Genomic DNA, 115,343 nt, shown 5'->3' with positions numbered 1-115,343 from the left:
TTCCATTCTCAAATAAAGCAGGTGTTGTCCGCTCGATACGGTGAATCGTAATTTCACGGCTCGGCCGCTCAATTTCAATGCCTTCTCTTGCATATTCATAGAGTTTTTTTCCGCCAATTTTTACAGCAGAAAACATGGGAGGAATTTGTTCAATGGTTCCTTGAAACTGTTTCAGCACAGCATCAATTTCTTCTTCTGAGATGGGTTTTTGCACCTTTTCTTCTTCTACGATCTCACCTGTTTGGTCTTCTGTTGTGGTAGAAAAGCCAATCGTGATTTCTGCATCATACGTTTTCGATTTATCTGTTAAGTATTCGACAATCTTCGTTGCTCTTCCGATACAAATGGGCAGAACACCTGATACCTCCGGGTCGAGAGTGCCTGTATGTCCGACTTTTTTTGTATGCAAGATCTTTCTCACTTTGAACACACAGTCGTGAGAGGTCATTCCTCTTTCTTTATGTAATAAAAGAACACCATTTATCATCTGCGTTCTCTCCTTTCATAAACGATGAAAAAGGACAGACGATCATCGCCTATCCTTATTTCAACGTCTTATTCATGATCTTTTGTGTTTAGTTCAGCAATCAGGCTTTCAATTCGATTTCCGTAATCTACGGATTCATCGAATTCAAAGTGCAGTTCTGGTGTTTTGCGAAGTCTAATTCGATTGCCAATTTCAGAGCGGATATACCCTTTAGCCTTTGCAAGGCCTTTTAAGGTTTCCTCTCTTTTTTTCTCGTCACCGAGAACAGAAATGTAAACTTTCGCAATTTGCAAATCACCGGATACTTCAACATCGGTTACAGTCAAAAAGCCAATTCTTGGATCTTTTAGCTTTCTGCCTAGGATGTCACCTAATTCTTTTTTCATCTGCTCACCCACGCGGGTTGCTCTCATACTCATGATCTTATCACCTCTAATTAAAACCACTCAGTTTTCGTGATCGTTCGTTCAATTTCAGGAAAAGAATCAATAAAGCTTAAAACACGCTGTAGCTCCTTTTCCACTTGAACCCGAGAGGAGGAAATCACGGCGATTCCAATTGATGTACGCTGCCATGTGTCCTGGTAATCCATTTCAGCCATGGTTACATTGAATTTATGGCGCGTTCTTGTCAATATACGCTGAAGAACCGCACGTTTTTCCTTCAGTGAGGAGGCATCATAGATGATGCACTCACATTCGGTATAACCGATCATTTTCTTTCGATTTCTTGCATAACGAATGATTCCATGACATCACCTTCACGGATATCATTGTACTTCTTAATGGTAATACCACATTCATAGCCTTGTGAAACTTCTTTCACGTCATCTTTGAATCGTTTTAATACGTCGACTTCGCCTTCAAATATCACGACGCCGTCACGGATTAAGCGGATACCACTATCTCTTGTAATGGTTCCTTCAGTGACATAGCCACCAGCAATTGTACCGATTTTAGAAACTTTGAACGTTTGACGAACTTCAACTTGACCGATGACTTTTTCTTCATATTCAGGGTCAAGCATCCCTTTCATCGCAGCTTCAATTTCATCGATGACTTTATAAATAATGCGGTGTAAGCGGATATCTACGTTTTCTGTTTCAGCTGTGCTCTTCGCATTTCCATCAGGACGTACGTTAAATCCGATCACGATCGCATTAGAAGCACTTGCTAAAATAATATCAGATTCTGTAATCGCTCCAACACCCGTATGGATGATTTTCACTTTTACGCCTTCTACTTCAATTTTTTGAAGAGCGGCCGTCAGTGCTTCAGCAGAACCTTGTACGTCTGCTTTCACGATCAAGTTGATATCTTTCACTTCACCTTGTTTGATTTGCTCAAATAGGTCATCTAGAGATAATTTTGCTTTGTCTGAACGCTGTTCATCAAGCTGTTTCGAAGCACGCGCCTCACCCACTTGACGAGCTGTTTTTTCGTCTTTGAATACGAGGAACTGATCCCCTGCATTCGGTACATCATTTAAACCAGTGATTTCAACAGGTGTAGATGGTCCTGCTGTTTTCACGCGGCGTCCGATGTCATTAACCATTGCACGAACGCGGCCAAATGTATTTCCGACAACGATTGGGTCACCTACATGAAGTGTACCAGTTTGAACAAGAAGGGTTGCAACAGATCCTCTTCCTTTATCAAGCTCAGCCTCGATGACAGTCCCTTTTGCCGCACGATTTGGGTTGGCTTTCAGTTCTCCTACTTCACTAACAAGAAGGATCATTTCGATCAATTCGTCAATGCCTTCACCTGTTTTTGCAGATAGAGGAACGAAGATCGTTTCGCCGCCCCAAGCTTCTGGTACTAAACCATGCTCAGTTAATTCCTGCATCACACGGTCAGGGTTCGCTGTTGGTTTGTCAATTTTGTTGACAGCGACAATGATTGGCACTTCTGCCGCTTTCGCATGGTTAATGGCTTCAATCGTTTGCGGCATCACGCCATCATCTGCTGCAACGACCAGAATTGTCGTATCTGTTACCTCAGCACCACGTGCACGCATCGTTGTAAATGCTGCGTGTCCAGGTGTATCAAGGAACGTGATTTTCTTGCCGTTTTCTTCAATTTGGTAAGCACCGATATGCTGCGTGATTCCACCAGCTTCGCCTTCGACGACTTTCGTCTTACGAATGCTGTCAAGAAGCGTTGTTTTCCCGTGGTCAACGTGTCCCATGATTGTCACAACTGGAGGGCGTACTTGCATATCTTCTTCTTTATCTTCAACTTCATACTTTTCAAGTTCAGTTTCTTCTAAAATAATGACTTCCTCTACTGGAACGCCATATTCAGAAGCGATTAATTCAACTGTATCTTTATCCAGCTCTTGGTTAATGGTTGCCATAACACCCAGCATCATCAGCTTTTTGATAATTTCAGCTGTTTCTTTTCCAAGCTCTTCAGCCAGCTGGCCGACTGTCATTGAATTTGTAAATTCAATTTTTTCAGGAAGCTCTTTCTTAGGCTTCACAGGTCTAGCTTGCTGATGCTGCGGTTTGTTATTCCCACCGCGTTTATTTTTGTTTTTGTTTTGGTTGTTGTTTTTTTTGTTTTTATTAAATTGATTATTCTGCACGTCATTCTTCTTTCTATCATTGTTTTTGTTAGATGATTGTTTTTTTTGTTCTGCGGGTTTCTCGTTAGCTGTCTCTTTTGCTTTGGCTTTTTTATAGATAGCGTCTAGCTTTTTCACAGTGTCGTCTTCAAGCGTCGCCATGTGGTTGTTCACTTCCACGTTCATATCCTTAAGCGCTGCTATAATATCTTTACTTGAAACATCTATGGCTTTTGCGTATTCATATACTCTCACTTTAGCCATTCGTTCACCCCCAAATAAATTAATCGAGCAAGCTTATCAGCTTCTTAGCGAAGCCTTGGTCAGTGACAGCGACAACTACGCGAGCTTCTTTCCCAATAGAACGTCCGAGAACGGAACGGTCTTCAACTTTTCTAACCGGAACATTATAAAATTTGCATTTGTCAGATACCTTTTTCTCTGTGTTCGATGAGGCATCTGCTGCAAGAAGAACCAGCTTAGCACGCGCATGTCTAATTTCTTTGATCACAAGATCTTCTCCTGACACGACTTTACGAGCTCGATTTGCTAGACCAAGCAAAGGATACCATTCAGATTGAGTCATTTGGTTTTTTCACCTTTTCAGCTAGTTCTAGTAATTCTTCAAATATGTGTTCGTCAATCTGTGTCTGAAATTGCTGCTGTAAACTGCGTTTGTTCTTTGCCGCAAGAATGGTTTCTTTATCGAGAGAAAGGTAAGCTCCGCGTCCGTTCATTTTTCCGGTTGCGTCAACAGACACTTCACCTTCTTTAGAACGAACAACACGGATCAGTTCTTTCTTTGGTTTCATTTCTCCCGTCACGACACATTTTCTAAGCGGGATTTTTTTTCGGCTATTCACCTTTTACATCACCTCTTATTCGTCAGATTCCTCAGCTACTGGTTCAGCCTCTAAGAAAAGAGATTCAGAGTCTTCAGTTCTTGGGAAAATACCGAGTTCCCTTGCATCTGTTTCGCTTTTAATGTCAATTTTCCAGCTAGTCAGCTTTGCTGCAAGACGAGCATTTTGACCTCTTTTACCAATGGCTAACGACAGCTGATAATCAGGGACAATAACTGTTGTCGCCTTATCTTCTTCATTTACAATGACATCAAGTACTTTTGATGGACTTAATGCATTGGCAACAAATTCAACCGGGTCATTAGACCAATGGACAATGTCAATTTTTTCGCCTTTTAGCTCGTTGACAATTGCTTGTACACGCTGACCTTTTGGTCCAACACAAGAACCAACTGGGTCAACATCAGGATCATCTGTACGAACAGATATTTTAGAACGGTCCCCAGCTTCTCTAGCAACCGATTTAAGCTCTACAGTACCATCATAAATTTCTGGCACTTCAATTTCAAATAAACGCTTTAAAAGACCTGGATGTGTTCTAGACACATAAATTTGTGGTCCTTTTGTTGTTTTTTCGACTTTTGTAATAAACACCTTAATGCGGTCATGTGGTTTGTAGTCCTCATTTGGCATTTGTTCGTTGACCGGAAGAAGGGCTTCGATTTTGCCAAGTGACACGTAAATGAATTTACTGTCAATTCGCTGAACGATTCCCGTCATAATGTCTTCCTCGCGATCGATAAACTCAGTGTAGATCACACCTCGCTCTGCTTCTCTCACTCGCTGCGTCACCACTTGTTTCGCTGTCTGAGCTGCAATGCGTCCGAAGTCTTTTGGTGTGACTTCAATCTCAACGACGTCACCTACCATGTAATTCGGGTTGATATTGGCTGCATCATCTACAGAGATTTCAAGGCGAGAATCATACACTTCATCTACAACATCTTTTCTTGCAAATACACGAATCGTTCCCGTTTCGCGGTTTAAATCAACACGAACATTTTGTGCTTGATTAAAGTTACGCTTATATGCAGAAATGAGTGCAGCTTCTATCGCTTCAATAATAATTTCTTTACTAATACCCTTCTCTTTCTCAAGAACAGTCAGGGCATCTAACAACTCACTACTCATTTTTATGGTTCCCCCTTATATCAATGAAAAGGTTAATTGAACGAAACTGCTAATCTTGCGTTAGCTATTTTTTCGTATGGAATATTGATCTCTTTCTTTCTTGTCTTGATCTTCACTGTCACTGTTGCAATCTCACCATCAAAGCTTGTAAGCTCACCTTCAAATGCTTTTTCACCATCAATTGGTTCATATGTTTTCATGAAAACATTTTTTCCAAGTGCTTTTTCAAAATCAGCTTTTTTCTTTAATGGGCGCTCCGCTCCAGGAGAGGACACTTCAAGAAAGTAGTTTTGGCTAATCGGATCTGCCTCATCAAGCTTTTCGCTCAAGGCTTCGCTCACTTTGGCACATTCTTCGATATCGACGCCTTTATCAGAGTCAATAAACACGCGAAGGAACCAGTTTTGACCCTCTTTGACAAATTCAACATCAACGAGTTCAAGCTGTAAGCCATCTAAAATTGGCTGCACCATTTCGCTTACGACATCCACTACTTTTTTGCTCATTCTCTTCCTCCTTGTGCTTTCGATAAACGCTCTTATCAATCATTCTGCATAAAAACCCTGCTTTATGTGAGCAGGGGGAGCAGAAAACGGATGAATAATGTCGAGACAAAAATTGCCTGTTCAATACAAAAGAGCGGGTTTCCCCACTCTTGTCTCGGTAATCGTTAGCATTTCCATAAAAACTATACCATATCCAATTTTTTTATGCAAATGAAGTTCCTTATTCAGCAGGCATTCGCCATCAGTTCTTTTCGTTCATTCTTTTCGCATGTTCACTGATAAGTGCTGCCTCCCTGCTCCCCTTTATGATGCGGAAACCGTCATAATCCGGATAGAGCGAATCATCGTCCTGAATACTTGTTAAAATCCAAAATTGACTGCCAGCTCCTCCGAGCCGCTCAACCGCTGACAGCCAGCTTTGATATACGTCAGGACGCGCTGATTGATTTTGAACGCCAAACTCTTCTAACACAACTGGTTTTCCGATTGACTTCCCGCGGGTGATATGGTCTTCGATCCATTTCACTCCCCAAGCAGCTGACTTGTTCCAGTGATCTGGGTACAGATGATAGGTTCCATAATCGATATTAGAGAGAGCCGTCAAACGATCCCAATCAACGCCTTCTCCGCCTCCATAAAACCAGTCTTCATGTCCTGGTATGCGAAAGAACCCTTCATCTCCTACTGCAACAAGATGGTGACGATCCAGCGATTTGATCCACGTACTCATTTCATCTGCCCATTTGACTAGTATATTTCCCGTTGGATCTGACTGCACACGCGGCTCATTAGCTAATTCCCAAGTCATAATAGCTGGATCGTCCTTATATTGAACACCTGTGTACGTATTGGTTCTTTCTAATACATAGCGCACATAATTTTTGTAAGCTTTTTGTATACGAGGATCTGTATAAAAGGCATCATGCGCTCCTGCCTCGAACCACTTTACGTATTGATTCATCCCGCCAAAATCATCCCAATTGTTCACTAGTGGGATGACAAGTTTTATTCCTTCCTGTCCCGCTTTATAAATCGCATAATCTAGTTTTTGAAAACCCGATTCTTCATAGACCCCTGGACTAGATTGTAAGACTGAGTTTTCTTGAGGGGCCCCATCGTGAAATCCCCAAATACGTATGACCTTTAAATTCATTGCTTTCATATCATCGAACACAGCATCTACCATCTTTTTAGATTTGTAATGGAAATAGTAATTATTTGTGCCAGCGAAGTAAAATGGTTGATTGTTCAGCGTAAATTGTGTACCAGACGTCTGTACATAAGAGGCGGCCATAATCGTAAGTGAAAACCACCCGGCCCATATAGCGGCCACAAGTATGAAGCAAGACACTCTTTGAGTCCATTTCTTCATTTAAATTCCCCTCACAATCTAGCCTTCTTCAGGTACGATCACATCTAGCCGAAGCGGTGCTTGTTCATTTGAATCAAGTTCAATTGTCTGTTGTTTTAACAGTTTACTTTCTTTACCGATTCGAATCTCATATGTCCCGTGAAATGCTCGACATGTCACATTGCCATTAGCATCTGTTTTTTCAACTCTTTGTGTCGTCCACTCATTTAGAAGCTTTTCGTAACGTCGGCCTGCTTCATTTAAAGACCAATCATAATTCACGATGGCCGCATGCTCACCTCTCCAATGGGCACCTGCCCAAAATCCCCACATTAGCACTCCTTTTACGGCTGGATGACTAAATGCGACGCGATATAAAGCCTCTAGGTTATCCGCTCTTCTATTAGCGTCAGGGTGAACAGAATCGTACTCTGTAACCCATATAGGAAGACCAAGCTCAGCAAGCACATCGAGCCTCTCTTTTACAACGACTGGATCGACCCGTTCTTCAAAATGTCCTTGAACACCAATCGCCTCAATAGGTGCGCCTAACTGACGCAGTTCATTGATATGCGCTTTATAAGCGTGGTGCTCACCATATGAGATCACATTATAATCATTCACAAACAATAGTGCTTGAGGGTCAATTTTTTTCGTTTCTTCATACATCCACTTCCAAATATTTTTTCCGAAGCGATCTTTAAAAAATGAACCATGCATCATTTCATTGTTTACATCCCAATGACGGAATCTCCCTTTAAAATGATTACCCGCATGCTCAAGCCGGTTTTTCATGGCTTCATACACTTCGTGATTCGGTAGTGACCTCAGCCAGCTTGGATTCGCATCCTCTACCTCCCAAAATAAAGCGTGCCCTCTCACTGGAAGTTGATGTTTATCTGCAAAATTCAGCATCGCATCTGCTTTTTCGTAAGTGATTTTCCCTCTTTCAGGCTCATTCGCATACCATTTTGCCTCATTTTCAAAAACAGCCCAATTAAAATACTTCACAAAAAAATCGGCATATTGTTGATTAAACAACACTTGGTCATTCATCGCTGAACCAAATGCGAATTCATGCCTATTTTGCTTAATCTCAACCTCTATACCTGCTATTGGCTTTTTTTCGTGATTTGTGACATTTATTTCAAGATCTCTTTGTCTATGCTCTGAAATTCGATCATTCGCCTCTTTTTTCCACATCAGATTTATCTGCCCATTTTCGCCCTTGTTTAATGATTGATGAAGAAAACTTCTTTCTTTGACCATGTAAAAACACCCTTATCTTCACTGGATTTATATTTCCTAATCAAACTGCCGGCTCAAAGAAACCGGCAGCTTAAATTTGACCTGCTAGTTGATGAGACGATGATATTCAGCGTAGGCAGTGGCCATATCCACTTGAGACCAGAAACGGTGATAGGTGAAAACCGGTGCCCCATTCTCCCATTTGCCTGTTGCTTCATTAAATGAAGACTGATATTTACTCTCGAGTGAAGACCATGCTGGATCTTGTTTAATATTTGGACGAAGATCAGCAAAACTCGTATAGACCCCATTACCTCCTCGCTGCGGATCAGAAGGAATAGTGCTGGCTCCAGGAATCTGATTCACTTGACCAAATGTCCCGTTCCAACCATTTGGGAAATACACTTCTTTTTTAAAGAAGCGGTCATAGTCCTCTCTTTCTTCTTCTGTTACAATGCCTACGCCATCATTGTAATTCCACGCAACCTCAAGGAGCTGTGCGGCAGCATCTTTCGCTCTGACACCAAGCGCTGTATAATCCCCTGTTTCTAGCTTAGTGGCAGCAGCAAAGAAAGTTAAAGCCTTGACTAGACTCCCTAGTACGCCCGTATCCTGAGTTGGATCTTTTGTTACAGCTGTTAAGTTTGGATTTCCTGTTGCAGACTGGAACCCATTCCAAGTGTCAGGCTGTCCGCTCCAAGCAATATTTCCAGGAAGCCAAAACTCGCCAGGTGCACTCGTTGTAGCAACAGCAGCATTTGTTCCTCCTAGAATTCTTTGTCCTTGGTCATCTAAGAAATAACCCTCTTCATCCGACACAGGACGGCTGCCGATAAAAATGTAATCTAATGCATAGTTGACCCATTTTGTGATGCAAGATTTGGCCATTTGGACATTTTCAGATGTTTTGTCTCCATCTTTCACAAAAATGTAATAAAGCTCTGCTACGCGCTCCATCGGCCATGCCTGCATCCCAAACCAGTTATTAGAAGGCGGGTCAAGATAAACAGGTGCATCCTCATATGCCATATCGTAAAAAGTACTTCTTCCCGCCGGATAAGCACTATAGTCTCCATTCCAGCTATTGGTTGCACCTCCTGCAATCGCTCCCTCTTTAGATTGAAGCCATACATAAAATTCAAGCTGCCTTTTTAATGTTTTTTCCCAATCGCTTGCACCAGTAGCGGAAGATGGCTTTAAGCCTCCTTTGTCTGAGGATAAAGCATAAGCGGCGACAGGGTTTTGATACCCTTGGTGACAATGGCTAGCTCCAATACGCCATGACCAGTTGGCATGGTCGCCAAGTCCTCCGCCCCAAGAGGTATACCACGCCATTAAGTAATGACAGGCACCCTTTCCGTTTCCAGGGTACGGATTCCCCTGTTTGCCGCTTCCAATCGTTTGAAAATATTTATCGTACATACCGTAACGAAGAAAATCCCCCATTTTTTTCGCTTTATCAAGATAGGCTGACTCATTATAGCCGAGTTCCTTCGCCCAATACATCACTTGTATTGCACGCGCATCAGCATCCGTCGCATTGGTATAGCGCCACTGAGCAGCTGGTGCTTGATTTTCTTTTGTGAACAAGCTCATAAAGCCTTCATTCGGCTTTCCAAAAGATTTATCATCTTGTGAAGGATGAGGGATGGCCTCCCATACGGATTCCTGCGGCCCGCGCTGGAACGTGTTCACATATGCAGCTTTATGTGATGGGTTGAGCAAGTTTCCATATTTATACCAGTTATCGACATCAAGCAGCCAGTGCATTAAATACGTTTCATTCGTTCCATAGGTTGATTTCAATTCACCATCAATCGGATCTTGACCCGCAGGACGAGCACCGCTTAACTGGCTAGGGTATTGATCCGGGTATGGTTTTTCTGCTGCGTATGTGGCTGGGCTAGAAGGATTGTAGGCGCTCATATGCGGCTGCTCATCATTTCCATCTTCATTTACTGGGATGATGTACTTCTCCATATTGTCCCAGGCTGCCTCTAATTTGCTCCAATCCCCTGTGTAATGTCCGTACAACACCTCAAGCCACAGCCAATAGCTATACGCTTCTGAAGTTGTCATATGCCCGTAATCAGGCGCTTCGCAAATGAGCGTCTCGATTGAATGATACGGAATTCCTTCTGATGAAAAATATCCATTCGCATCACTTTTAATTTGATGATAAAGCGTTAAAAACCGTTCTTTGTTTGACAAGTTCTTCACCCTTTCAATACATCTTGATTTTTATTTGTCTGGAAGTGCACCAAATACCAAAGCACCATCATCAAAAACAGGAATCCTCGCTGTTTTTTGCATATTGGAAGTTAAGCCTTGAAAGGAATAATCATTTGAGGCATCCCATATATTCGCCCCATTTGGTGCAGATAATCGAAATTGTATTTCCTTCTTATGCTCTGATTCTCCTCCAGGAAAAATCGCTACGCCCGTAAAATCAATTTCTGCATAATATACGTGGGCTGATGCGTCATATACCTTCAGCGGAGATAAGGAAGCGCCTTCATTGTAGGCTGCTGTCACTTGAATATCTTTTTCAGTGAATCCCTTTGCAAAGACCTCACTCAGATTGACATAATATCTAAAGGACAGCGTTTGACTGCTTCTTGCCGGCCAGCCGGACCGATTGTATAGAACCGCCTTCACCTGAGTTGATGTTGTATCGTTATTCATCAGAGCTGCCTCTACAAAAAATTCATCCTGAGCCTGTTCTTTAGGCGGGAAATTTGGAAGCTTAGATTGCCCCTTTCCAAACAGCTGCACCATTTTGGCTATATTTCCAGTAAAGGCGGCATTATAGTCCGTCGCCACCTCGTTTGATACATAATCAGAGATGTCATCGTCATATTGATCCTGTGCATTAGGCCCACCAACAAGCGCTCCATAAAGAGTGTGCCGATGATACGGAGGATTTGTCAGCTGGTTAGACCATGAGCCATGTGCAGTTCGATGGTGTGGATGCTTCGGCGGGTTCTGGCCAAACCCAACGACATAGCTTCTATTTAGCGGATTATCACCTAGCATATAGTGAGTTTGCTTGATCGCAAACGTTTGATATCGATTCTTTTTTTCTTCATCTGAAACCCAATCAGCATAGACAAAGGCTAAAAATGCTGCATTTGCTGTATAACGAAGCGATCCCCATTGATCTAGCCATGCCAAACCGCCAGGCGTATAAGTGATTCTTTCGACTTTTCCATTTTGAACAAAACCCGTCGTCCAGTAATCGAGATTACGCTCTGTCGATTCTATAAATCGATTTTCTTTCGTGATTCTGGCGAGTAAGATTTGCGAAGCAAAAAAAGTATTGTCCCATGACATGGTAAACGTATAATCCCAATCCTTCGGCCATTCCTCTACTGCTTTTAGTGCTTGATTTAAATAGGTTTCTTCATTTGTTGCCAAGTACAGCCAGATTCCGCCCCAAATGAGTTCGTCAATATAGCCGCTCCAGGAGTTGTAAAACGGCTGAGCGTTTGTGACACAATCTGTATACTCGCCGCGATACCTGTCAGCAAATGCATAAAGCTGTTTCGCGTGGGTCAGAAGCTTTGCTGCATAAGGGGCATCTGTCTCTTTAAAAATGATAGAACCCGCTGCTAAAGCTGCAGCAGTTTGTGCGGCTACTTCTGTTCCTGGACAATTTTCATCAATTTTAAAAGCTGGCCGGCTCATCGGCATCACTTCTGCCGGTCCCCACCAAGCATGATCAGCGTTCCCATCACCTACCTGCGCCCAAAACTCGTTCGGACCTGTATGTGCTTTCAAAAAATAATCCGTTGCCCACCTGATTTGATCGAGGATGTCATCTAGCAGTTCTGCCTCTTCATAGGCTTCTCGGTATTCATATACTGTCCATGCAAGCACAGCTGCTGAGTAGGCCATCGGAAGCCCAAATTTCACATGATCACCTGCGTCATACCAGCCGCCAGTTAAATCATGCCCTACATCCTTCCCGTCCTCTAGTCCAGAATCTCCCCGCCAGTTGAGACGGCTGCTTTCGGGAAGCTTTCCAGACCGCTGCGCTTCATAAAACAACAAGGATTTTTGAAGAACCTCTACATAATTATAAGATGCCATTTCCGTATGACTCACTCCTTCTTTTTAGTCAAACATGAATAGACAAGCCACCTCCTTTTATTCAGAACGTGATTTGAACAGTTTTGAAAAGAATCAAATACGTTTCAAAAATAAGCATAGTAAACAGCAATCAGCTTTACGCTCATCGAAGGTTTTTTCTCTTGATTCTTTTTGTGACTGTACCCAGAATGATCATATGTCGCATGAGAACATTTCAGACGGCGAAATTCTCTTTTTTGCTCTATTTGGGTAGAAAGAATGACATACAATCTCTTCTCTTAAAACATCACGTTAAATCAAGGTATATGAATGAATAAGAAAATGATTCCATTTGGTGGAAAATCTTTATTAGTTAACATAATAAAATTATTGTATATGAAAAAAAGAACGCCCCTTTAAGGACGCTCTTTATGAATCGCATTAAAACAAAGAAAGCTGGTTTTGATCGGGAAGTGCTTCTAAGCAGCCTTGACGATCTAAATATTCTAGGATCGTTTTCGACACTTTTCCGCGTTTTTGTAAATCTTCTTTTGAAAGGAATTCCCCGTCTTGTCGTGCGCGAACAATATTTAACGCAACGTTTGTTCCGAGTCCAGGGATCGAGTTGAATGGCGGAATTAATCCATCTCCATCAATGATAAACTCTGTTGCACTTGATCGGTAGAGGTCCACTTTTTTGAAATGGTAGCCTCTTTCACACATTTCAAGTGCAAGCTCTAGTACAGTTAATAGGTTCTTTTCTTTCGGTGATGCATCTAGACCTTTTGAGTTAATATCGTCCATGACTGCTCGAATCGCATTCGATCCTTTTGTCATTGTTTCGATATCAAAGTCATCTGCACGAACGGTAAAGTAAGCCGCATAGTATAAAAGTGCATGATGCACCTTGAAGTAGGCAATCCGTACAGCCATTAATACGTAAGCAGCTGCGTGGGCCTTAGGGAACATGTATTTGATCTTTTTACAAGAATCAATATACCAGTTCGGTACATTATTATTCTTCATTTCTTCTTCCCATTCAGGGGGAAGCCCCTTTCCTTTACGAACAGACTCCATGATTTTAAATGCGAGTGACGGCTCTAAGCCCTGATAGATGAGATAGACCATAATATCGTCACGACACCCAATCACTTCACTTAGTTCACACGTTTTATTGTGAATGAGTTCTTGCGCGTTTCCGAGCCATACATCCGTCCCGTGTGATAGTCCAGAGATCTGAACGAGCTCTGAGAAGGTCGTTGGTTTTGTATCCTCAAGCATTTGCCGAACAAACCTTGTCCCAAACTCCGGAATACCGAGTGTACCTGTTTTACAGCCAATTTGCTCTTCTGTTACACCTAGAGGCTCTGTTCCTTGGAAAATTTTCATTACTTCAGGATCGTCTGTTGGAATCGTTTTTGGATCAATTCCGCTTAAATCCTGAAGCATACGAATAACCGTTGGATCATCGTGCCCTAGTATATCCAGCTTGAGCAAGTTGTCATGGATTGAATGGAAATCAAAATGCGTCGTTTTCCAATCAGAACCTGTCGCATCTGCTGGATATTGAATTGGTGAGAAATCATAAATGTCCATATAATCCGGCACTACGATAATACCGCCTGGGTGCTGGCCCGTTGTCCGTTTGACCCCTGTACAGCCTTGGACAAGCCGGTCGATTTCTGCGCCCCTCATATGAAGATTATGATCTCCTGCGTAGCCTTTCACGTAACCATATGCTGTTTTTTCTGCAACAGTACCAATCGTACCTGCTCGGTATACATACTCTTCACCGAACAGCTCTTTCGTATAGTTATGTGCAATCGGCTGATATTCACCTGAGAAGTTCAAGTCGATATCAGGGACTTTGTCTCCTTTAAAACCTAAGAACGTTTCAAACGGAATATCATGTCCATCTTTTTTGTACGGCGTACCACATTCTGGGCAGTCTTTGTCAGGAAGGTCAAAGCCTGAACCAACAGATCCGTCATTAAAGAACTCCGAATGCTTACAGCTTGGACATACATAATGCGGGGCAAGTGGGTTCACTTCGGTAATCTCTGTTAATGTTGCAACAAGAGATGAGCCGACAGATCCCCTTGAACCAACAAGATATCCATCATCAAGTGATTTCTTTACAAGCTTATGAGAGATTAAGTAAATAACGGCGAATCCATGGCCGATAATACTTTTTAATTCTTTCTCAATACGGTCTTCTACAATTTTCGGCAAATCATCTCCGTAGATGCTGCGCGCCATTTGATAGCTCATTTCCCGTATTTCTTCATCTGCACCTTCAATTTTTGGTGTGTATAGGTCATCTTTGATTGGTTTAATGCTTTCGACCATCTCAGATACTTTTTTCGTATTCGCCACGACGATCTCTTTCGCTTTTTCGTCTCCTAGGAAGGAGAATGCTTCAAGCATTTCATCTGTCGTTCTAAAATGAACTTTTGGCAGTTCGTGACGGTTAAGCGGATTTGCTCCACCCTGTGATGAAATTAAGATTTTACGATAAATTTTGTCTTCTGGATGCAGATAATGCACATTTCCAGTTGCCACGACTGGTTTATTGAGCTTTTCGCCAAGCTTCACAATGTTTGTGATGATTTCTTTTAACGCACGTTCATCTCGAACAAGCTCCAGCTGCAGCAGATGCTGATACACTTCTGGCGGATGAACTTCTAAATAGTCGTAAAATGCTGCAATGTCTTCCACCTCATCAGGTGATTTTTGCATCATCCCTTCAAAGACCTCACCCTTATCACAGGCAGACCCGATAATTAAACCTTCTCGATATTTCTCAAGCTGTGAGCGCGGAATGCGCGGCACCCGGTAGAAATAATGAATATGAGAAAGAGAAACAAGTTTGAATAAATTTTTCAGACCGGTCTCATTTTGTGCGATCAGAATGGCATGGTAAGGACGTGAGCGCTGGTAGGCATTAGACTGACCCATGTTTTCATTCAATTGATCGTGATAGGCAATTTCTTTTTCAGCCGCATCTTTTAGCATCTTCAGCATGAGGTAGCCTGTCGCCTCTGCATCGTAAATGGCCCGGTGATGCTGCGTCAGTTCTATATCGAACTTTTTACAAAGTGTATTGAGCCGGTGATTTTTAAATTCAGGGTAAAGGAATCGGCCAAGTTCAAGTGTATCAATCACAGGGTTTGACGCTTTATCTGTTTTTAACAGGCGTTTGTACGCTGCATTTAAAAAGCCCATATCAAAACTTGCATTGTGCGCAACAAGGATATCTTGTCCAATCCATTCTTTGAAATCGCGCACGACATCGACGACATCTGGAGCATCTCTGACCATATCATCCGTAATACCCGTTAATTCGATCGTTGTCGCTGATAATGGGTGATGAGGATTTGCAAATGCCTCAAAGCGGTCAATGATTTCCCCGCCTTTTATTTTCACTGCTGCCAGCTCAATGATCGTGTCATAAACGGCTGAAAGTCCAGTTGTCTCTACGTCAAATACGACATACGTCGCGTCATCTAACAAACGGTGCTCCGGATTATAGGCAATGGGTACTCCGTCGTCCACCAAGTTGATTTCCACACCGTACATCATTTTGATGTCATGCTTTTTACTTGCTGCATACGCATCTGGGAAGGATTGTACAACCGCATGATCCGTCAGAGCAATCGCTTCATGTCCCCATTTTTTTGCTTGTTCCACCAGCCTGCCAATGCCAGTGACAGCATCCATTTGGCTCATTGGGGAATGCAAATGAAGCTCGACACGTTTTTCACCCTCAGGTGCCGTATCCTCTTTCAGCTGAGGTTTCATTTCATTGACGTCATTGGCAATCATGACAAGGTCTCTGACAAACGTATCGTTTTGAATGCTTCCTCTTGCTTTGACCCACATGCCTTTTTTCAATGATTTCATCAGCTGGGCATCTTCTTTTTCTCTTGCAAACATTTTGATTAAAATACTGTTTGTATAATCTGTAATCTTAAAGATACAAAGCGTTCTGCCGCTTTTCAGCTCACGCGTTTCTGCATCGAATACGTAGCCTTGAACGGTGATTCTTCGTTCCTCATCCATAATACTATCAAGCGTACGGATTTCTTCATTGTCTTTAATTTGATAGCCAATCATGAGAGGACCAGACGGAGCTTCATCCTGCTCCTCACTTTCCTTCTTCTCCATCTCAGTGAGGGCTTGCATCGCTCTTTCTTGATCTTCAGCAAGCTTTTGTTCTCTGAACTTCTGAATCTCTTGATCTGATACAAAAATTTCTGTATCGAATTGCAGCTCTGGAAAGCCCACTTGTTTAAAAGCAGCCTGGAGCATTGGGCTGTACTTCTTCTTGATGGCCAAAGCCTCTGTTTCGCTTTTCGTTTTGATGATGATTTTATGTCCAGACAGCGATGGTTTTTGCTGCTGAAGCAAGCTGATGATTGGAGGAGAAATTCCTTGAAGCTCTTCCACACAATGTGACCAATACGATTGAACGAGCTCTTCAGAGATGTTCGGATCATTGACTTCAATCGTACAAGTGACTTGTGCAATATGAGAAAATGCATTTGTCAGCCTGCTGAGAAACATCGCATATACCTTGTAAGGCAGAAGCGCCTTAAATTTAAAAAGGAAATGCCACGTTTTCGTCGCCTTATGCACCGTCAATTTGACGATTTCTCCTTCTTCAAAATAACGACTGAGGTCATCATCTGTCATTTGAATCTGATTGAGTAATATATGAAATTGCCGCCGTGTGATCGGTAATTGTTCATCCAAGACAGAACCCTCCTTTTGTCAATCAGAAAGGTACCTCTTTTCTACTGGAGGTACCTTCATTTTTTTGTTCGTTTTTATGCTTGGCGTATAAATGAAATCAGCTCATCAACAGATACTTCATGTGATTCACCTGATTTTCTAAACTTCACTTCAACAATGCCTTCTTCTGAACGTTTTCCACAGCTAATGCGAATTGGCAGCCCAATTAAATCACTGTCTGCAAATTTTACTCCGGCACGCTCTTGGCGGTCATCGAAAAGTACGTCAAAGCCCTCATCTTCTAAGCGCTCGTATAACGTTTCAGCCAGCTCTTTTTGAGCATCGTTTTTCATATTTAATGCAAGGAGATGAAGGTCATATGGCGCAACAGTTTCGGGCCAAATGATTCCTTTCTCATCGTGATGCTGTTCAACAATTGCTGAAAGAGTTCTAGAGATACCGATACCATAGCATCCCATAATCATTGGCTGCGCTCGTCCATTCTCATCGAGGTACGTCGCATCCATTGACTCAGAATAACGAGTGCCTAGTTTAAAGACTTGTCCTACTTCAATCCCTTTGGCAAACTGGATTGTGCCTTCTCCATCTGGAGAAACATCTCCTTCTTGAATTAAACGAAGATCTGTGAATTCTTTCACTGATACATCACGCGCAGGATTGACATTGACATAGTGATAATCCGCTTCGTTTGCACCTGCGACAGCATTTGTCATGCCTTTAACCGCAAGGTCTGCATAAATATCGACTTCTGCTTCCAGCTTCACAGGACCAACAAACCCAGGCTCTGTTCCAATGACTTCTAGTACTTCTTCGCGAGTAGCAAGCTCTACAAGCTGTGCTCCTACCAAGTTTTTCACTTTCACATCATTTACTTCATGGTCGCCTCTAGTCAGGATTAGAACATATGCATCATCTGCTTTAAACAAAACAGATTTGATACAAAGAGAAGGATCAACTTCTAAAAATCCAGCGATGTCTTGAATCGTTTTTACTTGCGGTGTGTGGACTTTTTCAAGTTCTTTGAAGTCCGCAGGATTTGCTTCTTCTCCGTGATAAACTGCTTCAGCCATTTCAATGTTCGCAGCATAGGAAGATGTGTCAGAGTATGCAATTGTATCTTCTCCTACTTCTGACAGTGCCATAAACTCATGTGTATCTTTTCCTCCCATTGCACCAGAATCTGCAATGACTGGTCTAAAATTAAGACCTACTTTTGAGAATACATTGGAGTAAGCTGTAAACATCTTGTTGTATGTGTCATCAAGGCTTTCTGGTGAAGAATGGAATGAGTACGCATCCTTCATAATAAATTCACGTCCGCGCAGCAGCCCAAAACGCGGTCTCTGTTCATCGCGGAATTTTGATTGAATTTGATAAAGAGTTAAAGGAAGCTTCTTATACGATTTTACTTCGCTGCGTACGAGTGATGTGATCACCTCTTCGTGCGTTGGGCCAAGTGCGAACTCGCGGCCATGACGATCTTTCATACGCATCAATTCTGGACCGTATGTATACCATCTTCCTGACTCTTGCCACATTTCTGCCTGCTGCAGCACTGGCATTAACAGCTCAGCTGCTCCTGCCTTTTCCATTTCCTTGCGAACAATGGATTGAATATGCTGGATGACTTTATGAGCAAGCGGCAGATAATGATAGATTCCGCTTGTATTTTGTCTAATGAACCCAGCTCTTACTAAGAGCTGATGACTTTTTGCCTCAGCATCTGCCGGCACCTCTCGAAGAGTTGGAATGAAAGTCAGGGATTGTCTCATGTCGTTACACCTCATTTATGAAATAGGACTTCTCACAAAAACTCTTGTTTCCCGTAATGAGAAACAAGAGACATTGGTTTTTATAAAAATAATCGCTGGATGTCATTCCACGTAACCACTAGCATTAACAGCATGAGGAATGCAACACCGATAAAGACAACAAGTGCTTCTTTCTCACGATTAATTGGTTTACCACGAATGGCTTCAACAAACAAGAATAGTAAACGTCCTCCGTCTAGTGCAGGAATCGGTAATAAATTCACGATGCCTAAGTTGATACTAAGGAACGCCGCAAACTGCATTAATGTTAACACACCTTGCTTGGCTACTTCTCCTGTCATGTCATAGATCCCAACAGGACCCGCTAACATATCTAGTGAAAATTGTCCTGTGACAATTTTTTGCAAGTTCGTTAAAATCAGACCTGCTGTTGAAATCACAGTCGTTCCTGAGGATGAAATAACCTTCAGAAATCCATTTTCCGTTGGCGGATAAGATCCGAAACGGCCAATGCTTTTTCCGTCTGCTTTCACAGCTTCTGGTACAACCTGCACAGTGCTTTCTTTGCCGTCTCGGTCAATGACGACATTCATTTTTTTCTCAGGGTTCTTTTGAACGGTTTGAACGACGTCTGTCCAAGAATTCATTTTATCCCCGTTAATGGACACGATGTGGTCACCCTGCATGAGTCCAGCTTCTGCCGCTCGGCCGTCTTTCGTCAGCTTGCCGAGTACAGGATCATCAACGGTTACCCCTTGAATAAAGCCTAAAGCAACCAAAATCACATATGCCAGGATAAAGTTCATAATCGGTCCAGCTGCGATCGCTTTAATACGCTGCCATACCGTTTTTGATCCAAATTGACGATTGTATGGTGCGATTTGAATTTCTTCACCATCTGCAATATAAAAGCTTGTTTGACTGACATTGTAGCCAGTCAAAATATCTTCATTTCCAGCTTCATATCCTGAGATTCTCATGGCATGATCTAAATCAATCTGCTCAACTTCGATGACAAGTGCATCAGGATATTTTTCTTTGTCATTTAAAATGATTTTTTCTACTTCATTTTGCTCATTGAATAAGAGCCCCACTGTATGACCTGGTTTAATTTCAATGACTTCAGGGTCCTCTCCTGCCATTTTAACAAATCCGCCAATAGGGAGCAGTCTAATGGTATAAACGGTTTCCTTTCGTTTAAAGGAGAAAATCTTCGGCCCAAAACCAATTGCGAACTCGCGGCATAAAATCCCCGCTCGCTGCGCCATAATTAAATGGCCAAGCTCGTGGAAAAAAACGAGCGTTCCAAAAATAATAATAAACGCAATCACTGTATTCACGAACATACCACCTTATGTGAGGATTGATTGAACAAAGTCTCGTGTATCTTTGTCCACTTCATGGATATCTTGCAAACTAGGCGTTGAAATCACATGATGTCTATTTAGTGCCTTTTCAATCAATTCTTCAATTTGCAGGAACGTTACTTTGCCTTTCAGAAATGCATCAACTGCCATTTCATTTGCTGCATTGAGCACAGCAGGCATTGTCCCTCCTATTTTACCTGATTCATAAGCAAAATGTAAGCAGCGATACCTGTCAAAATCCGCTTTTTGGAAATTCAATTGTCCAATCTCCCAAAGGTTCAATGATTTCGCTTCTGGTAATGGCGCCCTGTCAGGGTATGTGAGTGCATATTGAATGGGCACTCTCATGTCTGGTGTCCCTAACTGAGCCATGACGCTTTTGTCGTGAAATTCCACCATCGAATGGATAATGCTCTCTTTATGTAACAGCACATCAATTTGTTCATAAGGTATATCAAACAACCAATGTGCCTCAATCACCTCGAGCCCTTTATTCATCATCGTCGCTGAATCAATGGTAATTTTCGCTCCCATTGACCAGTTTGGGTGGTTCAGCGCTTCTTCAACCGTAACACCTTCAAGTTCAGTTCGTTTTTTATCTCGGAAACTACCACCTGAAGCTGTCACGATTAAGCGTTCAATGTTTTTAGCTTGTTCACCTTGCAGGCATTGAAAAATAGCGGAATGCTCACTATCGACAGGAAGTAAAGGTACATCATATGTTTTCGCGTACTCTTTTACTATATGACCAGCTGTGACAAGTGTTTCCTTATTTGCGAGTGCAATCGTCTTTTTTTGTTCAATGGCCTTTAATGTTGGAACAAGCCCAACACTTCCTACAAGTGCATTGACCACAACGTCCACTGCATCATAGGTCGCTGCCTCGATGTTGGCTTCATCACCAGCAGCCATCTTGACATCGTATTCAAATGAATGACCTTTTAGCGTCTGATAAGTCTCTTCACTTAAACATCCGACAAATTCAGGCTGAAACTGTTCTATGATTGGAATGGCCTTATCTACATTTCGGCCAAATGTCATGGCTTTCAGCTTAAATTTGTCTGGGTGCTGCCTAATCACATCTAATGTTTGTTCTCCAATTGATCCTGTTGCGCCTAATAGCGAAATATATTTCAAATTGCCACTCCTTCTCTCGTTCAATAAGTTTCTATGAGGTTAGCTGGCAAACGTTGCGAGCAGTAAATATAAAAACGGCAGAACGAATAAAAAGCTGTCAAACCTGTCCAAAATCCCGCCATGTCCAGGGAGAATTGTCCCTGAATCCTTTACGTGATAATGACGCTTTAAAGCAGATTCCACAAGGTCGCCCAGCTGTCCAAAGATACTGAGCAAAAGAGTAATAAACATAACAAGCAGATATGATGGCAAAAATCCTGTAACCGCCTGAAACACAAATGACAACACGACCGCTGTGACGATTCCGCCGATAAATCCTTCTACTGTTTTGTTTGGGCTGATCTCTGGCCAGAGCTTTCGTTTCCCCATAGATTTCCCAATAAAGTAAGCACCTGAGTCAGTGGACCAAATAATCACTGCTGCGAAGAAGATCGCACTCATGCCATATAAGCCTCTAATTTGGATGAAATAATAGAAACTGACGCCAATATATAATGTCGCTAATACAACAAAAGCAACCTCATCGAATGTGAAAGAGTTTTTGCTCAACACTGTATAAGTTAAAAGGATTAAGACTGCAAATAAAGCAATTTGCATTTTTGATGCGTCTACGTTTGGGAAGAGGCTGTTCTCTCCGCCCATTAAAAGCCAAAGCAATATTAAGCTGACAATACCAGGAAAGCTGAAAATCGATATCTTTTTCATTCTTAGAAGCTCAAAGAGAGCGACACTTCCCATTAAGTAAATCAGCAGGGTAAATGGCATCTGTCCATATATAACCGCAAGTAAAAAGACTGCAGCTGCCAAAACACCCGTCAAAATTCTTTGTTTCATCTGCACCACCCTCTAAATTCCACCGAACCTCCGGCCGCGGCGCTGGTATTCTCCGATAGCGCCTATAAGATGCTCATCAGAAAAGTCAGGCCAAAGCACATCCGTAAAGACAAACTCGCTGTATGCAATTTGCCAAAGCATAAAGTTACTTAATCTAATTTCTCCACTTGTGCGAATAAGCAAATCCGGATCTTGAAGAGATTCTGTCATTAAATAAGCTGAAAACATCTCTTCTGTGATGTCTTCTGCTTGAAGCTTACCTTCTTTGACTTTTTCAGAAATTTGTCTGCATGCGGAGACGATTTCTGTGCGCCCTCCATAGTTGAGCGCAAAATTCAAAACGAGTCCGTCGTTATTCGCCGTACTCTTTACTGCGTTCTCTACCGCTCTTTTCGTATGCTGCGGGAGGCCGTCTGGATCACCTGTTAAGCGCACACGGACATTTTCCTCGATGAGTTCAGGCAGGTAGATGTTCAAAAATTCTTCAGGAAGCTTCATTAAAAAGTCTACTTCTAGTTTTGGACGTTTCCAATTTTCCGTAGAGAAAGCATACAAAGTCAGCACTTTGACATTCAGCTCATTTGCAAGCTTTGTCATGCGCTTGACGACTTTCATTCCTTCATGATGTCCTGCTACCCGTGGAAGAGCACGTTTTTTCGCCCATCTTCCGTTCCCATCCATGATAATGGCGATATGTTCAGGAATTTCTCCATTTAATATGTCTTCTTTTGTCAGGCTTTCTAAGTTGGAAGCAGCAGTTTGCTGATTCTTCCAATTTTTGAGTATATTGAGCATGAGATTCCTCCATCACCCAAAAAGGTTGCGTTCCCGCTAATAATATAGTCACCAACAGTATTAACAAAAAAACCCCCTGTAAACATGAAGAGGGTCTTTTCACTATTATCTATTGTACATAGTTTTTTCTTAAACTTCCATGATTTCTTTTTCTTTATCTTTCGTCACGTCATCAATTTTAGCGACATATTCATCTGTCAATTTTTGAACATCCTCTGTCGATGATCTTAATTCATCTTCAGTGATCTCACCATTTTTCTCAAGCTTTTTCAACTCATCGTTTGCATCACGACGAACATTACGAACAGCTACTTTTGCTTCTTCTGAATATTTTCTTACCACTTTCACAAGCTCTTTACGTCTTTCTTCTGTTAGTGCAGGAATCGCAATGCGGATCACATTTCCGTCACTTGTTGGCGTGATGCCAAGATCAGACTTTTGGATCGATTTTTCGATATCACCGATGGCTGTTTTATCATAAGGTGTGATAATCAGCATACGTGCTTCTGGCACTGTGATTGACGCGATTTGGTTGAGTGGTGTTTGTGCACCGTAATAATCAACCGTCACTTTATCAAGCAATGAAGCATTTGCTCTGCCCGCACGAACAGTTGCTAGTTCACGTCCGTATGCTTGAACGGCTTTTTCCATTTTTTCTTTCGTTTGGTTCAATACTTCTTTTGACACGTTATTTCCCCCTCACAATCGTTCCAATTGATTCGCCATTGACGGCACGTTTAATATTTCCTTCTTCCATAATGGAGAATACGATTAATGGAATGTCATTGTCCATACATAATGAGGACGCAGTAGAATCCATTACAGCAAGCCCTTCTTTTAACACGTCAAGATATGAAAGCTTATCATATTTTACTGCATCCGCATCTGTACGAGGATCAGCACTGTAGACACCGTCTACATTATTTTTCGCCATTAAAATGACATCTGCTTCAATTTCTGCTGCACGAAGTGCTGCCGTTGTATCTGTAGAGAAATAAGGGTTACCAGTACCTGCAGCAAAAATCACGACACGTTTCTTCTCAAGATGACGGATCGCTTTTCTTCTTATGTATGGCTCTGCAACCTGTCTCATTTCGATAGAGGTTTGTACCCTAGACTGAATGCCAAGCGTTTCTAGGCTGTCCTGTAGCGCGAGTGAATTCATCACTGTTGCCAGCATGCCCATGTAGTCTGCTGTTGCACGGTCCATTCCTAAGTCACTGCCTGTCTTACCGCGCCAAAGGTTTCCTCCGCCTACAACAACTGCAACCTCAACATCAAGCTCTGCAATTTCTTTTACTTGCTTTGCAATTGATTGAATGACAGTTGGGTTAATTCCATTTCCAGCATCACCTGCTAGTGCTTCGCCACTTAGCTTCAGTACAATGCGATTATATTTCGGTTTGCTCATGATAACCTCCAAGTGTAAACTATACCGTCTCTTATTATGCGTAAGAAACTGTCTTTTGTAAATCAATATCCTCTAAAAAATAGGGAACACAGTGCTTGTGCTCCCTAAAAAAGCCCCAGAGAGCTTTTCAAACATTATTTTTTCACTTGGCTCATAACTTCTTCAGCAAAGTTGTCTTGACGCTTTTCAATACCTTCGCCCACTTCATAGCGAACATAAGTTTGAATGCTTGCGTTTTTCGCAGCTACTACTTGTTTCACTTTTTCATCTGGGTTTTTAACGAATGCTTGGTCAAGTAAGCAAATTTCTTCGAAGAATTTGTTTAGACGGCCTTCTACCATTTTAGCTACGATATTTTCAGGCTTTCCTTCTTGAAGCGCTTGCTGTGTTAATACTTCGCGCTCACGATTTGCTTCTTCTTCTGACACTTGGTCACGTGAAATGTATTTAGGGTTTACAGCAGCAACGTGCATTGCAATGTCTCTTGCAAGCTCTTCGTCAGTTGTTCCGTTAAGAACAGCTAACACACCGATGCGTCCGCCCATGTGTAAGTAAGAACCGAATGCTGCGTTATCTTCTTTCGTGATAACAGAGAAACGACGTAGAGTGATTTTCTCTCCGATTTTTGCAATTGCAGATGTGATATGCTCTTCTACAGTTGAACCGTTTTCCATTTTAGAAGCATGAGCTTCTTCAATTGTTGCAGGTTTAGCAGCAAGCAAATGATCAGCAAGTTCGTTAAGAAGTGATTGGAATCCTTCGTTTTTCGCAACGAAATCAGTCTCAGAGTTCACTTCTAGGATCACGCCTGTGTTGCCGTCAGTTTTGATAAGAGTTAATCCTTCTGCAGCAATACGGTCTGCTTTTTTCGCAGCTTTTGCAATTCCTTTTTCTCTTAGAAGATCGATTGCTTTGTCGATGTCACCATCAGTTTCTGTTAACGCTTTTTTACAGTCCATCATACCTGCACCAGTTTTTTGACGCAGTTCTTTAACTAATTGAGCAGTAATTGCCATTTTACATTTCCTCCTTCTATGTTAAAACACGGATTACTAGGTGAAAAAAAGGTGATAAAAGGCATTTCCCTCTTATCACCTTTTGAATAGGTTACGCAGTTGTTGTTTCAGTTTCTGTCGTTTCTTCTACAACAGCTTCTTCTTCGCCTTGTTTAGACTCAAGAATCGCATCTGCCATTTTAGCAGTTAGAAGTTTTACAGCACGGATTGCATCATCGTTTGCAGGGATCACAACATCAATTTCGTCTGGATCACAGTTTGTGTCAACGATACCGATGATTGGGATATTCAATTTACGAGCTTCTGCAACTGCAATACGCTCTTTACGAGGGTCGATAATGAAAAGTGCATCCGGAAGACCTTTCATGTCTTTGATTCCGCCTAGGAATTTTTCAAGACGCTCTAATTCTTTTTTCAGTTGAACGACTTCTTTCTTAGGAAGAACATCGAATGTACCGTTTTCTTGCATTTTTTCAATATCTTTTAAACGTTTGATACGTTTTTGGATTGTTTCAAAGTTTGTTAAAGTTCCACCAAGCCAGCGTTGGTTCACATAGAACATACCAGAACGGATTGCTTCTTCTTTCACTGAATCTTGTGCTTGCTTTTTCGTACCAACGAAAAGGATTTTTCCTCCGTCAGCAGCAAGGTTTTTCGTGAAGTTGTAAGCTTCTTCTACTTTTTTCACCGTTTTTTGAAGATCGATGATGTAGATACCGTTACGCTCTGTAAAGATGTAACGCTTCATTTTTGGGTTCCAACGGCGCGTTTGGTGACCGAAGTGAACACCAGCTTCTAGCAATTGTTTCATAGAAATAACTGACATTTTGTTGCCTCCTAATATAATGGTTTTTTTTCCTCCGCTCAAGTCATGTTCACATAAAACTGCGCCACGGCAGCACCTTCATACGAATCATTAAGCGTGTGTATTTAACACCAAGAAATAATATAACACATGATGGACTGACAATCAAGAATCCTTTACAGCTTTCCGCTAAATTTTAATAAAAGCTCAATTTCTGTCTTGCCAGTTTTCAGTTCTTTCGCTATTTCTTCTAGCGAATGCCCTTTGTCATATAAGGTCTTCACTTGGTCCTCGAATGTTTCTTCTATTTCACTTTCAGAAGGCACAGAAGCTTCTGATTCAAGATGTGGAACGGGTTCGTTTACCTTCTCTTCCTGCACTTCAACTTCACTAAGGAGAGCCGACAAGTGCTCTGGTACTGGATCTTCACTTTCTACCGATTGCTGGGATTCAATTGGTGGTTGTGGCTGCTTTGGTGTCTGAAAATCCGATTTCAGCTCTTCAGCAGAAAAATCAGGGGAAGCGGCTGCCACTTTTGATAGTTTGTCATTCTCTTCTTTGACTTCCATCAAAAATGCAGCCAGGGTATTTTCCGTTTCTTCTAGAAGTTCTCGCTGCTTTTGTTCAGTTGCCTTCAGCGAATTCATTCTCGTATATAAAATGATCACAAAATAAATAAGTGCAGCATGAAGCATGAAGCTAATCAGCCATAACATATTTTTTCACTCACTAACTCTTTAAGATTGAATGGCTTTATCAAGCAGATGCTTAAGCTTGAACAATGCCTTTGAATGAATTTGCGAAATGCGCGAGGTCGATAAATTGAGCACGTGACCGATTTCTGTTAACGTCAGTTCCTCTTTATAGAAAAGACTGATCACGAGCTTTTCTTTTTCCGATAGCTCGGTCATTTTTTCAGCAAGCTGTTCTATTAATTCATCTTTCAGCATCTTCTCTTCAGGTGTCACTGTTTTCTCGTCGCGAATCATGACTTGGACGTTTTCACCGTCTTCTTGATCATGCAGCTTCTCGTCGATTGAAAGCAGATTCGCAAAGAATCCTTCATTCATTGTTGTGACAACATCCTGTTCACTCATGCCAAGTTCCTCTGCCACTTCTGTCGGCGTCACATTTCGTAAATAGCGCTGTTCAAGCTTTTCAATAGCCGCTTCTACTTTTTTTGTTTTTTCTCTTGATGTACGAGGCAGCCAGTCCTCTTTACGAAGACCGTCGATGATGGCCCCGCGGATTCTGAAGGATGCATATGTATCAAACTTCAGATCTCTTCCGGGGTCGAATTTTTCAAGGGCATCATATAAACCGAGCATCCCTAGACTGATCAAGTCTTCTTTATGCACTGACTTCGGGAGTCCGATGGAAATTCTTCCAACATGATATGTGACGAGCGGCATATAGCGGCGCATAAGATCATCTCCAGCAGCTGGGTCCTTCCACTCTTTCCATCTAGCCCATAGCGCCTGATCTTCGTAATTTAAGGATTGCATCTTTCTCCCCCTATACTTCCTTAGTTATATCTTCATAGTGCCTTGCTTCACAGTGCGGATCTCAAGCTCTGTCGTAAGCGGATCAAATTCAATCGTACGGCCATTGTTCCCGCCCGTATCCTCACTAATGATCGGGATGCGATAAAGAGACAGATGTTCTTTAACAGCTGATACGTTTCTAGGTCCAATTCTCATTAGATCATTGGTTGACTTAAACTTAAACATTTCTGCGCCGCCAGCAAGTTTTGCCTTTAGCGCATGTTTGCGTGCTCCTTCTTTAAGAAGCAGATCAATTGTATGCTTGACACCTGTATCTGCATATTTAGCCAAGTTCTCCACTGCCCCTTTTGCAAGGGATGAGTCTGGAAGCATGACATGGACAAGACCTGCCAGTTTTTTTTCTTGATCAAACAGAACAAGTCCTACACAAGAACCAAGTCCGGATGTCCGAATGCGGTCCGGTGTTTTCACAAGCTGAACATCCGCTATACCAACCTTTACAACTGCCGGAATCTGAACGTTCATTACAGGTTACCTAATGCTTTGAATAGTTTTTCAAACGATTCAAAGTCTGGTAATAGAAACATATTTCCTTTCAGCTCTTGCTTATTTTGATCATCAAAAATCGATGTATCAATCACAATTGCCTGATCCCCTAGAGGGCTGAATTGCATTAACCCTTCACTAATGACAGCCCCGAACATATCGAGCGTAACATCTGGAACACTTGGGTGAAGCTGCAATTTTGTTAAATCAGCAAGGGCTGATAAATAAGAGCCTGCTAAAATATTTCCCAGCTCGTGTAGTGCTGACGTCCCCATCACATGCTCGTGAATGGTATCAATATCAAATGCCGGATCCTGTACAAGCTCTCTTACAAATTGCTCTGCTTGCTCAAATGGCATAATGAAAAAGATAGAGCCGGATAAATCTCCTTCCATGCGCAGGAAAATGCTTGCAACTGGGAGGTCTGCACCGCCAAAGAAATCCATTAATTCTTCAAACGAGAGAACCTTGACAAACGGAACAGCCATATCTATTTTGCGATCCAATAGGCTGGCAAGAGCAGACGCGGCGTGGCCTGCTCCAATATTCCCAACCTCTCTTAATACATCCAGCTGTTCATCTTTTATTTCATTGAAAATGCTCATTTCACATCCTCCTTAATGAACAGGTGCATCTTGAACGCTCTTGTCGAGGACGGCACCAGGATGAATGATATTAAATAGACGCTGATCATGCTTAATGATACCTGTCACCCATGATTGTCCTTCTTTTTCAGCTGATTCAGGAGAAGATTCTACTTCTTCTTGATGGACTGTAATGACATCATTCGCTTCATCAACAATCCAGCCGACTTCAATGTCACCAACTTGTACAATAATCATTCTTGTTTCATCTGTAATGTCGTTGTCAGTTGATCCAAGTCTGACTCTAAGGTCGATGACAGGTGTCACGACACCGCGCAGATTAATAACACCGCATATATAAGGGGCAACGCCAGGGACTCTTGTCGGCTGCTGCCATTTTTCAATGGACTTTACTTCTGATACTGAAATGGCGTATTCTTTTTTGTTTACGATAAACACAATCATCTTTTCGCCAGTTTTGATATCTGTACTCATTTCAGACCGCTCCTCTATTGTTTTTTACTTGATCAGTGCATTACAGTCAACGATGAGTGCAACTTGACCGTCGCCTAGGATTGTTGCGCCTGAGATCGCAAACACGTTTGGCAGGTAATCTCCTAGTGATTTCAATACAACCTCTTGCTGACCAATAAATGAATCGACCACAAATGCTGTCAGCTTATCTCCTTTACGAACAACGATGATGTGCAGTTCTTCCTCTAATTCATTCGCATTTGGTACGTGGAATTGTTTCTTCAAGTACACGACCGGTACGATAAATCCGCGGAAATCAATCACTTCACGATCATGCGTTTGAAGGATGTCGCTTTTCTTAATGACAGCCGTTTCAATAATAGAAGAAATCGGAATCGCAAATGTTTCCTCTTCCAATTTCACAAGAAGAACGGAAATAATCGATAATGTAAGCGGAAGCTGGATCGAGAATAGTGAGCCCTGTCCTTCTGTTGAGTTGATGCTCACAGATCCACCTAGTGATTCCAGCTTGTTTTTCACAACGTCAAGGCCTACACCGCGGCCTGAGATGTCAGAAATCGTATCAGCTGTAGAGAAACCTGCTGCAAAGATCAATGAATCAATTTGATGATCTTCAAGCGTTTCCGCTTCTCTTTCAGTAATAACCCCGCGCTCTAATGCTTTTTCAAGCACTTTCTTACGGTTAATTCCGCCGCCATCATCTTCTACTTCAATGAAGACGTGGTTTCCGCTATGATACGCCTTTAATAGAACGGTGCCTTTTTCTGGCTTGCCTTTTTTCACACGTTCTTCTGGCGATTCAATTCCGTGATCTAGACTGTTTCTAAGTAAGTGTAAGAGCGGATCTCCAATCTCGTCGATGACTGTTCGATCAAGCTCTGTCTCAGCACCTTCAATGATCAGTTCAATTTTCTTATTCAGCTCTTTTGTCAATTGACGAATCATACGCGGGAATCTGTTAAACACTGTTTCCACAGGTACCATTCTCATGTTCAGGATGATCGATTGCAGGTCTCCAGAAATACGTGTCATTCTTTCAACGGTGTCTGTGAGTTCGTTATTTTCTAATTCTTTGGCAATCTGCTCTAAACGGCCTCTGTCAATCACTAGTTCTTCAAATAGATTCATTAGAGAATCGAGACGGTCAATGTTGACACGAATCGTTTTTGTTCCGCCAGCTGCACCGTTATTGCCATTTGCTTTTGGCGCATCGCTTGCTGGTGCTTTCGCAGCAGGCACAGATACTTCTTCTTTTTCCTGTTCAGGTTTTGCCTCTTGTTTTTCAGCTGGAGCCGCTTCTTCAAATGCAGAGACTTCTGAGATCTCAACATGTTCAACTTCTGAGATCGCCATCACGATTTTTTTCACTTCATCCATCGGTTGTTTAGATAAATAAGAAATACTGAATTCAGATTCGAAATCTTCTGATTCTAAAAGTTCTGCATTTGGAACTGTTTTGACGACCTCGCCTGCTTCGTTCAGTCTTTCAAAGATCATATAGACACGAACGGCTTTTAATAAGCATGCGTCACTTAATGTCACATTGAGTTCATAACATTTAAAGCCTTGTTCCCTCGCTTCATCAAGCACTGTTCGTTCAAATTCGTTATATTCTAAGTCGTTAGCAGCCGCAGCTGATACATCCGCTGTCTCAACACTAGGAGCTGCCTCAGCATGGCTTCCTGTCACATCTAGCTTTTTACTAACCTCTGTGACATCGCGTTTCCCATCTCCGCCTTCTGCAATTGATTGAACCATTGCTTCGAGGTGATCAAGTGCTTCAAACATCGTGTCCATTGACTCAGGTGTGACAATCATTTGTTCATTTCGAATGGCATCAAACATGTTTTCTAAATGATGTGTGAGCTGAGCCATATCAGCGTAGCCCATCGTTGCACTCATACCTTTCAATGTGTGAGCCGCTCTGAATATATCATTCACTAGCTGCAAGTCGGTTGGGTTCTTTTCTAAATCAAGAAGTTTTTCATTACAAGTTTGTAAGTGTTCTCTGCTTTCATCTAAAAAGATATCTAAGTATTGGTTTACATCCAACGTGTTCACGCCCTCTCTTTTTTCATGGAGCTTATAATTGCATGTGCGATGTCATCCACATGCCTTGTTTCATGTGCAAGGCCTGCTTTAATGACTGATTTAGGCATTCCGAAAACAACACATGATTCTTCTTTTTCTGCAATGACTTTCGTATGACCGCTTGCGACCATTTTTTTGACACCTTCTGTGCCGTCACTACCCATGCCTGTCATAATGACAGCAATTTTCTCGTAACCCTTTATATTGCTGATGGATTCAAATAAATAGTTAACAGAGGGTTTGTGCCGGCTTTCCGTGTCCTCTGGAGACAGCCTGATGACTAAGGATGCCCCTTGTTCATGAAGTGACATATTCATTCCACCAGGAGCTATGTAAGCCACTCCATTTTTAGCGATATCTCCATCTTGTGCTTCTTTAATCGAAATTTGAGATAAATGGTCCAACCTAGTAGCAAGTGATGCCGTAAATCCTGCCGGCATATGCTGCACAATCAAAATGGGTGCTTCTATGTCCTTTGGCAGCTTCGTGACGACTCGTTGAAGTGCTCTTGGCCCTCCCGTCGATGTTCCGATTGAAATAATCTTTCGGAGTGAGCTGCTTTTTACTGCTTGCGGGCGAGGAAAAGCCACTGGACTTGGCGTCTTCATCACCGGCTTAGGAGAAATCTGCACTTCTGTGCGTTTCCTTGACATCCCTGCCGCAAGCACTCGCTCTACAATTTGGCCTCTTACTTTGTGCAAATCGAGCGAAATACTTCCTGAAGGCTTTGTCACAAAGTCAAACGCACCAAGTTCTAAGCAATGGATGGTTAAATCTTTCCCTTGCTTTGTCTGGCTTGACACCATAATCACGGCAAGGTCGTGTTCAGCCAGGATTTGTTTTAATGCTTCTGTTCCATTTAAAACAGGCATTTCCACATCTAGTGTGACAACATCTGGATTCAGTTCCTTGATCCGTTTTAAGGCATCTTCCCCATTTCGCGCCGTTCCGACGACTTCTATTTCTTGCTCGGCACTTAGGAAATCACTAATGAGCTTTCGCATAAAGGCCGAGTCATCTACTACAAGCACTCTAATCATGAGTCCACCTTCCTCCTTTTAAAAAAAGAGGACAACTTATCTATAAACGTATGCTGCTCTCTCTGTGCCTCTCTTATCTGCTGTTGATAAAGTGTTTCTGCCAGCATCTTGATCGTTTTACTCAACCTTGAATGAGGCTGCTTGATATAAAATGGAATTTGTTCAGCCACTGCTTTTGGAACCGCAGGATCATCTGGCACAGCACCAGTAAATACTAGTTTTCTGTGTAGAAATGATGTGACCACTCCTGCTAATTTCCGGTAGGTTTCAGACCCTTCTGACGGGGTTTTACACCGGTTGACAATGATTTGCACAGATTGTTCAAACTGATGAATAGCTAAGTGTTTAATTGCGCTGTAGGCATCCATGATCGATGTTGGTTCTGGCGTTGTCACAACCACAACTTCTCCTGCTGATAAAACAAAAGGCAGTTGATCTTTTGACAAGCCGGCACCCATATCAAAGAAGATACAATCAAAGTCGTGCATCATTCTTTCCATTTCCTCTAGAAAGAACGACCATTGATCTTTATCTAAAGAAAACAGCTGTTCAAGTCCGCTTCCGCCAGAAATGTAATAAAGGTTGTTCGTTCCTTGTGTCATAGCTGCTCGGATAGATTTCTTCCTGACAAGAACATCTAATATAGAGCTAGTCGATGTTTTTCCTAGTAAAATATCAATATTCCCCATACCAAAATCAAGGTCGATGACTAACACTCGCTTGCCTGCATTTGCGATAGACAGTGCCATATTCAGCGTCAAATTTGATTTTCCTACTCCGCCTTTACCGCTCATGACAGCAATAGTTTTTGCCTGTCCGCTTATACCAAGAGGAGCCGGTGTGATCGTTTGATTCTGCTGAACGAGCTTTCTTAAACCTTCCGCTTGGTCGGGCTTCATCATTGTAAGACCATCCTTGTTAATTCAAGAGGAGAGCCCTCAAGAATATCCTCAGGTACATTTTGACCATTTGTTAAAAAGCCAAGTCCGATTTGAGAGTCTGTAATGATTTGAAAGATTGTTCCCATCGTGTCTGTTTCATCTACCTTTGTAAAAATGAATTGGTCGATTGGAACGTGTTCAAATCGTTTAACCATGGCTCTCATGTCCTGATACTTCGAGGTCGCACTCATCACTAGGAAACTTTGAAAGCTTTCATCAAATGGAATAATGTCTGTCAGCTCTTTGATATACGCTTCTTCTTTAAAGTTACGACCGGCTGTGTCTACGAAAATATGATCATACTCTTTAAAGGTCTCTTGAGCTTTCACAAAATCCTCTCTCGAATAACAAACCTCAAGCGGTGCATTGAGCAGTTCCGCGTATGTTTTCAGTTGTTCGATCGCTGCAATTCGGTACGTATCTGTTGTAATAAAAGCGATTTTCTTTTGCTTCTGAATGGCAGTTTTGGCAGCCAGCTTTGCAATTGTTGTTGTTTTACCAGCCCCAGTCGAACCAAACAGCACAATGTATTTTGAACGAATCATCGGCTCATCAGAGGTGTGAGCCGGCAGCATATCTGTCAGCAGTTGTTCAAGTTCTTTTTGAATTTGATCTTCCTTGACAGCACCTTTCGTTAAAAGACCTTTTAGGCATTCGTCCCGAATGGCATCATCAAGACCTTGATCCTTAAGCTTTTGATCGATTGCCATGAGAGGATCAGGCAGAATACCAGCATGCCGCTCATTCCTCGCATATTCTAAAGGCTGAGCATGAGAAGGTACTGGTTTCACTGCCTCAGGAGCAAAGGATGGCTCTTCAGGCCGGTGTTGAACCTGCTCCTTTTTCGGAAATACTGGAAGAGGAGGCGCAGGATGTACACCTTTACCCGCTCTTTCTTCAAAATCTTGATCCAGCACAGCTATTACTTCAACCATTTGCTGTTTCTTTAAACCGAATAGCTTTCGTTTAACAACGGTTTTGGAATTTAAAATGACGGCATCTTTCCCAAGCTGCTGCCTAATTTGAATTGTTGCCTCCTGCATTGAATTCGCTGTGATTTTTTTCATTTTCATTAGATATCCACCACTCCGATGCTCTGTACTTCCACATTTGCTTCTAGTTCGTTATAAGATAGTACCGGTAAATCCGGGAAATATCTTTCTAACAGCTGCTTGACGTACATTCTTATAGGAGGTGAGCACAATAGAACCGGCGTTTCCTGACGAAGCGAAAGCTGTTCAATTTCTCTCGCCACTGATTGAATCACACTTTCAGAGGATTCTGGATCTAATGATAAGTAGTTGCCATGCTCTGTCTGCTGTACGCTGTCAGCAATCACCTTTTCCACTCGGCCTGAGCATGTCACGACTTTGAGCGATTCATTTTCTCTTGCATATTGTGCGGTAATCTGTCTTGCCAGCGCCTGTCTGACATACTCTGTTAACAAATCTGTATCCGTCGTTAATTTTCCGTAGTCTGCAAGCGTCTCAAAAATGGTGACAAGATTTCGAATAGAAACCTTTTCTTTCAACAGTTTTGCCAACACTTTTTGAATATCACCAACTGCTAGTGGATTTGGGGTCACCTCATCCACTAACACAGGATAACTTTCTTTCAGATGATCGATTAATTGCTTCGTTTCTTGACGTCCGAGCAGTTCGTGTGTGTTTTGTCTAATCTTCTCTGTGATGTGAGTAGACACAACAGATGCAGGATCTACAACCGTATAGCCGAGCATCTCAGCCTGATCTTTTTCTGCTTCTGAGATCCATTTAGCCGGAAGACCAAAGGATGGCTCGATTGTTTCAATTCCTTCAATCGGATCATCATCAGGCGTAGGAGACATCGCTAAGTAGTGATCAAGCAGCAGCTCACCTTTTGCCACTTCGTTCCCTTTTATTTTGAGTCGATACTCATTTGGGTTAAGTGCAATGTTGTCTCGAATTCGGACAACTGGAATCACAAGACCTAGTTCAAGGGCAAGCTGCCTTCGGATCATCACAATTCGGTCTAACAGGTCACCGCCTTGATTTGCATCGGCTAGCGGAATCAAGCCATAGCCAAACTCAAATTCAATGGCATCCATTTGGAGAAGGTGAATGACACTTTCTGGACTTTTCATCTCTTCTACCTCTGCCTGTTCCTCTAGTACCTCTTCTATTTCTTCTTGATCCTGTTTGTTTTTTGACATCAAGTATGCACCGAGGGCAAGTAAACCTGCGATCGGTCCTGTCAAAAGTACGCCGATTGGAGTAAACAACCCAAGAAGGAAGATCGTACCTGCTGTGACGTAAAGCATAGCTGGGAATGCAAACAGCTGTTCAGTGATATCTGACCCAAGGTTCCCATTAGAAGCAGCCCTTGTGACGACAATCCCTGTCGCTGTTGAAATGAGAAGTGCAGGAATTTGTGAAACAATCCCGTCTCCTACCGTTAATAATGTAAAGTGGGAAGCTGATTCTTGAATCGACATTCCTTGCTGAAGCATCCCAATAATAATCCCAAAAATAATATTAATAATGACGATGATAATACCTGCGATGGCATCTCCTTTGACGAACTTACTTGCCCCATCCATCGCACCATAAAAGTCTGCTTCTCTCGCTACTTTTTCACGGCGATTTCTCGCTTCACTTTCTGTCAGCATCCCTGCATTTAAATCTGCATCAATACTCATTTGTTTCCCTGGCATCGCATCGAGGGTAAATCTTGCCGCAACCTCTGAAACACGCTCAGCCCCTTTGGTAATGACAACAAATTGAATGATGATCAGAATAAGGAAGACCACCAGACCAACGAGTATATTTCCTCCAACAACAAATGAACCAAACGTTTCTACAACCTTTCCAGCGTCTCCAGTTGATAGGATAGATCGTGTTGTAGAGATGTTAAGCCCTAAGCGGAACAGCGTTAAGAGCAAAAGCAATGATGGAAATATTGAAAATTGCAGTGGTTCTTGCATGTTCATTGTGGTGAGAAGCACGATAAGCGCAAGAGATATATTAATAATGATTAAAATACTTAATAGCATTGGCGGAAATGGTATGACCAGCATCGCCACAATTAAAATAACACTGAATAAAACAGATAAATCTCTTGCTGCCATGCCTGTTCTCTCCTTTTAAAACCAAAAATTCATAAAATCTTTTGTTTCGTTTTATATACGTAAGCTAAAATTTCTGCGATCGCCTTAAAGTATTCCTCTGGCACCGCTTGGTCGATGTCGACCTGATCATATAGTGCACGAGCGAGCGGCCGGTTTTCTACGGTCATGATATCGTGCTCTTTCGCAATCGTTCTAATTTTCAAAGCCAAAATATCTGTTCCCTTTGCCACAACAAAGGGCGCGTCCATCTTTTCTTCGTCATATTTTAAAGCAATTGCATAGTGGGTTGGGTTTGTGATGATGACGTCCGCTTTTGGGACTTCCTGCATCATCCGTCTCATGGCCATTTCCCGCTGGCGCTGTTTAATCTTTGATTTTATGAGCGGGTCACCCTCAGATTTTTTATACTCATCTTTAATGTCTTGTTTAGACATCCGCAAGTTTTTTTCATAATCAAATTTCTGATACATATAATCAAGCCCTGCTAAGACCATTAGAGCGCCTGCTGCATATAGACCCATAATCAAGGTCATATTTGCGACGAAATGAAGGGTTTCCTCTGCTGTTAATAAAGGAAGCCGCAGAATTTCGTCAAAGTGCATCCAAAGTGCAATAAATGTCGCAAAACCAACAAAACCAATTTTCAAAATAGATTTTAATAGCTCTACGAGGGCTCGAATACTGTATATCCGTTTAAACCCTTTGATAGGATCTAGCTTTTCTAATTTCGGTTTGATGACTTCTGTTGAAAAGAGAAAGCCAACTTGTAAATAGTTACTGATGACACCTGCCAGCATACCAACACCAAGGATTGGCATGAGAAGGAGCGCTGTTTCCTGAAGCAATTCCATGAATAGTTGATGAATATTAGATGTGCTAACCTTCATTAGCATGGTTGTTGAATAAAAACGTTCAATAAGCGCAATAATACGCTCTTTCATAAAAGGCCCAATAAAAAAGAATGATAAAAAGATTAATAGAAATGAGATGGCTGTATTGACGTCGGTACTTTTGGCAACCTGACCTTTTTTACGTGAATCTTGTCTCTTTTTCGGCGTTGCTTTTTCTGTTTTTTCACCTGCGAAAAATTGCAAGTCTAGTCTAAGCCTTGTCATCATGACGAACCACCGACCAATGCTAAGAAATTCCTCATGGTGAGTACAATCGTATCAAATGTATTTTGGACAACACCGAAGATGACGCCCATACAGATGATGATCATAATAAAACTCACACCCATTTTAATAGGAAGTCCGACCACAAATACGTTCATCTGCGGAACTGTTCGTGCCACAATGCCCAGTGCCAAATCGACCAAAAACAAGCTGGCGACAACCGGTGCCGAGATTTGAAAGGCAATGATGAACATTTGGTTGAAACTCTTTGCAATAAAGTAAGCAAAGGATTCACTGCCGAAATTCAGTGCGTACTGATCAACTGCAATATATTGAAAGCTGTAATAGATTCCATCAAGTAGCAGGTGGTGTGCATTGGTTGCCAGCATCAATAGCAATGTGACCGTATAAAAAAACTGCCCCATCAGCGGCGTTTGCGCCCCTGTTTGTGGATCAATTACATTGGCGATCGCAAAGCCCATTTGAAAATCAATGAATGAGCCGGCAATTTGAACAGCGGACACCATGATATATGCAATCAGTCCAAGCAGAAGTCCGACCATTGCTTCTTTCACAGCAAGCATCATATAAAGACCGTCTACGTCGAGTGCTGGCGGTTCCTTAATCGTGCTAAAACTAATCACGGCTAAAAACAGTGAGAAGCCAACTCTGTGTACAGCTGGGATTGTTCTATGCGCTAAAAGCGGTACTGTCACAAAAAAAGCGGTGATCCGAATAAAAACTAACAGAAAAGCAGGGAATAATTCTATGATTGACATCGCTGGTTAACCTGCAAATCGATCTAAATTCGAGAACAGCTCTGTCGTAAAGGACACAATGGTTGACAGCATCCATGGACCAAACACAACAAGCCCAATAAGAACTGCAACAATTTTAGGAATGAACGCAAGCGTCTGTTCTTGAATTTGGGTTGTCGCCTGAAACACACTGACAATCAGTCCCACAATAAGAGCGAGCGCTAGAAGCGGCCCACTGACAAGCAATACCACATACACTGATCTTTCAGCCATCGTAATGACAAATTCTGAACTCATGTTTTAAGCACCTACTCTAAAAGCTTTGCAGCAAAGATTTAACAATCAAATACCATCCATCGACTAAAACAAATAACAATATTTTGAAAGGGAGCGATATCATAACCGGAGGAAGCATCATCATCCCCATTGACATCAGGACACTTGCGACCACCATGTCAATAATTAAAAATGGAATAAAGATCATGAAACCAATTTGAAATGCCGTCTTTAATTCTGAAATAGCAAAAGCGGGTACCATCGCCGTTAACGGAATATCTTTTATCGATTCAGGTGTATCCATTTTTGCGTAACTAAGAAATAAAGCCAAATCCTTCTGTCTCGTATGTTTACTCATAAACTCTTTAATTGGCACTTCGGCTTTTTCATATGCCTGATTTAGCGTAATGTCATCATTTAAAAGCGGCGTCAGTGCCTCTTTATTAATCTCTGAGAACGTGGGTGCCATGATAAAAAATGTGAGAAACAAAGCAAGCCCTACAAGCACTTGGTTTGGCGGCATTGAGTTGGTTGCAAGTGACGTTCTAACGAATGAAAGTACAATCACTATTCGTGTAAAACATGTCATTAAAATGAGAATGCCTGGTGCAACCGAAAATACGGTTAAAAGTAAAAGAAGACGGACAGACGTGCTAATGTTCCCTGCACCGCTGGAATTAAATAAATCGATAAACTCATTCATTTTGTTTCGGGCCTTTCTTTCTGACTTCTGCTTGGGTCTTTTTCAATTCGGCTAGCTGCGCCTTCAAATTGGCTGAAAAAGAAGAAGTGGTTGGCTGATTTTGTTTCTTTACCTGCGATGTGAATTTTTGAACGATTTTTGGTAAATCTGTTTTGCTTTCCATCGCTTCTTCATATTGTTTCACGATCGCTTCACATTCTTGTTCATCATCAATTTCTTTTAGCAGCTGGATTGAGTCCGCTACTCCAACAACTAATACTCGTCTGCCCACTTTGATAAGCTGGACTGAACGGTTTTGGCCAACCGTCGTTCCGCCAATATTTTCAACATAGCGAAATGGTTTAAGTAAGCGGTTTTGCTTACCAACAAATCTCACCAATCCATATATGAGCAGGATGACAAAAAGTAAAGCACCAATCATTTTGACAAAATCCATAATGGAGACAGAAGAAGAGGGAACTTCTTCTGCCGGATTCGTTTGATTGTCAGTGGTTGTCTTTTCTGTATCCTTTTTGCTGCCTTTCTCTTCTTTGAGCCAGTCATTCACTGTGCCATTTTCAGGATCTTTCGTTTCAGCAAACAGTGAGGCAGGCTGCATCGTCAAGAAAAGCAAAAAACTGATCATTGCTATACATATCAAACGTTTTTTCAACAAGTCTTACACCCTTTTTTAGCCTAACGTTTTATTAATTGCTTCAAGTACACGGTCTGCCTGGAACGGCTTCACGATAAAGTCTTTTGCACCTGCTTGGATCGCGTCAATAACCATTGACTGCTGCCCCATTGCAGAACACATGATGATTTTTGCAGAAGCGTCGATTTGTTTAATTTCTTTTAGCGCTGTGATCCCGTCCATTTCTGGCATTGTGATATCCATTGTGACAAGGTCTGGAGAAGTTTCTTTGTATTTTTCAACTGCTTGAGCGCCGTTTTCTGCTTCTCCTACGACATCAAATCCGTTTTTTACAAGAATATCCTTTATCATCATTCTCATGAATGCTGCATCATCTACGATTAATACCTTAGTAGCCATTTACTTATTCTCTCCCTATATGTTTGTTTATTTTAAATTAGAAAGTCTTTCTGACTGACTTAATATATCAGTCACACGAACACCAAAGTTCTCATCAATGACAACGACTTCCCCTTTGGCGACAATTCGTTTGTTCACCAGAATGTCTACTGGCTCCCCAGCAAGTTTGTCCAGTTCAATGATACTTCCAGCTGAAAGCTCAAGGACTTCTTTTACACTGCGCTGAGTTCTTCCAAGTTCCACCGTAATGGAAAGCGGAATATCCATCAGCATATCAAGATTTCCAAGCTGGCTTGTTGTATGCTGAGGCTCACTGAACGCTTCAAATTCAACAGGTGCTACATTTACAGGTGCTGCCGGCTTTGGCTTCGCCTGTCTTTTCGCCGGAGCTGCTTGCTGCGCTGGTGCAGACTGCGTTTGCGGAGCTGCCGGCTGAGGTTCAGGTGTGCTCACTTGAGTGTCTTGAACCGGCTCTTCCTCTTGCGCAGGGTCTGTTAATTCTGCGATTAAATCCTTCGCAAATGTAATAGGATAAAGCTGCATAATATTTGAATCGATGAGTTCACCTATTTTTAATCTGAAGGATACTTTGACAAGCATTTCTTCAGCTGGAATGCGGTCTGTCCCTTCTCCTTCTTTCACATCAAGTAATTCGACGCGCGGCGGAGAAATATCAATCTTTTTATTAAAGACCGTCGACATGGATGTCGCAGCAGAACCCATCATTTGGTTCATTGCTTCTTGCACTGCACTTAAGTGAATCTCGCTTAAAGAAGGGTCAGCATTTGTCCCGTCTCCGCCCATCATTAAGTCCGCAATGACTGCTGCATCTGTTTGCTGGACGACAAGCAAGTTACTTGCGCTGAAGCCTTCTGTATAATTCACTTCAATAGCGACATACGGATGAGGAAATTCCTCATTCAGCATACTTTTTTGAATCACTGTAACAGTTGGAGTAGTAATCTCCACTTTTTGATTTAATAGGGTTGAAAGTGCTGTTGCAGAGCTACCGAATGAAATGTTTCCGATTTCCCCAATGGCATCTTGCTCCATTGCAGAAAGGATTGTATCAGGCTCTATATCGTCATTGCTGCCTCCTTTAAGGAGCGCATCGATTTCGTCTTGTGATAATTTACTTCCGTTATTCTCCATCTTCTTCACCTCTTATGTCGTGATCTAGAATTTGAATCGCCTGTTTCCGATTCACGCGGCCGGCCTGTCCCAAGAATTTCGGTTTATTTCCGACCATAACAGTAAGAGGCGCATTTACTGGTTTGTCCAAGGCAATACAATCACCAATTTCCAAATTCAAAAACTCTTCCACCGTCATTTCCGATTCCCCTAGCTCTGCGACTACCGGTATTTTTGCCGTCATAATCCGTTTTTCAATGGCCTTTGTTTCTTGTTGTTTTGGTTCATTTCGTTCAGACTGCATCCAGTAGTGTACAGACAGCTTCGGAATAATAGGCTCCAATACAACATGAGGAATACATAGGTTAATAACCCCGCTGACCTCACCAATTTGTGTATTAAGAGAAATGACGACAACTGTTTCGTTTGGTGACACCATTTGAACAAACTGGGGATTTACCTCGAAATCTGCCATTTCAGGCTCGATGTCGGTTATGGACTGCCACGCTTCTCTGTAATTTTCCAAAGCTCCCTCAAACATGTTTGAGATAATCTTTGTTTCGATTTCTGTAAGTGATTCTGTCTTATTATGACTAATGCCAATCCCGCCCATCAGCCTGTCCATCATGGCATAGCCGATTGTTGGGTTCACTTCAAGCATGATTCTTCCTTCAAGCGGGCTGACGTAAAATAAGTTTAATAATGTCATATTAGGAATCGAACGAATAAATTCTTCGTATGGTACTTGGTCAACCGAGCTGACAGTAATTTGAATATATGATCTTAGCTGAGCTGAAAAGTGCGTGGTGAGCAGTCTAGCGAAGTTATCATGAATCCTTGTTAAACTTCGAATCTGGTCTTTCGAAAAGCGCAGTGCACGTTTAAAATCATACACCTTCACTTTTTTCGTCGTTTCTTCTTTTTTCAGCTCTTCTGCATCCATTTCGCCTGTAGATATGGCGGATAATAATGCATCGATCTCATTCTGGGAAAGCACTTCTCCTGACATTTCTTCACCTCCATCGTGTCAATTAATCGCCTCTATTGCAGATTAAAGGAGGTTATATATACTTCTTTCACCTTGCCATCTTGCAAATAGTTATTCACTTTGTTTTTGACTAGTGTTTTAAAATGTTCTCTGCCTTTTTTGCCATCAAGTTCATCTGCATTCGTGTCTGATAAAATGTCGATTACGGCGTCTTTCACTTGAAAACTTCTTTTCTCGAGCTCTTCTTTTGCTTTTTCAGAGTCCGTTTCAATATTCAATACAAGTTTGACAGCATTTCCTTCAGACTTTAAATTAGTAATAATCTCAGGAATTTCAACAGAAGCTTTTACGACTTCATCTGCTGTTGGCTCTTTTTCTGCTTTTGCTTCGTCTGACCCATTCAGCAGAAAAAAGATGCCTGCTCCAATTCCGACGATGGCAATAATCATGATTAGCATTACTACGACTAATTTCTTCTTCATTCAAACTCCTCTATTCCTTGATTCAATGAAATGACTTGGATTTTTCTGTAGAAAGAAATGATTTTCTCTTGAAGCTGCTCTTTATCTTCTTTCACAACGAATTTCTTTCCATTGGCTAATGTAATGGTCGTGTCTGGAAAGCTTTCGATTTGCTCGATATGGAGAGCGTTCAGCATAAATCCTTTGCCATTTAATCTTGTCACTTCAATCATATTAAGCAGAGAAGCGATAAACCGCTCCCCCTACCTCCTATCGTTTCAGATTCACAAGCTCTTGCAGGATTTCATCAGATGTTGTGATCGTCTTTGCATTCGATTGGAAACCACGCTGTGCGATAATCATTTCAGTAAACTCGTCTGTTAAATCAACATTTGACATTTCAAGTTTACCTGTTTGGATGACGCCCGTTCCTTGTTCACCAGGTACGATAGGGTTACTTGGAGCACCTGAGCTTAAGGTCTGGCGGTAAAGGTTGTCACCAACTTTGTCTAACCCTCCTGCGTTACGGAAAGATACGAGTGATACTTGACCAACGGTTCTTGATACATTGTTTTCAACAACCGAAACCGTTCCATCTGGACCAACACTCACACTCGAAACGCCGTCTGGAATCGTTATCTTTTGTCCATTCATTCCAAGCAGATAATTTCCATCAGGGGTGACTAAGCTTCCCTCTGAATCAGTGTCGAAATTCCCTGTTCTTGTATAAAGAATTTCTCCTTGACTTTCAATCCGGAAAAACCCATCTCCATTGATATAGAAGTCGTAAGGTTCATTTGTATTTTGAGAAGATCCCGCTGACATAATTTTATCAATAGAAGATAAAGATGATCCTAAACCAATTTGTTTTGAGTTGATTGAACCAGAGTTGTTCGTTGGTCCACCAGAACTTCCAATGGTTTGGCTGACCATATCTTTAAAAGTGATACGGCTTTTTTTGTATCCGTGTGTATTGACGTTGGCTACGTTGTTGGCTACAACATCTAATTTTGATTGGAAGTTTTTCATTCCGCTAATTCCTGAGTAAAGTGAGCGTAACATTTATTTTCCTCCTCGAATTACTTCGTTTTTTCTCCAACTGCTGTAACATCCCAAGGGCTGATTTTCGTTCCATCTTCTAAATACAGGAACTATTCATTGTTTATGTTTTTAACAGACTTCACAGTGCCTGATATCTCTTTATCATCTTGTTTACCGGATACTTCTTTACCAATCCATCCTACATACGTCGTAAACGGATCTTGGTGAGCAACAAATGTAGACATAAGCTGATTCAGCTTGGTGATAGAATCATTCATATTGGTTTGCTGTTCTAAAGATGAAAATGTTGCAAGCTGTGTGACAAACTCACGGTCATCTAGTGGGTTTGTCGGATCTTGGTTTTGAAGCTGTGTAAGCAATATTTTCAAGAATTGATCTTTGCCAAGCGTATCTGTTTTCTTTTCTGCCTTTGAAGAAGTGTCTGTTTGTGCGACTGTTCTATTTGTAGCATCAACTGTTGCCATTAGATTTCCTCCTCTTCTTCATCTGACCCAACAAGAGCATCCAGTACATCTTGGAATTCTGCTTCCTGTTCATCAGGCTTCTGGAAATTCTGCCCTTTTGACTGCTGCTGCTTGTTTTCTTCATTAAACTGTCCAAATAACGACTGCTCATTTGATTGAAGCGGTATATGGAAACGGTCCACTTGAACCGACATATTCGGAAGCGCCTGTTTGAGCTGCGGCAGGTGATGCTCTAACAGCTCTTTCGCTGCTTGTGTCGAAGCTGTAATTTTACTCGCATACATACCGTTTTGCTTCGTCAGTTGAATCGTGATAAATCCGAGATTTTCTGGATTTAATCGAACTGTGAAGCGTCCGCTTGAGTTGCCAAATGGCGTGAATTTCATTTGCTTCCACGTATTTAGTATTTGCTGATCAACCGTTCCTGGCTTTTCATCAGTTGTTTGTGTCTGCTGAACAGGAGCTACTGATTGCAGTTGAAAAAACTGCTTATGACCTGGCAAAAGCGTATGAGTGATGTTTTTTTCAGAAGCAGGTGCAGCAGTGCTTTGTCCTTTGACAACTTCCTTTTTGATGAGCCATTCAAGGGAGGAAGCACCTTTTGCCGGAGAAGCAAGAGTAGATTCTTGTCTTGGAGAGACCAATTCTTTTAACTCTCCTAAAGCAATTTTCAACTCTTTGTCTGATCCTTTTGCGTTTGCCATCATATGGTCGATTAACTGATTAAAGTGTTTCAGCTCACTTTGAGACATCGAATTCAGCTTTGGTGCTGAACCCTGCGAGAAAAACTGCTCTTTTACTTGCTGAATCAGTTTCTCATCTACCCCATTTTTCGAAAGAAAGTGAATGAAGTCTTGACCTTTTGCTTCAATATCCTGCACTAGCTTTGCATCAAAGCTGAGCGGCTGTTGATTGAGCAGTTGATATAAGAAAAAGTGGACTTGTATGAGCTGCTCACTATGTTCAGAAGCTGGCTTATCAGCTTGATCATCGTAAATGGATGATTCCATTTTTTGAAATAACTCTTCTAGTGACTTGAGATCAGACGAATCAAGCGTTTGACTTTGAAGTGTTTGAAGCGCTTCAAGAAGGTCTCCGTCGATCCCTTCTTCAGGTGATTGCATCCATTTTTCAATGATTTGCATCGCATCATTGATGGAAAGAGAGGCACCCGCTGTCTCAGCATTAACAAGACCGCTTTGTGCGCCTGCCCCGCTAAGTAATTGTTTAAACAACCCGCGTGCAGATGCCACGCCGCCTCCCTTTGGCCCCGAAAGACCTTGAGACGATTGCTGTAAGGCTCCAATATCCAATAGCTTCACTTATTGTCCACCCCCATTTTCACTTTCTTCTTTTTTAGCAAGCTCTTTCGTAAATGTAGCTGCCTTCTGAGGTGTCAGTTTTGCTAATATATCTGTTAGTTTATTTTTGCTCAGCTCTTCAAGGATCTTCAATGCCTCTTTATCACTTAATTCTGATAAAATTTTGGCGGATTTCCCTGCGTCCATGCTTTCATAGATACTGACAATCTTCCCTTTAGGTTTCTGGTTAGAGGCTCCTGCCCCATCAGAAGTTGTCCCTGACGCATTATTACCTGATGTATCGCTTGATGAGCTGTTGTTTGTTGAACTATCACTCGCTGACGTATTATTCGCATCATTTTTAGATGTTTTTTCAAGCGAACTGATTTTTTGATTCAGTCTTTTAATCTCTTCATCACTTGTTTTTAAATCTTTTTGTGCAATTTCAAGTTCATTTTTTTGCTCTTTAATGGTCTTTTTCAGTTCCTTCAATTCTGCATCGCTTTGATCATTATGTGAAGATGACGTTTTTGAGGTGTCATCTGAACCAACCAAACTGCTGATCACAGGAATGTTTTGGAGCGGTTTCTTTAGATCAAAACCCGCAATATAAAGGATTGTGCCAGTCACAATCACAAGCACAATCAATGGGATAATGACAATAAACAAGATCCATTGAAATTTACCGCCGCTTGATTCCTTCGTTTTTTCCTTCTTAGGCATTCATCTCGACTCCTAATGTCCTTGAAACATGAATTGGCTGATAGAGATATCATCCATTTCTTTCATTTCAATGGCCTTATGTTCAAGGGAAAACTTTTCATACTGCTTTTCTTTCATTTTTTCAAACTTTTTAAACTCAATGTTTTTTTCAGTTAAATCAGATTGTTTTTCATTCATTTGATGGCGTTTCATGATCACAAGCTGCTGATAGTGCTGAATGGTGTTATCTAAATTGGTCACAAATTGCTGGTAATGACGCATTTCTTGAACACTCATACCACTTCTCAGCTTTTCTTCTTTGCTTTTTTCCATTAATTCTTTTTTACTCATATTTTCATAGAGTTTTTCAGCGACTTGCTCAAATGCTGAAACGGATTGTTGGTACGCTGCGAGTGACTTGTCTTTTTCACTTTCTTTCAGTTCTAAGAGCTTTTGAAATTTGTATTGATATCTCACTGTTTTTGTCAATCCTCTCTATTCATCAAACGGAGCAATAAATTCACACTGTCTTCAATAGATACAGCCTCTTCTACATCCTGCTTCAAAAATGAAATCAGATGAGGATAAGCCTGCATGGCCTCATCAATGTCTTTCGAGGAGCCTTTTTTATAAGCTCCAATGTTAATGAGGTCTTCAGCGTTTTGATAAGTGGATAAAAGCTGGCGGAACCGGTTGGCCGCCTCCTTGTGATCATGACTTGCGATATTGCTCATAACGCGGCTGATACTTTTCAGAATATTGACAGCAGGAAATTGTCCTTTGTTGGCTAAAGCACGATCAAGTACAATGTGGCCATCTAAGATCCCCCTGACTGTATCAGCAATTGGCTCATTCATATCGTCACCATCAACAAGCACTGTGTAAAACGCTGTGATGGAACCAAGCTGATTCGTTCCAGTTCGTTCAAGTAATTTAGGCAGTATAGCGAACACCGAAGGTGTATATCCTTTTGTCGTTGGCGGTTCGCCAGTTGCAAGCCCGATTTCCCTTTGTGCCATAGCGACCCGTGTAACAGAGTCCATCATGAACATGACATTTTTCCCTCTGTCTCTAAAATATTCCGCAATAGCTGTTGCTGTATAAGCAGCTTTCATTCTCGTCAGTGCAGGCTGGTCAGAAGTTGCGACAACAACAATCGAACGCTTCAGTCCTTCAGCACCTAAATCCTTTTCAATAAACTCACGAACTTCACGGCCACGCTCTCCTACAAGGGCAATGACATTCAGATCTGCTTCTGTCTGCTTTGCAATCATTCCCATTAAGGTACTTTTTCCAACACCACTTCCAGCAAAAATCCCGATCCTTTGACCAGTGCCAACTGTGAGCAGACTATCGATCACTCTGACACCAACGCCCATCTTTTCTCGAATCGGCGGCCTGTCCATCGGATTTGGGGGAGACTGTTCTGTCGAAACAGGCGCAAGTCCCTTTGGAAGCATACTGCCGTCCAGCGGATCACCGAAGGCATCAACGACTTCGCCGATTAATCCAGTCCCAACTTTGACCTTCAGCGACTCACCTGTCGCTTCAACTAGACTTCCTGGTGAAATATTGGATGCTTCTACATAAGGCATGAGCAGAATGTTTTCATCTCTAAACCCTACGACCTCTGCTTTTATCGGATCGTGCCTACGCCCTTTTTTATGAATGAGACACACGTCCCCGATAGAACTCTCCGGCCCCTTAGATTCAATCATCAGCCCAACAACTCGATTGACTTTGCCAAATCGTTTATAAGGATCGGCGGTTTCAATTGTTTCTTTTAACACATCAATGTTCATTTGTGATCACCTGAATCAATGACTTCTAGTAACTTTTCTTTCAACTGATTCATTTGGGTATCAACACTCGCTTCCACTTTTCCAAAGCTTGTTTCTACGTAACAAGTCCCTTTTGGCGCTTTTTCATCCGAGTAAATGGCAAGGTGTGTATCCTTTTGAAGGATTCTGATTAATTCGTCTTTATACTCCATCACATGATCGTAATGTTCAGGGTCAACATAGATGGAAATATCGTCATATTCTTTCACTTCTGAAATGACCTGCTTCACGAGAGCCAAAAATTGATCTTTCGTGTCCTCAGCCGAGTACCAAACGCGTTTGGCGAGTTCGAAAGCCAGTTCCACAATTTTTTCTGCGGAGCTTTCAATTTTTTCTTCGTAATCCTGCTTGGCAAGACTGACAATGTCATTCGCTTGATCAAGAATCGATTGGTACTGCATATTCGCATCTGTTTCACCCTTTTGGAAGCCATCTTGGTAACCTGCTTGTTTCGCTTCTTCAATGAGCTGCATTCTTTCTTCTTCAAAAGCAGCGCGGCGCTGATTGATTTCAGCCATTGTTTTTTCAAGCTCACTATTTGCTTGTTCTACTATACGGCTTGCTTGATCTTCAGCATCACTTAGTACAAGCTGCGATGCTTCTGTTTCATTGACAAGCTCTTCTTCGTGATGTTCTTTTTTAAACTCCACTTGCTGCAAAGGAATCGTTTGCCGGCCTTGCTCAGGAATAACAGATGTTTCATGTTTGATAATCCTAGACAATGATATCGTCTCCTCCGCCTCGAGCTATGACGATTTCTCCAGCTTCCTCGAGTCGTCTTACGATGCTGACAATACGAGTTTGTGCTTCCTCGACATCTCTAAGCCGGACAGGTCCCATAAACTCCATTTCTTCTTTGAACGTTTCGACCATTCGCTGTGACATGTTGCGGAAGACAATTTCTTTGACCTCTTCGCTTGCCACTTTGAGCGCGAGCAATAAGTCATCATTTTCAACATCTCTGATCACACGCTGAATCGCTCTACTGTCAAGAGTGACAATATCTTCAAAGACAAACATACGTTTCTTAATTTCATCAGCAAGCTCAGGATCTTGAATTTCAAGTGTGTCTAAAATGGTCTTCTCGGTCGCACGGTCTACACCATTTAGTACTTCTACAACCGCTTCGACCCCGCCCGTTTGCGTATAGTCCTGCGTAAAGGTTGAAGAAAGCTTTTGTTCAAGAATGCGTTCCACTTCATTGATGATCTCTGGAGATGTGCGGTCCATTAAAGCAATACGTCTCGCAACCTCTGTTTGTACTTCCTCACCTAATTCAGATAAAATCTGCCCAGCTTGGACTGGATCTAAGTAGGAAAGGATGAGCGCGATGGTTTGTGGATGCTCATGCTGGATAAAGTTTAAGATTTGTTCTGGGTCAGCCTTTCGAGCAAAATCAAACGGTTTCACTTGAAGCGAGGATGTTAATCGGTTTAAGATGCTGTCCGCTTTGTCCTCACCAAGCGCTTTTTCAAGCACTTGTCTTGCGTACATAAGACCGCCTTGTGATATGTAGTCCTGCGCGATGGCGATGCTGTGAAACTCTTCGATGATTTCATCTTTTTTAGCAGTATCTACACTTCGTACATTGGAAATTTCTAATGTTAATTTTTCTATTTCGTCTTCAGACAGATGTTTGTATACAGATGCTGACACGTCTAGCCCTAAGGAAATCATTAGGATTGCTGCTTTTTGTCTGCCTGTTAGTCGATTTGGATCTTTTCTCGACATGTGTATTCCTCCTAATCCTCGGACAGCCAGCTGCGTAGCAATTTAGCAAAGTCTTCTGGTTTTTCTTTTGCCATTTTTTCAAGCTGATTTTTTCTCACCATTTCTTCTGTTTCTGGTTCAGTGTCGATATCAGGAACATGGATTGGTGTACGTTCATCAAACTCAAACTCTTCTTCCTCTTCTTTTCTGCGTTTACGCACAAGAAGAATAATGAGAGCGATAATTGCAAGTAGTAGCACACCGCCTACAATATAAACCCAGATTGGAATATTGTTTGATGGGTTTTCTGCTGCAGTTTGCTGTTTACCGTCTAATTTTGATACAGATAAAACAATTTTGTTATCTAAGTCCGCTTGAGTGAGCGCTTGACCATTTGTGTATTCTTTATCAATTGAAGTGCTAATGATCGTTGAAAGAATCTTTTTGATATCATCTTGCCTTTCAGGTGTTAAAGAGTTCACATCGTTTGCCGTTGGTGGTTCGACCAATGCTTGAATGCCAACATCTCTAATTTTATAAGGGCTCTCTTTGATATCTTTATGAATGCGGTTGACTTCATAGTTGATACGATCTTCGCTCTTTTCGTAATCTCCGCTACCGTTCGCTCCATCGGCGCCTTGATAATTTGTGACATCATCGTCGCCTGTTCCAGCGGTACCACCAGCTGCTGCACCATTTCCTGAATAAGTTTCAGCAATCTTTTCAGCACTGACAGCAATGCCTTGCATGTTTTCTTTATCAACTGGTTCTACAAGATCTTCTTTTCTTTTCTCTTCAGTAAAATCAATGTCTGTTGTGACCGATACAGCCACTTTTTCTTGACCCATCATTGTTCCGAGCAGCTGTTGAATTTTTCTTTGAAGGTTCTTTTCAATCTCTTCTTTTTTCTGCTGCTGTGCATCCATTCCACTTGCATAGGAATCGGAACTGCTGTTTAAGTCGTAGTAGTTGGAATCTTGGTCCATAATGACAATGTTTTCTGTCTTTAAATTCGGCACACTTTTTGAAATAAGATGATAAAGGCCTTTTACTTGCTGCGGCGCGAGCGTGTAGCCAGGCTCAACTTGCAGCACAATGGATGCTGATGCATTACTTTGCTCTTCTCCAACAAAAACGGAATCTTTTGGCAGGTTAATCATAACTTTTGAATCTTTAATCCCATCAATCGTGTTGATCAGATTGGATAGTTCTGTCTGAGTTGCGTCTACTTTCAGAACATCAAATTCATTATCTGTTAAACCGAAGCCGGAATTGTTCGCAAAGAAGGAATAATCAATATTCCCTGTCTTAGGGAGACCCTCAGATGCGAGTGTTACTTTTAAAGTGTCAGCCTGCTTTTCTGGAACGAGAATCGTTGTTCCATTATTCGCAAGTTCCGATTTAACGTTTTTGCCATCCAGTTCCTGTTTGATTTGTCCAGCTTCTGCCTCAGACAAATCTTTAAACAATGGAACCATTTTTTCAGAAGAAGCAAAGATGCTAACAACCGTAATAATGATTGCTAGGGCAGCAACGCCGCCAATCATAAGTATTTTTTGTAATTTTGATCGATTTCGCCAAAACTCAACTGTTTTTGTTCTTAATTGCATTAAAGTACGATTCATCTTAACCCCCGGTCATTCCATTCAGTCTTTTTTTGTCCGTCAGCACCTCCTACATCTGCATTCTCATAATCTCTTGGTACGCTTCGACTGCTTTATTTCGAAACTCCGTTGCAGCTGTGAGTGTCACACTCGCTTTTTGCGAGGCAATCATGACTTCATCGAGATTGACATCTTTTCCTTGTGCAAGAGCATTTGTATACTGGTCTGATTTCAGCTGTGATTGATTTAATGCCTCAATGGAATTTTTCAGCACATCAGAGAAATTCGTTTGACTTTTAGGTGCAGCCGCCTGAACGGACGATGCATTTGTCAATTCACTTGCTTGCTGAGCGGTTTGAAGCTGGAAAGGAGATATTGCGTTAACCAATTCTTTTCACCTTACTTTCCTATTTCTAAAGCTTTCATCAACATACTTTTATTCGCATTTAGTGCAGTCACGTTTGCTTCATATGACCTTGAGCTGCTGATGAGGTCAACCATTTCCTTTAATGGATCAACATTAGGTGTTTGAACATATCCATTTTCATTGGCATCGGGATTTGTAGGATCATATTGAAGGTTGAATGGAGTTTCGTCTTCTGTAATCTTCGTTGCTTTCACGCCGTTTCCTAATTTGCCGCTCGAATTCATGCTTGAGTTCAATATAGATGAAAACGATTCACCTGACGGCTGTAATGTGACGAGCTTACGTCTATAAGGCTCCCAGTTGCCATCAACCTGTTTCGCTCTTGTTGTATCCATATTTGCAAGGTTAGAGGATACAACGTCCATTCTGAGCCTCTGAGCTGTTAATGCTGAGGCCGAAGCGTTAACGCCTGAAAAAATTGACATCACTTACCTCCTGTCAAAACTGTTTTAAGAGAATTGAATTTTCCACTCATTCTTTCAACCAACGCATTATACTGAATTTGGTTTTTAGCGAGTTCACTCATCTCTTGATCAATATCGACATTATTTCCGTTTTCTTGATATGAAGTACGGTTGCTCGAAACAACTGAATAATTAGACCCTGTTTTAGAAAAATCAATGTGTCCTTGGTATGTTTTTTTAGCATCCAGCTTGATCGACGCATCGTTTAGCATATCATGAAATGTGACGTTTTTCGACTTGTAGTTCGGTGTGTCTATATTCGCGATATTATTGCTTATGACTTTTTGCTTAACATTCGCTCTGCCCAAGGCATTCTCAAGGTTGCTTATCGTTCCAGAAAATATATCCAAAACCATATACCTCCAATCATATGTATTTCATTCCATTTAATCATGTCGAGATTTGTAAAACCATATGTTCATTGTAAGAAATAATAGGATTAAAGTCTATGATGTATATGTAAAAAAAACTCGTAATATATATCTATTTTACGAATAGGTACAAAGACCTAGATTTAAAGAACTAAGAATTGTAAGGGTTTTCTTGGAAAAAAGAGTGTCATTTTTCGGACAAATCCTCTTTTTTATAAAAAAAAACCCCTTTTCAGCTTGTATTTTGGCTGAAAAGGGGTTTTGATTAATGAGATTTTAAATTTTCAAGTTCGATTAAAAATTTGTTGTTTAACACTTTGATATACGTTCCCTTCATTCCAAGAGAACGAGATTCGATGACGCCTGCACTTTCTAACTTACGTAAGGCGTTCACGATCACTGAACGAGTGATTCCTACACGGTCAGCAATTTTACTTGCCACAAGGAGCCCTTCGTTGCCATCAAGTTCTTCAAAGATGTGCTCAATGGCTTCAAGCTCACTATATGAAAGAGAACTAATCGCCATTTGAACAACCGCTTTACTTCTTGCTTCTTCTTCGATTTCTTCTCCTTTTTCACGAAGGATCTCCATTCCAACAACTGTTGCTCCGTACTCAGCAAGTATTAAATCATCGTCAGTGAATGTATCTTGCAAACGAGACAGGATTAACGTTCCTAAACGATCTCCTCCTCCGATAATTGGGACAATTGTTGTCAAACCTGATTCGAATAAATCACGGTTCTCAATTGGGAAAGCTGTATACTCACTGTTAATGTCAAGGTTTGAAGATGTTTCAGGGATGTTGAATAGACTCTTTGTATATTCTTCAGGGAACTGACGGTCTTCAAGCATTTTCTTCATACGCGGATTTTCAATCTGCTGGTTGATCGAGTAGCCTAGAAGCTTCCCTCTTCTACTCAACACAAAAATGTTTGAATCAATGACATCTCTCAGTGTTTCCGCCATTTCTTTAAAATTAACTGGTTTCCCTGCTGAATCTTGCAGCATTGAGTTAATAATCCTTGTTTTTTGTAGTAACGCCATTTTAATGATCCTCCTAGATTACTTTATTCATTTGTTAAAGTATAAATTGACTTAAGTCTTTGTTATTTGCAATCTTTCCTAGCTTCTCTTCTACATACTGAGGGGTAATGGTCACTGTCTCCAGTGTAATATCAGGCGCCTCAAATGAAAGCTCTTCAAGCAGCTTTTCAAGTATGGTATGAAGCCTTCTTGCACCGATGTTATCTGTCTCCTGATTGACATGATAAGCCACTTCGGCAATCTTATGAATAGCATCGTCAGAAAATTCAAGAGATATACCTTCTGTTTCAAGTAAAGCTTTATATTGCTTTAATAATGCGTTATCTGGTTCCGTTAAGATTTTCACAAAGTCTTCGATATTTAATTTATCTAATTCTACACGGATTGGGAAGCGCCCTTGAAGCTCTGGAATCAAATCTGATGGTTTCGCCATATGAAATGCACCTGCTGCTACAAAAAGCACATGGTCTGTTTTCACTGCCCCATATTTCGTCATCACAGTTGAACCTTCTACAATCGGTAAAATATCACGTTGAACCCCTTCACGAGAAACATCTGCAGATGATGCACCACCGCTTTTGGCGATTTTGTCGATCTCGTCGATAAAAATAATTCCTTGCTGTTCTGCTTTATAGACGGCTTCTTGACTGACTTCATCCATGTCAATCAGTTTTGAAGCTTCCTCAGCAGTTAACGCCTTTCTTGCTTCTCTGACGGTCAGCTTTCTGCGTTTTTTCTTTTTAGGCATGAGATTGCCGAGCGCATCCTGCATGTTCATGCCCATTTGCTCCATACCCGAGCCCTGAAGCATATCAAACATGGATGGCTGCTGCTCTTCCACTTCGATCGTGACGTAATGATCTTCAAGTTCGCCCATAGCCAGCTGATGAGTGATTCGCTTTCTTGTCGATTCAAGTTCAACTTCTTCACTTGATTGATCTCGATCACGGTCATCTTCATCAGAACCGCCAAACAGCATCTCAAAAGGATTTTTCACAGACTGGCTTTTTTTCTTGCCAGGAACAAGTAAATGAACAAGACGTTTATTTGCTTGTTTTTCTGCTTCTTCTTGAACGTCTTTCATCTTTTCTTCTTTGACAATTCTGATCGCTGTCTCAACTAGATCTCTGACCATCGATTCTACATCACGGCCGACATAACCAACTTCAGTAAACTTCGTCGCTTCCACTTTAATAAAAGGCGCACCAGAAATTTTTGCAATTCTGCGGGCAATCTCTGTTTTCCCCACACCTGTTGGGCCGATCATTAAAATATTTTTCGGAACGACTTCATCCTTTAGCTTATCATGTAAAAGGCTTCTTCTGTAACGGTTTCTTAAAGCCACCGCCACTGCTTTTTTCGCATCAAGCTGACCAATAATATATTGATCAAGCTTTTCAACTATCTCTCTTGGGGTGAACGGCTTTTTCTCCATACGTCTCATGTCCTTTCTATTCAAGCTCTTCTAAAGTGATTTGATCGTTCGTGTAGACACAGATTTCTCCGGCGGTTTCAAGAGCAGCCTTTGCAATATCTCTCGCTGTGAGGTGATCACCTGCATGTGTTTTGAGTGCTCTCCCGGCGCTAAGCGCATAATTGCCGCCTGAGCCGATGGCCAAAATACCGTCATCTGGTTCGATGACCTCTCCTGTCCCAGAGACAAGCAGAATGCTGTCTTTGTTCATAACGATCAGCATGGCCTCAAGCTGTCTGAGCATCTTGTCACTTCGCCATTCTTTCGCTAGTTCTACAGCTGCCCGCTTTAAGTTACCACCATATTCTTCAAGCTTCGTTTCAAACTTTTCAAAGAGTGTAAATGCATCTGCTACTGAACCTGCAAAACCTGCAAGCACCTTGCCTCCGAAAAGACGGCGCACTTTTTTTGCCGTGTGTTTCATCACGACAGCCTGCCCGAAAGTGACTTGACCGTCTCCAGCCATCGCACTTTTTCCTTTATGTTGAACGGCAAAGATGGTTGTTGCATGAAATGATGACATGAAAAAACCTCCTTTTAGGATCGTTTAAAAGCCCTTGGGTGATGAGACATGTATGTTTTCCTTAAAGAATCTTTTGATACATGCGTGTACACCTGAGTTGATGATAAATTCGAATGACCGAGAAGTTCTTGAACACTTCTCAAATCTGCCCCCTCATTTAAGAGGTGTGTGGCAAAGGTGTGCCTTAACATGTGAGGATGGATATGTAGTGTGCCTGACGCCTTTTTCATTAATTCAGTGAGAATGAATCGAACGCCTCTGTCTGTAAGAGGCGCCCCGCGCTGATTCAAAAACACATATGCATCAGCACGATCATTCCCCTTAGCTTTCAGCTTCTGCCTTCCATCCTCTAAATAAGTGATGAGCGCTTCATGAGCATATGAACCGAAAGGAACATACCGCTGCTTGCTGCCTTTCCCATGAACAAGCACTGTATCCAACGATAAATCAAGATCAGATTCTTTTAATGAACATAACTCACTGACCCTCATACCTGTTGCATAAAGAAGTTCTAAAATCGCTTGGTTTCTTTGCCCAAGCGGTGTGCTGACATCAGAAACTGTAAAAAGCTCTTTGAGTTCCTCTTCATACAAAAATGAAGGAATTCGCTTATCCTGCTTTGGTAAGCTAACGAGTAAAAAAGGATTTTCTTTCACAAGCTGTTCTCTTAATAGAAATTTATAAAAGCTGCGAAGCGCAGAGACTTTCTTACTAATCGTTCTTCTTGTCAGGCCTTTTTCATAAGCTTCTGTTAAATAAATTCTCGTATCTTGATAGGATACCTCTTCAAAACCGTCTATTCCTTGAATGTTCATAAATCTGACAAACTCTTCAATCGCTTCTGTATATCCTGAGATTGTTAAAGCAGAATAGTTTTTTTCAATTTGCAGATATTCAATGAATAAGTGGACAAGACGCTGTTTATTCGTCATTTTTACACCTCTTTAAGGCTTTTAAATGGTATCACATATCTTGCTTTCCGTGCAATGTTTTACTACAGAGATTTCGAAATAGTTTGAATAGTTTCGATTGCGCGCTTAGCGTACTCTGCATAACGCTCTTGTTTGTTTTTAATCCGAACACCAAGATCTTTCAGCAAGCCAAAGTTCGCATTCATCGGCTGGAAGCTTTTCTTGTTTGTCGATGTGATGTAATAAGCCATGCTGCCGATCGCCGTTTCCTCCGGAAGTGTCACAAGCTCTTCTCCTTTGACAAAACGAGCGGCGTTAATTCCAGCCACTAGTCCGGAAGCTGCGGACTCGACATAGCCTTCAACGCCTGTCATTTGTCCGGCAAAGAATAGATCCTCTCTATTTTTAAACTGATACGTTGGTTTTAAAAGACTTGGTGAGTTAATAAATGTATTGCGGTGCATTACGCCGTATCGAACGATTTCTGCTTCTTCAAGACCTGGAATCAAGCGGAATACTTCCTTTTGGTCGCCCCACTTCAGATGTGTCTGGAAGCCGACGATGTTATATAAAGTACCTGCTGCATCATCTTGTCTTAATTGAACAACAGCGTAAGGTCTTTTTCCTGTTTTCGGATCTTCAAGTCCTACTGGCTTCATCGGACCAAACAGCATCGTTTTCTTTCCTCTTTTCGCCATGACTTCAATTGGCATACAGCCTTCAAAGAAGATTTCTTTTTCGAACTCTTTTAATGGCACAGTTTCAGCAGAAATGAGCGCCTCATAAAAACGATCGAATTCCTCTTCTGTCATTGGACAGTTTAAATAAGCCGCTTCTCCTTTGTCATAGCGTGATTTCAAGTACACCTTATCCATATCAATGCTATCTTTCTCTAGAATAGGTGCCGCTGCATCGTAGAAGTACAGATACTCTTCACCCGTTAACGATTTTAATTCTTTTGAAAGTGCTTCAGATGTAAGCGGGCCCGTTGCAATAATTGTCGGACCTTCAGGAATGCTTTGCACTTCTTCTTGAAAAACCGTCACATTCGGATGATTTTTCACGCGATCGGTAACGTTTGCTGCAAATTCATGACGATCTACTGCAAGCGCTCCGCCAGCAGGGACTGAGCTTTCGTCTGCTGCTGCGATAATCGCTGAATCTAAATGACGCATTTCTTCCTTTAATACACCGACCGCATTCGTCAAAGCGTTGGCACGCAGTGAATTACTGCATACAAGCTCTGCAAATTTATCTGTATGGTGAGCTGGCGTTTGTTTGACAGGTCTCATTTCATACAAGTTGACTTTAATTCCGCGTTTGGCAATTTGCCATGCCGCTTCACTTCCGGCTAAACCTGCTCCGATCACATTTACAAATTGACTCATTGTACAACTCTCCTATTTCGTAAGTTCTGTTTGATGACATAAAAAAGCAGGTGAACAAGGCTGTTCACCGCTATTTTTGTTGTTCCTCTTTATAATCACAGTTCACACATTGAACTTGAATGCCTTTTTTCAGCTTTTTCTCTACAAGCATATTTTCGCATTTTGGACACTTTCTTTCAATTGGTTTGTCCCAAGAGACGAATTCACACTCTGGAAAACGATCACAGCCATAAAAAATGCGGCGCTTCTTAGATTTTCGTTCAACAATGTTTCCTTCATGACAAGTCGGGCATTTCACACCAATATCTTTGACAATTGGTTTTGTGTTACGGCAGTCAGGAAAGTTAGAGCAAGCCATGAACTTACCGTATCGACCCATTTTGTACACCATCGGATGTCCGCACTCTTCACAGTCGACTCCGGCGTATTCAGGCTCAATCTCAACTTCTTGCATCTCTGCTTCTGCTTTTTCTACCCGTTTTGCAAAGTCTTGATAGAAGCTGTCGATAATGCGAACCCATTCGATCGTACCTTCTTCAACGCTATCAAGTTCTTTTTCCATTTTCGCTGTGAATTCCACGTTAATGATTTCAGGGAAGAATTCAATGATTAAGTTAAGAACAATTTCCCCAAGCTCTGTTGGGATAAACCGTTTATTATCAAGTGCGACATAGCCGCGCTTTTGAATCGTATCTAATGTTGGTGCGTACGTAGACGGACGGCCTATACCCAGCTCTTCAAGTGTTTTGACAAGTCTTGCCTCAGTGTAGCGCGGAGGCGGCTGCGTGAAGTGCTGTTCAGGTTCGATATCTTTTGAAAGAACCGTATCACCTTCTTTAAGATCAGGCAGCATTTTGTCCTTTTCTTCTAGCTGGTCGTCTTTCCCTTCTACATATACCTTCATGAATCCAGGGAATTTCACTTTGCTCCCGTTAGCACGGAATGTAAGCCCGTTATTGTCAAGGTCTACACTCATTGTATCAAGAACAGCCGGCGCCATTTGGCTTGCCACGAATCGTTCCCAAATCAATTTATACAGACGCAGCTGATCTCGGCTTAAGACATGTTTGACATCTGCTGGTTTTCTTAGCGTAGAAGTCGGCCTGATGGCTTCGTGAGCATCTTGTGCATTTTCATTCTTTTTAGCGGTTCGTTTTGTTGTATTTAAGAAATTCTTACCGTACGTCTGATCAATGAAAGCAGATACTTCTTCAATCGCCGTATTGGAAATACGTGTTGAGTCCGTTCTCATATATGTAATGAGTCCGACTGTACCTTCTTTACCAAGATCGATTCCTTCATATAATTGCTGTGCAATCATCATCGTCTTTTTCGCACGGAAGTTTAATTTTCTTGCAGCCTCCTGCTGTAAAGTAGATGTTGTAAACGGAACAGCTGGGTTGCGTTTACGCTCTTTTTTCGTCACTTTCTCTACAGAGAATTTGCTCCCTTTTAGTTTCGAAAGGATTTCTTTTACATCTTCTTTTGTTTTCAGTGGATGCTTTTTGCCATTGACGCCAAAGAAGCTCGCTTCGAAGCTTTCTTTTCCTTTTAGGAATGTACCGTCAATTGTCCAGTATTCTTCTGGTTTAAATTCATTAATTTCATTCTCGCGATCAATAATCAGGCGGAGTGCAACTGATTGAACACGACCGGCACTTAAGCCCTTTTTCACTTTCTTCCATAAAATCGGACTGATTTTATACCCGACGAGACGATCTAAGATCCGTCTTGCCTGCTGTGCATCAACTAAATCCATGTTGATCATACGTGGATGCTTAAAGGAATCTTTAATGGCATCTTTTGTAATCTCATTAAAGACAACGCGGCAGTCAGAAGAGAGGTCAAGGTCAAGGCTATGCGCTAAATGCCAAGCAATCGCTTCTCCCTCTCTATCGGGGTCAGCTGCGAGATAGACTTTCTTTGCTTTTTTCGCAGCTGTTTTTAATTCTTTTAAAACGGGGCCTTTCCCGCGAATCGTAATATATCTCGGTTCGAAGTCATGCTCAGTGTCAACACCAAGCTGACTTTTCGGTAAATCCCTTATGTGCCCCATTGAAGCCTTTACTTTATACTTTTTACCTAAATAACGCTCAATCGTTTTCGCCTTGGCTGGCGACTCAACGATGACTAAATAATCAGCCATACTCAAAATCCCCCTTAAGAGGTGTTCTCTCTTTATACATTTCACAATTCATATTTATGTTAATTGCACTTATCTAACAGGCAATCATTAAAAATTCTTTATGATGAACATCATTATAAACACGAAAAACAAAGTGTAAACTTAAATCCTCACTATTATTAAATATTCCTATGTCTTTTGTCAAACGATATTTTTATGAGAGTTCAGTATATTGAACGCTGCGGAAGGAGAATTCCTCTAAAATATCCTTCGTTGAATGAACAAGCTTTGCTCCCTGCTGTATAAGTCTGGCTGGACCTGTGGAATTAGGATCAAAGATAGATCCTGCAACCGCAAATACCTCTTTTCCTTGCTCAAGTGCTTGATACGCTGTAATGAGCGAACCGCTCTTTTCTTTGCACTGAATCACGATGGTTCCACTTGTCAGCGCACTAATTAAACGATTCCTCATTGGGAAATGCCACTTTTCTGGTTTGACATAAGGCGGATGCTCGGATAAAAGCAAATGATGCTCTCCCATGTATTGAGCCATTTGCACATGTTCCTTTGGGTATAAGTGCTGAAATCCGCCTGCTATAATACCGATGGTTTTCCCTTTATTCCTAATGCATTCTTTATGTGCAAGTCCATCGATTCCTTTTGCTAAGCCACTGACAATCGTCCAATCTTCCTTTACAAGCTCACCAACAATTTTCTTCACACATGCTTCTCCATAAGACGATGGAACTCGTGTGCCTACTACACCTAAACTTTTTTCTTCATTTAAATATGATATGTTTCCTTTTAGGAATAACACAGGGGGAGGATCATAAATATGTTTTAGTGTGCTGGGATATAAGGGTGATGTGATGGGTATCATGTGAATGTTTTGCTTTAAATAGGCTTGAACGATGTGTTGAAAAATGGGGAATTCCTTTTCTTCGGCTTGTTTTAAGCGGGTAAAGTCGATCGTTTGTAATGATCGATCCTGTTTGAAATGTTGTGTTTCTTCATTTATATATAGCTCAGGATCGACTTTCCACCATTTTGTTAACAAAGAGGGTGAGATGAGGCCTTTTAAGCGGTGAAAAATCATTCTTTCGGACACGTTGTACATACCATTCCTCCAGTTTAAGATAGAAAGAAGAAGACTTGTCAAAGAACAAGTCTTCTTGTGTCATTAATGCGTTTTACAAGCTTCGAAGAGATTCTTCTCTTTTAACACTTTAATCAATGTTTCTCCCATGACAGATGGTGTCTCTGCCACTTCAATTCCACATTCACGCATTGTTTTTACTTTTTCATCAGCTGTTCCTTTACCACCAGAAATAATGGCACCAGCATGTCCCATGCGTTTTCCTGGAGGCGCCGTTTTACCGCCAATAAAGCCAACGACTGGCTTTGTCATATTTGCTTTTACCCATTCAGCTGCTTCTTCTTCAGCCGTACCGCCGATTTCACCGATCATAATCACAGCATGTGTATCAGGGTCTTCATTGAATGCTTTTAATACATCAATAAAGTTCGTCCCATTGACAGGGTCTCCGCCGATTCCTACAGCTGTCGATTGACCAACGCCAGCTTCTGAAAGCTGATGTACCGCTTCATATGTAAGCGTTCCAGAACGAGAAACAACACCCACATGACCTTTTTTATGAATGTAGCCAGGCATGATCCCAATCTTACATTCTTCAGGTGTAATGACACCTGGGCAGTTAGGGCCAACAAGTCTTGTCTTTTTCCCTTCCATATAACGTTTCACTTTGACCATGTCAAGCACTGGAATATGTTCTGTGATACAAATGACTAGATCGACTTCTGCATCAACAGCCTCTAAAATGGCATCTGCTGCAAATGGTGCTGGTACATAGATAACAGAAGCATTTGCTCCAGTTGTTTGAACAGCTTCAGATACAGTATTAAATACAGGAACTCCTTCTACTTCAGTTCCACCTTTTCCAGGTGTGACACCGCCAACAATATTTGTTCCGTACTCAATCATTTGTTTTGTATGGAACAATGCGGTTGAACCGGTAATCCCCTGAACAATTACTCTCGTATTTTTATTAATAAATACACTCATTTAGGTTCCCTGCCTTTCTGCTCTACTTGACTAAAGATACAATCTTTTCTGCCCCGTCAGCCATAGACTCAGCAGAAGTGATATTTAAGCCTGAATCACTCAGGATTTTCTTCCCTAATTCAACGTTTGTTCCTTCAAGACGTACAACGAGTGGTAATGTTAAGCCGACTTGTTTCGTCGCTTCAACGACACCTTCTGCAATGACATCACATTTCATGATACCGCCAAAAATGTTCACGAAAATCCCTTTTACATTTTGATCAGATAAGATGATTTTAAATGCTTCCGTTACTTTTTCAGCTGTTGCACCGCCCCCAACATCCAGGAAGTTTGCAGGGTCACCGCCGTAATGCTTGATGATATCCATTGTAGACATCGCAAGACCTGCACCATTGACCATACAGCCAATATTTCCATCTAGAGAAATGTAGCTTAGATCATATTTAGATGCTTCAATTTCTTTTGGATCCTCTTCATCAAGGTCACGGTATTCTAATATATCTTTTTGTCTATATAAAGCATTGCTATCAAAGTTTAATTTCGCATCAAGTGCCATGACTTTTCCATCGCCTGTTACAACAAGTGGATTAATCTCAGCAATTGAACAATCTTTTTCAATAAACGCATTGTAAAGACTTGTCATAAACTTAACAGCTTGGCCAACTAATTTTGTTGGAATATTAATTTTAAACGCTACTTCTCTTGCCTGATAGCCTTGCAAGCCAATCGCTGGGTCGATGACCACTTTGACGATTTTCTCTGGCGTTTTTTCTGCTACTTCTTCAATTTCAGTACCGCCTTCTTCAGAAGCCATCAATACAATTCTTGATGTCGCTCTGTCCAAAACAAGTCCAACGTAGTACTCCTTTTGAATATCGCAGCCTTCTTCAATAAGTAAGCGTTTTATTTCGCGCCCTTCAGGCCCAGTTTGATGTGTGACAAGTGTTTTACCGAGCAATTCCTCTGCAAACCCTTTCACTTCATCTTTTGTTTTTGCAATTTTTACCCCGCCTGCTTTACCACGGCCGCCTGCATGAATCTGTGCTTTTACGACATATACAGAGCTTTCTAGCTCTTCTGATGCTTTCACTGCTTCATCAGGTGTAAATGCTACTTTACCATTTGGAACTGAAACCCCATATTTTCTTAGGATTTCTTTTCCTTGGTACTCATGGATATTCATTTCCCATCCTCCCAACATATGTAGAAACAAAAATTATAAAATAGACTGCGCTTTCATTTTAAAGAATAAAAAAGAGAATGTCTAGGGTTCTATGTAAAATCGTAAAATCCTTCTAAACATTCAAACTTTTATTTTATTAAAAATATAAATTTTTCAGCCAAATCACTTATTTTTCCTTATTTTTTCATTTTTTGATCTAATCTATAGATAAACGAAAATATTTCTGCTACAGTATCGTATAACGCTTCAGGGATCTCCTCATCCAGCGTTAAGTGGCGCATGAGTTCGACTAAATTACGGTCTTCTTGGATAGGAACTCCCGACTTTTTTGCTTCTTCAATGATATGGTCTGCCACATAGCCGCTCCCTGTTGCGACGACTTTTGGCGCCTTTTGTTTTTCTTCATCATAATGTAGAGCGACCGCCCTTCTAAGCGGTTTTGAATCCTTCATACTCGTAAGTCCAGCCCTTTCTCGCTGATTTTATGAAAGTGTTCATCTAGAAAGTGAGACGGATCTACTGGCTCTTGTCTCTTCTTTGCTGTAATTCCCGTTAAACTGTATCCTAAGGCATTTAAATTCTCCCGAACAGCTGGAATCATCGGATTAATGGTTCCTTGAAGTTCATGACCGGTTTCAACTGTAATTGCCATGACCTTTTGCTGAATCGTACAGTCGATTAATGTCTCTTCGAGGTTTTCCATGTTTAAGTAAAACATGAGACGGCACTGAGAAATATCAATAGAGCCATCTTTTTTCTTATGTCCTTTTAGAATAAAGGTTAAATCTTGAACACTATGTTTTGAAAAGAGCGGATAAGAGACCATCATTTGGCTGATGGTTTGGTTCTCCTGCTGCACAAATAACTGCCCGTTCAATCTATGAAACAATTGATCGACTTCTTTTTTTACGGGCTCTGGTAAATCAGCCTGCCTCACATCATTTAAGACGAGCTTTAATTGGTGAAGCTCCTGACTTTTTACATCCTGGCTGCCTTTTTCGAGTAGTTTCAGCATACCGATTTCATCTCGTACACCTATTGCCTTTTTCATCGTCATGAGTAAATCGAGCACATCGGTTTTATTGCTTAATGCGGGTTCCGTCTGCTGCACCACCTGAGCCAATGCTTTCGCCTCTGTTTTTGACAGGAACGGAAATTCTTTTTGAAGCACGGATGCTTTTGCGTCAGGCTGAGATCCTGCCTGCAGAAGCCCTTGCAGCAATGACGTGAGCTGTTTTAAGCTAGGCTCTTGCTGCCCGTCTGCACCTTGCTTCGTCAAACTTGCCATTATCCGCTCAATTTGCTGAAGCGGGATTTGCAGCTCTTTTGGACTTGTTGACTGCTGCACGTTAGTTTGAAGAACTTGGGTCGTCTGACGCTCTTGAGCGATTGGAGTTTGGCTATTTTCTTTTGGCTGAGACAGATTGGGCTGAGGCGTTACAGGTAGTAGACTGCCTCCTTGCTTCGCCGCCCCTTCTCTCGCTGCTAGAAGGACCGATAAGAGCTTTTCTGCATGGACGGTCGTCTCAGCATCTATGACTGATCGAATGGCTTGTGTAAGGGCCTGTGTGGCGTCTGAGTGCTTCGGGAGCTGTGTTAATCGTTCTAGCAACGCTGTCATATCCTGATGAAGAGCAGAGGATGATTTCACGGCTAAAATTGATTGAAGCACTCCTTCCTGGATCGGCAAGTCTTTCTTTAAAGCAAATAGGAGTGCCTGAAGACCTTTTTTCACATCAGCTCCTTGAAGCTGTTCGATCCACTTCACTGCCGTTTTTAACTCTGCTTCGTTGATAACGGATTTTTCTTTTAAAAAAGCTGTGGCTGTTAGGATGTTTTCAAGTCCGTTTTTAAGTGAGAGACCTTCTAATAGTTTGGCAGCTGCATCCTTTAATGTCTTAGGGTCTTGATCAAATTGCTGTACTGGCCTTAGTTTATTGAGGCTGTCTCCACCCTCTTGTTCAAATTGGAACCAATAAAATGCGTCTGCTTTGAGCTGAGCCGCTAGCTGTGCTTTTATTTTTGTTGAGCCTATTTGAACAAGGGCTGTATCATCTCCAAGCATTTTCAGTACTTTACCGAGGATCAGCCGATGCACATTTTCCTTTCCTTCGGTGTTTAATGGAACAGATTCTGCCGCACTTAACCGGCTATTCAGTGCTGTATGTATGTCCTCAACTCTTGTCATCACAGGCAGCCTCCTTGGTCAAAAATTTATGATATAACGGATTTCACTGGCGCAAACGATAATCGATGGATTGGGACAGCTCCATGTGTTTGAATGGCAGCCAGATGCTCTTTTGTTCCGTACCCTTTATGTTTTTCAAATTGATACTCAGGGTACTTACGCCCGTATTCTTCCATCATCTGATCCCTTGTCACTTTTGCAATACATGCACCTGCTGCGATGGACGCACTTTTTGCATCTCCTTTGATGATATTCTCCTGGTGAATAGGAAGCGGGAGCGTCATGGCATCTATGAGTAGATAATCAGGTGTATGAGTTAACTGCTCCACAGCTCTCACCATCGCCAGTCTTGATGCCTCGTAAATATTGATTTCATCAATCGTAGCCGCATCAACAATGCCGATTCCGATATCAAGTGCTTCTTTTTGGATCAGGTCATAATACGCCAATCTTTTTTTCTCAGATAATTGCTTTGAGTCGTTTAAACCGAGCAGGACTGTATCTTCCTTTAATATGACAGCTGCTGCGACAACGGGGCCTGCCAGCGGTCCTCTTCCTGCTTCATCTATTCCAGCAATACATGTGTATCCCTGCGCCTTAGCTTTGTTTTCAAATTGCAGCATTTCATTCCATGCTGCACGAAGTTGCTGCTGCTTTTCTCTCTCTTTGTGCCACTTCTCTATCAGTTTTTGGACACTTTTTCTCGTATCATCTTTTACAAGCTCACGAATGTATGACTCGTCTTGCGAATGCTTTTCTATCAGTTCTTTTATTTGTTTCACCGTGTACATCAGCTTTTCGTCAGCCTCCTTCTTTATATCGGCAGTTTTCCGCAAAAAATAAAGACCCGCATGAGCTGCGTGTCTTTTAGCTTTCGGGCTTCTCAAAAGTGAGGGGACCAAATTTTTCTGTTCGAATATCCCGAATAATGATTTCGGTGGTTTTGTCGTAATTAATAAATCCACCGCTCATGAGACAGCCGCGCTTTGTACCTATTGCATCAAACAGCTCAACCGTATCTTCAGGGATCTCCGCCAGGTCATAGCGTTTTTTTAATCGCTCTGGATAGTTCTCTTCTAGAAAGCGAAGTCCATACACAGCGACATCCTGTAAGTTGATGATAGAATCTTTGATCGCTCCAGTCACCGCTAGCCTGAGTCCTACTTGCTCATCTTCAAACTTAGGCCAGAGGATTCCAGGTGTATCAAGCAGTTCAAGTTCTTTCCCTACCTTCACCCATTGCTGTGAGGTGGTAATACCAGGCCGGTCTCCTGTTTTGGCAATGTTCTTTTTCGCTAAACGATTGATTAAGGTCGATTTCCCGACGTTGGGAATCCCGATAATCAGCGCCCGGATTGCACGCGGTTTGACACCTTTTGCTTTCATGCGGTCGAATTTTTCTTTTAAGATTTCTTTTGAAGTTGTGATGATCTGATTTAACCCTTGTCCATCGACAGAGTTAATGGCAAGTGACCGAACGCCTTGCTGCTCAAAGTGCGCCTGCCACTCCTTTGTCATACGAGGATCGGCTTTATCTGCTTTGTTTAATAGCATGATTTTGGGTTTGTTCTGAAGGATTTCTTCGATCATTGGGTTTCTAGAGGACATCGGAATTCTAGCATCGGTTAATTCAAATACGATGTCGATGAGCTTTAATTTTTCTGTGACTTCACGTCTTGCTTTTGCCATATGGCCTGGAAACCATTGAATCGTCATATGTGCACCTTCTCTTCTATCGATTATCTCTATACATTGTACAAAAAAAGAGCCTGTTACAGGTAACAAGCTCTTTCCTTTGATATCATTATCGTCTGATTTCTTTGATACGAGCCGCTTTACCGCGAAGTTCACGTAGGTAGTAAAGTTTCGCACGACGTACCTTACCGTGACGTACAACTTCGATCTTAGCGATTTTTGGTGTGTGTACAGGGAATGTACGCTCAACGCCTACACCGTAAGAAATCTTACGAACTGTGAAAGTTTCGCTGATTCCACCACCACGACGCTTAATTACAACACCTTCAAAGATCTGGATACGCTCACGAGTACCCTCGACAACTTTAACGTGTACACGTAAAGTGTCACCAGGACGGAACGCAGGAAGATCAGTGCGTAATTGTTCTTTTGTGATTTCTTCAATCAAATGTTGCATCGTTTTCAACTCCTTCCAACAGATGCTCATGTCCTCTTTCTTCATTGCAGCGGAACATCGTTTTCAAACTTGAATCGGCAAGCCGTCCAAGTCACAAGTAGTATCATACCATACCTCTATGCAGTGTGCAATACAATCTAGTCATTATGAAGCTGCCAAAGCCATCTTTTTTCTTCATCTGTTAACGTTTTGCATGAATCGATCAAATCTGGCCGTCTTGTATAGGTTCTCTTCAAGGATTCTTTGCGCCGCCACTCTTCAATTTTTGCATGATTTCCAGAGAGGAGCACATCCGGCACTTTTAGTCCTTTATAATCGGCAGGTCTTGTATAGTGCGGGTGCTCTAGCAGACCTGTACTAAATGAATCTTCAATGTGAGACGCTTCTTTTCCAAGCACATGAGGCAAAAGCCTGACCACACTGTCTGCAATCATCATCGCTGGCAGTTCTCCGCCTGTGAGAACGAAATCCCCAATTGAGATTTCATCTGTGACAAGATGCTCCCTGATGCGCTCATCGTAGCCTTCATAATGGCCGCAAATGAACATAAGGTGTTCTTCTTTTGCAAGTTCCTCTGCCTTCTTTTGTGTATATCTTTCCCCTTGAGGACAGACAAGAATGACTCGGGGCTTCTTGCTTGCTTTCTTCGTCAAATCTTCTACCGCATCGAATACGGGCTGTGCTTTCAGTACCATACCAGCACCGCCGCCATACGGATAGTCATCCACTGTTTTATGCTTATGATCCGAGTACTCTCTAAAATTGACAACATTGAATGAGACAGCTTCTTTCTCCTGTGCCTTTTTTAAGATCGATGAGTGAAGCACACCTTCGAACATTTCAGGAAAAAGCGTTAAAAAGTCGATTTTCATTCGTCAATGAGTCCTTCCATCACTTCAATGTGTACGGTTTTGGATGAGATATCGATCTTTTTGACAACAGATGGGATATAAGGAATCAGGGCATCTTTTTTGCCTTTTCTTCCAACCACCCAGACATCATTTGCCCCTGGTGTTAAAATCTCTTTGATTTGGCCGACAAGCTGATCTTCTTCATCGTATACTTCACAGCCAATGATTTGATGGAAATAAAATTCTCCTTCGCCCAAAGAACCGAGATGTTCTTTTTCTACTTTTAAAATCGATTCTTTCAACTGCTCTGCTTCATTTAAGGAGTTAATTTCTTCAAATGTGAGCAAATCAAACTGTTTATGCTGCCTATGTGATGCGACAGTGACTTTCAGCGGCTCCCCTTGACCTTGCTTAAAAATATAGAGGAGGCTTCCTTTTTTGTAACGCTCTTCTGGGAAATCTGTCTTTGACACGACGCGTACTTCTCCGCGGACTCCGTGTGTATTGACAATCTTTCCAACATTCAACCATTCTCGTTCCATGTTCTCAATCACCCCTGACGTATTTCCACAATGGTGCCGTCTTTCACGACGATGACATTATCTTGCATCTTGTCATCCCATTTATCACCTATTTTCACTTCAACCAGCGCATCCACTTCTGTCTCTTTCATTTCACTTCCAAGCGGCAAAATATGCAGCTGCTCTACTTGAAAATCAATTTGCCGGATCTTCTCCTGGCGTTTATCGATGGCTTTTTGAAATTGAGGGATGGCTTCTTGCTGATGTGGTTCTTTTTCATGTTTTTTCAGTTGAAAATATAGTTGATTGCATTCACGTTCTAGTCTTTCTTTTTTCTCCAAAAAAGTCGTTAACAGTTTGTCCTTACTGCTTTCAGTTAATACTTGCATGACGGTGACATGTTGAATGATCTGCATCTTCCTTTTTGTCCCCCTATCCGAAGGCATTTGTCCTCTACAGTATAACGAAAAATAGATTTAAACGTGTAAAAAAAGGGGAGGTCCTAAGCCCTCTCCCTTTTTAGTCAGCAATCTCAAGTTGAACTTTCTTAGAAGACTCTGCACTTGCTGCAAACATGACTGTTCGTATCGCTTTTGCTGTACGTCCCTGCTTTCCGATCACTTTTCCGGTATCTTCAGCATTGACAGACAGTGTGTAAATCACTTGCTCATCTTTTTCTAATGAAGATACGTGAATATCTTCAGGGAAATCAACAAGTGGCTCGACGATGGACACAATCAATTCTTCCAAGGACAGCTCATTCATTATTTGCTGTTTTTCGCATTATGAAATTTTTCAAGAATTCCTTGGCTTGAGAAAAGGTTGCGAACTGTATCAGATGGTTTCGCACCATTTTGAAGCCATTTAAGCGCTAATTCTTCGTTGATTTTCACCTCAGCTGGTGATAACACTGGATTGTATGTTCCAACTGTTTCGATGAAACGACCGTCACGTGGTGAACGAGAATCTGCTACAACAATACGATAGAAAGGAGATCTTTTTGATCCCATACGTTTTAAACGAATTTTTACTGCCATTTTACTAGCACCTCCGAAAATATTTCAACAAGATAGTATATTAACAATGATAAAAGGGTTTGTAAAGTGTTTTTTCTTAACAACGGTTTTATCATGTATAACCAATTACATAAATGGTAATTTAAAGCCTTTTTTCTTCCCTTTGGACATGTTGGTCATTTGCTTCATCATCTTTTTCATTTCGTCAAATTGCTTTAAAAGGCGATTGACTTCCTGTACAGATGTTCCGCTTCCTTTTGCAATCCGTTTTCTTCGGCTTGCATTGATGACCTCTGGCTGTTCTTTTTCCTCGGTCGTCATTGATTTAATGATCGCTTCGATGTGATTGAGCTGCTTTTCGTCTACTTGGACGTTTTTGAGCCCTTTCATTTTACCGGCTCCCGGCATCATTTGGATCAATTCATCAAGTGGACCCATATTACGAACTTGCCCAAGCTGCTCGAGGAAATCATCGAGCGTAAAGCTCATGGTCCGCATTTTTTGTTCAAGCTCTTTCGCTTTATCTTGGTCAACGTTTGCCTGTGCTTTTTCAATAAGTGTAAGCACATCTCCCATGCCAAGAATTCTTGATGCCATCCGCTCCGGGTGGAATGGTTCAATCGCATCCAGCTTTTCTCCTAGTGCGGCGAATTTAATCGGCGTATTGGTGACAGCTCGAATGGAAAGTGCTGCCCCGCCTCGTGTATCCCCGTCTAGTTTCGTTAGAACGACACCTGTCAAACCAAGCTGTTCATTAAAGCTTTTTGCTACATTGACAGCATCTTGACCTGTCATAGAGTCAACAACAAGGAAAATTTCTTCTGGATTGGCTACTTCTTTTACTTTCTGAAGTTCATCCATCAATTCTTCATCGATATGAAGGCGTCCTGCTGTATCTAAAATGACATAATCGTGGTGTTCTTCTTTCGCTTTTTCGATTGCCTGTTTGGCAATGTCGACAGGACTGACTTGATCACCTAATGAAAACACAGGCATATCAAGCTGTTTCCCCAGCGTTTGAAGCTGCTGGATCGCTGCTGGTCTGTAAATATCTGCAGCCACCATCATCGGCTTGCGATTATGTTTTTTGCGAAGTAAATTGGCAAGCTTCCCAGTTGTGGTTGTTTTACCTGCCCCTTGAAGACCAACCATCATAATGACTGTCGGAGATTTTTTCGCTACAGCGATTTTACTCTCTTCCCCACCCATTAATTCAGTGAGTTCTTCTTTTACAACTTTAATGACCTGTTGTCCAGGGGTAAGGCTTTTCATCACCTCTTGTCCAACTGCCCGCTCGCTTACTTTTTTCACAAAGTCTTTGACTACTTTAAAATTGACGTCAGCTTCAAGAAGGGCAAGGCGTACCTCGCGCATCATTTCTTTTACATCTTGCTCTGACACTTTTCCTTTGCCGCGGATTTTTGAAATCGTCTGCTGCAGTCGGTCGGCTAATCCTTCAAATGCCATACTGTGCCGCCTCCTAATCTAATTTCTCAAGCGATTCAATTAAAGCTTCTGCTTCTTCCGTCTGAGCGGAATCTGCTACAAGCTCTCTCATTTTTTTGAGAAGTTCTTTACGCTCTTTAAATTTCTTAAACAAGAGCAGCTTTTCTTCATATTGTTCAAGCATCGCTTCAGTCCGTTTAATATTATCATAAACAGCCTGTCTTGATACTTCATATTCATCCGCAATTTCACCGAGGGAAAAATCGTCTAGGTAGTAAAGCGACATGTAGCTCTTTTGCTTTGCGGTTAACAACGATTGATAGAAGTCAAACAAGTAGTTCATTCTCGTTGTTTTTTCAAGCGTCATGGGCTCTCTCCCCTTTGTTAAGTTCATTCCCTTTACATCAACTAAGTTTACACGGTTCTCTAATGTGTGTCAAGTTTTTATCTTGTCACTTCATGAAGCGGTGTATAAATAAAAATGCCAGCAGTTTTTGCCGGCATTTTTGTTAGTCCTCTTGATCAATGACGTCTGAGAATAATCCATACACATACGATTCTGCATCGAACTCTTGCAGATCGTCTACCTTTTCACCTAAACCGACAAGCTTCACGGGGATGTTCAGCTCATTGCGAATTGCAAGGACAATTCCGCCTTTTGCAGTACCGTCAAGCTTTGTTAAAGCAATTCCTGTCACATTCGTCGCTTTAGAAAATTCCTTCGCTTGTGCCATCGCATTTTGACCGGTTGTTGCATCAAGAGCGAGCAGTACTTCATGAGGTGCATCTGGAACCTCGCGTTCAATGACTCTCTTGACCTTCTCCAGCTCTTTCATCAAGTTGACTTTGTTTTGCAGTCGTCCTGCTGTATCACAGATGAGTACATCCGCATTTTTCGCTTTTGCTGATTGAACGGCATCATAGATCACCGCTGCTGGGTCAGAGCCAGCCGTCTGTTTGACAACAGGGACACCTGAACGCTCTCCCCATACTTCAAGCTGCTCAATCGCACCGGCACGGAACGTATCACCTGCTGCTAAAATGACGGATTTCCCTTCATTTTTCAGCTTATTCGCAAGTTTGCCGATAGTCGTTGTTTTCCCAACGCCATTGACGCCTACAAATAAAATGATATTTAATCGGCCGTCTTCGATGTTCAGCGCAGAGATTTGTTCCTCTCCGCTATTGTAGATTTCAACCAGTTTTTCAGAGATGACCGATTGTACTTCACTTGGGTCTTGAATGTTTCTTAATTTCACTTCTTTTTTCAGCTCATCAATCAGTTCCATCACCGTTGTGAAACCGACATCTGCTCCGATCAGAACTTCTTCTAATTCTTCAAAAAAGTCTTCATCGACTTTACGATAGCGTGAAATTAGTTCGTTTACTCTTCCTTGAAAGGAGTTTCTCGTTTTTTCAAGTCCATCTTTAAACTTTTCTGATACTGAATCGGTTTGCTGCGTAAATTTTTCTTTTAATTTCTTAAAAAAGCTCATTTGGTTCAAAAACCTCCTTTAATTACTGGACAAGCTCTTTCGTTTCTTCTAGTTTGACGGATACAAGCTTAGAAACACCTGACTCCTGCATCGTAACGCCGTAGAGCACATCTGCTTCTTCCATTGTTCCTTTACGGTGCGTAATGACAATGAACTGTGTTTCCTGGCTGTATTTCTTTAAATATTGCGCAAAGCGGAAAACATTTGCTTCATCAAGCGCCGCTTCGACCTCATCTAACACGCAGAATGGAACAGGTCTGACTTTTAAAATAGAGAATAGTAAAGCAATCGCTGTTAATGCTCTCTCTCCGCCTGAAAGCAGGCTTAAGTTTTGCAGTTTTTTCCCTGGCGGCTGCGCGACAATATCAACGCCAGAGTTTAGTAAATCGTTTGGATCTGTCAGCTTAAGATCTGCTCTTCCGCCGCCAAATAATGCTTGGAAAACTGATTCAAAATGCCCGCGGATTTGCGAGAATGTTTCAGAGAAGCGCTTTGTCATCTCTTGATCCATTTCTTCGATGACTTGGAATAATGTATTTTTCGCTTCTGTCAGATCGTTTCGCTGTTCTGTTAAGAAGAGATATCGTTCATTTACTCGTTCATACTCATCAATGCTGCCTAAGTTCACTGTTCCTAGCTCTTCAATGGCTAATTTGATCAGCTTCACTCGTTTTCTTGCTTCATCTGGTGATAACGTCAGATGATACATCTCTTTTGCCCCTTCAAACGAAAGGGCATACTCTTCGTTCAAATAAGCGATGAGGTTGTCGAGCTCAACTTCCATACGGCCAAGCTTAATCTCTTCATCTTTTAAGCTTGTGGTGAGCTGCTTGTAAAGGCGCTTTTGTTCTTTCAGTTCACGTTCAGCAAATTCTAACGTTTCAGAAAGAGCCAGGCGCTGTTTACGCCGCTCTGAAATAAGTGCAGTTGTTTTGTTTTTGTTTTCCAGTTTCTCTTTCGCCGCTTCTTCCAGCTGTTCTGCTCCGCTTGAGCTAGACGTCATTTCACTTGTTAAGAGTGACAGGTCTTCTTTTGTTTCCATCAGCGTTTGTTCAGCCTCTTCTAATTCGGCCATTAAGCTCGAAAGCTTTTCTTGTTCATTCGCTAAGGACTGCTCTTTTTTGGCAAGTGTGATTTTCAGCTCTGTTAATTCGGCAGAAATGGTTTCTTTCGTTGAGCTTTGAGTCTGCTTACGCTTTGTTAATGTGTTGATCTCTTGATCAAGCGTGGTCAGTTTCTCCCCTATTGAAACTTCAAGGGCTGCCTGCGTTTTGTCCTTATCTGTAAGTTCAGTAGAACGCTGCTGCAATTCTTCTTTTTCTTGATCATAGAGTTCAAGGTGAGCATTAATATTTTTTTCGGCTACTTGCAGTTCGTATAGCTTCCCTTTGAGCTCTTGCTGCTTTTCTCGAAGCGTTTCTCCGCGCTGACGCAGTTCGTTTAATTGGCTTTCGTTTGCTGCAATCAATTGCTTCGTTTCTTTTGTTTCTTTTTCAAGAATCGTTGTTTTTTCTTCCATTTCAACGAGCTGCTTTGTTAATGTTTCGATCTCACGGTTTCTTGAAAGAAGGGAGTTGTTCTTTTTCTTTACACCGCCACCGGTCATTGAACCGCCGGGGTTCACGACATCTCCATCAAGGGTCACGATGCGATAACGATGACCAAGCATTTTTGCCAGTTCATTGGCGCCTTTTAAGTCTCTAACGATAAGTACCGTTCCAAGCAAGTTCTGTATGACTTTTTGATACTTTTCATCAAAGGAAACAAGGTGACTTGCTACACCGATAAATGCTGCATGCTGCTCAGCTGTTTGGACGTCCCTATGCTGAATGGTTCGTTCTTTGATCACATTCATTGGCAGGAAGGTCGCACGTCCAAAGGAGTGCTGCTTTAAGTATGCAATTGCTTGTCTCGCAGCTGCTTCATTTTCTGTGACTACGTGCTGCGTTGCTGCGCCTAGCGCGATTTCAATCGCTGTCTCATGCTGCTGATCTGTTTGAATCAGCTCTGCAATGGCACCGTGAATACCGCCTAAACGCTCTTTTGCCTTTAAGACCTCTTTCACTCCTTGGAAAAAGCCTGAGAAGTCTTCCTGCATGGATTCTAGCATCTCTTTTTTCGATCTTGCCTGTTGCACATATTGATAGGCTTGGTAAAGAGCCGTTTCTTTTTTCTCGTATTGACGTTTCATTTGGTCAAGCTTTTGTTCCGCTTCCCTAAAGCGCTTGACCTGACCCAGTATGTCTTCTTCTAGTGAGGAAAGCTGCTGCTCAGCTTCTATTTTCTTTTCTTTGACAGACACACGTTCTTCAATGTGTTTTTGGTTGTTTTGCGTGAGCCGCTCCAGCTGCATGACCGCTTGGCGCTGCTGTTCTTCTAGTAATTTACGTTCATTGCGGATGGTAGCCTGTTCATTAAGCAGATCAAAATAATCGCTTTTCAGCTGTTCAATTTGACCTTCCACATCTTCACTATAGAGCGACAGTTGATGCTGCTTTGTTTTCACTTCATCTTTTAGCTGCTGCACTTCTTTTTGAAGGCTGTCCCGCGTGATTTTCTGCTGCTGAATCTTTTCGGTTAACTGCGCCTGCTTTTCAGTTAAGCGAATGAGCGTTTCCTCTAGCTGCCCTTGGTTTGCTGCTGCATTTTTTTTCCGTTCTTTTAATACTTCTTTTTTTCCTTCAAGCTTTTCTAATTCCTCACTTGTGAAAAGAAGAACTTCTTGCAGGTCATTAATTGATTCGTCAAGCGCTTGAATGCGGTCTCTTGACTCTTCAATTTTGGCTTCTTTTGCTTGAATATCTGTGGACTGCTTCATTTCATCTTGTTTGAAGCGCTCGACAGCTTCACCAAGTGTTGTCCATTTTTCATGAAGTGCTTCGATGTCATGAACAGTTAAGGCAATTTCGACATTTTCAAGCTCTTCTTTTTTTTGCAAATAGTCCTTTGCAATAGATGCCTGCATTCTTAATGGTTCTACTTGCTCTTCTAGTTCATGCAGAATATCTTCTACTCGGTTTAAGTTGTCCTGCGTTTCAAACAGTTTATTCTCGGCTTTTTTCTTTCTTGTTTTATATTTCAAAACACCAGCCGCTTCTTCAAAGATGCTTCTCCTCTCTTCTGCCTTACTTGATAGAATTTCCTCTACCTTTCCTTGGCTGATGATTGAAAAAGCTTCCTTTCCAAGACCTGAATCCATGAAAAGGTCAATAATATCCTTCAAGCGGACAGATTGATTGTTTATGAGAAATTCACTTTCTCCTGAACGATAGACTCTTCTTGTCACACTGACTTCGTGAAAATCGATCGGTAAAAAGTGATCTTCGTTATCTAATGTTAAAGTCACCTCTGCTAGATTGACTCTTTTTCTTGAGTCGCTTCCTGCAAAAATGATGTCTTCCATTTTCCCTCCGCGGAGGCTTTTCGCTGATTGTTCTCCAAGCACCCAGCGGATGGCATCGGTAATATTACTTTTGCCGCTTCCGTTTGGTCCAACAACAGCTGTGACCCCTTTGACAAAGTCCACGGTCACTCGCTGTGCAAAAGATTTGAATCCTATCACGTCTAAACGTTTGAGGAACATGAGAGTGATCCTCCTTATGTATTTAAAGTACTATCATCTTACCATATGAAGTGAAAAAAGATGATGGAAAACAGAGTGAAATCCCCCTGAATGACGAGGGGGATTTTATTGGTTCATATGATGTTTCTGCAATTTAGCAAGTGCTTCCTGTGCAGCATGCTGTTCTGCTTCTTTTTTAGAGCGGCCATTTCCAATTCCGAGCACTTCTCCGCGCAGGGATACATTTGCTTCAAATTCCCGGTTATGTGCTGGTCCTTTTTCATGCAGGATGTGGTATTCCAGTACACCTTTTCCATCGCGCTGAACGAATTCTTGCAGCTGGCTTTTAAAGTCCATGACATGCGAGAACGCTCCATCGTTAATTTTCGGATAGACATAGGCTTCTAGGAATCGTTCCACTGGCTCCAGCCCCTGATCTAAATAAAGTGCGCCGATAAACGCCTCGAATACGTCCGCTAAGAGTGCTGGTCGTTTTCTCCCGCCTGTCATTTCTTCGCCTTTTCCTAAAAGAACAAGGTCACCGAAGGACAGCTCATGTGCCAGAGACACAAGTGACGGTTCACATACGATTGCCGCTCTTAGTTTCGTTAAATCTCCCTCGCTCATCGCGGGATATTTCGCAAATAAGAATTGAGAGATCGTCAATTCTAAAACAGCATCTCCTAGAAATTCAAGTCTTTCATTATCCTCGTATGGCTTTTTCCGGTGTTCATTCACATAAGAGGAATGCGTAAAGGCTTGATATAGAAGCTTTTCATTTTGAAAGTGTACAGAAATGCGCTGCTGGAATTCCCTAAATTGCTCTAGCTTTTTGCTCTGTTTCTGTTTGTCTTTATAGTGTTTTGGCATAGCAACCTCCAGGTAGGCTTAATCGCCTTTAAGGATACTGATTATATGGAGTCTCTCTTTCTACATGCAAGGAAACATTGCTCCTTAGCATCTGAAAAAGGCTGACAATTGATCAGCTGAATGTGTTGAAACTAACATAAATTTTCAAAGTCCCGTCATGAAAATAGACGGGACTTTGTTACGCTTATTGCTGGCTATTTATGTAGTTCACAGCGTCACCGACTGTTGCAATTTTTTCAGCATCTTCGTCAGAAATTTCCATATCGAACTCATCTTCAAGTTCCATAACTAGCTCAACTACATCAAGGGAATCAGCGCCTAAATCTTCTTTAAATGAAGCTTCCATTTTCACGTCAGCCTCATCAACGCCAAGGCGGTCTACAATAATTTTTGATACACGCTCTAATACGTCTGCCATTGCCTTTCACCTCCCCTCAAAGTATTATAGTTGATTCGTTTTTAAAAAACTAGAGAAAACCTAATGAAATTTTGATATTTCTTAGGACATAACCATTCCGCCATCTACTTGGATGGTTTGGCCTGTAATATAACCTGCTCCTTCTGAAGCTAAAAAGACAACGACGTTGCTAATATCTTCAGGTGCACCAAAGCGTGCAAGCGGGATTTGTTTGAGCATTTCAGACTGTACATTCTCATCAAGCTTGTCTGTCATATCTGTCGAAATAAAGCCTGGTGCTACTGCATTGACTGTAATATGACGGGTTGCCAGCTCTTTTGCTGTTGTTTTCGTTAATCCGATGACACCAGCTTTTGCTGCAACGTAGTTTGCTTGTCCAGGGTTTCCACATACGCCAACTACTGAAGCCAAGTTGATGATTCTTCCGCTGCGCTGTTTCATCATTTGACGTGTCACGGCTTTTGTACAGTTAAAGACCCCTTTTAAGTTTATGTTAATGACGTCATCCCATTCATTTTCTTTCATTCTCATGAGCAGGTTGTCCTTTGTGATCCCTGCATTATTGACAAGGATGTCAATTGAACCAAATGTGTCAATTGCTTGTTTCATGAGCGCTTGTACTTCTTCAGCATTTGAAACATCAGCTTTAACGGCAAATGCCTGCTGGCCAAGTGCTTTGATTTCGTCTACGACTTCATTTGCTTTTGCTTCGTTTCCAGAATAGTTGACGACAACATTTGCACCATTCTTCGCTAAATCGATCGCGATGGAACGGCCAATCCCGCGTGATGCACCTGTTACAACGGCTGTTTTATTTGTCAGCATCAAGAATCCTCCTTCAATGTTTGAATAGCTGCTTCAATTGTTTCCTGATCTGAAACAGAAATGGTTGTCAGGCGGCGATTGACCTTTTTCACAAGGCCTGAAAGTACTTTGCCCGGACCAATTTCAATAAACGTTGTCACGCCTAAATCAATGAGGCGTTCCACACTTTCTTCAAATCGAACAGGAGAATACAATTGTTCAATGAGCTTTGTCTCAATAGCATCACGAGATGTGACGATGTCTGCTGTTACATTTGAGATCACTGGTGTTTTGGCATCCGAAATGTCTAGCTTTGACAGAACATCTGTGAATTTTTCAGCGGCTGGTTTCATTAAGGCAGAATGGAAAGGTCCGCTCACTTCAAGGGCAATCGCACGTTTTGCGCCTTTTTCTTTCGCTTTCTCTGAAGCTAGTTCTACACCTTTTGCTGTACCAGAGATGACGATTTGACCAGGACAGTTTAGGTTAGCGAGTTCTACAAGGTGACCGCTCTCTGTCACTTCTTTTGTCACTTCTAGAAGCGCCGTTTGATCTAAGCCAAGAATCGCTGCCATGGCGCCTTCTCCTGCTGGAACAGCTTCGTTCATTAATTCGCCGCGCTTTCTTACTGCATAGACAGCATCTTGAAACGAAAGTGCGCCTGCTGCAACGAGGGCCGTATATTCACCAAGGCTATGTCCTGCTGCGTAATCTGCTTTGATTCCGCTCTCTTCAAATTTCTTTAAGATGGCGATACTTGTCGTTAAAAGAGCTGGCTGCGCGTTATAAGTGAGCGTCAGTTCTTCTGCATCTCCTTCAAAAATCATCGAAGATAAGTCAAAACCGAGGGTCTTGTCTGCTTCTTCAAATACAGCTTTAGATACTGCTTCTTGGTCAAATAAATCTTTTCCCATGCCAATTTTTTGAGAGCCTTGGCCAGGGAATAAAAATGCAATTTTAGTCATGCTGCTTTACCTCCATTAAGACTCGTTCGTGGTTTCTTTTTGGACTTCTTGATGAATGATGGCTGAAACGTCTTTTTCTACGATATCACGCGCCTGACGAATTGCATGAAAAATGGCGTTTTCATCAGAGGAGCCGTGTGCTTTAATGACAGGTGCCTTTAAACCAAATAAAGCGGCACCGCCATATTCGGAGTAATCCATTTTAGACTTCATCTGCATCAATTTCGGCTTCATCATCCCAGCTGCTATTTTTGCTGTGAAGCTGGATGTTAATGTTTCTTTCAGCATTTTAAATACAGAAAGGGCTGTGCCTTCAATCGTTTTCAAGGCGATATTTCCTGTGAAACCATCTGTGACAACAACATCAGCAACACCTTCTAGTAAATCACGAGACTCCACATTCCCTACGAAATTCAAGTCTGATGCTTTTAATAACTCAAAGGTTTTTTTCGTGAGATCGTTGCCTTTTTTATCTTCTGTTCCTACATTTAACAATCCAACGCGCGGATTGCTCTTTGGAAAGACACGCTCTGCGTAGATTGATCCCATCATGGCATATTGCATTAGGTGTTCTGGTTTCGCATCAACGTTTGCGCCGACATCCAGTAATAAAAACCCGCTGCCATCAAGTGTTGGCAGTGTTGGAGCAAGTGCCGGTCTGTCTATGCCATCAATTCTTCCTACAATAAACAGTCCTGCTGTCATGAGAGCTCCAGTATTTCCTGCTGAGATGCAGGCATCTGCACGTCCCTCGGATACTTCCTGCGCCATTTTCACCATAGATGAATCCTTTTTACGTCTAACTGCACGCACTGGTTCATCTGTCGGTTCAATGACTTCTTTTGCATCTAAAATCGTGATGCGCTCGTTATTTGTTATGTATGGTTTGATTTTGTTTTCATCGCCGACAAGTGTAATCTCGATATCTGAAAATGCCGTTAAGCTTTTTTTCACACCGTCAATAATGGCTTTAGGGGCATGGTCTCCCCCCATTGCATCGACTGCAATTCTCATATTACGTGCCACCTTTTACTTTTGTTTTGAGCGATACATGACGAAGTCACCTGAGAAGACAACTTCCTCACCGACATAGCTGTTTACTTCAACTACAGTTCTGCCTTTTTCTTTATCATGTGAGGCTACTTTAGCTTTCGAGACGACTCGTTCGCCTTGTTTAACCTGCCTTGTAAATCTAATATTCGCTTTTGCTGTTAAAGCCAGTTCATCGTCAATGACGGCTACTGCCAGCGAATTTGCCTGGGCGAAGAGATGATGTCCCCTGGCAATTTGATTTCGGCTAAATACATGCTCTTTTCTCACTTCTAAAATGGAAATGGCTTGGTCATCAAGCTCTACATCAATCATTTCTCCAATCACTTCATCCAGCGGAAGTGACTTCACTTCATCCTCTAATGTCTTTTCGGCCACATGCTTAATTCTTTCGCGTAATTCAGGAATCGACAGTTCCAAACGATCAAGACGAACCGTTTGAATGCTTACACCGAATTTACTTGCCAATTCTTCATCAGTAATGAACGGAGTCGAGCTGATCGTTTGCTGGAGAAGCTTTTGACGTTCTTTTTTATTTAGTTTCATATGCAGACACCATCCGTACATTTATGACTAGGTACTAATAGTAGTATATAATCTCATAGATGATAAATCAATCCTTGTTTCAAAAAGACAAGAAAATTCCTCCAGCGCTTGATCAGCTTAATTTATCTCCGCTCAGCACCCCGCTGTCTACCAGCGTTTGCCGAAGTTCTTTGTATTCGGGATCTGTCCAAAATGCGTCTGATTGCACAAGTTCTGCCGCATCTTTTCTAGCGGTTTCCAGCGCTCTGTAGTCATGAACCATATCTGCTACTTTAAATTCAGGCATTCCGCTTTGTTTTTTACCGAAGAAATCGCCGGGTCCTCTTAGTTCTAAGTCCTTTTCTGACAGCTCAAAACCGTCGGTTGTTTCGGACATGATCCGCATCCGCTCTTTCCCCGTTTCTGATTTTGGATCCGCCATTAAAACACAAAATGATTGATGCTCTCCGCGTCCAACCCGGCCTCTGAGCTGATGAAGCTGAGACAGTCCGAAGCGGTCTGCATCGTAAATGACCATGATAGTCGCATTCGGCACGTTGACACCGACTTCAACGACTGTGGTTGAAACGAGAATTTGTACTTCATTTGCTGTAAAGTCTCTCATCACCTGATCTTTTTCATCACTCGCCAGTTTCCCGTGCATTAAGCCGATCGACCACTTACCGCGGTATGCCTCTGTCAGCATGCTGTGGACATCTATCGCATTTTGCACATCCAGCTTGTCTGATTCTTCTATGAGCGGACAAATAATATACGCCTGTCTTCCTTTTCTCAGCTCTTTATCCACAAATGCAAGAATCCTCTCAAGCATGTCATGCTTGACCCAATACGTTTCGATCTGTTTTCTGCCGGCTGGTAATTCATCAATGACGGATACGTCCATTTCTCCAAAAACAGTGATCGCAAGTGTTCGCGGAATAGGTGTGGCAGTCATAAACAAGACATCTGGATCCTGCCCTTTACTTCTTAGTTTTTTTCGCTGTTCTACGCCAAACCGGTGCTGCTCATCTGTGATAACAAGACCGAGCTGCTGAAATTCGACTTCGTCTTGAATGAGCGCATGCGTACCGACTAATATATCAATCTCGCCCTCTTTTAAACGTTCCAGCAATTCTCTGCGGCGCTTTCCTTTCACAGAGCTTGTCAGAAGGGCGATATTCAGTCCCCATTTTTCAAACAGCTGGTAAAGTGAATCTGCATGCTGTTCTGCCAAAATCTCTGTTGGGACCATCAATGCACCTTGATAGCCGGATAAATGAGCGGCATAAAGTGCAATGGCTGCAACAGCTGTTTTCCCTGAGCCAACATCTCCTTGGAGCAGACGGTTCATCCGGTACGGGGATGCCATATCAGACATAATTTCATCAAGCACTCTTGATTGTGCCTTCGTCAGCGGAAATGGCAGGCTGTGAACAAACTCAAAAACAGCCTCTTTGGAAAACGGATGCTGGATGCCTGATGTTTTTTCTCGCTCTTTCTTTCTGATTGCCTGCATCTTCAATTGAAAGATGAGAAATTCCTCGTACACAAAGCGGCGTCTTGCTTGCTTGAGCAAGTCTCTTGTTTCTGGCAGGTGAATGGTTTTTAACGCTTCCTGATAGGACATGAGTTTATAGGCAAAGGCAAGCTGCTTTGGCAGTGGATCTTCGGCTTTGTCTACATAAAGTGACAGGGCCTGTTTCACAAAGCGTCTCATCATCTTCACGGTTACATTTTCTTTTACTGAATAAACAGGCTCTATACTGCCATCTTGCTCGTGCGTCCCTTTTTTAAATTCCTGCACCATGATGGATTGACGGTTTTTATCCCATTTCCCAGTGACGGATACTGTATCACCTAAAACAAGGCTTCGTTTTAAATAAGGGCGATTGAAGCAAATCGCTGTGATGAGAAAACGCCCGACAAGCAGCCTGAATGTCAGCCTGCTTCGTTTTTTTCCATAATAGGTGAGGACGGGCTCACTGTGCACTTTCCCTTCAACTGTGACACGTTCATCATGCTTAACTTCTTCTAAATTACGAAGCTCATAGTCGTCATATCGATAAGGAAAGTAGCCAAGCAAATCGGCTACTGTATAGATTCCAAGTTCATTGAGTGTTTTTTCGGTTTCTTCTCCAATCCCTTTGAGGACAGAGACGTTATCTTGCAGTTTCTGTATCACGAGATGAGGTCACACCTCCGAAAATCTTCTTTTCAAGCTCTCTTGCTGTCGGTGTTGCAGCAAGTCCGCCTTGTGCTGTTTCACGAAGTGCCGTTGGCATGGTTTGACCGATTTTATACATCGCATCAATGACTTCATCACATGGAATACGGCTTGTGATGCCGGCAAGTGCCATATCTGCTGCGATCATCGCATTTGATGCACCCATTGCGTTTCGTTTTACGCACGGTACCTCGACAAGTCCAGCTACTGGGTCACAAACAAGTCCAAGCATATTTTTCAGTGTAATCGCCATCGCTTCAGCAGATTGCTGAGGTGTACCGCCTGCCATTTCGACAATGGCTGCTGCCGCCATACCTGATGCTGAACCTACCTCTGCCTGACAGCCGCCTGCTGCACCAGAGATGCTCGCATTATTGGCCACAACAAAGCCAAATGCGCCAGAGGTGAATAGGAATCTGACCATTTGTTCCTTAGTTGGCTTTAATGTTTCTTTTACTGCAAATAACGTACCCGGCACAACACCTGCTGAGCCTGCTGTAGGCGTTGCACAAATCGTCCCCATTGCGGCATTGACTTCATTCGTTGCCACTGCCTTACTGACAGCATCTAATATTGTATGTCCAGACAGCGTTTTGCCTGATGCGATATATGCTTGAAGCTTGACCGCATCTCCGCCTGTTAAACCTGATAATGATTTCACACCTTTCAGCCCGTTTTCTACGGCCTGTTCCATCACTTCTAGGTTGCGGTACATCTGGGAGAAAATATCTTCACGTGACTTCCCTGTCACTTCCATTTCTTGCGCGATCATTATTTCTGAAATGGAGGTATTCCGTTCTTCTGTTAGCTGCACGAGTTCTTTGACGTTTTTAAACATCATTCATAACCTCCTTGTTGTTACTCTGCAATTTGTGTGACTTGAATAATGTTTGGCAGCGTTTCAAGCTCTGATAGGACAGCTGGGTCAATATTTTGATCCACTTCGATGGTCATCAAAGCCTCTTGCCCAACATCTTTACGTGCCACTTCCATATGACCGATGTTGATGGCGAATTTCGCTAACACATTGGCCACTGCTGCAATCGTGCCGTAGCGATCGTTATGAACCACAAGAATGGCAGGATGATTTCCTGAAAGCCTGAGCTCAAAGCCATTCAGTTCAGTGATTTCAATTTTACCACCGCCGATGGAAATCCCGATTAATTCAAGCTTTCCATTTGCATCTGATATCTCTACTTTTGCTGTATTCGGATGCGCTGGCACCGCATCTTCTTCTTTAAATTCAATGTCGATCTCTTTGCTTTTTGCAATATCAATCGCTGTTTTGATGCGTTCATCAAATGTATCAAAGTCAAGAACACCGCCGATAATGGCGACATCTGTACCGTGTCCTTTATACGTATCTTTAAAAGAGCCATAAAATGAAACGACAATTTGTTTCGGTTCTCTTCCAAATAAGCTGCGAGCCACTCTTCCTATACGAGCCGCACCCGCTGTGTGCGAACTTGATGGACCAATCATGACGGGTCCAATAATATCAAACACACTTCTAAATTTCATAGGTCTTCCCCTCTCATAACCACTCACATATTGGTTTGGTTCTTTCTTTAGACTAATGGATTCATTCGTTTCCCGCAACTCATTTCACCGTTGAATCACTAGTAAAAAATTGCAAAAGAAGAAGAAGGGCTTTATTTGCCCTTCTTTCGTTATTCAACAGCCAAAATATATGAATAAAGCGGCTGTTTTCCATCGTGGACTTCAACTTCTACATCTTCAAATGTTTCTTCAATAAAGGCTTCTAACGCATCCATCTCTTCAGATGATGCATCTTCCCCTTTAATGATCGTGACAATCTCATCATCTTCTGTCACCATTTTGGTCAAAAGCTCTTTTGCTGCATCTAATTGATTTTTCGCGGTTAAGGTAATTTTCCCGTTAAAGAGACCCATATAATCGCCTTTGGCAATGTCGATTCCATCAATTTGGGTATCTCTCACTGCAAAGGTAATTTGGCCGCTTTTCACGTGGTCAATCGCTTCTAGCATTGCTGCTTCGTTGTCTTCATTTGAAGCTGCTTCATTTAGAGAAAGAAGTGCCGACATTCCTTGGGGAACGGTCTTCGTCGGAATGACAACGACCTCACGACTTGAGACAGTTGCCGCCTGTTTCGCTGCCATGACAATATTAGAATTATTAGGTAAGATAAAGACGGTTTCGGCATGTACGCTTTCAATTGCTGTGACAATGTCTTCTGTGCTCGGGTTCATCGTCTGTCCGCCTTCAATGACGACGGAAGCTCCGATACTTTTAAACAAGTCAGCAATTCCTTCTCCCATTGCGACACTGACTACTCCAAAGCGCTGTTTTTCAGCAGCAGGTGCCTTTGGTGCAGCGGGCGCGTGTTCTCTTTCTTCGTTCACAATCGAGCTATGCTGCTCTCTCATATTTTCAATTTTCATATTGATCAGGCTGCCGTAGCGCTGTGCATAGGATAAGACATCTCCAGGCTGCTCTGCATGAATATGAACTTTCGCCAGCGTTTCATCAGACACCACAAGAAGTGAATCTCCGAATTCGCTTAAGTCTTCTCTGAAGGCATTCTCATCAAAGGACTGTTTGTCTTCTTCAAATTTCACCATAAATTCAGTACAATAACCAAATTCGATATCTTCAGTGTTCATATGGCTTTGTGCACTTTTATGATGCTCTGCACTGACAAGTTCTTTTAACGTTGGCAAAGAGGCCGCTTTCAGATGGAGGTCCTCTCCTCTTAATGAAGCAAGGAAACCTTCATATACGCATAGAAGTCCTTTACCCCCACTATCGACAACGCCCACTTCTTTTAAAACAGGAAGCAGATCCGGCGTTCGATCAAGTGATGCTCTCGCTTCCTCAATCGTTAACTCAAGAACGCGGTCAATGTCATTTTCTGCTGCTGAAACAGCAACCGCTTTCTTTGCTGCATCCTTTGCAACCGTTAAGATGGTCCCTTCAATCGGTTTCATCACGGCTTTATATGCTGTATCAACACCTGCCTGTAAGGCAAGGGCAAATTCTTTTGCATCAATCGTTTCTTTTTGTTCAATATGTTTACTGAAACCTCTAAAGAGCTGTGAAAGGATCACGCCTGAGTTTCCTCTTGCGCCCATCAACAGCCCTTTTGACAGGGCCACGCCGACCTTCCCAATATGATCGGTATTTGTTTCTTCAACTGCTTTTGCCCCTGAAGTCATCGACAAATTCATATTTGTCCCCGTGTCTCCGTCTGGCACTGGAAAAACATTTAACGCATCAACAATTTGTGCGTTTTGAGAAAGATGGTGAGCACCTGCAAGAATCATTTTTGCAAATGAGCGGCCATCAAGATTTCTAATAGACAATATATTTCCTCCTTACTACGGGTTCGTAACTCTTACTCCTTGTACATAAATGTTGACCGAATCAACAGAAAGTCCAACTGTGTGAGAAATCGTATATTTGACTTTCGTTTGAACATTATGTGCGACTTCTGATATTTTTGTACCGTAGCTGACGATGATGTACATATCAATATGAATGCGGTCTTCTTTTTGACGCACAAGAACACCCCGGCTGAAGTTCTCTTTGCGGAGAATATCCGTCAAGCCGTCCTTGATTTGATTTTTGGACGCCATCCCAACAATACCATAGCAATCGATCGCAGCGCCTCCTGCCACCATTGCAATGACTTCATTTGATATATCAATTTGTCCGTATTTCGTTCTAAGTTCAATGGACACATTGGTTCCCCCTTTTTGAGAAATTGCCCTGAGTTATCACTATTTTACTATAAGACCCTTCTTTTTAAAAGAAATCATTCAATCCGACCCAATCCTACTTATACTATAGCCTTGATTTTTTATCAAGATGTCAAGGTATTTTTCTTGAAAGAGGAGTAAACAATCCTTGCAAACCCCTTGAAGCTGTGGTAAATTATTAAAGTATCTTGAGGAATCTCTAAGTACGTATATGAAGAATATGATGATGTTTTCGCAGTTAGGAGGGAAACAAATGGCACGTAAATGCGTTATTACAGGCAGAAAAACAAAAGCTGGGAACAACCGTTCTCACGCAATGAACTCTACAAAACGTACATGGGGCGCGAACCTTCAAAAAGTTCGTATTCTAGTGGACGGTAAGCCTAAAAGAGTATATGTATCAGCTCGAGCTTTGAAATCTGGTAAAGTTGAGCGTGTATAAGCAAGAGTAAACGCCTGCTACAATTCATTGTAGCAGGCGTTTTTATGTGGAAATAAAGGAGATTACTCATTAATCTTTCTTAAATGAACCAAGCATCGCACGGACAATGCCGCCAAGAAATCTAGGCAGTTTGATTGTATAAAATTTCATTTTGTCCCCCTCCTAAAAGTACCGCTTGCAGCACAATTGAGCTTAATCAGCCATCCACATTGATAGGTTGGTCAATCTTTGCTTCTTACCATTATTAATATGCCTTCATGAAAAGAAAAAGTACCATTTGAGTGGATGAGTTCGTTACTAATACATAGTGTGGAACCAGGCTCAATATGACAATTTTTCAGAGGATATTTGAAACCTTTTAATGTCAGCTTTTCAACGGGTGTTCCAAAGGGTAGAAACGACACATATTGTTTATCCTGATCTTCTTTTATTTCGTATGTACCAGGTTCAAACATTTGAATGATATTTTGTTTGTCTACAAGGGTGATATTCTGCTTGTGCTGAATCCCTTTGTAAAGAAGATGGATATTTCCTAGAAAATGATCAGCCCTTCCTCCCGTAATACCGTAGATGTAAATATGTGCTGGATGCTGACTCAGTGCCCAGTTCAGTGCAAGCTCTAAATCGGTTTCATCCTTTTCAGCTTGAAATACATTCAGGGCAGGCAATTTTTCTTTCAGCTCCCGAAGCTCTTCTTCTGTCACACTGTCAAAATCACCAAAGGCTTTGGCAGGGATGATGCCTTGCTCTAGTAAGAAGAGGGTTCCACGGTCTACGCCAATCCAGAGAATATCCTTCTGTGATGCTTCATGTTCAAGTGGCGGAATGTATTCAAAAGGACCGCCGGCTACGATATGTATGTGCATGATATACGCTCCTGTCTATATAAAAAGAACCAAAGATCACAATGACTTTGGTTCCTTTCTTTACGCTTCTCGAATTGCCTGGATAGCTGCTGCGCGGTTGTCTTTACCGTATACCGCAGAGCCCGCTACAAGTAAATTAGCGCCTGCTTCTTTGCAATCCTTTGCAGTCTCTACATTGACACCGCCGTCTATTTCTATCAGTAAATCGGTTAAGCCCTTTTGTTCACTCATTGCTTTTACTTCTTTTACCTTCGTGAGGACAGATGGAATAAATGCCTGCCCCCCGAAACCAGGGTTCACTGTCATGAATAATACAAGGTCCACATCTTCTAATACATGCTCAATGTGAGAAACGGGTGTGTGCGGATTCAAGACGACCCCTGCTTTTACACCTTGTTCTTTCATATGTTGTATTGTTCGGTGTAAGTGCGGACAGGCTTCCACATGAACAGAGATAATATCAGCGCCTGCTTTTGCGAATGCAGGAATATACCGATCTGGCTGCTCAATCATTAAGTGAACATCAAGCGGAAGACGCGTATGCGGTCTGATCGCTTCGACGACATTTGGCCCAAATGTCATATTCGGAACAAAATGACCGTCCATGACATCGATATGAATATAATCTGCACCGCCTTGTTCCACATCACGGATATCTTTCTCCAAATTGGCAAAATCTGCTGATAAAATGGAAGGGGCAATATAAACCATGATTTAGTACCTCGGCTTTCTGTCTTTGATTTCAGTTAAAAACTCTAAATAATGCTGATAACGATACTCTTTGATTTGATCATGCTCGACCGCATCTTTTATCGCACACCCAGGCTCTTTCACGTGCAGGCAGCCTCGAAATTTACAATCTGCACTTCGGTCTCTAATATCTAAAAAGTATAGACCTAGATCTTCTGCTTCGATGCCAGTAAATTCGAGCGAGCTAAAGCCCGGAGTATCTGCAATGAGCCCGTCTGCTGTTCGAATGAGTTCGACATGTCTTGTCGTATGCTTTCCTCGTCCGAGATGGGATGAGATATCATCTGTTTTCAGCGCCAATTCAGGACTCATCGCATTTAAAAGAGAGGACTTGCCTACACCAGACTGACCGGCAAATACCGTAATTTTATTGTGAAAGTGCGGAGTCAGCTTCTCAATGCCATCTCCTTCAATCGTAGAGGTTAAATGAACCTCATAGCCAATTTGCCGATAGTCGTCTGCATATGCCATGATCGTTTCACGCTCTTCGTCTGTTTTCAATAAGTCCATTTTAGTGATGCAGATAATCGGCTCAATATGATTGGCTTCAACAAGCACTAAAAATCTGTCTAAAAGTGATGTACTAAAAGTTGGTTCTGCTGCTGAGAAAACAAGTACCGCTTGATCAACATTACTAATAGGCGGACGAACAAGTTCGTTTGTCCGTTCTTTTACTTCTAATAAGTAGCCTTCTTTATCGTTGTCTGCTTGATACACGACGTAATCGCCAACAAGAGGTGTAATTTTGTTTTTTCGAAAGATGCCTCTCGCTCTGCACTGAACCACTTTTCCACTCTCTTGCGATTCATCCAGCACATAGTAGAATCCGCTTAATGCTTTTATAATTTTGCCCTCAGGCATAAAGTCCCTCCTTTATTCATCATCAGGGTATTCGATCGTTTTCGAGCTGACGACTTTATCATCAACCGTCACTTGATAATATCCTTTTTGACCTGGTTCAATCTTAAATTTAATGGTCCGTTCAGTCGGCGCAGTGATTTTAAAGCTTTCGTATGAATCAGAGATGCTATGCTCCGCATCATCAATGGAAATTTGGACATTCATTTCCTGTCCTTCCGCTTCTGGTTCATAAGGAATGGCAATCTTTTCAGTTACCGTTTTGGCTGGTTTTTCCTTCGGTCCAAGAGAGAATGTAATCTTGACCGTGTCACCTGGTTTAACAGCCGTTCCTGCTCCTGGTTCCTGCTTCATGACCTCGCCTTTTGGCACTTCGTCAGAATGCGCTTCTTTTTCATCAAGCTTTAATCCGTTATCCTCTAAATAATTCGATGCCGCTTGCTTACTATACGTCGTTAAATCACGTAATGTAATATCGGCAGGACCTATGCTGACAGTCAACGTGACCTCTTCATCTGCTGCTACAAGCTCAGTATTCGCTGAAGGACTCTGTTCCATGACAATCCCAGATTCGGTGTCATTATCATTCACTTCCTCCACAACGACCTGTTTAAACCCTTTTTTCTCTAATATTTCTTTTGCTTGATCGACCTTTTCGCCTGTTACATCAGGTAATTCGGTCTTTTCCTTGCCAGTACTTTCGTAAAGCTGAATCTCTGTCCCTTCTTTTACCTTTGTGCCGATTTTAGGGTCTGTTTTGACGACGAGACCTTTTTCAATTTTCTCATCAGCGATCTCTATTGACTCCGAAGCGACGGTAAACCCAGCTTTCTTCAAGGTATCTTCTGCTTTTTCAACCGTCATGCCAGATACATCCGTGACCTCCACATCTTTTGGAAAAAGCAGCCCTGGAAACACAGTGATGGCTAAAATCGTCGCAGCGGTCAAAATAAATAAGATGGATGCCACAATCCATGGCCATTTTTTTCGTTTCTTTTTCGGCTTTTGTTTCTCTTTTTTCTTCGGTTTTTGAGCCGGGTGGACAGCTGTTTTTTCATTGTCTTGATCGATTAGATGATCTTGAATGATTGGGATCGCTTTCGTTGCTTCATGGTCTTCTTCAATGACAAAGCGTTTTTCTTTTAATCTGGCTGGATCGAAAGCGGTTTTTAAGTCTTTTTGCATTTCAGATGCATCTTCATATCGATAAAATGGATCTTTGGCCATCGCCTTTAAAATGATGTTTTCCACGCTTTGTGGAACAGAAGGATTCCATCTCCTCACAGATGGAGGCTCTGATTGCAAATGCTTCAGTGCGACACTGACAGCCGATTCCCCTTCAAATGGCATGCGTCCTGAGATGAGTTCATAAAGCACAATCCCAAGCGAATAGATGTCTGACTTTTTCGTTGCAAGACCTCCGCGTGCTTGTTCTGGAGACAAATAGTGCACGGAGCCTAGGACAGAATTTGTATGGGTAATGGTCGCTGAGCTGAGTGCCATGGCAATCCCAAAATCAGTGACTTTGATATTCCCCATATTGTCTATTAATATATTGTGAGGCTTAATGTCACGGTGGACGAGCTGTTTCGCATGGGCTTCTTCCATCGCCGCAACGACTTGCTCCATGATGCGAACAGCTTCTTTCGGATGAAGCGGGCCATTGGCGTGTATGTATTCTTTCAGCGTCATCCCCTCGACATATTCCATGACAATATAATAAATGTCATCTTCTTCCCCTACATCGTAGATGCTGACAATATTCGAATGATCTAAGCTTGCAGCTGATTGCGCTTCCCGCCGGAATCGTCTAATAAAATCATCATCGCTCGCAAAGTCAAACCGCAAAATTTTAATCGCTACTTCGCGATCTAAAATCATATCCTCCGCCAAATAGACGTTTGCCATTCCGCCTCCGCCTATGACGCGAAGAATCTGATAACGGCCGCTGATCCTTTTTCCGATCAACACTTGCTGTCACCCTCCTCTGGCTGGGAGGAGATTTCTAACAGTACTGCTGTAATGTTATCTTCACCGCCGTTGTCATTCGCTGTTTGAATTAACTCTGTTACTTTTTCATCTGGTGCGTTCGTTTGCGTTAAAATATGAATCAAATTCTCTTCTTCTACTTTATTCGATAGACCATCTGAGCAAAGCAGGATTTGATCTCCTGGGTCCACTTCAAAGGTGCGTGCATCAATTTGAACACGTTTATCTGTTCCTAATGCTTTCGTGAGCACATTTTTTCTTGGATGATATTCTGCATCCGCTTTTGAAATTTCACCTGTTTTCACAAGTTCATTCACAAGTGAATGATCATCCGTTAATTGGGTCAGCGCTCCTTCTCTTAGCAGGTAGCAGCGGCTGTCTCCAATATGCGCAATTGTGACCGTTTGCAAATGAACGAGCGCACACACAATGGTCGTCCCCATTCCTTGGCACTCCTCATTGTTTTTCGCATGTTCATATACTTGGTCATTAATGTCACTGATTTTTGAGATTAACCAGCTTTCTTGATCGGCTGGCTTTTCTGGAATTGAAGATGTTTTTTCCCAGTATTCTTTCAAAGAAGAGACTGCCATCTTGCTGGCGACATCACCAGCAAGATGACCTCCCATGCCGTCTGCTACAACAGCGAGAAGTGAGTCTTCTTTTGCTTCAAAAATACCTGCATCATCTTCATTATGCTGACGGACTTTTCCTGTATCGGTAAGAAAGGCTGCCCTTATCAACATTCGTCACCTCGTCTCTTCCTGACGCTCCTTCGCTCTTAGCTGACCGCAAGCAGCATCAATGTCATGGCCTTGCTCTCGTCTAATCGTTACGTTTACGCCGCGTTCTTTCAGCGTTTTTTCAAATAGGAAGATTTGTTCTCTAGGTGTTCTCACATAATCTCTCTCTGGTACATAGTTCACCGGAATGAGGTTTACGTGGCACTTGATTCCTTTTAATAGGTCTGCAAGTTCTTCCGCATGGTGAACTTGATCATTTACTCCGCCAAACAGGCCGTATTCAAAGCTGACACGTCTACCCGTCTTTTGAATGTAGTATTCAATGGCTTCCATTAATTTTGGCAGCTTATATGCCTTATTGATCGGCATCAGGCGGCTTCTTATCTCTGTGTTCGGTGCGTGCAGAGATACAGCAAAGTTGATTTGCATTTGCTCATCAGCGAATTGATAGATCTTTGGAATGATTCCGCTTGTCGAAACTGTAATATGACGTGCACCAATATTTAAGCCGTTGTCATGGTTGATGATTTTAAGGAAGGCAAGCATTTCTTCAAAGTTATCAAACGGTTCGCCAATTCCCATGATGACAACAGAGCTGACTCTCTCATCTGTTTCGTCAAGTGCCTGCTGCACTTTTAATACTTGTGCAACGATTTCTCCCGCTTCAAGGTTTCGTTTTAAACCGCCAAGTGTAGATGCACAGAATGTACAGCCAATTCTACAGCCAACCTGAGTTGTGACACAGACAGAGTTTCCATATTCGTGACGCATAAGCACTGTTTCAATTGTATAGCCATCATGCAGTTCAAATAAAAACTTGATCGTTCCGTCCTGAGACGTTTGTTTGATCACGGTTTTTAAAGTTGTGATTGTAAATTGATCTTTTAATTTTTCTCTTAAATCTTTGGAGAGGTTAGACATTTCATCAAAGGATGTCACACGTTTCTCATAAAGCCACTCAAAAATTTGAGCTGCGCGGAAAGGCTTTTCGTCTTGTTCTTTTAACCATTCTTTCATTTCGTGAAGCTCAAATGAATAAATCGACGGCATATCTGTTTTCAGTTCTTTTCTTACTTTTTGTTCTGTCATTTTTTATCCCTTCTTTCTCATGCTGCAAATAAAGAAACCATCTGTTCCGAAATAATGAGGAAGAATTTGTACACTTCCGTTTTGAAAAAACGGAGCAACCTGCTCAGGCAGCCGTTCATTAAGAGATAGATCGGGTTCGAAGTCTTGGTGTTCTTGTAAAAACGCATGAATCACTTGTTGATTTTCTGTTGGGTCCATTGTACATGTACTATATACAAGGGTTCCGCCAGGCTTTAAAAGCGGAGCTGCTTCTTTTAAAATTGCCTGCTGAATAGCAGCAAGCCTTGCTGAGTCTTCTGGAGACTTAGTATATTTCATATCTGGTTTTCGTCTGATGACGCCAAAACCAGAACACGGCGCATCAATCAGAATACGGTCAAATGAAGCTTCGCTGTAATAGTCTTTCGCTTTCCTTGCATCAAGCGCTTTTGCCTCAATCTGAGTAAGGTTCAGGCGTTTTGCTGCTTGTTTGATGAGTTTCACTTTGTGTTCATGTAAATCAAGTGAAACAATTTGTCCTTCGTCGTTCATACGCTCTGCGATATGTGTTGATTTTCCGCCTGGAGCCGCACAGGCGTCAAGCACTGTTTCTCCCGGCTGAGGGTCTAGTGCTCTTGCGACAAGCATTGAGCTTTCATCTTGAATGGTCACATAGCCTTCTTGAAAAGAAGGGGTTGAAACGATGGACCCTTTCATCAGCTTGAGTGCATCTTCAGATAAGTCGCCGAGCTCCGTTTCGATTCCGGCATCCAGCAGTTCTTGCTGCAATGCCGCGCGGCCGGTTTTCATTCGATTGACACGGAGGGTTTGCTTTGGCGGTACTAAATGAATGCGGCACATGCTTTCTGCCGCTTCAAATCCGTACGACTGAACCCATTCCTGCACGAGCCATAATGGGTGGCTTGTCTCAATTGAAAGCCGCTTGACCGGATCTTTGATGTCATCAAAAGCCGGAACACCTTCTCTTTGCACGGAACGAAGAACGCCGTTCACAAGTGAAGAAATGCCCTTGTGCCCTCTCTTTTTCGTTAGCTCAACTGCTTCATGGATGGCTGCACGGTCTGGAATCTTTTCAAGGTAGACCATTTGATAAAGAGACATCCGCAAAAGCTGCATGACCCATGGAGCCACCTTTTGCGGTTTTTTCACAAATGGTGCCAGCATATAATCTAATGCCAGCTTATTTTGCAGTGTACCGTACACAAGCTCTGTTAAGAGCGGTTTGTCCTGATCTGCCAAGTCTTTGTCTTTCATGACTGACTGCAAAAGCAAATTACTGTAAGCTTGGTTTTGTTCAAGTTTGATTAAAGCGTCCAGCGCTACTTCTCTCACATTACTTTTCTTCATTCATTAACCCTAATTTCTGTCCAATTTCGATATTTGCGCCTCTTAAGAAGTCTTCGCCGCTCATTTTTTTCTTACCAGCTGGCTGCACACCTGTTAATAAAAGGCCTTGCTTATTCCCAGTTCCAATGACCGGACCTTCTTTTTGAAGCTCAATCACTTTCCCAGGTTCTTCTTGCACTTGAAGTGGAACTTTTTTCGCTTCCCATACTTTTAGATGAGCCCCGTTCCATTCAGTATAGGCAACTGGCCATGGATTTAAGCCGCGAACTTGGTTGTAAAGCTCTTCTCCGGTCTTTGTCCAGTCTAACCTTTCTTGCTCTCGCTTTATATTAGGTGCGTAGGTTGCCGCTTCTTCATTTTGCGGAATTGGAGAAATAGATCCGCTCAGAACATTTGGCACAGTATCTTTCAGCAATGCGGCGCCTGCTACACTTAATTTGTCATGTAATGTACCGACATTGTCTAATTCGTCGATTTCTACTTCTACTTTACTGATCATGTCCCCTGCATCGAGTCGTTCCACCATGTACATGATGGTGACGCCTGTTTTCTTTTTACCTTGAAGGATCGCATAATGGATCGGCGCGCCGCCTCTTAGTTCTGGCAGCAGTGAGGCATGAACATTGATACAGCCAAACTGAGGTTCATCCAGTAATCGTTTTGGTAGAATTTGTCCAAATGCCGCCGTTACAATTAAATCGGGCTTTAATGAAAGCACTTTATCAATTTCTTCATCAAGACGCACCTTTTCAGGCTGCAGTACAGGAATGCCGTGCTTTAAGGCTTCTACTTTCACAGGAGGCGGTGTGAGTACTCGTTTTCTGCCTTTTGGGCGATCTGGCTGCGTGACGACCCCGACAACTTCGTATCCTTCTGTTATGAGTGTTTGCAGCACAGGTACTGAGAAATCAGGGGTTCCCATAAATACAATACGTGCCATTTTCTTCACCCTTCCATTTCCGCAAGTTCTTTTTCTGTATAGGTTTGAATGATTTTCGACGTGAATAATATGCCGTCTAAATGATCAATTTCGTGCAATAAGGCTCTTGCTAAAAATCCTTCTGCTTCTATTGTAAATGGTTTGCCTTTCTTATCAAAGGCTTTTACCTTCACATAGCTCGGTCTTTCTACTGTGCCGTATAAAGATGGAAAGCTCAGGCAGCCTTCAATATCTGTTTGACTTCCTTTCACTTCAAGAACCTCGGGATTCACTAAATCAATTCTGCCAGGTTCTTCTCCGATATCGACAACAGCCATTCTTTGTGAAATGCCGATTTGTGGTGCTGCTAGCCCGACTCCATCTAGCTCAAGCATTGTATCATACATATCATCAAGCAGTTTTTTGAGCTTTTTATCGAACGTATCAACAGGCTCTGCCTTTTGTTCAAGTACTTCTGCCGGATGTATGACTATTGGTTTTACTGCCACTTAAAGCCCTCCGTTTTACATCATCATATATGGATTCATATCTATTGAAATCATCAATTGTTTTTGTTCCATTTCCTTTTGATAATGATCTTGTATTTTCCGTAGTAAACTTGCCAGTTCATTTTCCCTTTTGTATTTTATCACGCATTGATATCGATATCTATCTTTGATCTTAGCGATTGGTGATGCAGCCGGACCAAGGATTCTTGTGTTCGGTGCACAGTTCATTTTTAGGAACTGGACAATTTGATCAGTGACATGCGCTGCCTTCGTCACTTCCTCGTGTGATACCGTCACCATTGCCAAATAGTAATACGGCGGATAGGACTGGTGGCGGCGATGCAGCATCTCCTGTTCATAAAAGGCTTCATAGTCATGCTGCTTCGTTAATTCAATACTATAGTGAGAAGGCGTATACGATTGAATGATCACAGAACCCGCTTTTTCATGACGTCCTGCCCTGCCGCTGACCTGCGTGAGAAGCTGAAATGTTTTTTCACTTGAACGAAAATCAGGAATATGAAGAGACGTATCCGCACTGAGAACACCAACAAGTGTGACATCTGGGAAATCTAGCCCTTTTGCTATCATCTGCGTCCCGAGCAAAATGTCCGCTTCTTTATTGCCAAAAGACGTGAGGAGCTTTTCGTGAGCACCTTTACGAGACGTTGTATCCACATCCATTCGGATCACTCTTGCCTCAGGCAGTACTTTTGTAAGCTCTTCTTCTACACGCTGCGTACCCGTCCCAAAATAGCGAATATGCTCACTATGGCATTCTGGACATTCAGCAGGCACCGGTGCTTCGTGCCCGCAATAATGGCATTTCAGCCGTTTTTGATAGCGGTGATAGGTGAGAGAAATTTCGCAATGAGGACATTGCTCCACATATCCGCAATCACGGCACATCACAAAGGATGAATAGCCCCTTTTATTCAGAAATAAGACGGCTTGTTCTTTTCTTTCAAGCACTTCCTTTAATCTGAGCATTAATTCTTCTGAAAACATGGACCTGTTGCCATTTCTCAATTCTTCTCTCATATCAATTAACGAAACGTGCGGCAGCTGCTGCTGGTTGACGCGATGTTTAAGCGTCAGCAATGTAAACACGCCTTTTTTCGCACGCGCATAGGTTTCAAGTGAAGGGGTTGCACTGCCTAATACGACTGGGCATCGATGCCTTCTGGCTCGTTCAATGGCGACATCCTTGGCATGATAACGAGGCATTTCTTCTTGTTTATAAGAAGATTCATGCTCTTCATCTATGATAATCATGCCTAGATTTTCAAATGGAGCGAAAACAGCAGATCTCGCGCCCACGACAAGCTTGACTTCCTTGCGGTGGATTTTCCGCCATTCATCATATTTTTCCCCTGTCGATAAGCCGCTGTGAAGTACAGCCACATTTGAGCCGAACCGTTCTTTAAACCGCTGAACCATTTGAGGGGTTAACGAGATTTCAGGAACGAGGACGATCGCTTCTTTTCCTTTTTGAAGGGCATGATCAATCGTCTGCAAGTATATTTCCGTTTTACCGCTTCCTGTCACCCCGTGCAGCAGAAAGGTTTCATGCCGGTCATCACTGACTGCTTGATGAATATGTTTTGCCGCTTCTGCTTGTTCTGGCATGAGATCAAGTGAAGCAGATGGTGTAAACGCCCGGTCACGATAAGGATCACGGTAGACCTCTTCATAGCTTTCTGTTAGCAGCCCTTCTTGAATAAAGGTTTTAAGCGTTTGAGAACTCGCGCCTGTTTGCTGCTGCAAGTCTTTCGCTAAAAAGGCCGTCTCACTCGCTTGAAGCAAAAAGGAGAGCAGTGCCTTTTGTTTCACCGCATTTTTCTTAAGCTGCTGTTGTTTTTCTTCAAGCTTATCTTTCGATACAGCTAGATGGAGCATGCGCACCTTTTTCTTTCCAGATTTTTGCGAGACGTGATACCTTACCTCTAGATGACCTTTTTGGACATGCTTTTGAATCTGTTTTAGTTGTTCGGCCGGGATGTCAGCGTAAAGGATGCTATCTCGCTGACCGAAAAGCTCTTTCAATGACTGCGGAAGTTCTTCATCTGACAGCACCTGAATTTCTTTTTCATACTTCGCCTTCATGGCTGCAGGCAGCATCGATTGAAGTGCCGTAATGTGATAGGACAATGTTTTTTCCGTCAGCCAGTGGGAAAGCTCCAATAGCTCATCTGTCAGAACAGGTGATAAATCAAATAAATCGACAATGTCCTTGATGTTTCCTGTCTTTATGTCTGTTTCGTCTTTGACTTTTGTCACAAACCCTTGAATCTTCCTTGGGCCAAAGGGAACGACCACCCTCATTCCCGCTTTGACGAGATCTTTGAATCGATCTGGTACACGGTAATCGAATGGCCGGTCAATGGCTTTCGTTGTGACATCCACGATGACTTCAGCAATCATGCTCGATCACGCTCTTTTGGCAACAGCTGTTTTGCCTCCTTTAAGATTTCAAAAGCGAGGTCTTTTTTGCTCATCATCGGCAGCTCTTTTGTTGTACCATCTGCTTTGATGATTGCTGCTACATTTGTGTCTGTGCCAAAGCCTGCACCTTCTTTTGTGACGTTGTTGGCCACAATCATATCTAAATGCTTGGATTCGATTTTCTTTTTCGCATAATATTCTACATCCTGCGTTTCAGCTGCAAAACCGACAAGCACTTGATGCTCTTTTCTTTTCCCCAGCTCTTTTAAAATATCTTTTGTCCGGGTGAATTCAATCTCTAAGGCGCCGTCCTGTTTTTTCATTTTATGAGGATATGATGTCACAGGGGTATAGTCGGCGACCGCTGCTGATTTAATGACAAGGTCCGCTTCCTCGTACACATCTAATACGGCTTGATACATGTCCTCTGCCGATTCAACGTGCACCACATGTACATGGTCAGGTGCCGTTAAAGAAACAGGTCCTGAAATGAGCGTGACATCAGCCCCCATTTGCTGCGCAGCCTCTGCAATCGCATAGCCCATTTTTCCTGACGATCGATTTGTAAAGAAACGCACAGGATCGATGACTTCTCGTGTAGGACCTGCTGTCACCACGACTTTTTTACCTGAAAGCGGTAAGCTTTTTGGCTCTTCAAAAAATGCACGGATGTGCTCAACAATTTTTTCAGGCTCCTCTAACCGCCCTTTTCCAATGTAGCCGCAGGCTAAATAACCTTCACTCGGCTCAATAAACCGGTAGCCGTCCTCATATAATGTGCGAATGTTCCGCTTTACAGCCGGGTGATCATACATATGCACATTCATTGCTGGTGCGATCCATACAGGAGCGGTTGAAGCAAGTAAGGTCGTCGTGAGCATATCATCTGCAAGCCCTGCCGCCATTTTACCAATCGTATGTGCTGTTGCAGGGGCAACAAGAATGAGATCGGCCCAGTCAGCTACGTCAATATGCGCAATGACTTTTGGATTGTTTTCTTTAAATGTATCCACATACACCTCATGTCGAGACAGAGCTTGGAAGGTAAGCGGAGACACAAATTCACGGGCAGATTCCGTCATAATCACTCTTACATTTGCGCCCGCCTGTACGAGTTTACTAGTAAGAGCAGCTGCTTTATATACGGCGATTCCTCCGCTGACGCCGAGCAAAATATTTTTTGACTGTAACATTTGTTTGTCCCCCTTAACGGCCTTTTTCACAAATTCGTCTACAATTCAAAAAAGTCAAAACCAATCATAGTTTTGACTTTTTTGAACGTATCGTATCTGCATAGCAGAAGCGATGTGTTATTCTTGATCCTCTTTTTCAAATGTCAAAAGACCGGCATCGATTTCTTCCAGTGCTTTGCCTACGAATTTGTAAGACTTTGTATTTTCAATTTGCTGATCTTGGTGGATCTGCATTTCACGTGCACGGCGTGCAGACACTGTCACAAGTGTATATTTTGAATCAAGTTTGTTCATCAATGAGTCAATTGAAGGATCTAACATAGTTTATTCTACCCCCAGCATTTTTTTATATCTTGGTGCGACTCTGTCTCTGCGCAGGTGTTCTGCAAGGACGATCGCTTTGATTCTTTCACAAGCAAGCTCGACATCATCGTTTTCCACGACATAGTCGTAAGCATCCATCATTTCAATCTCTTCTTTTGCAGCAGCCATTCGATTGCGAATGAGCTCCTCAGACTCTGTACCACGTGTAATGATGCGGTTTTGAAGTTCTGAAAGACTAGGCGGTGCAAGGAAAATAAAAAGACCTTCTGGAAATGCTTCTCTTACTTGAAGTGCACCTTGCACTTCGATTTCAAGGAAAACATCTTTTCCTTCGCTTAATGTCTGTTCTACATAGTCAACAGGCGTGCCGTAGTAATTCCCGACATACTCTGCCCATTCTAACAGCTTTTTGTTTTCAATCATATGTTCAAATTCTTCCCTGGATTTAAAGAAATAATCGACACCATTTCTTTCACCTTCACGCGGTTTACGTGTCGTCACAGAAATAGAGTATTCAAATTCCGTATCTTCCTGGGAGAAAATGGCTTGTCTGACCGTTCCTTTACCAACTCCCGAAGGTCCAGAGAGAACGATTAAAAGTCCTCTTTCTTTCATAATGGCGTATTACCCCTGCCCTTCATCTATGATTTCTTCTTTTACAGAAAGTCTTTGCGCGACAGTCTCAGGCTGAACGGCAGATAAGATGACATGGTCACTGTCCATAATGACAACAGCACGGGTTCTTCTTCCGTATGTAGCATCTATGAGCATGCCTCGATCTCTTGCGTCTTGTATCATTCGTTTAATCGGTGCTGATTCTGGACTGACGATCGAAATCATCCGATTCGCTGAAATGATGTTTCCAAATCCGATATTGATCAACTTTATGGTCATCTTCTAACGTCCCCCTGTAATATAAACGTCTCTAGTCTCGCCGAAAGAGACGTACTGTAAACAGCATACACAATGACTATTCTATATTTTGCACTTGTTCTTTTATTTTTTCAATAGCACTTTTCATTTCAACCACCAGCTTTGTTAAATGATGATGGTTCGCTTTTGAGCCAATGGTGTTCACTTCACGGTTGAGCTCCTGTACAAGAAAATCAAGTTTCCTGCCGGCAGCACCGCCTTGCATCAAGATTTGCTGGAACTGCTGAAAGTGACTTTTCAATCTCGTAATCTCTTCTGTAATGTCACAGCGGTCAGCAAAGATGGCAGCCTCTGTTGTCAATCTGCTTTCGTCAAGCGCCTCTCCGATCCATTCTTGCAATCGCTGATTGAGCCTGTCTTTATACTGAGTCACAACCTCTGGTGCAAAGACTTTGATTTCTTCTGTATAGGCCTCTAATTCAGAAAGCCTCAGCTCACAGTCTTTTTGAAGTGATGTCCCCTCCTGCTCTCTCATGAAGCAAAGCTCCTTGACAGCCGTTTCACAAGCATCCATCAGCAATTGCTCTAACTGCTCATTTCGGCTGGCCGACTCTTCTACTTGAACGGCATGCTCCAGCCCCAGTAAGTCATGTACATGCTGAATGCCTGAAATGTGATAGCGCTTCTCGAGGTCTTTTGCGGCTTTCATGTATTCATCAAGCAGCGGCCAGTCGATCTGCAAGGACCGGCTTGCTAGTTTACCGCCTTCAATCGTGACAAACAGCTCAATTCTACCGCGCTGCACGTGACGAAGAATGATTTTTTTTAATGTGTCTTCGAAATATAAAAGCGGCCTCGGCAAACGGGCATGAACCTCTTTAAAACGGTGATTGACCGATTTTAGCTCAACTGACACTGTCAGTTCTCCATCCGTTTTACTCGCTTGGCCGAATCCCGTCATACTGCGTATCATGTCAAAACACCCAATTCTTTCATATTAATAAAATGAAAAAGGTAATAGCAGACACTATTACCTCAAAATTATACCATAACGAATTATTTTTTTCTTGTCAAAAGTGATCCTGCCAGTAAAAAAGTTGGCAGTGCAGACATACCGATGATCAGCAGCCAATCAATTGGTGCAATGGCCACCGTTTTGAAAATCGGCTGAAGCGGCGGATAATAAATGACCACAAACATAAGTAAAAGTGATGACAAAACCGCACCGATCAAGTAAAGATTCCCGAATGGATTGCGTTCAAAGATGGACCGTTCACTGCGGCAGTCAAATACATGAATGAGCTGCGCCAAAACAAGCGTACTAAATGCAACAGTCTGTGCATATTGCAGGTTGTTTGGATCGCGGTGATACACAAACATAAATGCTAAAAGGGTCGCAAGCCCGATGAGGAATCCTCTAGATACAACCTTCCAGCCGAGCCCTCTAGCAAAAATGCCCTCTTTCATGTTCCTCGGCTTTCGCTTCATGACATCGCCTTCTGGCTTATCCATGCCAAGTGCCATCGCTGGAAGACCATCTGTGACAAGGTTGACCCATAAAATTTGAATAGGAACGAGAGGAAGCGGAAGCGCTAGAAGCATCGCAAACAGCATAACTAAAATTTCTCCCACATTTGAAGCCAGCAAATACCGGACAAACTTACGAATGTTTTCATAAATATTCCGGCCTTCTTTAATGGCCGATTTAATGGTCGCAAAGTTGTCATCAAGTAAAATAAGAGAAGATGCTTCTTTGGCTACGTCTGTTCCAGTGATGCCCATGGAGATGCCGATATCTGCTTGCTTAATCGCAGGCGCATCATTGACCCCGTCACCTGTCATCGCTACAATATGTCCATTTTTTTGATAGGCCTTCACAATTCTCAGCTTATGCTCTGGTGATACCCGTGCAAAGACGTATACATTTTCAGCCGTTTGCTCAAGCTCTTTGTCACTCATCTGATCCAGCGCTTTTCCGTCGAGTACCTTTCCTTGCTTTGGTAAAAGGCTCAAGTCTTTGGCAATCGCTTTGGCTGTTTCCACGTGATCCCCTGTAATCATGACTGTTTTTATGCCAGCATCCCTGCACTCTTTAATCGCTCGTCTGACTTCAGGACGAGGTGGATCGATCATGCCCTCTAACCCGATAAATGTCAAATCGGTTTCAGCCTGCTGGACAGAGTTGATTTTTTCTGTCAGACCGACTTTTTTATACGCAATGGCAATCGTTCTCAGCGCTTGTCTTGCTAAGCCTTGAATCGCAGCCTCTGTTTCTTGCCTGTGAGTGGTTGAAAAAGAAGCTGTGCGGCCGCCGTGCATGATATGACTTGAACGGTTCATCAGGACATCCGGCGCACCTTTTGCAATGACATACCGCTCTTTTTGATTCGTTTCGACGACGACTGACATCATCTTTCTTTCTGAATCAAAAGGAAACTCCTCTACAACGTGAAATCCGGCTTCGATGAATTGCTCTGTAAACCCTGCTTTACGTGCTGCGGTGAGAAGTGCCCCCTCTGTCGGATCTCCATCAAGCCTCATTTCGCCATCTTTTTCAATGATGGTCGATGTATTACAAAGCGCCCCGTATAATAACACCTTTTGCAGACTTGGATGTTTGTCTACATGGACAAGTTCTCCGTTTAAGGTGAAATCACCAGATGGCTCATAGCCCGTACCAGAAATATTCCACGTTTTGCCCTCTGCCCATACATGTGTCACAGTCATTTTATTTTGCGTCATTGTTCCTGTTTTATCTGAGCAAATGATCGACGCGCAGCCAAGTGTTTCCACCGCCGGAAGCTTTCTGACAATCGATTTTTGTTTGATCATCCGCTGCACTCCTAAGGAAAGTGCGACGGTAACAATCGCCGGCAGTCCTTCAGGAATGGCAGCAACTGCAAGAGATACTCCCGCCAGGAACATATGATACAAATCATGTCCTTGTACAACGCCAAGAACCACAACGAGCACCGTTAAAAATAAAGCAGCAACAATCAGGATTTTTCCCAGCTGTTCGAGACGTCTTTGCAGCGGTGTTTCCATATTCCCTGCTGCATCCAGCATGCCGGCAATTTGTCCCATCGCTGTATTCATTCCTGTACCAATCACAACGCCCACGCCGCTTCCTCTAGTAACAAGCGTCCCCATAAAGGCCATGTTCGTCAAATCTCCAAGCGAGACATGGTCTCGTGAAAGTGGACTTGCGTGTTTGACCGCAGGGATGGACTCACCAGTGAGTGCGGACTCTTCAATTTCTAAACTTTTGGTTTCTAGTAATCTAATGTCTGCCCCAATCCGGTCTCCACTCGAAAATTTCACAATATCCCCTGGCACGAGATGTTTAGACGGGATCTTGACCCATTCATTATTTCTCCTTGCATACACATGCGGGGTTGATAATTCCTTTAGCGCTTGAAGAGATTTTTCCGCGCGGCGTTCTTGATAAAAGCCGAGCACTCCATTAATCAGAACAATCGCTACAATTGCTACAGCATCAATGTATTCGCCTAAAAAAGCAGAAATGATCGTTGCCGCAAGCAAAATTAACACCATAAAATCTTTAAATTGCGCTAAAAAAATGATCAGAGCCGACGCCTTTTTCCCTTCCTGCAATTCATTTGGCCCGTGTTTTTCAAGCCGTTTTTGTACATCTTTTTCTGACAGTCCGTCACCTATCGATGTATTCATTGTTTTTAATAAATCGGTTTGGTTCAGTTCATGCCAATTCATTTGACCTCGTCCACTCCTCTTTTGTTCTCTCTCATATGCAGTGTTCTATAAGCCAGTTTATTCAGACTCGTCCTAAATCATGCTATAATAATAAGACTGCCTAAAGAACGAGAAACGGAAGGTTCTTTCAGTAGATTTGTGTGAAAGAAGAGGGTGTATCCAACATGTCATTTGACGGCATTTTTACATATGGTATGACAAATGAATTGCAAGAGACATTAACTGGCGGAAGAATTTCAAAAATTCATCAGCCATATAAGCACGAGCTGATTTTTCATATCCGGGCAAACGGAAAAAATCACAAGCTCCTTTTATCCGCTCATCCGAGCTACGCTAGAATTCAGCTCACAGAGCATCAATATGACAATCCAAGCGAACCTCCAATGTTTTGTATGCTCCTCAGAAAGCATCTTGAGGGCGGATTCATTGAACGTTTTGAACAGATTGGATTTGACCGGGTAATCGTACTTCATGTACGAAGCCGCAATGAAATTGGCGACGAACAGACTCGAAAGCTCTACATTGAAATCATGGGAAGGCATAGTAATTTGATTCTTGTCGAAGATGACACGCAGCAGATCATCGATGGCCTAAAGCATCTTTCTCCATCTGTGAACAGCTATCGAACAGTACTTCCTGGTCACGAATACCTTCTGCCGCCTGCACAGCAAAAATTGAATCCGTTTGAAGTGACGAAGGATGATATTTTAAAGCATTTACGCTTTCAAGAAGGAAAGATCGCAAATCAAATTGTCGATACATTCTCTGGGGTTTCTCCGCTGTTTGCAAAGGAAGCTGTACACAGGGCCGGTCTTGTCAATCAGGAAACGATTCCAAATACACTGCTCGACATGTTCCAGCTTATTCGCATGCACTCCTTTACCCCGCAGCTCACAAGAAAAGACGGGAAAGAATATTTCTATTTATTAGAACTTCAGCATGTCCATGGCGAGATGAAGACATTCGACTCTCTCAGCCAGCTGCTTGACCGCTTTTATTTCGGAAAAGCTGAGAGAGACAGAGTTAAACAGCAGGCGTCTGACCTTGAACGGTTTGTCGTAAATGAAAAAAAGAAAAATGAAAACAAGCTCAAAAAACTGAAAAGAACTCTTGAAGAATCTCAACATGCATATAAATATCAGCTCTATGGCGAATTGTTAACAGCCAATTTATATGCCATCAAAAAAGGGGATAAAGAAGCGACTGTCATCAATTATTACGATGAAGATGGCGGAGAGATCACGATCCCGCTTAAAACAAACAAAACCCCTTCTGAAAATGCACAGGCATATTTCACAAAATATCAAAAGGCAAAAAATGCAGTAGAAGCGGTCAATGAACAAATTGAGCGAACGCATGAAGAGATTGCTTATTTTGAAGAGTTGATTCAGCAGCTATCCTCTGCCTCACCGAAGGATTTAGAGGAAATGAGAGAAGAACTTGTTGAAGGAAAATATTTACGCGCCAAACAAAAGCGCAACGCCAAAAAGAAAAAACAGGCGGCCATTCAGCTTGAAACGTATGAATCGTCTCAAGGTATTCCGATTTTAGTCGGAAAAAACAACAAACAAAACGAGTATTTAACCACAAAGGCTGCTGCCCGTGACGACATTTGGCTGCATACGAAGGATATTCCTGGATCACATGTCGTCATCCGTCATCAAGCGCCTGATGAAGAGACGCTGCTTGAAGCGGCTCAAATCGCTGCCTACTTCTCGAAAGCAAAAGAGTCGAGCTCCGTTCCTGTCGATTATACGAAAATCCGGCATGTGAAAAAACCAAATGGAGCAAAGCCAGGATTTGTGACGTATGATCAGCAGCAAACATTATTTGTCACGCCTGACGAAGATGTGGTCCTAAAGCTGCGAAAATAATAAAAGCCGATAAAATCCCTTAAAGAGATTTTATCGGCTTTTTCTTTGTTGTTTTTTTCTTTCGATATAGAGAGCGTCAAGTGCATCTACATCCTCTTGTTCAAGCAACGCCTCAATTTCCGCAGCCAGTTGTTTTGTCCGGGCTGGGCTCGCACCGCTTGTAGAGACTGAAATCGTCACTTTCCCTGCTTTGACCACCTTTGGCACGATCACATTGCCAAGCTCTGATTGGCTCACACAATTCACAAGCTGGTGAGGCCGGGCTGTTTGTGCAATCCATTCATTTACCGCTGGATCGTTTGTAGCAGCTACAATGAAAAATGCACCCTCTAAATCTTCCACGTCCACTTTCTTTTCCTTCCAATTCAGGTTGTATGTATCAATGAGACGTGCCATCTCTTTAGAAATATCAGGACTCACGACGGTTATATGGCAAGGCTCTATGCATAGCGCCTCTGCCCTTCTTGCGGCTATTCGTCCACCGCCGGCGATGAGCACTTGTTGATCGGTTAAATCAAGATGGACTGGAAGCATGGCTTTCTCCTTGGAAATGAAACGCATCGTCTTTGTTTAAAATGGTTTCTTGCACGCGTTCAATATAAGCCGCTTTTACATGCGGATGAAAGCCAATATACCGGCATACCCGGACATCTTTCAGCCTCTTTCTCGCCTGAGCCGCTTCATTTTCAATCTCTTTCATTAAAATACCCGTAAACAACAAGTAAGGAACGAGATAAACAGGCGCATCATCATCTGCTGTTAATTGCACAAGAACATCTCGGTAATTTGGCTCACATGCCGTAATAAAACATGGCAAGACCTCTGCGAGAGGGAGCAGGCGCCGGACATCGTCTGCAATGCCAAACACATCCCGCTTCACATCGGGGTCAGAGCTTCCGCGGCCAATTAAAAGAATCCGTGCTTTCCCGCCTTGATATCCTGCCTCTTCAATTCTTGCAGCAACCGCTTTTGTCACTTCTTGATTGACCCCGATTGGTTTTCCGTATGTGACCTTCACTTGCGGATATCGCTTTTGTACTTTCTCAATCTCGACTGGAATATCTGATTTGGCATGCATGGCAGTTAAAAGGAGGAGCGGGACGATCGCAATGTGTGTAGCTCCTTTTTTCACACAGGCTTCAAATCCTTCTTCTATAGAAGGGGCTGTCAGTTCTAAAAAACAAATTTCTTGTATATCTGCTTCTACTAACGGCATACAGCTTTTCATAAAAGAAATGGCTTTATCTTGTGCTTCTTTTACTCTGCTTCCATGCCCAACATAAAGTACAGCTTGTTTCATGTGGCTTCTCCCTCTACTTGTTTTGATCAGACGAAAAGACACGATCGATGTACGTGTCTTTTCTTTATCATTCTCATTTCTCGATTAAGGCGGGTTCAAACCAGCTCAGTTTTTGGTGAAAATGAACGACATCTCCAACTACAATTAAACTTGGATGCTCGATGCCTTCTTTTTCAACTGTTTCAGACAGTGTCGCCACAGTGCAGCAAGTCGTCTTTTGCCTCGTCGTAGTTCCCCAGTGTATAAACGCTGCTGGCGTTTCAGGATCGCGTCCATTTTTTAAAAGAAGCTGCTGCACTCTTTCCACGTTTTTGACGCCCATGTAAATCACAAGGGTATCAATCCCTGTAGCCAGCGCTTCCCACTTTTCTTCAAAATGCTCATCCTTTTGATAGTGACCCGTGACAAAAGCGACATTTGAGCTGAATTCACGGTGCGTCACGGGAATGCCTGCATAAGCGGCCGCTGCAATACCAGAGGTAATTCCAGGGACGACTTCATACGGAATTCCGTGCTCAGCTAAGCATTCGATTTCTTCACCGCCTCGGCCGAATACAAAGGGGTCGCCGCCTTTCAGCCGAACGACAACGTTCCCTTCCTTTGCATGGGCCACAAGGGCTTCATTGATGGCTTCCTGTCTCATCGTATGATGATTTGGCAGCTTGCCGCAATAGATTAATTCCGCCTCGGGTTTGGCGTGGGCGAGTATTTCTTGATTGACAAGGCGATCATATAAAATGACATCTGCCTGCTGTATTGCCTTATGGGCTTTTAATGTAATTAAGTCTGGATCCCCAGGTCCAGCCCCCACAATGTATACTTTCCCCATCGTGCTTTTCTCCCCCTGCCATCAGGCGATTATTTCGCTCTTCCCTTTACATAATCAACAAGACGCTGTTTGGACTCTTCACGAGATAATTCACCTGTATCTAGAACGAGCTCAGGTGCTGCTGGTTCTTCATACGGTGAATCAATTCCGGTGAAAAATGGAATTTCGCCATTTCTGGCTTTTTTATATAACCCCTTTGGATCACGCTCTTCGCATACGTTCAGATCACATTTTACAAACACTTCGTGAAATTCTCCCGCATCAACTAACTGTCTGACAATGCGGCGGTCTTCTTGAAACGGAGAAATAAAAGCCGTGATGACAATCGTTCCTTGTTCAACAAATAATTTTGCCACTTCTCCGATGCGGCGGATGTTCTCTTTTCTGTCATCATCTGAAAACCCTAAATCTTTATTCAGGCCATGCCTTACATTATCGCCATCAAGAACGGTGACTTGATAGCCTTGTTCAAACAGCTCTCTGGCCGCTGCATTTGCGATCGTTGATTTACCTGACCCACTTAGACCCGTGAGCCAAATAATGCCGCTCGTATGATTGTTTTTCTGTTGATATTCTTTTTTTGTAATAGATGAATCATGCCACACGATATGTTCATTGCTCATGTCATACCCTCCCATTAAGATACCGTCGTTTTTAATCCTTCGATTAATGTTTCAATAACTTCTTTTCGGCTGAACGTGCTTGGCGGTAATTCACCGTTTCTCAGCATCGTTCGAACCTTTGTACCTGAAAGAATGACATGCTCGCTTTTATCGTGAGGACATGTTTTTGGTGTTGCCATTGCTTCACATGTATTACAGTAGAAGCTATGTTCAAATTTTAACGGGGTAATGCCAATTTCTTCACTTGTAAATTGTTCAAATAGCTCCTGCGCCTCGTATGTGCCGTAATAATCACCAACACCCGCATGATCTCTTCCCACAATAAAATGAGTGCAGCCGTAATTTTTACGAACAAGCGCGTGAAAGATTGCTTCCTTTGGTCCAGCATAACGCATTGCCGCAGGAAAAACACCTAAAAAGACGCGACCCTTTGGATAATAACCGTTCAATAACACTTGATAGCTTTTCATTCTCACGTCTGCCGGAATATCGTCTGATTTTGTTTCACCGACAAGTGGATTTAAAAACAAACCATCGACTGTTTCAAGTGCTGTCTTTTGAATATATTCATGGGCACGGTGAACAGGGTTTCTCGTTTGGAAACCAACAATGGTTTTCCAGCCGTTTTCTTTGAAATGCCGTCTTGTTTCTTCTGGCTCATACGTAAATTGAGGGAATGGTTTTTCACTGCGTTTCGTCAGTGTAATTTTACCACCAATGTATATGTCACCGCGTTCAAATAATTTTTTCACGCCTGGATGATTGCGGTCATCAGTTTTATATACATTCACCGCTTCTTTTTCCTTATCTGGTGTGTATTGATCCTCTACTTCAATCACCCCATATACAGTTCCATTATACGATAGACGCACAATATCGCCTTGATGGATTTCCGCTGCCTTTTCCTTTGTCACTGGCAGTGTAATAGGAAGAGACCAAACGACACCACTTGCTAACCGCATACTGCTCACAACGGCTTCATAATCAGCTTTTGTTAAAAACCCTTCAATTGGACTATACCCGCCAATTGCTATGAGTTCAAGGTCTGCAAAGGAGATAGCATCTAGTTCAATTTCCTTTGCAGCCGTGCTGAGATCATACTCTTCATTTACTCGATTAATTAATACGCCACCATGTGGTGTTAAACTCATTTGTTCATCTTCCTCTCAATGTTCATATTTATTAGATGTAAATAGTCGGATTTGTCGTTAAATCCCGCCGCCCTGTTCATGAATCGAGCTGCTTTCATTTTTGACTGCCTTCATCAGACTCAGCGCACCAAGTGAGGCAAGCAGTACACTCATCATGATAAAGATAGAATAATAGTCTCCTTTTAAGAAAAGGCTCACCAGCAAATACGATAGGCTAAGTGATAAAAAGGGTGACACTACCCACACTTTCAGCATTTTTTTCACCACATGTTTATGAAAAATATTTGGTCCGCCTTTTGCCATTCCAAGCCCAATGATAGACGAGGAGGTGATTTGGGTAAGTGGAACTGGCAGCCCAAAAATAGAGCTGACGATGACAAGTCCAGCACCGGTACTCGAAAGCAAAATCCCTTCACCTGTTTGATAGCGAGTGATTTTCTTTCCGTTTGTTTCAAGCACTCTTCTTCCTAATAAAAGGGCACCCAGTGCAACGAAAAGTCCGCCGTAAAGCGTTCCTTGCCCAACGGATAAAATGCCTGAAGCAACAAGGGGGCCTACAGCATTTGCGACATTGTTCATCCCAGCAGAAAACGCTTCTAGAAATCCACTGATGATCAAAACGATCGATAAAATCATGGTGCCTTTTTTTGAAAAGGTTCGTTTCGGGAACATTCTGATGATTTTGACTACAACGAATGTAAAAAGAAAAGCAACAATAGGAATGATGACCCAAAATGACACAATGACTAAAATGGATTTCACATACAATACTTTATACGCTACCGCAACTCCAACGACAGCACCTACTGTGACCTCACTTGTTGATAAAGGGATGGCCATCAGATTCGCTATAAAGAGTGATAATGCAGCAGAACCAATAATAATACAAACAATTTCAAGTGTAATGACGGATTCAGGCATAATTCCAGAGCTAATCGTTTTGACGACCTCACCGCCGCCAATGACTGAACCTGCTAAAATCCCAACTGCACATACGCTAAGTGCATAGATAGGCTTTTGAATAGCACCTGACCCGTACGCGATGCCCATCGAAGCAGCTGCACCACTCGCGCCAATGTTTAGAGCGAAAAATAAACTAAATAAAATTGCGGCGATTTCCATACATTATGCTCCCTTACTCATGTAATCCGCACTCAGTCTTAGCTGTGCCTGACCATCTGCCAGAACGAAGATCCTCGGCAGTAAATGCCGGCTGTGTACACGGGGCACAGCCGATACTTGGATATCCCTGATCATGCAGCGGATTATAAGTAAGTTCCTCTCTAGATGCATATCTCCATATGTCCTTCCACGTCCAGTGGATAAGCGGACATACTTTCACTGATTTGAATTTTTCATCCTGATTTAAAAAGTTCGTCCCTGCTCGCTTGGGTGACTGCTCTCTTCTTAAGCCAGAAAGCCATGCCGGATAGCCGGATAGCGCTTCTTGCAAAGGAATGACCTTACGCATATGGCAGCAGCTTTGAGGGTCCGTTTTCCATAGCTGATCACCATGCTGATCGTTTTGCTCCTCAACCGTCAGCTCAGGGGTTTTCAGCACAATATCTAAACCAGGGTATCTTTCCTTTACCGCATCAATTGTGTCGTACGTTTCCTTAAAATGCAGACCTGTATCTAAAAAGACAATTCTTGCATCCTTTTTTACTTTCGCAATAAGATCAATGAGGACGATGCCTTCAATACCAAAGCTGCATGCATAAACGAGTTGATCACCATAATGACCGTATGCCCATTTCAGCACAGATAAGGCCCCTTTATACAAATCATCCTCTTGAAATGTAATGGACGGCTCTTGCCAATTTTCATAAGTTAACATTGTTTCTCCCCTTCCGGAGTATCACTACTCTCCGCACTACGTCAACCGACTTTTTCTATTTTCTTCCACTTGAATCACTTGACCGTCCTGAACAATCAGCGTAACTGAACCGAATTCATATCTTCCTTCAGTTTCTGCATACGCTTCAATAAGTCTTCATACTGATTTCGCTTCACTTCCATCTCGTCTTCCTCCTCAGCGTTAAAATAAAAAAACTTCCTTTCAGTCCGAAAGAAAGATGAGGAAGCTCATTTCCTTATCTTTCAAAATAGAATCATTTTGCAGGAAGTAGCACCTTGCAAATCGCAGGTTGCCGGGCTTCATCGGGCCAGTCCCTCCACCTCTCTGGATAAGTGTTTTAATTTGTCTTAAATATTAACACAATTCAAACAAAAGTCAACCCGACTTTATTGATAGGATTAGTTTTTATTTGAATTTGAGTCTATTTTACTATTTTTAACCAAATAAAAAAGCTGTGCGGGTACGCGCAGCTTCATATTGTATTCAGCGTGATAGAAAACCTTTGCAGTCTAGGAAGGACGAGTACCGGAGCGGAGCGAATTGAACATTCGTGAGCACCGGCACGCAGTTCTGACAAAGAATGCGAGGGTTTGTCTACACGCTGAAAGCTGTGCGGGTACGCGCAGCTTTTTAGACGGTTTCTTCCATCCAAGATTCAGAGGAAGGATCTTGTCTCCAGCGTTTTAGTTTATTCATAGCAGAAGGCTCGATCGCTTTCAGCTCAAGTGCCACGTCTGTCAGTGTGTCATAGTCTGTTAGGGTGACATATGGAATGTTTTTCTCTTGAAATGCTGCCGCAGCTTTTGGCAGTCCGTATGTGAAGATCGCGGCAACTCCTAGTACGTCACAGCCCGCTTCTTGAAGAGCAGCGACCACTTCAAGCACACTGCCTCCTGTTGAAATCAAGTCTTCTACGACGACCACCTTTTGACCTTTTGATACGGCTCCTTCAATTTGATTCCCTTTTCCATGTGCTTTTGGCTTACTTCTCACATAACACATCGGCACGTTCAGACGGTCTGCCGCTAATGCCGCATGCGGGATGCCTGCTGTTGCAGTACCAGCAACAACCTCCGCTCCTTCAAAATGGGTGAGAATCAACTCTTTAAGACCTTCAGCAATGTCGTGTCTGACTTCTGGGTAGGACAAGGTAAGACGGTTGTCACAATAGATCGGTGATTTGATACCGCTTGCCCATGTAAACGGTTCGTCTGGTTTTAATGAGACCGCTTTGATTTGTAATAGGTGTTTAGCGATTTTTGTTTTCATCTGGCAGTCACTCCCACTCTTTTAAAATTTGATGATAGGCTTCCAATGGTTTTTCAGCTTTCGTGATTGACCTTCCGACAACAATTTGTGAAACACCTTGCTCTTTTGCATAAGCAGGAGTCGCCACACGCTTTTGGTCATCGGTTTGATCATTTAGTAAGCGAATCCCCGGCGTGACAGTGAGAAAGGCAGGTGAGATGTGCTCATGAAGGGCTTTGGATTCATGAACAGAGCAAACAACACCGTCTAGTCCACTTTCATATGCCAATTGACCGTACCGGATGACAGTCTCTTGCAGCGGACGGTCTATGAGTAATTCGCTTCTCATCATGCCTTCTGACGTACTCGTCAGCTGAGTCACTGCAATAATGCCCGGACGTCTTTGTCCAGCAGGCGTCCCGCTTTCAAGCCCTTCTAACGCAGCTTGCATCATATGTTTCCCGCCAGCAGCATGCACATTGACCAAATCAACACCAAGTGCGGCAAGCCGGTTCATTGCTTTTTGCACCGTTGTTGGAATGTCATGTAATTTGAGATCGAGGAAAATGCGGCAGTTTTTTTCTTTGAGCTCGTCAAGGATAGCAGGTCCTTCTTGGTAAAACAGCTCCATGCCGACCTTCACAAATAATGGCGTCCCTTCAAAGGGTTTTAAAAAGGCGAGCGCTTCCTGCGCTACCGGAAAATCAAGCGCGATGATGGGCAAGTGCTTCATGTTTCCAGCTCCTTCCGATACATTCCTCTACAGATGAATAGCCATATGCTGCTAACACTCTTGGCAGTTCTTCAATGATTTCTGGGCAAATAAACGGGTTCACAAAATTGGCTGTGCCAACAGCTACTGCACTTGCACCTGCTAGTAAAAATTCAAGTACATCTTCAGCACTTTGCACCCCGCCCATTCCGATAATCGGGATAGACACTGCTTGACTGACCTCATGTACCATGCGCACAGCGACAGGTTTGA

Annotated in this window: 117 protein-coding genes, 1 pseudogene and 1 riboswitch (2 of these 119 only partly in view); of the genes and pseudogenes, 2 read left to right on the top strand and 116 right to left on the bottom strand. The window is 42.3% G+C overall.

The features are described from left to right. The 88 genes and pseudogenes from truB to MHH26_RS05440 form a co-directional block, all read right to left on the bottom strand. Positions 1 to 487, bottom strand: partial view of a tRNA pseudouridine(55) synthase TruB gene (truB, locus tag MHH26_RS05875; protein ID WP_066030895.1) — the 5' portion only. The gene continues 443 nt to the left of window position 1, outside the view; the window shows 487 of its 930 coding nt (coding positions 1-487); it begins with the start codon at positions 485 to 487; the stop codon falls past the left edge of the window. 68 nt (positions 488 to 555) lie between these two features. Continuing rightward, positions 556 to 906: a 30S ribosome-binding factor RbfA gene (gene rbfA / locus MHH26_RS05870; RefSeq protein WP_007499525.1), complete on the bottom strand. Its 351-nt coding sequence runs from the start codon at positions 904 to 906 to the stop codon at positions 556 to 558. Between the two features lie 17 nt (positions 907 to 923). Next, complete coding sequence (locus MHH26_RS05865; protein ID WP_012009994.1) at positions 924 to 1,202, bottom strand: DUF503 domain-containing protein; 279 nt, start codon at positions 1,200 to 1,202, stop codon at positions 924 to 926. Further along, positions 1,199 to 3,319, bottom strand: a complete 2,121-nt coding sequence (gene infB / locus MHH26_RS05860) for a translation initiation factor IF-2 (RefSeq protein WP_066030896.1) — start codon at positions 3,317 to 3,319, stop codon at positions 1,199 to 1,201. The genes MHH26_RS05865 and infB overlap by 4 nt, the downstream gene beginning before the upstream one ends. A 19-nt stretch (positions 3,320 to 3,338) precedes the next feature. Further along, positions 3,339 to 3,641: a YlxQ family RNA-binding protein gene (locus MHH26_RS05855; RefSeq protein WP_034662287.1), complete on the bottom strand. Its 303-nt coding sequence runs from the start codon at positions 3,639 to 3,641 to the stop codon at positions 3,339 to 3,341. Next, a complete protein-coding gene (gene rnpM / locus MHH26_RS05850) occupies positions 3,628 to 3,918 on the bottom strand; it encodes an RNase P modulator RnpM (RefSeq protein WP_034662290.1) in 291 nt (96 codons plus the stop codon). The genes MHH26_RS05855 and rnpM overlap by 14 nt, the downstream gene beginning before the upstream one ends. 15 nt (positions 3,919 to 3,933) lie before the next feature. Beyond that, a complete protein-coding gene (gene nusA, locus MHH26_RS05845; RefSeq protein ID WP_007499530.1) occupies positions 3,934 to 5,049 on the bottom strand; it encodes a transcription termination factor NusA in 1,116 nt (371 codons plus the stop codon). Positions 5,050 to 5,081: 32 nt separating this feature from the next. Continuing rightward, positions 5,082 to 5,555, bottom strand: coding sequence for a ribosome maturation factor RimP (gene rimP / locus MHH26_RS05840; RefSeq protein ID WP_003211398.1), 474 nt, complete (start codon positions 5,553 to 5,555; stop codon positions 5,082 to 5,084). A 241-nt stretch (positions 5,556 to 5,796) separates the two neighbouring features. Then, on the bottom strand, positions 5,797 to 6,927 hold the full coding sequence (locus tag MHH26_RS05835) for a glycoside hydrolase 5 family protein (protein ID WP_340972715.1): 1,131 nt from the start codon (positions 6,925 to 6,927) through the stop codon (positions 5,797 to 5,799). An 18-nt stretch (positions 6,928 to 6,945) separates the two neighbouring features. After that, a complete protein-coding gene (locus MHH26_RS05830; protein ID WP_106038740.1) occupies positions 6,946 to 8,175 on the bottom strand; it encodes an endo-1,4-beta-xylanase in 1,230 nt (409 codons plus the stop codon). Positions 8,176 to 8,259: 84 nt separating this feature from the next. Continuing rightward, positions 8,260 to 10,365 (bottom strand): glycoside hydrolase family 48 protein, encoded by a 2,106-nt coding sequence (locus tag MHH26_RS05825; protein ID WP_340972713.1) that lies wholly within the window; start codon positions 10,363 to 10,365, stop codon positions 8,260 to 8,262. 30 nt (positions 10,366 to 10,395) lie between these two features. Beyond that, positions 10,396 to 12,246 (bottom strand): glycoside hydrolase family 9 protein, encoded by a 1,851-nt coding sequence (locus MHH26_RS05820; protein ID WP_106030849.1) that lies wholly within the window; start codon positions 12,244 to 12,246, stop codon positions 10,396 to 10,398. Positions 12,247 to 12,666: 420 nt separating this feature from the next. Continuing rightward, the gene (locus tag MHH26_RS05815; RefSeq protein ID WP_240667871.1) at positions 12,667 to 16,920 is read right to left on the bottom strand and encodes a PolC-type DNA polymerase III; all 4,254 of its coding nucleotides are present in this window, start codon (positions 16,918 to 16,920) and stop codon (positions 12,667 to 12,669) included. A 134-nt stretch (positions 16,921 to 17,054) separates the two neighbouring features. Next, entirely contained in the window at positions 17,055 to 18,752 is a 1,698-nt protein-coding gene (locus tag MHH26_RS05810) for a proline--tRNA ligase (RefSeq protein ID WP_034662305.1), read from the bottom strand. A gap of 80 nt (positions 18,753 to 18,832) precedes the next feature. Next, the gene (gene rseP, locus MHH26_RS05805; RefSeq protein ID WP_095285177.1) at positions 18,833 to 20,098 is read right to left on the bottom strand and encodes an RIP metalloprotease RseP; all 1,266 of its coding nucleotides are present in this window, start codon (positions 20,096 to 20,098) and stop codon (positions 18,833 to 18,835) included. Between the two features lie 6 nt (positions 20,099 to 20,104). Beyond that, positions 20,105 to 21,256: a 1-deoxy-D-xylulose-5-phosphate reductoisomerase gene (gene dxr, locus MHH26_RS05800; protein WP_060596277.1), complete on the bottom strand. Its 1,152-nt coding sequence runs from the start codon at positions 21,254 to 21,256 to the stop codon at positions 20,105 to 20,107. Between the two features lie 39 nt (positions 21,257 to 21,295). Continuing rightward, positions 21,296 to 22,090, bottom strand: coding sequence for a phosphatidate cytidylyltransferase (locus MHH26_RS05795; protein WP_340972712.1), 795 nt, complete (start codon positions 22,088 to 22,090; stop codon positions 21,296 to 21,298). A 12-nt stretch (positions 22,091 to 22,102) separates the two neighbouring features. Further along, a complete protein-coding gene (locus MHH26_RS05790; RefSeq protein ID WP_034662319.1) occupies positions 22,103 to 22,885 on the bottom strand; it encodes an isoprenyl transferase in 783 nt (260 codons plus the stop codon). A 129-nt stretch (positions 22,886 to 23,014) separates the two neighbouring features. Continuing rightward, the gene (gene frr, locus MHH26_RS05785; RefSeq protein WP_003212469.1) at positions 23,015 to 23,572 is read right to left on the bottom strand and encodes a ribosome recycling factor; all 558 of its coding nucleotides are present in this window, start codon (positions 23,570 to 23,572) and stop codon (positions 23,015 to 23,017) included. 1 nt (position 23,573) lies between these two features. Continuing rightward, positions 23,574 to 24,296, bottom strand: coding sequence for a UMP kinase (gene pyrH / locus MHH26_RS05780; RefSeq protein WP_008344767.1), 723 nt, complete (start codon positions 24,294 to 24,296; stop codon positions 23,574 to 23,576). Positions 24,297 to 24,430: 134 nt separating this feature from the next. Beyond that, positions 24,431 to 25,312: a translation elongation factor Ts gene (gene tsf, locus MHH26_RS05775; RefSeq protein ID WP_012009978.1), complete on the bottom strand. Its 882-nt coding sequence runs from the start codon at positions 25,310 to 25,312 to the stop codon at positions 24,431 to 24,433. 91 nt (positions 25,313 to 25,403) lie between these two features. Further along, positions 25,404 to 26,138, bottom strand: a complete 735-nt coding sequence (gene rpsB, locus MHH26_RS05770) for a 30S ribosomal protein S2 (protein ID WP_003212093.1) — start codon at positions 26,136 to 26,138, stop codon at positions 25,404 to 25,406. A 155-nt stretch (positions 26,139 to 26,293) separates the two neighbouring features. Next, positions 26,294 to 26,833, bottom strand: coding sequence for a hypothetical protein (locus MHH26_RS05765; protein WP_034662322.1), 540 nt, complete (start codon positions 26,831 to 26,833; stop codon positions 26,294 to 26,296). A 21-nt stretch (positions 26,834 to 26,854) separates the two neighbouring features. Then, positions 26,855 to 27,622, bottom strand: a complete 768-nt coding sequence (locus tag MHH26_RS05760) for a FliA/WhiG family RNA polymerase sigma factor (protein WP_012009976.1) — start codon at positions 27,620 to 27,622, stop codon at positions 26,855 to 26,857. Positions 27,623 to 27,646: 24 nt separating this feature from the next. After that, on the bottom strand, positions 27,647 to 28,147 hold the full coding sequence (locus MHH26_RS05755) for a chemotaxis protein CheD (RefSeq protein ID WP_034662325.1): 501 nt from the start codon (positions 28,145 to 28,147) through the stop codon (positions 27,647 to 27,649). Then, positions 28,147 to 28,773 (bottom strand): chemotaxis protein CheC, encoded by a 627-nt coding sequence (locus MHH26_RS05750; RefSeq protein ID WP_034662328.1) that lies wholly within the window; start codon positions 28,771 to 28,773, stop codon positions 28,147 to 28,149. Before MHH26_RS05750 ends, MHH26_RS05755 begins: the two co-directional genes overlap by 1 nt. A 12-nt stretch (positions 28,774 to 28,785) precedes the next feature. Next, positions 28,786 to 29,247 carry a chemotaxis protein CheW gene (locus tag MHH26_RS05745; protein WP_034662331.1) on the bottom strand — a complete coding sequence of 154 codons (462 nt, stop codon included), beginning with the start codon at positions 29,245 to 29,247 and terminating at the stop codon, positions 28,786 to 28,788. 24 nt (positions 29,248 to 29,271) lie between these two features. Then, on the bottom strand, positions 29,272 to 31,299 hold the full coding sequence (locus tag MHH26_RS05740; RefSeq protein WP_340972710.1) for a chemotaxis protein CheA: 2,028 nt from the start codon (positions 31,297 to 31,299) through the stop codon (positions 29,272 to 29,274). 5 nt (positions 31,300 to 31,304) lie between these two features. Further along, the gene (locus MHH26_RS05735) at positions 31,305 to 32,378 is read right to left on the bottom strand and encodes a protein-glutamate methylesterase/protein-glutamine glutaminase (protein WP_060596270.1); all 1,074 of its coding nucleotides are present in this window, start codon (positions 32,376 to 32,378) and stop codon (positions 31,305 to 31,307) included. Continuing rightward, positions 32,375 to 33,280, bottom strand: a complete 906-nt coding sequence (locus MHH26_RS05730) for a MinD/ParA family protein (RefSeq protein ID WP_307499620.1) — start codon at positions 33,278 to 33,280, stop codon at positions 32,375 to 32,377. The genes MHH26_RS05735 and MHH26_RS05730 overlap by 4 nt, the downstream gene beginning before the upstream one ends. After that, positions 33,277 to 34,392 carry a flagellar biosynthesis protein FlhF gene (gene flhF / locus MHH26_RS05725; RefSeq protein ID WP_334749108.1) on the bottom strand — a complete coding sequence of 372 codons (1,116 nt, stop codon included), beginning with the start codon at positions 34,390 to 34,392 and terminating at the stop codon, positions 33,277 to 33,279. The genes MHH26_RS05730 and flhF overlap by 4 nt, the downstream gene beginning before the upstream one ends. Then, positions 34,392 to 36,425 (bottom strand): flagellar biosynthesis protein FlhA, encoded by a 2,034-nt coding sequence (gene flhA, locus MHH26_RS05720; protein ID WP_034662346.1) that lies wholly within the window; start codon positions 36,423 to 36,425, stop codon positions 34,392 to 34,394. The genes flhF and flhA overlap by 1 nt, the downstream gene beginning before the upstream one ends. Positions 36,426 to 36,454: 29 nt before the next feature. Then, the gene (gene flhB / locus MHH26_RS05715) at positions 36,455 to 37,543 is read right to left on the bottom strand and encodes a flagellar biosynthesis protein FlhB (protein WP_106030840.1); all 1,089 of its coding nucleotides are present in this window, start codon (positions 37,541 to 37,543) and stop codon (positions 36,455 to 36,457) included. Further along, positions 37,540 to 38,319, bottom strand: a complete 780-nt coding sequence (gene fliR, locus MHH26_RS05710) for a flagellar biosynthetic protein FliR (protein ID WP_034662349.1) — start codon at positions 38,317 to 38,319, stop codon at positions 37,540 to 37,542. Before fliR ends, flhB begins: the two co-directional genes overlap by 4 nt. A 6-nt stretch (positions 38,320 to 38,325) precedes the next feature. Continuing rightward, the gene (gene fliQ / locus MHH26_RS05705) at positions 38,326 to 38,595 is read right to left on the bottom strand and encodes a flagellar biosynthesis protein FliQ (RefSeq protein ID WP_003211206.1); all 270 of its coding nucleotides are present in this window, start codon (positions 38,593 to 38,595) and stop codon (positions 38,326 to 38,328) included. A 16-nt stretch (positions 38,596 to 38,611) separates the two neighbouring features. Then, the gene (gene fliP, locus MHH26_RS05700; RefSeq protein WP_007499580.1) at positions 38,612 to 39,277 is read right to left on the bottom strand and encodes a flagellar type III secretion system pore protein FliP; all 666 of its coding nucleotides are present in this window, start codon (positions 39,275 to 39,277) and stop codon (positions 38,612 to 38,614) included. Further along, positions 39,270 to 39,929 (bottom strand): flagella biosynthesis regulatory protein FliZ, encoded by a 660-nt coding sequence (fliZ, locus tag MHH26_RS05695; RefSeq protein ID WP_034662351.1) that lies wholly within the window; start codon positions 39,927 to 39,929, stop codon positions 39,270 to 39,272. The genes fliP and fliZ overlap by 8 nt, the downstream gene beginning before the upstream one ends. 18 nt (positions 39,930 to 39,947) lie before the next feature. After that, complete coding sequence (locus MHH26_RS05690) at positions 39,948 to 40,310, bottom strand: response regulator (protein WP_007499584.1); 363 nt, start codon at positions 40,308 to 40,310, stop codon at positions 39,948 to 39,950. Between the two features lie 27 nt (positions 40,311 to 40,337). After that, positions 40,338 to 41,462: a flagellar motor switch phosphatase FliY gene (fliY, locus tag MHH26_RS05685; RefSeq protein ID WP_034662352.1), complete on the bottom strand. Its 1,125-nt coding sequence runs from the start codon at positions 41,460 to 41,462 to the stop codon at positions 40,338 to 40,340. Beyond that, complete coding sequence (gene fliM / locus MHH26_RS05680) at positions 41,452 to 42,450, bottom strand: flagellar motor switch protein FliM (protein WP_003212239.1); 999 nt, start codon at positions 42,448 to 42,450, stop codon at positions 41,452 to 41,454. The genes fliY and fliM overlap by 11 nt, the downstream gene beginning before the upstream one ends. Before the next feature lie 32 nt (positions 42,451 to 42,482). Continuing rightward, positions 42,483 to 42,911, bottom strand: a complete 429-nt coding sequence (gene fliL, locus MHH26_RS05675; RefSeq protein WP_034662353.1) for a flagellar basal body-associated protein FliL — start codon at positions 42,909 to 42,911, stop codon at positions 42,483 to 42,485. Next, on the bottom strand, positions 42,908 to 43,123 hold the full coding sequence (locus MHH26_RS05670; RefSeq protein ID WP_034662354.1) for a flagellar FlbD family protein: 216 nt from the start codon (positions 43,121 to 43,123) through the stop codon (positions 42,908 to 42,910). Before MHH26_RS05670 ends, fliL begins: the two co-directional genes overlap by 4 nt. 37 nt (positions 43,124 to 43,160) lie before the next feature. Continuing rightward, positions 43,161 to 43,952, bottom strand: coding sequence for a flagellar basal body rod protein FlgG (gene flgG / locus MHH26_RS05665; protein WP_034662356.1), 792 nt, complete (start codon positions 43,950 to 43,952; stop codon positions 43,161 to 43,163). Positions 43,953 to 43,969: 17 nt separating this feature from the next. Next, a pseudogene (gene flgD, locus MHH26_RS05660) lies at positions 43,970 to 44,416 on the bottom strand (flagellar hook assembly protein FlgD). Next, on the bottom strand, positions 44,416 to 45,738 hold the full coding sequence (gene fliK / locus MHH26_RS05655) for a flagellar hook-length control protein FliK (protein ID WP_340972706.1): 1,323 nt from the start codon (positions 45,736 to 45,738) through the stop codon (positions 44,416 to 44,418). Before fliK ends, flgD begins: the two are co-directional and overlap by 1 nt. Then, on the bottom strand, positions 45,739 to 46,440 hold the full coding sequence (locus tag MHH26_RS05650) for a MotE family protein (protein ID WP_106036786.1): 702 nt from the start codon (positions 46,438 to 46,440) through the stop codon (positions 45,739 to 45,741). A 12-nt stretch (positions 46,441 to 46,452) separates the two neighbouring features. Further along, positions 46,453 to 46,896, bottom strand: coding sequence for a flagellar export protein FliJ (gene fliJ / locus MHH26_RS05645; RefSeq protein WP_034620036.1), 444 nt, complete (start codon positions 46,894 to 46,896; stop codon positions 46,453 to 46,455). An 8-nt stretch (positions 46,897 to 46,904) separates the two neighbouring features. Further along, positions 46,905 to 48,221 (bottom strand): flagellar protein export ATPase FliI, encoded by a 1,317-nt coding sequence (gene fliI / locus MHH26_RS05640; protein WP_034662365.1) that lies wholly within the window; start codon positions 48,219 to 48,221, stop codon positions 46,905 to 46,907. After that, on the bottom strand, positions 48,218 to 48,982 hold the full coding sequence (gene fliH, locus MHH26_RS05635; RefSeq protein ID WP_034662367.1) for a flagellar assembly protein FliH: 765 nt from the start codon (positions 48,980 to 48,982) through the stop codon (positions 48,218 to 48,220). The genes fliI and fliH overlap by 4 nt, the downstream gene beginning before the upstream one ends. Further along, a complete protein-coding gene (gene fliG, locus MHH26_RS05630) occupies positions 48,975 to 49,991 on the bottom strand; it encodes a flagellar motor switch protein FliG (protein ID WP_008344808.1) in 1,017 nt (338 codons plus the stop codon). The genes fliH and fliG overlap by 8 nt, the downstream gene beginning before the upstream one ends. A gap of 11 nt (positions 49,992 to 50,002) precedes the next feature. After that, positions 50,003 to 51,595 (bottom strand): flagellar basal-body MS-ring/collar protein FliF, encoded by a 1,593-nt coding sequence (fliF, locus tag MHH26_RS05625; protein ID WP_034662370.1) that lies wholly within the window; start codon positions 51,593 to 51,595, stop codon positions 50,003 to 50,005. Positions 51,596 to 51,644: 49 nt separating this feature from the next. Continuing rightward, a complete protein-coding gene (gene fliE, locus MHH26_RS05620) occupies positions 51,645 to 51,962 on the bottom strand; it encodes a flagellar hook-basal body complex protein FliE (RefSeq protein ID WP_007499609.1) in 318 nt (105 codons plus the stop codon). Between the two features lie 11 nt (positions 51,963 to 51,973). Next, positions 51,974 to 52,426 (bottom strand): flagellar basal body rod protein FlgC, encoded by a 453-nt coding sequence (gene flgC / locus MHH26_RS05615; RefSeq protein WP_012009953.1) that lies wholly within the window; start codon positions 52,424 to 52,426, stop codon positions 51,974 to 51,976. Further along, positions 52,426 to 52,815 (bottom strand): flagellar basal body rod protein FlgB, encoded by a 390-nt coding sequence (flgB, locus tag MHH26_RS05610; RefSeq protein ID WP_034623641.1) that lies wholly within the window; start codon positions 52,813 to 52,815, stop codon positions 52,426 to 52,428. Before flgB ends, flgC begins: the two co-directional genes overlap by 1 nt. Before the next feature lie 286 nt (positions 52,816 to 53,101). Next, the gene (gene codY / locus MHH26_RS05605; RefSeq protein WP_034662375.1) at positions 53,102 to 53,881 is read right to left on the bottom strand and encodes a GTP-sensing pleiotropic transcriptional regulator CodY; all 780 of its coding nucleotides are present in this window, start codon (positions 53,879 to 53,881) and stop codon (positions 53,102 to 53,104) included. Between the two features lie 34 nt (positions 53,882 to 53,915). Next, on the bottom strand, positions 53,916 to 55,316 hold the full coding sequence (hslU, locus tag MHH26_RS05600; protein ID WP_095285167.1) for an HslU--HslV peptidase ATPase subunit: 1,401 nt from the start codon (positions 55,314 to 55,316) through the stop codon (positions 53,916 to 53,918). A gap of 16 nt (positions 55,317 to 55,332) precedes the next feature. Continuing rightward, positions 55,333 to 55,878 (bottom strand): ATP-dependent protease subunit HslV, encoded by a 546-nt coding sequence (gene hslV / locus MHH26_RS05595; RefSeq protein ID WP_003211247.1) that lies wholly within the window; start codon positions 55,876 to 55,878, stop codon positions 55,333 to 55,335. Positions 55,879 to 55,892: 14 nt separating this feature from the next. Further along, positions 55,893 to 56,810 (bottom strand): tyrosine recombinase XerC, encoded by a 918-nt coding sequence (gene xerC / locus MHH26_RS05590; protein ID WP_060596252.1) that lies wholly within the window; start codon positions 56,808 to 56,810, stop codon positions 55,893 to 55,895. A gap of 62 nt (positions 56,811 to 56,872) precedes the next feature. Continuing rightward, on the bottom strand, positions 56,873 to 58,177 hold the full coding sequence (gene trmFO / locus MHH26_RS05585; protein WP_034662383.1) for an FADH(2)-oxidizing methylenetetrahydrofolate--tRNA-(uracil(54)-C(5))-methyltransferase TrmFO: 1,305 nt from the start codon (positions 58,175 to 58,177) through the stop codon (positions 56,873 to 56,875). Between the two features lie 70 nt (positions 58,178 to 58,247). Next, on the bottom strand, positions 58,248 to 60,323 hold the full coding sequence (gene topA / locus MHH26_RS05580; protein WP_060596250.1) for a type I DNA topoisomerase: 2,076 nt from the start codon (positions 60,321 to 60,323) through the stop codon (positions 58,248 to 58,250). Between the two features lie 193 nt (positions 60,324 to 60,516). After that, on the bottom strand, positions 60,517 to 61,419 hold the full coding sequence (gene dprA / locus MHH26_RS05575) for a DNA-processing protein DprA (RefSeq protein ID WP_340972702.1): 903 nt from the start codon (positions 61,417 to 61,419) through the stop codon (positions 60,517 to 60,519). A 63-nt stretch (positions 61,420 to 61,482) separates the two neighbouring features. Beyond that, positions 61,483 to 62,385 (bottom strand): succinate--CoA ligase subunit alpha, encoded by a 903-nt coding sequence (gene sucD / locus MHH26_RS05570; protein ID WP_003212080.1) that lies wholly within the window; start codon positions 62,383 to 62,385, stop codon positions 61,483 to 61,485. A gap of 22 nt (positions 62,386 to 62,407) precedes the next feature. After that, complete coding sequence (sucC, locus tag MHH26_RS05565; RefSeq protein ID WP_012009945.1) at positions 62,408 to 63,568, bottom strand: ADP-forming succinate--CoA ligase subunit beta; 1,161 nt, start codon at positions 63,566 to 63,568, stop codon at positions 62,408 to 62,410. Between the two features lie 176 nt (positions 63,569 to 63,744). Then, entirely contained in the window at positions 63,745 to 64,020 is a 276-nt protein-coding gene (locus MHH26_RS05560; RefSeq protein ID WP_003211418.1) for a FlhB-like flagellar biosynthesis protein, read from the bottom strand. Next, on the bottom strand, positions 64,017 to 65,756 hold the full coding sequence (locus MHH26_RS05555) for a glycosyltransferase (protein ID WP_307499613.1): 1,740 nt from the start codon (positions 65,754 to 65,756) through the stop codon (positions 64,017 to 64,019). Before MHH26_RS05555 ends, MHH26_RS05560 begins: the two co-directional genes overlap by 4 nt. 26 nt (positions 65,757 to 65,782) lie before the next feature. Continuing rightward, a complete protein-coding gene (locus tag MHH26_RS05550; RefSeq protein ID WP_095285164.1) occupies positions 65,783 to 66,547 on the bottom strand; it encodes a ribonuclease HII in 765 nt (254 codons plus the stop codon). A gap of 76 nt (positions 66,548 to 66,623) precedes the next feature. After that, positions 66,624 to 67,472, bottom strand: a complete 849-nt coding sequence (gene ylqF, locus MHH26_RS05545) for a ribosome biogenesis GTPase YlqF (protein WP_034662400.1) — start codon at positions 67,470 to 67,472, stop codon at positions 66,624 to 66,626. An 88-nt stretch (positions 67,473 to 67,560) separates the two neighbouring features. Then, the gene (gene rplS, locus MHH26_RS05540) at positions 67,561 to 67,908 is read right to left on the bottom strand and encodes a 50S ribosomal protein L19 (protein ID WP_008354510.1); all 348 of its coding nucleotides are present in this window, start codon (positions 67,906 to 67,908) and stop codon (positions 67,561 to 67,563) included. 137 nt (positions 67,909 to 68,045) lie between these two features. Continuing rightward, the gene (gene trmD, locus MHH26_RS05535) at positions 68,046 to 68,780 is read right to left on the bottom strand and encodes a tRNA (guanosine(37)-N1)-methyltransferase TrmD (RefSeq protein ID WP_034662403.1); all 735 of its coding nucleotides are present in this window, start codon (positions 68,778 to 68,780) and stop codon (positions 68,046 to 68,048) included. Continuing rightward, the gene (gene rimM, locus MHH26_RS05530; protein ID WP_340972698.1) at positions 68,777 to 69,301 is read right to left on the bottom strand and encodes a ribosome maturation factor RimM; all 525 of its coding nucleotides are present in this window, start codon (positions 69,299 to 69,301) and stop codon (positions 68,777 to 68,779) included. Before rimM ends, trmD begins: the two co-directional genes overlap by 4 nt. 8 nt (positions 69,302 to 69,309) lie before the next feature. Continuing rightward, positions 69,310 to 69,696: a YlqD family protein gene (locus MHH26_RS05525; RefSeq protein WP_024424191.1), complete on the bottom strand. Its 387-nt coding sequence runs from the start codon at positions 69,694 to 69,696 to the stop codon at positions 69,310 to 69,312. A gap of 103 nt (positions 69,697 to 69,799) precedes the next feature. Next, a complete protein-coding gene (locus tag MHH26_RS05520) occupies positions 69,800 to 70,045 on the bottom strand; it encodes a KH domain-containing protein (RefSeq protein WP_012009937.1) in 246 nt (81 codons plus the stop codon). Beyond that, a complete protein-coding gene (gene rpsP / locus MHH26_RS05515; RefSeq protein WP_003212139.1) occupies positions 70,045 to 70,317 on the bottom strand; it encodes a 30S ribosomal protein S16 in 273 nt (90 codons plus the stop codon). Before rpsP ends, MHH26_RS05520 begins: the two co-directional genes overlap by 1 nt. A 105-nt stretch (positions 70,318 to 70,422) precedes the next feature. Then, positions 70,423 to 71,763, bottom strand: a complete 1,341-nt coding sequence (gene ffh / locus MHH26_RS05510; protein ID WP_034662408.1) for a signal recognition particle protein — start codon at positions 71,761 to 71,763, stop codon at positions 70,423 to 70,425. A gap of 13 nt (positions 71,764 to 71,776) precedes the next feature. Beyond that, a complete protein-coding gene (locus MHH26_RS05505; protein WP_012009935.1) occupies positions 71,777 to 72,109 on the bottom strand; it encodes a putative DNA-binding protein in 333 nt (110 codons plus the stop codon). Between the two features lie 142 nt (positions 72,110 to 72,251). Then, positions 72,252 to 73,238 carry a signal recognition particle-docking protein FtsY gene (gene ftsY / locus MHH26_RS05500; protein WP_034662411.1) on the bottom strand — a complete coding sequence of 329 codons (987 nt, stop codon included), beginning with the start codon at positions 73,236 to 73,238 and terminating at the stop codon, positions 72,252 to 72,254. A 22-nt stretch (positions 73,239 to 73,260) separates the two neighbouring features. After that, positions 73,261 to 76,821 (bottom strand): chromosome segregation protein SMC, encoded by a 3,561-nt coding sequence (smc, locus tag MHH26_RS05495; RefSeq protein WP_340972697.1) that lies wholly within the window; start codon positions 76,819 to 76,821, stop codon positions 73,261 to 73,263. Between the two features lie 105 nt (positions 76,822 to 76,926). Next, positions 76,927 to 77,670 (bottom strand): ribonuclease III, encoded by a 744-nt coding sequence (gene rnc / locus MHH26_RS05490; protein ID WP_034662415.1) that lies wholly within the window; start codon positions 77,668 to 77,670, stop codon positions 76,927 to 76,929. 184 nt (positions 77,671 to 77,854) lie between these two features. Continuing rightward, positions 77,855 to 78,088 carry an acyl carrier protein gene (gene acpP, locus MHH26_RS05485; protein WP_003212028.1) on the bottom strand — a complete coding sequence of 78 codons (234 nt, stop codon included), beginning with the start codon at positions 78,086 to 78,088 and terminating at the stop codon, positions 77,855 to 77,857. A gap of 81 nt (positions 78,089 to 78,169) precedes the next feature. Further along, positions 78,170 to 78,913, bottom strand: a complete 744-nt coding sequence (gene fabG / locus MHH26_RS05480; RefSeq protein WP_060596235.1) for a 3-oxoacyl-[acyl-carrier-protein] reductase — start codon at positions 78,911 to 78,913, stop codon at positions 78,170 to 78,172. Next, positions 78,913 to 79,857 carry an ACP S-malonyltransferase gene (fabD, locus tag MHH26_RS05475; protein ID WP_307499607.1) on the bottom strand — a complete coding sequence of 315 codons (945 nt, stop codon included), beginning with the start codon at positions 79,855 to 79,857 and terminating at the stop codon, positions 78,913 to 78,915. The genes fabG and fabD overlap by 1 nt, the downstream gene beginning before the upstream one ends. A gap of 15 nt (positions 79,858 to 79,872) precedes the next feature. Continuing rightward, complete coding sequence (plsX, locus tag MHH26_RS05470; protein ID WP_307499606.1) at positions 79,873 to 80,871, bottom strand: phosphate acyltransferase PlsX; 999 nt, start codon at positions 80,869 to 80,871, stop codon at positions 79,873 to 79,875. A gap of 15 nt (positions 80,872 to 80,886) precedes the next feature. Further along, positions 80,887 to 81,453 (bottom strand): transcription factor FapR, encoded by a 567-nt coding sequence (gene fapR / locus MHH26_RS05465; protein WP_024424199.1) that lies wholly within the window; start codon positions 81,451 to 81,453, stop codon positions 80,887 to 80,889. Between the two features lie 112 nt (positions 81,454 to 81,565). Next, the gene (gene recG / locus MHH26_RS05460) at positions 81,566 to 83,614 is read right to left on the bottom strand and encodes an ATP-dependent DNA helicase RecG (RefSeq protein WP_340972693.1); all 2,049 of its coding nucleotides are present in this window, start codon (positions 83,612 to 83,614) and stop codon (positions 81,566 to 81,568) included. After that, positions 83,592 to 84,494: an L-serine ammonia-lyase, iron-sulfur-dependent, subunit alpha gene (gene sdaAA / locus MHH26_RS05455; protein ID WP_034663849.1), complete on the bottom strand. Its 903-nt coding sequence runs from the start codon at positions 84,492 to 84,494 to the stop codon at positions 83,592 to 83,594. The genes recG and sdaAA overlap by 23 nt, the downstream gene beginning before the upstream one ends. Positions 84,495 to 84,514: 20 nt before the next feature. Continuing rightward, positions 84,515 to 85,177, bottom strand: coding sequence for an L-serine ammonia-lyase, iron-sulfur-dependent subunit beta (gene sdaAB, locus MHH26_RS05450; protein WP_034662425.1), 663 nt, complete (start codon positions 85,175 to 85,177; stop codon positions 84,515 to 84,517). A gap of 149 nt (positions 85,178 to 85,326) precedes the next feature. Continuing rightward, positions 85,327 to 87,000, bottom strand: a complete 1,674-nt coding sequence (locus MHH26_RS05445) for a DAK2 domain-containing protein (RefSeq protein ID WP_034662426.1) — start codon at positions 86,998 to 87,000, stop codon at positions 85,327 to 85,329. A 15-nt stretch (positions 87,001 to 87,015) separates the two neighbouring features. Beyond that, positions 87,016 to 87,378, bottom strand: coding sequence for an Asp23/Gls24 family envelope stress response protein (locus tag MHH26_RS05440; protein ID WP_003211680.1), 363 nt, complete (start codon positions 87,376 to 87,378; stop codon positions 87,016 to 87,018). A gap of 271 nt (positions 87,379 to 87,649) precedes the next feature. Here MHH26_RS05440 and rpmB point away from each other — a divergent pair, with 271 nt between their 5' ends. Continuing rightward, positions 87,650 to 87,838, top strand: coding sequence for a 50S ribosomal protein L28 (gene rpmB, locus MHH26_RS05435; protein ID WP_003212514.1), 189 nt, complete (start codon positions 87,650 to 87,652; stop codon positions 87,836 to 87,838). Between the two features lie 69 nt (positions 87,839 to 87,907). On the opposite strand, the gene spoVM is transcribed toward rpmB, so the two are convergent. The 17 genes from spoVM to MHH26_RS05350 all read right to left on the bottom strand — a co-directional run bounded on the left by spoVM (position 87,908) and on the right by MHH26_RS05350 (position 105,475). Beyond that, positions 87,908 to 87,988, bottom strand: a complete 81-nt coding sequence (gene spoVM / locus MHH26_RS05430) for a stage V sporulation protein SpoVM (RefSeq protein WP_008354550.1) — start codon at positions 87,986 to 87,988, stop codon at positions 87,908 to 87,910. A gap of 71 nt (positions 87,989 to 88,059) precedes the next feature. Continuing rightward, positions 88,060 to 88,704, bottom strand: coding sequence for a thiamine diphosphokinase (locus MHH26_RS05425; protein WP_106030832.1), 645 nt, complete (start codon positions 88,702 to 88,704; stop codon positions 88,060 to 88,062). Between the two features lie 60 nt (positions 88,705 to 88,764). Then, a complete protein-coding gene (rpe, locus tag MHH26_RS05420; protein WP_307499604.1) occupies positions 88,765 to 89,415 on the bottom strand; it encodes a ribulose-phosphate 3-epimerase in 651 nt (216 codons plus the stop codon). 3 nt (positions 89,416 to 89,418) lie between these two features. After that, a complete protein-coding gene (gene rsgA / locus MHH26_RS05415) occupies positions 89,419 to 90,315 on the bottom strand; it encodes a ribosome small subunit-dependent GTPase A (RefSeq protein WP_034662434.1) in 897 nt (298 codons plus the stop codon). A 12-nt stretch (positions 90,316 to 90,327) separates the two neighbouring features. Then, a complete protein-coding gene (gene pknB / locus MHH26_RS05410; protein WP_307499602.1) occupies positions 90,328 to 92,283 on the bottom strand; it encodes a Stk1 family PASTA domain-containing Ser/Thr kinase in 1,956 nt (651 codons plus the stop codon). Further along, on the bottom strand, positions 92,277 to 93,047 hold the full coding sequence (locus MHH26_RS05405; RefSeq protein ID WP_187704493.1) for a Stp1/IreP family PP2C-type Ser/Thr phosphatase: 771 nt from the start codon (positions 93,045 to 93,047) through the stop codon (positions 92,277 to 92,279). Before MHH26_RS05405 ends, pknB begins: the two co-directional genes overlap by 7 nt. 3 nt (positions 93,048 to 93,050) lie before the next feature. Next, positions 93,051 to 94,133 carry a 23S rRNA (adenine(2503)-C(2))-methyltransferase RlmN gene (gene rlmN / locus MHH26_RS05400; RefSeq protein ID WP_034662441.1) on the bottom strand — a complete coding sequence of 361 codons (1,083 nt, stop codon included), beginning with the start codon at positions 94,131 to 94,133 and terminating at the stop codon, positions 93,051 to 93,053. Between the two features lie 3 nt (positions 94,134 to 94,136). Next, positions 94,137 to 95,480: a 16S rRNA (cytosine(967)-C(5))-methyltransferase RsmB gene (gene rsmB / locus MHH26_RS05395; RefSeq protein WP_340972686.1), complete on the bottom strand. Its 1,344-nt coding sequence runs from the start codon at positions 95,478 to 95,480 to the stop codon at positions 94,137 to 94,139. Next, positions 95,467 to 96,420, bottom strand: coding sequence for a methionyl-tRNA formyltransferase (fmt, locus tag MHH26_RS05390; RefSeq protein ID WP_060596221.1), 954 nt, complete (start codon positions 96,418 to 96,420; stop codon positions 95,467 to 95,469). The genes rsmB and fmt overlap by 14 nt, the downstream gene beginning before the upstream one ends. 5 nt (positions 96,421 to 96,425) lie before the next feature. Next, on the bottom strand, positions 96,426 to 96,908 hold the full coding sequence (gene def / locus MHH26_RS05385; protein ID WP_034662448.1) for a peptide deformylase: 483 nt from the start codon (positions 96,906 to 96,908) through the stop codon (positions 96,426 to 96,428). Positions 96,909 to 96,923: 15 nt separating this feature from the next. Next, positions 96,924 to 99,332, bottom strand: coding sequence for a primosomal protein N' (gene priA / locus MHH26_RS05380; protein WP_340972685.1), 2,409 nt, complete (start codon positions 99,330 to 99,332; stop codon positions 96,924 to 96,926). Next, positions 99,329 to 100,546, bottom strand: a complete 1,218-nt coding sequence (coaBC, locus tag MHH26_RS05375; protein WP_060596219.1) for a bifunctional phosphopantothenoylcysteine decarboxylase/phosphopantothenate--cysteine ligase CoaBC — start codon at positions 100,544 to 100,546, stop codon at positions 99,329 to 99,331. Before coaBC ends, priA begins: the two co-directional genes overlap by 4 nt. A gap of 117 nt (positions 100,547 to 100,663) precedes the next feature. Then, positions 100,664 to 100,867 carry a DNA-directed RNA polymerase subunit omega gene (gene rpoZ / locus MHH26_RS05370; protein WP_003211647.1) on the bottom strand — a complete coding sequence of 68 codons (204 nt, stop codon included), beginning with the start codon at positions 100,865 to 100,867 and terminating at the stop codon, positions 100,664 to 100,666. Positions 100,868 to 100,870: 3 nt separating this feature from the next. Beyond that, entirely contained in the window at positions 100,871 to 101,485 is a 615-nt protein-coding gene (gmk, locus tag MHH26_RS05365) for a guanylate kinase (RefSeq protein ID WP_106030827.1), read from the bottom strand. Positions 101,486 to 101,494: 9 nt separating this feature from the next. Then, entirely contained in the window at positions 101,495 to 101,764 is a 270-nt protein-coding gene (gene remA, locus MHH26_RS05360; protein ID WP_008344898.1) for an extracellular matrix/biofilm regulator RemA, read from the bottom strand. 76 nt (positions 101,765 to 101,840) lie between these two features. Continuing rightward, positions 101,841 to 102,716, bottom strand: coding sequence for a YicC/YloC family endoribonuclease (locus tag MHH26_RS05355; protein ID WP_034662456.1), 876 nt, complete (start codon positions 102,714 to 102,716; stop codon positions 101,841 to 101,843). 83 nt (positions 102,717 to 102,799) lie between these two features. Beyond that, a complete protein-coding gene (locus tag MHH26_RS05350) occupies positions 102,800 to 105,475 on the bottom strand; it encodes a calcium-translocating P-type ATPase, SERCA-type (RefSeq protein WP_034662458.1) in 2,676 nt (891 codons plus the stop codon). 164 nt (positions 105,476 to 105,639) lie between these two features. On the opposite strand from MHH26_RS05350, the gene MHH26_RS05345 reads away from it, so the two are divergent. Next, the gene (locus MHH26_RS05345; protein ID WP_340972681.1) at positions 105,640 to 107,349 is read left to right on the top strand and encodes an Rqc2 family fibronectin-binding protein; all 1,710 of its coding nucleotides are present in this window, start codon (positions 105,640 to 105,642) and stop codon (positions 107,347 to 107,349) included. 30 nt (positions 107,350 to 107,379) lie between these two features. Here the strand turns inward: MHH26_RS05345 and MHH26_RS05340 are convergent, their stop codons facing one another. From MHH26_RS05340 to MHH26_RS05290, 11 genes are all read right to left on the bottom strand, one after another. Next, on the bottom strand, positions 107,380 to 107,883 hold the full coding sequence (locus MHH26_RS05340) for a precorrin-2 dehydrogenase/sirohydrochlorin ferrochelatase family protein (RefSeq protein WP_034662462.1): 504 nt from the start codon (positions 107,881 to 107,883) through the stop codon (positions 107,380 to 107,382). Then, positions 107,864 to 108,649 carry a sirohydrochlorin chelatase gene (locus MHH26_RS05335; RefSeq protein WP_340972679.1) on the bottom strand — a complete coding sequence of 262 codons (786 nt, stop codon included), beginning with the start codon at positions 108,647 to 108,649 and terminating at the stop codon, positions 107,864 to 107,866. Before MHH26_RS05335 ends, MHH26_RS05340 begins: the two co-directional genes overlap by 20 nt. A gap of 73 nt (positions 108,650 to 108,722) precedes the next feature. After that, positions 108,723 to 109,478: a uroporphyrinogen-III C-methyltransferase gene (cobA, locus tag MHH26_RS05330; RefSeq protein ID WP_307499595.1), complete on the bottom strand. Its 756-nt coding sequence runs from the start codon at positions 109,476 to 109,478 to the stop codon at positions 108,723 to 108,725. Positions 109,479 to 109,507: 29 nt separating this feature from the next. Beyond that, a complete protein-coding gene (gene cysC / locus MHH26_RS05325) occupies positions 109,508 to 110,101 on the bottom strand; it encodes an adenylyl-sulfate kinase (protein ID WP_307499594.1) in 594 nt (197 codons plus the stop codon). Between the two features lie 14 nt (positions 110,102 to 110,115). Next, positions 110,116 to 111,252, bottom strand: a complete 1,137-nt coding sequence (gene sat, locus MHH26_RS05320; protein WP_334749016.1) for a sulfate adenylyltransferase — start codon at positions 111,250 to 111,252, stop codon at positions 110,116 to 110,118. A 57-nt stretch (positions 111,253 to 111,309) separates the two neighbouring features. After that, the gene (locus tag MHH26_RS05315; RefSeq protein WP_034662477.1) at positions 111,310 to 112,374 is read right to left on the bottom strand and encodes an inorganic phosphate transporter; all 1,065 of its coding nucleotides are present in this window, start codon (positions 112,372 to 112,374) and stop codon (positions 111,310 to 111,312) included. A 13-nt stretch (positions 112,375 to 112,387) separates the two neighbouring features. Then, on the bottom strand, positions 112,388 to 113,089 hold the full coding sequence (locus MHH26_RS05310) for a phosphoadenylyl-sulfate reductase (protein ID WP_340972673.1): 702 nt from the start codon (positions 113,087 to 113,089) through the stop codon (positions 112,388 to 112,390). Between the two features lie 36 nt (positions 113,090 to 113,125). Then, positions 113,126 to 113,185 (bottom strand): DUF2292 domain-containing protein, encoded by a 60-nt coding sequence (locus MHH26_RS05305; protein ID WP_240667870.1) that lies wholly within the window; start codon positions 113,183 to 113,185, stop codon positions 113,126 to 113,128. Between the two features lie 157 nt (positions 113,186 to 113,342). Further along, positions 113,343 to 113,445: riboswitch (SAM riboswitch) on the bottom strand. 295 nt (positions 113,446 to 113,740) lie between these two features. Then, positions 113,741 to 114,379, bottom strand: coding sequence for an orotate phosphoribosyltransferase (gene pyrE, locus MHH26_RS05300; RefSeq protein ID WP_106061514.1), 639 nt, complete (start codon positions 114,377 to 114,379; stop codon positions 113,741 to 113,743). A gap of 7 nt (positions 114,380 to 114,386) precedes the next feature. Next, positions 114,387 to 115,091, bottom strand: a complete 705-nt coding sequence (gene pyrF / locus MHH26_RS05295; RefSeq protein WP_340972671.1) for an orotidine-5'-phosphate decarboxylase — start codon at positions 115,089 to 115,091, stop codon at positions 114,387 to 114,389. Beyond that, a protein-coding gene (locus MHH26_RS05290) for a dihydroorotate dehydrogenase (RefSeq protein WP_307499590.1) crosses the window boundary here: on the bottom strand, positions 115,063 to 115,343 show its end. It continues 652 nt past the right edge of the window; only the last 281 of its 933 coding nucleotides appear in the window; its start codon lies beyond the right edge, outside the window; its stop codon occupies positions 115,063 to 115,065. The genes pyrF and MHH26_RS05290 overlap by 29 nt, the downstream gene beginning before the upstream one ends.

The sequence above is a fragment of the Bacillus sp. FSL K6-2839 genome (assembly GCF_038003365.1).
Classification (GTDB): Bacteria; Bacillota; Bacilli; order Bacillales; family Bacillaceae; genus Bacillus.
Note: the sequence above shows the minus strand (reverse complement) of the source record. Positions and strands in the feature narration are given on the sequence as shown.

What these genes read in the sequence shown, in the direction of transcription:
- priA (WP_340972685.1), bottom strand. Translation starts at nt 99,332, where the DNA reads ATGATTGCTGAAGTCATCGTGGATGTCACAACGAAAGCCATTGACCGG.
- pyrF (WP_340972671.1), bottom strand. Translation starts at nt 115,091, where the DNA reads ATGAAGCACTTGCCCATCATCGCGCTTGATTTTCCGGTAGCGCAGGAA.
- MHH26_RS05730 (WP_307499620.1), bottom strand. Translation starts at nt 33,280, where the DNA reads ATGATGAAGCCCGACCAAGCGGAAGGTTTAAGAAAGCTCGTTCAGCAG.
- trmFO (WP_034662383.1), bottom strand. Translation starts at nt 58,177, where the DNA reads ATGAGTCAATTTGTAAATGTGATCGGAGCAGGTTTAGCCGGAAGTGAA.
- MHH26_RS05750 (WP_034662328.1), bottom strand. Translation starts at nt 28,773, where the DNA reads ATGAGCATTTTCAATGAAATAAAAGATGAACAGCTGGATGTATTAAGA.
- fliG (WP_008344808.1), bottom strand. Translation starts at nt 49,991, where the DNA reads ATGTCGAGAAAAGATCCAAATCGACTAACAGGCAGACAAAAAGCAGCA.
- MHH26_RS05670 (WP_034662354.1), bottom strand. Translation starts at nt 43,123, where the DNA reads ATGATTGAAGTGACAAGATTAAATGGCAAAGGATTTATGCTGAACGCT.
- MHH26_RS05765 (WP_034662322.1), bottom strand. Translation starts at nt 26,833, where the DNA reads ATGTTATGGCTGATTAGCTTCATGCTTCATGCTGCACTTATTTATTTT.
- topA (WP_060596250.1), bottom strand. Translation starts at nt 60,323, where the DNA reads ATGGCTGATTATTTAGTCATCGTTGAGTCGCCAGCCAAGGCGAAAACG.
- MHH26_RS05355 (WP_034662456.1), bottom strand. Translation starts at nt 102,716, where the DNA reads ATGATACGCAGTATGACGGGATTCGGCCAAGCGAGTAAAACGGATGGA.
- MHH26_RS05525 (WP_024424191.1), bottom strand. Translation starts at nt 69,696, where the DNA reads ATGCAGATCATTCAACATGTCACCGTCATGCAAGTATTAACTGAAAGC.
- fliY (WP_034662352.1), bottom strand. Translation starts at nt 41,462, where the DNA reads ATGGAGAATAACGGAAGTAAATTATCACAAGACGAAATCGATGCGCTC.
- MHH26_RS05350 (WP_034662458.1), bottom strand. Translation starts at nt 105,475, where the DNA reads ATGAATTGGCATGAACTGAACCAAACCGATTTATTAAAAACAATGAAT.
- flgC (WP_012009953.1), bottom strand. Translation starts at nt 52,426, where the DNA reads ATGTCAATTTTTTCAGGCGTTAACGCTTCGGCCTCAGCATTAACAGCT.
- fliM (WP_003212239.1), bottom strand. Translation starts at nt 42,450, where the DNA reads ATGTCAGGAGAAGTGCTTTCCCAGAATGAGATCGATGCATTATTATCC.
- MHH26_RS05340 (WP_034662462.1), bottom strand. Translation starts at nt 107,883, where the DNA reads ATGCTTCCAGTCCATCTTGATTTAACCGATCAACAAGTGCTCATCGCC.
- MHH26_RS05550 (WP_095285164.1), bottom strand. Translation starts at nt 66,547, where the DNA reads ATGTACACGGTGAAACAAATAAAAGAACTGATAGAAAAGCATTCGCAA.
- flhB (WP_106030840.1), bottom strand. Translation starts at nt 37,543, where the DNA reads ATGATGACAAGGCTTAGACTAGACTTGCAATTTTTCGCAGGTGAAAAA.
- fabD (WP_307499607.1), bottom strand. Translation starts at nt 79,857, where the DNA reads ATGACTAAAATTGCATTTTTATTCCCTGGCCAAGGCTCTCAAAAAATT.
- MHH26_RS05855 (WP_034662287.1), bottom strand. Translation starts at nt 3,641, where the DNA reads ATGACTCAATCTGAATGGTATCCTTTGCTTGGTCTAGCAAATCGAGCT.
- rpe (WP_307499604.1), bottom strand. Translation starts at nt 89,415, where the DNA reads ATGGTTTATATTGCCCCTTCCATTTTATCAGCAGATTTTGCCAATTTG.
- cysC (WP_307499594.1), bottom strand. Translation starts at nt 110,101, where the DNA reads ATGAGCAATGAACATATCGTGTGGCATGATTCATCTATTACAAAAAAA.
- cobA (WP_307499595.1), bottom strand. Translation starts at nt 109,478, where the DNA reads ATGGGGAAAGTATACATTGTGGGGGCTGGACCTGGGGATCCAGACTTA.
- MHH26_RS05345 (WP_340972681.1), top strand. Translation starts at nt 105,640, where the DNA reads ATGTCATTTGACGGCATTTTTACATATGGTATGACAAATGAATTGCAA.
- rpsB (WP_003212093.1), bottom strand. Translation starts at nt 26,138, where the DNA reads ATGTCAGTTATTTCTATGAAACAATTGCTAGAAGCTGGTGTTCACTTC.
- rpmB (WP_003212514.1), top strand. Translation starts at nt 87,650, where the DNA reads ATGGCACGTAAATGCGTTATTACAGGCAGAAAAACAAAAGCTGGGAAC.
- flhF (WP_334749108.1), bottom strand. Translation starts at nt 34,392, where the DNA reads ATGAAAATGAAAAAAATCACAGCGAATTCAATGCAGGAGGCAACAATT.
- codY (WP_034662375.1), bottom strand. Translation starts at nt 53,881, where the DNA reads ATGGCGTTACTACAAAAAACAAGGATTATTAACTCAATGCTGCAAGAT.
- MHH26_RS05505 (WP_012009935.1), bottom strand. Translation starts at nt 72,109, where the DNA reads ATGACGCTTGAAAAAACAACGAGAATGAACTACTTGTTTGACTTCTAT.
- MHH26_RS05755 (WP_034662325.1), bottom strand. Translation starts at nt 28,147, where the DNA reads ATGAACGTTCAGATTCCGGCAGTTGTAAAGGTTGGTATAGCGGATGTT.
- rseP (WP_095285177.1), bottom strand. Translation starts at nt 20,098, where the DNA reads ATGTTCGTGAATACAGTGATTGCGTTTATTATTATTTTTGGAACGCTC.
- plsX (WP_307499606.1), bottom strand. Translation starts at nt 80,871, where the DNA reads ATGAGAATTGCAGTCGATGCAATGGGGGGAGACCATGCCCCTAAAGCC.
- flgG (WP_034662356.1), bottom strand. Translation starts at nt 43,952, where the DNA reads ATGTTACGCTCACTTTACTCAGGAATTAGCGGAATGAAAAACTTCCAA.
- sdaAB (WP_034662425.1), bottom strand. Translation starts at nt 85,177, where the DNA reads ATGAAATTTAGAAGTGTGTTTGATATTATTGGACCCGTCATGATTGGT.
- fliL (WP_034662353.1), bottom strand. Translation starts at nt 42,911, where the DNA reads ATGAAGAAGAAATTAGTCGTAGTAATGCTAATCATGATTATTGCCATC.
- smc (WP_340972697.1), bottom strand. Translation starts at nt 76,821, where the DNA reads ATGTTCCTCAAACGTTTAGACGTGATAGGATTCAAATCTTTTGCACAG.
- MHH26_RS05560 (WP_003211418.1), bottom strand. Translation starts at nt 64,020, where the DNA reads ATGAAGGATTCAAAACCGCTTAGAAGGGCGGTCGCTCTACATTATGAT.
- MHH26_RS05315 (WP_034662477.1), bottom strand. Translation starts at nt 112,374, where the DNA reads ATGGAAATCGCCGCAATTTTATTTAGTTTATTTTTCGCTCTAAACATT.
- sucC (WP_012009945.1), bottom strand. Translation starts at nt 63,568, where the DNA reads ATGAATATCCATGAGTACCAAGGAAAAGAAATCCTAAGAAAATATGGG.
- tsf (WP_012009978.1), bottom strand. Translation starts at nt 25,312, where the DNA reads ATGGCAATTACTGCTCAATTAGTTAAAGAACTGCGTCAAAAAACTGGT.
- rsmB (WP_340972686.1), bottom strand. Translation starts at nt 95,480, where the DNA reads ATGAAGAAAAGTAATGTGAGAGAAGTAGCGCTGGACGCTTTAATCAAA.
- gmk (WP_106030827.1), bottom strand. Translation starts at nt 101,485, where the DNA reads ATGAAAGAAAGAGGACTTTTAATCGTTCTCTCTGGACCTTCGGGAGTT.
- nusA (WP_007499530.1), bottom strand. Translation starts at nt 5,049, where the DNA reads ATGAGTAGTGAGTTGTTAGATGCCCTGACTGTTCTTGAGAAAGAGAAG.
- MHH26_RS05405 (WP_187704493.1), bottom strand. Translation starts at nt 93,047, where the DNA reads ATGTTGATAAGGGCAGCCTTTCTTACCGATACAGGAAAAGTCCGTCAG.
- MHH26_RS05690 (WP_007499584.1), bottom strand. Translation starts at nt 40,310, where the DNA reads ATGGCTACTAAGGTATTAATCGTAGATGATGCAGCATTCATGAGAATG.
- coaBC (WP_060596219.1), bottom strand. Translation starts at nt 100,546, where the DNA reads ATGTTACAGTCAAAAAATATTTTGCTCGGCGTCAGCGGAGGAATCGCC.
- sdaAA (WP_034663849.1), bottom strand. Translation starts at nt 84,494, where the DNA reads ATGTTTAAAAACGTCAAAGAACTCGTGCAGCTAACAGAAGAACGGAAT.
- hslV (WP_003211247.1), bottom strand. Translation starts at nt 55,878, where the DNA reads ATGTCATCATTTCATGCAACAACCATCTTTGCCGTTCAACATAAAGGA.
- MHH26_RS05425 (WP_106030832.1), bottom strand. Translation starts at nt 88,704, where the DNA reads ATGCACATACATATCGTAGCCGGCGGTCCTTTTGAATACATTCCGCCA.
- MHH26_RS05735 (WP_060596270.1), bottom strand. Translation starts at nt 32,378, where the DNA reads ATGATTAGAGTGCTTGTAGTAGATGACTCGGCCTTTATGCGAAAGCTC.
- flhA (WP_034662346.1), bottom strand. Translation starts at nt 36,425, where the DNA reads ATGGCAGCAAGAGATTTATCTGTTTTATTCAGTGTTATTTTAATTGTG.
- acpP (WP_003212028.1), bottom strand. Translation starts at nt 78,088, where the DNA reads ATGGCAGACGTATTAGAGCGTGTATCAAAAATTATTGTAGACCGCCTT.
- sucD (WP_003212080.1), bottom strand. Translation starts at nt 62,385, where the DNA reads ATGAGTGTATTTATTAATAAAAATACGAGAGTAATTGTTCAGGGGATT.
- MHH26_RS05520 (WP_012009937.1), bottom strand. Translation starts at nt 70,045, where the DNA reads ATGAATGAGCTGTCCTTGGAAGAATTGATTGTGTCCATCGTCGAGCCA.
- dprA (WP_340972702.1), bottom strand. Translation starts at nt 61,419, where the DNA reads ATGTACAACGTGTCCGAAAGAATGATTTTTCACCGCTTAAAAGGCCTC.
- rsgA (WP_034662434.1), bottom strand. Translation starts at nt 90,315, where the DNA reads ATGCCTGAGGGCAAAATTATAAAAGCATTAAGCGGATTCTACTATGTG.
- pyrH (WP_008344767.1), bottom strand. Translation starts at nt 24,296, where the DNA reads ATGAGCAAACCGAAATATAATCGCATTGTACTGAAGCTAAGTGGCGAA.
- rimM (WP_340972698.1), bottom strand. Translation starts at nt 69,301, where the DNA reads ATGGAACGAGAATGGTTGAATGTTGGAAAGATTGTCAATACACACGGA.
- sat (WP_334749016.1), bottom strand. Translation starts at nt 111,252, where the DNA reads ATGAGTTTAACACCACATGGTGGCGTATTAATTAATCGAGTAAATGAA.
- MHH26_RS05835 (WP_340972715.1), bottom strand. Translation starts at nt 6,927, where the DNA reads ATGAAGAAATGGACTCAAAGAGTGTCTTGCTTCATACTTGTGGCCGCT.
- MHH26_RS05820 (WP_106030849.1), bottom strand. Translation starts at nt 12,246, where the DNA reads ATGGCATCTTATAATTATGTAGAGGTTCTTCAAAAATCCTTGTTGTTT.
- MHH26_RS05650 (WP_106036786.1), bottom strand. Translation starts at nt 46,440, where the DNA reads ATGCCTAAGAAGGAAAAAACGAAGGAATCAAGCGGCGGTAAATTTCAA.
- remA (WP_008344898.1), bottom strand. Translation starts at nt 101,764, where the DNA reads ATGACCATAAAGTTGATCAATATCGGATTTGGAAACATCATTTCAGCG.
- ftsY (WP_034662411.1), bottom strand. Translation starts at nt 73,238, where the DNA reads ATGAGCTTTTTTAAGAAATTAAAAGAAAAATTTACGCAGCAAACCGAT.
- MHH26_RS05310 (WP_340972673.1), bottom strand. Translation starts at nt 113,089, where the DNA reads ATGTTAACTTATGAAAATTGGCAAGAGCCGTCCATTACATTTCAAGAG.
- MHH26_RS05810 (WP_034662305.1), bottom strand. Translation starts at nt 18,752, where the DNA reads ATGAGACAATCCCTGACTTTCATTCCAACTCTTCGAGAGGTGCCGGCA.
- fliR (WP_034662349.1), bottom strand. Translation starts at nt 38,319, where the DNA reads ATGTCAATCATAGAATTATTCCCTGCTTTTCTGTTAGTTTTTATTCGG.
- fliF (WP_034662370.1), bottom strand. Translation starts at nt 51,595, where the DNA reads ATGAATCGTACTTTAATGCAATTAAGAACAAAAACAGTTGAGTTTTGG.
- trmD (WP_034662403.1), bottom strand. Translation starts at nt 68,780, where the DNA reads ATGAAAATCGACTTTTTAACGCTTTTTCCTGAAATGTTCGAAGGTGTG.
- fmt (WP_060596221.1), bottom strand. Translation starts at nt 96,420, where the DNA reads ATGGCACGTATTGTATTTATGGGAACCCCTGATTTCTCAGTACCTGTG.
- MHH26_RS05760 (WP_012009976.1), bottom strand. Translation starts at nt 27,622, where the DNA reads ATGCAATCCTTAAATTACGAAGATCAGGCGCTATGGGCTAGATGGAAA.
- rpsP (WP_003212139.1), bottom strand. Translation starts at nt 70,317, where the DNA reads ATGGCAGTAAAAATTCGTTTAAAACGTATGGGATCAAAAAGATCTCCT.
- fliP (WP_007499580.1), bottom strand. Translation starts at nt 39,277, where the DNA reads ATGAATGAGTTTATCGATTTATTTAATTCCAGCGGTGCAGGGAACATT.
- rimP (WP_003211398.1), bottom strand. Translation starts at nt 5,555, where the DNA reads ATGAGCAAAAAAGTAGTGGATGTCGTAAGCGAAATGGTGCAGCCAATT.
- rpoZ (WP_003211647.1), bottom strand. Translation starts at nt 100,867, where the DNA reads ATGTTAGATCCTTCAATTGACTCATTGATGAACAAACTTGATTCAAAA.
- ylqF (WP_034662400.1), bottom strand. Translation starts at nt 67,472, where the DNA reads ATGACGATTCAATGGTTTCCAGGCCATATGGCAAAAGCAAGACGTGAA.
- fliQ (WP_003211206.1), bottom strand. Translation starts at nt 38,595, where the DNA reads ATGAGTTCAGAATTTGTCATTACGATGGCTGAAAGATCAGTGTATGTG.
- rplS (WP_008354510.1), bottom strand. Translation starts at nt 67,908, where the DNA reads ATGCAACATTTGATTGAAGAAATCACAAAAGAACAATTACGCACTGAT.
- MHH26_RS05335 (WP_340972679.1), bottom strand. Translation starts at nt 108,649, where the DNA reads ATGAAACAAGCTGTACTTTATGTTGGGCATGGAAGCAGAGTAAAAGAA.
- fliI (WP_034662365.1), bottom strand. Translation starts at nt 48,221, where the DNA reads ATGAACATTGATGTGTTAAAAGAAACAATTGAAACCGCCGATCCTTAT.
- ffh (WP_034662408.1), bottom strand. Translation starts at nt 71,763, where the DNA reads ATGGCATTTGAAGGATTAGCCGACCGACTGCAGCAGACGATTTCAAAA.
- pyrE (WP_106061514.1), bottom strand. Translation starts at nt 114,379, where the DNA reads ATGAAAACAAAAATCGCTAAACACCTATTACAAATCAAAGCGGTCTCA.
- MHH26_RS05815 (WP_240667871.1), bottom strand. Translation starts at nt 16,920, where the DNA reads ATGACAGATGATGACCTCAGTCGTTATTTTGAAGAAGGAGAAATCGTC.
- fabG (WP_060596235.1), bottom strand. Translation starts at nt 78,913, where the DNA reads ATGCTGACAAATAAAACAGCCGTTGTAACAGGTGCATCACGCGGGATT.
- xerC (WP_060596252.1), bottom strand. Translation starts at nt 56,810, where the DNA reads ATGACGAATAAACAGCGTCTTGTCCACTTATTCATTGAATATCTGCAA.
- MHH26_RS05555 (WP_307499613.1), bottom strand. Translation starts at nt 65,756, where the DNA reads ATGACAAGAGTTGAGGACATACATACAGCACTGAATAGCCGGTTAAGT.
- MHH26_RS05790 (WP_034662319.1), bottom strand. Translation starts at nt 22,885, where the DNA reads ATGCTCAATATACTCAAAAATTGGAAGAATCAGCAAACTGCTGCTTCC.
- fapR (WP_024424199.1), bottom strand. Translation starts at nt 81,453, where the DNA reads ATGAAACTAAATAAAAAAGAACGTCAAAAGCTTCTCCAGCAAACGATC.
- MHH26_RS05795 (WP_340972712.1), bottom strand. Translation starts at nt 22,090, where the DNA reads ATGAAACAAAGAATTTTGACGGGTGTTTTGGCAGCTGCAGTCTTTTTA.
- MHH26_RS05830 (WP_106038740.1), bottom strand. Translation starts at nt 8,175, where the DNA reads ATGGTCAAAGAAAGAAGTTTTCTTCATCAATCATTAAACAAGGGCGAA.
- rlmN (WP_034662441.1), bottom strand. Translation starts at nt 94,133, where the DNA reads ATGACAGAACAAAAAGTAAGAAAAGAACTGAAAACAGATATGCCGTCG.
- MHH26_RS05865 (WP_012009994.1), bottom strand. Translation starts at nt 1,202, where the DNA reads ATGATCGGTTATACCGAATGTGAGTGCATCATCTATGATGCCTCCTCA.
- spoVM (WP_008354550.1), bottom strand. Translation starts at nt 87,988, where the DNA reads ATGAAATTTTATACAATCAAACTGCCTAGATTTCTTGGCGGCATTGTC.
- rbfA (WP_007499525.1), bottom strand. Translation starts at nt 906, where the DNA reads ATGAGTATGAGAGCAACCCGCGTGGGTGAGCAGATGAAAAAAGAATTA.
- rnc (WP_034662415.1), bottom strand. Translation starts at nt 77,670, where the DNA reads ATGCCAAAACACTATAAAGACAAACAGAAACAGAGCAAAAAGCTAGAG.
- MHH26_RS05745 (WP_034662331.1), bottom strand. Translation starts at nt 29,247, where the DNA reads ATGAGTACAGATATCAAAACTGGCGAAAAGATGATTGTGTTTATCGTA.
- hslU (WP_095285167.1), bottom strand. Translation starts at nt 55,316, where the DNA reads ATGGAGAAAAAGCCGTTCACCCCAAGAGAGATAGTTGAAAAGCTTGAT.
- infB (WP_066030896.1), bottom strand. Translation starts at nt 3,319, where the DNA reads ATGGCTAAAGTGAGAGTATATGAATACGCAAAAGCCATAGATGTTTCA.